Origin of the sequence: Paenibacillus sp. FSL H7-0756 (assembly GCF_038006765.1) — a bacterium.
Classification (GTDB): domain Bacteria; phylum Bacillota; class Bacilli; order Paenibacillales; family Paenibacillaceae; genus Paenibacillus_AQ.
In genome coordinates this window covers 2,018,501-2,133,843 of the sequence record NZ_JBBOVT010000001.1, presented here as the reverse complement: position 1 = coordinate 2,133,843, position 115,343 = coordinate 2,018,501, and the positions used below count along the sequence as shown (strand labels likewise).

Here is a 115,343-nt window from a genome sequence, read left to right as displayed (position 1 = left end):
AGTGTTGAGTCCTCTATTCTTACAAAATATGGGTCCGCCGCCATCGGGGCCAGTCCAATAGAGATTCTTCACTTCGGCTACCTGCCCCCGGTCATGAGCGCCAAGCATAAAATCAGCCGCAACGGGCAACTGCTGCGTCTTGCGCTTGCAGAAGAGCCTGACGATGTGTTCACCCGTTATAATCTGGCGGTCAACTGCTGTCAGGACGGACGGCTGGAGGAAGCCGGAGAACTGCTGCGCCAGAGTCTTATCCTCGCTCCGCTTCAGGCCTCTTACCGTCCCTCGATCGTTCGTGATCTGTGTACAATGGATCTGGAGAGCGGTCATGTAAAAGCGGTCGACAGCCTGCTAACCCGTGAGCTGACACGTTATGGAGATTATCCCGACCTGCATTACATGCAGGGCCAGTCCTGGGAGAGCCAAGGATTCTATGAACGCGCCGTCCAGTCTTACCAGCACGCCATAGATACCTCGTCTGCCCCGGCTCCGCGCAGAGCATACGTCACTGAACAGGGCATGGACAGCTTCCGCCCGCTGCACCGGATGGGGGCCATTTTCCAGCAGCTCGGGAAGCAGAAGGAAGCCGCGCAGCTGTACCATCGTGCGCTACAGCAGCACTCCCTGTATCTCCCCGCTCTGGAGGGGATCGCCTCTGCTTTTCAGGAGCTGGAGGTGCCGGATGGAGAGATTGCCGCACTCTTGATACAGCTAACCGGTACAGCGCAGCGTGCTGCAAGAACTGCAATTATCGGAACATTGTATCGGCTGGACGCTTATACGGCGATTGCAGAGCTGCCGCCCGCCGTCTGCCCGCTGGAAGAGGACACCTTGCTGTTCCTGCTGTCTTCCTGGATCATTACCGGAAAATATCATATGTTCAGGAAGACCGCCGCCCAGCTGCGGGCTAACCCCACCCAGCTGTCACCCGAAGGCCTAAATGCGGAGACTATACGGCAGCTCTGCCTGCTTGAGGCCGTCTTAACCTGGGAGCTGGGCGGGAAGCTGCAGGAGGAGCTGTGGCTGCAAACACCTGTGGAATTGCGTTCCGCAATGCTTGAGATCGAGAAGGAGTTGTCTCTTGATTCGTCTGAGCCGCAGGCAAAAACCGCTCCCTCCGGGGACTCCCAACTGCTGGCCGAGGTCATAAGGCTCGCTGTAAAGCACCAGTTCATCGCACTGGGCAAGCGGCTGGTTGAACGGTACCCGGCACATACACGCACTCTGGCAGAGGCACTTTATGAGGAAGGCTGGCGTGCAGAGGCGGGGGAACTATTCATCAACCTTGCAGGCAGCAAGGAAGCTACAGGCGCAACCCTGCGGTATCTCGGAGAGCTGCTCATAGATAAAGGACATTATGCGGAGGCTGCGGGCTGGTACCGGCTTGCCTTGGGGGAATCCCCTGCAGACGATGCCGTCAGCACCGGACTGGCGCTCTGTTATCTGTATCTGGCAGAGCAGCGGCTCGCAGAAGCTGTAGAACGTCTCCAGGCGGCGGGACAGCAGGCTCAGGGTCCGCTTCAGGAGGACAGGGCAGCGGTTGCCCAATCCATCGCGGTGCTGCGCTGCACCCCCTGGCATACGAAGTGGAATTACACCCAGCGGCAGAGAGGAGCGGATCTGAGCTTATGACCACGAAACCACAGCAACCGCTGATTTCCTTGTGCATGATCGTCAAAAATGAAGCCGACAACCTGGCCCGCTGTCTCCGGAGTGTGCGCGGGACTGTGGATGAAATCATCATTGTGGACACCGGTTCAACCGATGCCACCCGCCAGATTGCCCGCAGCTTCGGTGCCCGGATTATCAATTACCCGTGGAACGGGGATTTTGCCGCCGCACGCAACGCCGGTCTGGCCCTGGCGCAGGGCACCTGGATTCTGGTGCTGGATGCAGACGAAGAGCTGGAGCCGGGCAGCCGGGAGGAGCTGCTGGTGTGCGCGAAGCATACGGAGTATGAGGCTTTTTTTGTGCGGATTCATAATCATCAGGGGACGGAGCGCGCTTCGCAGACACTTACGGTCAACCCGATCCTCCGGATGTTCAAGAACCGCCCGAATTATCGCTTCAGCGGCATTATTCATGAGCAGATTGCGGCTGTCATTGTGCAGGAGACCCCAGATGCCACGATGCATATGGGCACCGTCATTGTCCATCACTACGGCTATGCCGACGGGGTCGTGGAGCGGAAAGACAAAATCAGCCGTAATCTCGGATTGCTGAAGCAGCAGCTGGAGGAGAGTCCCGGAGATGCTTTTCAGCATTTCAATCTGGCGGTTGAATATATGCGGCTGGGCGATTACGGGCAGGCGCTGGAGCATATCGGCACCTCGCTGAACCTGGCCAAGCCGGGTACCAGCTATGTTCACCTGCTCTATAAATACAAAGTCCGCTGCCTGGCGGTAACCGGTGATTACCCGGGGGCGCTGGAGGCCTGCGGGCAGGGAAGCACGCTTTTCCCGGATTACTCCGATCTTCACCACCTCAAAGGTGCGCTGCTGCTACAGGTGTCTGCCTTAGCCGAAGCCAAGACCGCGCTGTGCCGGGCACTGGAGATTGGAGCCTCCCCTCCCCTCTACCATACGGAATCCGGGTTAGGCACCTATCTCACCCACACGCTGCTGGGGCAGGTCTGCCAGCAGATCGGCGAAGCGCATGAAGCGGCAGCCTGCTTCACCAGAGCAGCCCAGCTCCAGCCGGACCCCTGGCCGCTGATCCCGCGGCTCACGCGCCTGTTCAAATGCACGGGCCGCGAGCCAGAGCTCCACGGCTGGCTGGCCGGGCAGCTGCCCGGCATCCTGACAGAGCAGCGTCAGGATCTATTGCGCCTGCTGGTATCGGATGGCTGCTATACAGCGGCGGCTGATATGCTTGGGGGCGGGATCGCCGGTGCGGGTGAGATGGACGGTACGGTGCAGAGTGCGGGAGTGATGGAAGCGCCGGTGCGGGATGCGGGAGCCTTAGATGATGCAGGGCCGGAGGTGCCGCCTACCGCTGATTTGTTGGAGCTGTTGCAGCGGGCGGAAGCAGCTTCCGCAGCGGAGCTGGGCTACGATGATATTACCGGGCTGCTTAATCATCCTGCAGTTGTCCTAGCAGACCGGAACACCTCACTCCCCTTATCTGCTATTGCTGCGGCTGTGCGGCCCTGGATTCTTTTGGCTGACAAGGTTCTGGCTGGACTCGCAACCTCAGCCCTATATTCACCGGCGGCTGCGGCAGCCCGTCTCACACTACCACTTCCCAGACCAGCCGATTAGAATGTCATCAGATGACCGTACATTTAAACATCCGCCGGTTCTTCCTTCTCCCCTTTTTGGGCAGATTTAGTTGTACAGACTACAGCTATCTAATGAAAGTGTGCTTTATCGCGGGTTTTAGGTGTACGCTCTGCAACTACCTCTTTCTAGTCCATTTTATCAGGAGAGTGCCGGTGTGACTGGTCGCTGGCGGACTGAGGATCGTTTATTTTGGAGAAAACGCATGATTCGGAAGAGTTGCGGACTCCACGGCGCTTAAAGACGGATCTGCTGCCCAAAATCATCGGTTAGAGAGACAATAGGGCCCTCTCAGTCCGCCACTCTGTAAAAAGTACTGTTTTTGGGGAAATAACGGCTCCCCAGTCCGGCAGGAATATACCCGCTCCGCTTCTGTGCACTCCCGCTTTTTCAATCAAATACTGTTAGAAAGGAGCTTACAGACCATGGATACTCCCGGAATCTCGCTCTGCATGATCGTCAGGAATGAAGCGCAGCATCTGGAGCAATGCCTGCAGTCGGTTCAGGGTTTGGTCTCGGAGATCATTATCGCAGATACCGGATCAGAGGATAACAGTATGGCTATCGCCCACAGGTTCAGTGCCCGGGTGATCCGGCTGCCCTGGGAGCACGATTTCTCCAAAGCCCGTAATCAGACCCTACAGCTGGCCTCCTACGGCTGGATTCTGGTGCTGGATGCAGATGAAGCCCTTGCTGACTGGAAGGCGGAGGAGTTAGTGTGTCTGCTGGAATCGGAGTGTGCAGACGGGTATTTCCTGCCTTTTATCCATTATGTGGGAGAGGGCTCCGGGCGCGAATACGTGACAGACAATGTGTGCCGGCTTTTCCGTAATGATTCACGTATTTGTTTTCGCGGCAGCATTCATGAAGAGGTGGCCTCCAGCATCTGGAGCCTCCCCGGCGGACATATCGCTTATGCCCATCTGCCTGTGCACCATTACGGCTATTTGGATGATGAGCTTCAGCGCAAAAATAAAGCCAGCCGCAATCTGGAGCTGATCCACACCGCTCTGCGGCTTGAACCGGACAGCGTTCCTCTGAGGTACGCACTGGGCACGGAATATTACCAGCAGGGACAATATCAGGCAGCGGCAGATCTTCTCCTGCCACTGTTAGAGGAAGCCCCGCCAGACTCCGGGTATACCGCTGACCTGTATCTTAAGACAGCCTTTGCCCTCCAAGCGGGCGGGCGGCCTGCGGACGCGGAGCCTGTCTATCAGGCGGGGATTGGGCTGTACGCAGATTTCACCGATTTGCTGGAGAGCTATGCGGGGCTGCTCATGGAGCAAGGGCAGGCATGGCAAGCTTACCCTCTGCTTCAGCAGGCGCTGGACAGCGGGGATACCGCGCACAAATACCCCTCCTCCTCCGGCAGCGGAACCTACCGTACCCGCCTATTCGCCGGGCGGGTCTGCGAGCGGCTCTTCCTCTACGAGGAAGCGCTGGAGCATTACAGGCAGGCGATCGGCTACTCGCCTGACGATCTTGCCGCCTGGGAGCAGCTGGCCACGCTGTGCCTGCTGTCCGGGCAAGCGGACCAGCTGACGGTGTTCACGCGTCAGCTGCTCCCTGCCCTGCCCCGGCGAGTGCTGAGCAGGCTGGTGCCTGCCGCACTCAATGCCCGCGCCGCCCCGTGGCTGGCGGCGCTTCACGCAGCACCGCATCTGCCGGAGGATATCCGGCAGGTGCTTGAGGTGCTGCTGCGGACGCTGTTCCGGGACCCGGAACAGCCCGGGGCCGCATCCGCCGGGCTTGCGCGGATGCGGGGGGATGCGCCGGATAACCCTTGGGTATCCGGCTATCTGTGGGCCTTGTCCTGCCGCAGCGGCGGAATCGCCGCGGCAGGACAAGGCTTGGGGCGGCTGGCGGAGCTGCCGCCCGGGCTCGCGGCCGCGCATCGCCGGCTTGCGGGGCAGCAGGCCGGCCCGGCGGAGCATGGTGCCGATACGCAATCAATCTCTTCATCTCCAGCAGGGGGCTCCACTCATCCCCCCGTTATCAGTAGCTTCGCCGATTCGGAACACCGTGCAGACACACCGCTTAGCTTTGCAGATTTTTCTTACGCAGCACAACTGCTCCTTCAGGCAGGTGCTTGGGATACATTACTCCTGCTTGGCAGGCCCACTAGCGCTTCACGCTTTCTCTGGAGCAGACTTCCCCTGCCACTGCTGCGGGGACTGCTGGATGCACCTGTTTCTTTTAAAATGCAATGGTGTGCGGATTACATCCGGCAATCACAACACCATAGCCTTCCTGGTGATGTTGCGGAATGGCTGCTCTATGCAGCCATCGCCCAGTCTTGCGGGCAGGTGCCGCAGCTTACGTCCACCGATGAACAGACACTGCTGCAATCCGGCAGCGCTGCCGCAATCACTGGCCTCAGCTATCACATGCTCCTTCTTGCGGCGGAGGTTCACCCACAGGGCAACATCTCCGCTACAGGCAGCATTCCGTGGCTGCTGCTTGTAAAGTCGGCGCTTCAGAGTGGGGATGACAGAGCTAACCATGTCTGAGGCTACAATTGACTTCACCGCTCACGGAATCTTTTAAAATATTTAGTTTACTCATTCTCTTAAAACACTCATAGAAACGAAAAACCCTGAGGGATAGCTCCCTCAAGGTCCACTTTTAAACATTCTGCTTAGTTACAAATACTGTATTCCTTAGCAATTACCCATCCATTAAGACCATATGAAGCGGAGATCACATAATAGTTGTAATTTTCATGTAGTAAATATTCAAGCAAATCCTCACTTTTTTCATAATACATCGGCCAAGCGGAGTCCTTTTGCTTCTCTAACAACTCCTTGTTATCTTTGACAAATGAATTTATTTCAAATTGGCTAATATCAAGAAGAATACTCCCTGGCAACTGCGTTTCAAACATATGCACCAAGACATCAATGAACTCAATCATGACGGGAAGTTGATTGTCTTTGCCGCCCAATTTCATTATCATGGATACTTTGCATCCCCCGTACCTCCCAGTGAAAATCCTGCTCAAAATACAACATTCCCTTGCTCATCCCGGCTATATTCCAATATCGTTGCATAAAAATCAGGATTTCTCATCCTCCAAACGCTTAGCGGGGGTAATTCTTGCATTTTATACAACAACCCTATCAAATCCCCGGATATCCAGGTCGCCGGGTTGCAATATGTACAACATTATGGGAATACAGCGATGAAAAATATTAGTTAATTGACGCGTTCCTCCAGCACCACGGCAAAAGAGGCCCTGCCATAAGCCAAGGCCTCATTCCTCCTGTATTCACCTACGATAAGTCGACATCCTTACCATCTATCCGTCATCCTTACCGGCTTGATAACGCCTGCACCGAATTCCAGCCGGTCAATACATAACATGCGGTTGCCCGGCTCAGGATCGCCGATGATCCGGCGGTGGTAGACGATCAGCCATTCATCCCGCTCGGGCAGATGCAGATATCCGTGATGGCCGGGGCCTTCCGCCACCGGCTCCTGTCTCTCCAGGATCGTCCCATGGTTCGCGAAAGGTCCCAGCGGACTTGCGCTTACACCATAAGCGACCCGGTAGGTCCCGTTGGTCCACCCGCCCATTGACCACATCAGGTAATAAAGGCCGTCCTTCTTAAGCATACACGGCCCCTCCACATAACCGGGCGGAGTAACGGAACGGATGACCTCTCCGTCCGGGAACGGAACAAACCCCGTCATGTCTTCATTCATCCGGCCCACATTGCAGTGTCCCCACCCGCCGTAATACAGATAGACTGCGCCGTCTTCATCCTTGAACAGATGGGCGTCAATCGGCTGCGCGCCGTGAACGAACCCGCCGATCAGCGGCCGGTGGAGATACCCCCGGTAAGGGCCTTCAGGGGTATCCGCCACGGCAATCTCCAGTCCCCCGGCTTCGCCGTCCTGCTGAATATCATTCGAGGCGAAGACCAGATAATGACGGCCGCCCTGCTCAAGCTGGGTCGGGGCCCAGACCGCTCTCCAGATCCAGGGGAAATCCTCCATGGCGATAATGCTCTCATGCTTCTGCCAGTGAATCAGGTCATCCGAACTGAAGGCATCCAGATTCATCTGCCGTGTATATTCTGTGAATGATCTGGTGGCATAAATATAATGCCTGCCCCCATAAGTTCTGGCCTCAGGGTCAGCATACCAGCCCGGGATCACCGGGTTCGTAATTCCGCGCAAGCGAATCTCCTCCTTACTCTGCACTTGTACATACAAGTAGCTGATTGTATTTCCTGCAATAGAAATCGCATAGCTGACCGTAAAATAAGATTCTATTGTATTTCATACAGTGGAATGTTGGATTTTGGGTGAAAAATGGCCATTTTTCAATATTCAATTGTACCGAATACAATAGATTCTATTTTAAAGTCTTTTTTGCAGTATTCTAGTGTACATAATGCAGTTGCTACCGTTCCAGCGCCTACAGTATCCCGATGACTGCTGCGGAACGAGGCACTGAGTAGCTGCGTTCATAGCGAATAATCAGAGATACACGTATCCTTCGCACCCTAATCAAGCACAACACCCCTCCGCAAGCGATAAGTTAAATTAATTATGACACGTTTAAAGCTGATGTTGCACCAGCGGATTCAAAATCTATACAATCCGCGATCCTCCTGCTCCCGAATCCAGACCTGCATGAAACCGGGCCCTCTGTTGTCCCAGGCATAATAGGGGATGAACCTGAGCGGTCTGCCGTCTGCATCCCGGCTCTGCAGCACCGTCACTCCGCCCAGCAGCTCCGGCAGGTGCACCACCCGGAACTTAGCCCCGGCTGGAATGGAGAAGGCATCATAGGAACGCCCGGGGTGATCCGTCTGCTCCAGGCAATAGACCACCGGTCCCCGCTGAACGGCGACCCGGCCCCGGTCTGCCTCGACCTCCGGCTTGGCCTGCACCCGGTTCACAGGCATCTCCAGCTCAAGCACTACAGTATCTCCCGGCGACCAGGTGCGGTCCAGCACAAGATAGCCTTGGTCGATGCACTCTTCCGCCCGGGCGGTATCGGCGGTACCCTCGCCTTCTGCCTTCACCTCCAACCGGTATCCCCTGCACCACCCCGGCACACGCAGCCGGATACTGAAGCGGGCATTTGCGGCAGGATTCACTTCAAGCTCCATCCGGCCCTTCCAGGGATACCGGGTGCTTAGCTTCAGCCTGACGCCCAGCCCGCTGGCAAGCACAAGCTCCGCTTCGCTGTTCATATATTGATTCACCGCCAGGCCATCTTCTGTTACAGCATAGGCGTATTGGCCCAGGGAAGGCAGAAAGCGGGCCAGATTGGTCGGACAGCAGGAGGTTTCGAACCAGGGCACACGATGATGCCCGCCCTGGGAAGCCAGCGGATTCTCATAGAAATACTGATCCCCGGACAGGGAGATGCCCGACAAAGCGCCATTATACATTTCACGTTCTACGACATCGGCATATTTGCCGTCCCCGAACGTCAGATTCATCCGGTGATTCCAGAACACCATGGCAATAGCGGCGCAGGTCTCGCAATAGGCTGTCTCATTGGGCAGGTCATAATCGGAGGTGAAGCCTTCATTGTGCCTGGACGGCCCGATGCCGCCCGTTACGTACATATTGCGCTCCACCGTATGTGTCCAGACCCGGTGCAGAGCCTCCGCATAGGCGGAATCGCCGGAAGCATGGACAATATCCGCCATGGCCGTATACAGATATACCGCCCGGACGGCATGGCCGGTGACCTGCTTAATCTCGCGGACGGGAACATCGTCCTGGCAATAGGCCGGTCCCCACTCCGGGTTGTCCCAGATCGCGCCCGAGCCGTGACCATGGCCGCGCTCCTCCAGCAGCCATAAGGCCAGCTTCCAGTAGCGCTCGGTCTGTGTGGCGCGGTACAGCTTCACCAGCGCCAGCTCGATCTCCTCATGCCCTTCCACCCAGTGCCGCTTGCCGGGGCCGAACACCCCGTCAACATGATCGGCCAGACGGCAGGCCACCTCCAGCAGCGCACGCTTGCCGGTGGCTTCATAGTAGGCAACTGCCGCTTCGATCAGATGGCCGCCGTTGTACATCTCGTGCTTCTCCATGTCCGTCCACTTGCCCTGCGGATTCTCCAGGGTAAAGTAAGCACATAGATAGCCGTCTTCTTCCTGCGCAGCCGAGATGAGCCCGATGATCCGGTCCGCCTCAGCCTCCAGCGCCGCATCCCGCTCTGACATCAGCGCATAGGCAACACCTTCAAGCACCTTGTAGACATCTGAGTCATTATAGTATTTGCCTTCGTAATGCCCTTCCAGCAGTCCTGCGGCTTTGGCGAAGTTCCTGATGCGGCCGGTCTCCTCACACTTGGACAGGCAGTCCGGCAGTGTGGTCTGCCGGAGCACCTTCAGGCGCGGCAGCCAGAACTGATCATCTATGGTGACTCTAGTAAAAGACACGCCCTGCCAGGCATGAATCCTTGCTTGTTGCTCAGCCATTTCCGTTCCCCGCCTCCTTTATCCTTTTAGTCCCGTTAAAGTGATGCCCTCCAGGAAATAACGCTGGCCGGCCAGAAACACAATGACGCAGGGCAGAACGACGGTCGCCGAGGCCGCCATCAGCAGATCCCACTGCGCGGTATAGGTGCCCTGGAACATTTGCAGGCCCAGCGCGAGGGTGAACCATTTGTCGCTTTTGAGATAGATCAGCGGGCCCATGAAGTCATTCCACGACGCCAGAAAGCTGAACAGGGCCACCACGATAATCGCCGAACGGCTCAAAGGAAAAATAATCCGGGTATAGATCTGCCAATAATTCGCCCCGTCCACATAGGCAGCTTCATCGAAATCACGCGGAATGCTCAGATAGAATTGCCGGAGGAGGAAGATGTTGAAGATTCCCCCGCCGAAGTAAGCGGGCACAATCAGCGGATACAGCGTATCGTAGAATCCGATCGCCTGCCAGCCGAGAAAGCTCGGGATCATCGTGACGGCCGCCGGCAGCATCATGCTGGTCATCAGGACCGCGAACACCGCATCCCTGCCCTTCCACGGAATCCGCGAGAACCCGAAGGCTCCGATGCTGCTCGTGATTACGGTCCCAACCAGTACAGTAACCACGATAATCAGAGTGTTCTTGAAAAAGATATCAAACGGCAGCACCGTAAGCGCCTTATGGAAATTGCCCCATTGAAACGGCTTCGGTATCCATTCGGGGGGCATGGTGAATATCTGTGATAAATTCATCAGCGAGCTGCGGATCAGCCAGACAAACGGAATGATGAACATACAGGAGATCAGGATCAGCGCCCCGTAGCCTGCGGTAAGTGAAAGCTTCGATGGCCTCAAGCCCGGTCCCCCCCTTCGTAATACACCCATGACTTCGAGGTTCGGAAGACGATGAAGGTGAAGAACAGAATAATGACGAACAAGATCCAGGCCAGCGCGGACGCATAGCCCATTTCGGCATCCCGGAAGCCCGTTCTCCACAGATAAAAGACATAGAAGAGACTCTGGTTATTCGGTCCGCCTTGCGTCAGAATATAAGCTTCATTGAACACCTGAAAGGACCCGATAATGGTCATGATGGTATTGAAAAAGATCGTGGGGGTGACCATCGGCACCGTCACATGGCTCAGCTTGCGGAACCAGCCGCCCCCGTCCACCTCAATCGCTTCGTAATACTGCCGGGGGATGCCGGAAAGTCCGGCGAGGAAAATAATCACCGTGCTGCCGATTCCCCATAGCGTGGTAAGTACGACCGAGGGGATAACGCTGCCTTCCCCGTACAGCCAGTTGCTGGTTGGCAGATGTAAGCGGCTCAGCAGCGAATTGATGAGGCCAAGATCGGGGTTCAGCAGCCACATCCAGATCATGGCCGAGGCCACCGCCGGAACAATGCTCGGCAGGTAGATAATCGTACGGAAGATAGCCCTTCCCTTCACATTGAGATTCAGCAGCAGCGCGATCCCGAAGGAGAGGAGAATTACCGCAGGCACACGCAGCACGACGAAATAGAAGGTTATCCCCAGTGATTTATAGAACAGCTCATCCTCACCTGAGAACAGCCGCATGTAATTATCCAGGCCTACAAAAGCGGTCTGCTCCTTGAACACATTATAGTCAGTCAGGCTGAGCACCAGGCTTGCGATCATGGGACCCAGCGTAAAAATGGCAAACCCAAGGATGGCGGGGGCCGTGAACAGCAGCCCGTAGAACATTCCTCTTCGCATACAGGCCTCCAGTCTATTCCTTGATATCGCGGCGTCCCTTAATCTGGGCCTGGACCTTTGCCGCGATGGAGTCCATCGCTTCCTGGGCCGTCTGCTGGCCGAGCCACACCTTATCCAGCGCCGGGTTGACCAGGTCCATAATATTGTTGAAATTCTTCACATAGCCGGTCGGGGTCTGATGCCCTTTGGTCAGAATCACATCGACAACGGCTTCCTTATAGCCGGACGGTCTGGCGTCCAGATTCTCCGTCCATTTGGCCAACAGCGCAGGATCGGTATACCAGTCCTTGGGAGACGGCATCCAGGTTCCGGCGGTAAGCATGTCAATGGAAGCTTCAGGGTCAAGCAGCGCCTTCAGCAGCTCCCAGGCCTCCTGGGGATGCTTGGAGGATTTGAAGATGGAGAACATGCCGCAGACCACCGTGGTAACCGGCTCTTTCATCACCGGCATGACCCCGACATTGAAATTGAACTTGGATTGGGCGAGGCCTGCACTGGCCCATTGCCCATCGACCGTCATCGCTACCTTTTTGGTCTGGAGCGCCACATTGGTCGCCGGAATGTTCTTGGACTGTACTGGTGAAGGGGATACATGATGCACATTCATCAGATCGGATATTTTCTGGAGCGCCTCCACCGCCTCCGGCTGGTTCAGCCCGAAGGTTTTGCCGTCTGCAGAGATGAAATCCCCGCCATTGGAATAGATGAAGTTGCTGTACACCCCCCACCAGGTGGAGATGTTTGCTCCATATTGCTTGATTTTTTTGGGATCGAAGTCCGGGTCTGCCGCTGTTTTTCCATTGGTATCCATCGTCAGCTTCTTGGCAACCTCAACGAATTCATCCCAGGTCCAGGCATCCGCCACATTCGACGGGGGAGGTTCAATGCCGGCGTCCTTGAAGATATCCTCATTGTAGAACAAGGCGAAGGATTCCGGTCCGGGGCCGATTCCGATCACATTGCCCGGCTCCAGGGAATAGGTAATATTGGGAACCAGCGTATCGGGACTAATCTCGGTATCCGTATCCAGGAATTCCTGAAGATTATAGAATTTGCCCTGCTCCGCCATTGGAAAAGCAATAGTGCCCGATTCCATCATGGCAATGTCCGGAACATCATTCCCGGCGACCATAGTCGTCAGCTTGGTATCATAATCAGCGGCAATATGCTGAAGCTCGACCTTAACGTTCGGATGCTTAGCCTCGAAATTTTGAATCGCTTTTTTATAAGGAGCCACTTCCTCCGGTGAGCCCCAGACCGTCATCCGCAGCTTAATATTCTCCTTCGATCCGGAATTTCCGGAAGACGCGGATGTGTCAGGGCTTGGTGTACCCGAGTTCGAGCACGCAGACAGCACAGCAGCAAGCATCAGAACCAGAGCCAATGTGATGAAGACTGATTTCCTGGGTTGCGACATATTCGGAAGCCCCTCTCGATTTCTAAGTTCAACGGGTTCATAGCTGCAGTCTATGATGCCTTTATTATAAAATATAAGATAGCGCTTACATAACCCTAATCTCTTTGGATTGGTGGACCAGGATTGGCTTATAGCGGCAAAGTAATCACTACCTTCGTGCCTGTTCCCGGAGTTGAGAAGATAGCTATCCCGTACTCGCCGCCGTAGGTCATCTGAATGCGGTCAATAGTATTTTTGATGCCCACAGAGGACGATTTCTCATACAGAATTGTGTGTACCGTCTCCGCACTCATGCCCCGGCCGTTGTCGGCCACCTCATAATGCCGGGTTCTGCCGTCAATCCAGCCGCGGATTCCAATGAGTCCGCCAGAGCCGGTCTGATCGAAGCCGTGAAGAATCGCATTCTCCACAAAGGGCTGGAACAGCAGTCTCGGCACATCGTACGCCAATAACTGCGGGTCCATATCATACTCCACGGTGAACTTGTCCTCGAAGCGGATCGACATAATATAGAAGTAATTACTCATCCAGCTCATCTCTTCGGACAACGGTACGGCGTCCCATGTCTTCCGGGAGGTATAATGCAGCATGTTGGACAGGCAGACAAGCATCCTGCTAAGCTCCTGCTGATCATTCTCAATTGCTGTCCAGTTCATCACATTCAGCGTATTGTACAGGAAGTGCGGATGCATCTGCATGTTCAGCGCCTGGATCTCGGCCTCCTTCTCCTTCAGCTTGATCTCGTAATTCTCCGTCACCAGCAGGTGAATCCGGTCATTCATCCGGTTGAAGCGCTGCGTCAGCACGCCGAACTCGTCATGGCTTACCACATCCACGCGGGTCTGGAAATCGCCCTCGCCCACCGATCTCATCGCGCTAAGCAGCCGCTTGATGGGCTTAGTGATTTTACCCGCAATGAAGTAAGCGAAGATCAGGGCCACAATCCCCATCACCACGGCCAGTACGGTAATAGACGTCCGGATCACCGGCACCAGGCTGCTCACCAGCCCTGCCTCCGGTATCCACACCACAGACATCCAGCCGGTCACCTCCGATCGGTCGTAGCAGACGATTACCGCTTCGCCGTCCAGCTTCATTCGCCGTGCCCCGCTGTTCTCCTGCTGCAGCTTGTCCAGCCCTGCCTCCTTATAGATCTGTGCAACCTGACCCGGCTCACTGCTGGCGACTACCCTGTCCTGCGGATCAAGCACCATGTAGCGCGAGTTCCCCGGAAGGCTGTCTGCATACAAGGATTTAAGCACCTCGGATTTGAAGCTTATGGCAAGCACGGGGCGTTCCACTCCGGCATCCATTTTGGCAAGCTTCGTATTGCTGAGATAGGTGAAATCCAGCAGGCGTGTAGCCGAGAAAAGATAACGGAACTCCAGATTCCCGCCTTGCAGATAGGGCTGGTTGAACATGGACGCGAACTCATAAGTCGGTATCCACACCAGTTTCCCTCCCGCCTGCCGGGCCATACGGTAGATATCCGATTGCGTCGGTTCTCCTTGAGGCAAGGGTTGTCCGAAGGTGAAGTAGGAGGTCCATAGCTGGTAGGCAAAGATATCCTGGTTCTGGGAAAAGGTTTTGCCGAGTACAGCCGTCACCTGCCGGTCGGCTGCGAACAGCTCCGCTTCATTCGTCGGGTCCAGCTGGCTGAAGATGCGGAACAGATCCTTGTCGAGGAACAGGGACATGCTGTTCTGGTCCACGATCCGCAGCTTGGTGTCCATAACTTCATTATTCTTCCTGACAATCTCATACACATTCTTCTGCGCCTGCTCTGTGATAATCTTCAGGCTGGTCCGGTAGAACAAAGCCCCCAGAACGAGCAGGGGAATGGCAATCAGCAGAATATAGCTGGCCAGCAGCCGGTAACGGAAGGTGATCTTCATGCCTCACGTTTCCTTTGCGATAGCACGTGCTTATAGGCTTTGGGCGACATGCCGTAATACTTCTTGAATACGCGGCAAAAATATTTCGTATCCTGAAATCCGCATTCCAAGGACACCTCATATATTCTGAGCGGCTCCCCGGCGAGCAGCACCTTGGCCCGCTTCATCCGGGCCGCCGTCACATGCTCAGAGAACGTTTTTCCCGTCCTGTTCTTGATCAGTGTACTGAAATAGGAGGGGTTAAAATGGAAATGCTCAGCCGCCCGCTCCAGTGTAAGCTCCTCCTTCATATGCTGCTGTATCCAGCTTAGGCATTCAGCGATCATGCTCTCCCCCTGATCCTGCCGGGATACGGTTAAGGCCAAATGCGTTTCCCGGAGTGCCTGCCCTAAATGGGCCACCAGCTCCGGGTACGAGCGGCATGAGCGGATAATCAGCGTAGCCGTACCGGTCAGCTTCTGCTGCGCCCTCTTATCCAGAATGTCCTGATGCTCATTCCGGATCTGCAGCAGCATAAGCGATGCCTGCTCCTTCAGCAGCATAGGGCTGGCATGTCCACCGTCCGCAAGCTGGCAGAGGGCTTCCACACAAGCTTTCAGTGCAAGCGCAGCATCATCCATTATCAAAGCCTCATAGACCTTGCTCCAGTCAGGAACAACCTCACGGGAAGAAGACCTGATCTCATCTGAAAACAGCAGCCCCTGCCGGAAATCATAGAAGTTGTAACTGTTGGCCATTCTGGCCGCCAGATAGGACTGCGGCGCTTCCTCCCGGAGAGAACGGCATTCCGGGCCGATCCCATGGGTGAGCTGTCCCGCATACGCCCAATCCGCCGCCAAAGAATGGGCGATGGACCGGGCCTCTTCCCGCTTGTCCCGGGTAAGGCCTTCCAAGGTAATCAAGGTAACTGCGGCAAGAGGACCATCCTCCTTCATACCGCTCAAGGGAATCGTGATGGCTTCCCCCCACCTGCTCCAGGCCTGCTCCAGAGCACGGATGAACACGCCGCTGTCCTGCCTCTCCCTGCTGTCCTGGCAGGAGTTCAGCTCCGAATACACAGCGACACCGCTCTCCCGCAGCCCATCATAACCGTCCAGCTCGTTCAGCTCGGCCAAGGACGCACTGCCGTTCAGCCAGGACAGCATGAGCCGGTTCAGGTAGGCGGAAGAAGCGAGCTTAAGCCGGTGCTGCATCTCTTCCTCTTCACGGCGCTGCCTCTGTTCCGCCGTCAGCAGAAGGTCGATCCGGCTTAGGACATCCGCAACCTGGTCAATCTCCACCGGCTTCAGCAGGTAATCATAAGCCCCATAATGGACTGCCTTCTGCGCATACTCGAACAGATTGTAAGCGGATACCATTACAACCCTGGTCCGGATAGCTTCAAGCTTAAGCCGCTCCAGAAATTCAAGCCCATCCATTCCGGGCATGCGGATATCCGTCAATATGGCTTCCGGGCGGTGGGCTCTCACCATTTCCATAGCCGACAAGCCATCCTTCACCGCAACCACCTGATCCTCCGGCCGAAGGCGTCCGATCAGATTGACCATCCCCCTCAGATGCCTGGGTTCATCATCCACAATCAATATTCTCATTCGTCTCAGCCTCCCAAGATCGCCTTACAGCCCCTGTCAGCCGCAGCGTTGCCCTTATTATAGAAGCCATTCCGGTTCATTCCTAGTGGATTCATATTGGAAAGGTGGATTTGAATACTTCCCTCATCATCCTCATCGCACCAGCAGCCTGCCAACTAATTCCTCCCTTTATCCGCAAAAGCCCATATTAACCCGTACCCACAATAAAAAGGACTCCCATTCAGCCATTAAATGACCACAGGGGCCCTTACCCCGACCTTATCCCCGCTTCTCCCCTACTCCGCCCCTTCCCCAGCATTCCCGCCTTCCCCGGACGTATCCGGCGCATTATTGCCGCCTGCGGCTGGCTGGGGGCTCTCCCCGCTGCCCGCATGTCCGCCTGATCCGCCGGAGCCCGAGCTGCTGTTACCGCCGCCTGCTGGTGTGCTGTCCGTGCCGGTGCTGTTATTCTCAGTACTCAGCGAAGGAGCCGGAATAGCGATGCCCGGGGCGCTGCTGCCGTTCTCGCCGACCGGCTTGCCCTGATTGTCATAGTAATACATCGGAACGTCACCGACTACCATCAGGTAGGAGACGGGGATCTCTGTATCCACCACCTGCGGCTCCATATCAAATGGAATGACGACGGCAACCTCAGTAACAATATGAATAAAGACTTCAACGAGAATCATATTGATTCCGGCATTCTGCTGCCGTGTGTTCAGCTCGACCTTCACTGCCCCCTGAGGCTCCACCTTGATCGGAATATCCGGCCCATAGGAGGCAATCAGCGGACTGCCGAGCGCCTGCCCGAGCGGAATATATTCCGTCCGGTTATGCAGCTCCTGCAGTGTGGACTGGATGACCTCGGCGGCCTGTGAGGTAATCCGCATATGCTCCTTGTAGTTGAGCATGAAGCCCGAGATTTTGCCGTTCTTGTCCGTCTTCCAGTCAATCAGCGCTTCTGCGTTCCCGCCATCTGCCACCTGGGACGTAATCGCCTTGTTAATCGATTCCGTGGCGATCTGCTTCACCCGGATCTGTGCCAGATGGAGAATCGGCGGCTTCAGATGCTGCTCCACATAACGCAGCCCCTGCAGCACCGCCAGAAGCAGCAGCAGGCTCAGAACGATCCAGAATCTGCCCCGTCTGCGCTTGCGCGGCTTCTGCCCCTTGCCCCCGGCCGCTTCCTGATGCTTCCCGTCCCTGCTGCCGAACAAGCGGAAGCCGCCGCCCCCGCGCCCGGACTTGCGCCAGACCCGCTGGCCCGGAGCGCCCGCTGCTCTCCCGGACGGCTTCGCTGCCTTGTAATCCGCTCCGCTCCCGTCCAGCCGCACGCCGGACCTGGAGGGCTTCGCCACGAAGCCCCCGCTCCGTCCCCAGCCCCGGCCAGGCAGGCCCGCGCCGGGTCTTGACGGCTTCGCTTCGAACCTTGCTCCCGAACCCTCGCCCGGCGGCCGGATTCCCGTTCTGGACGGTTTGGCCTTGAAGGCCTGGCGGCGCCCGCCCGGCCTCCTCAGGCCGCTTCCGCTGAAGTCCGGCAGACGCAGACGCCCGAAGAGCGGTACGCCTGCGCTCCGTTTCCCCCATTTTCTGATTCTGCCCATGCCCTGCAGTCCCTCCCGACATTCCTGCGGTCAAGCCGCTCCCTGTACTAATAGGCTATTCGGCGCACACGCAAAATAACCCCACAAAAGTGAGGTTAGCCTTGAAGTGAAGAACCTAATGTCCCGCCCGCTTGCGCTTATCCTCCTGGAGATGCCCCCAGTGCAGCCGGACAAAGATAGCGAGCAGAATCAGCATGAATACGCCATACCACAACAGAAAACCGTTCCAGTCCTCACGCGGGACAATGAGCGAGGAGCTGAGTGTACCGAACAGCCAGATGAAAGACAGATTGCCGAGCACCGTCCCCCAGACAAAAGCCGCCGGCTTCATCGGAGACACGGCTGACATCAGGTTAATGATATTGCTGGGCACAATCGGAATCGTACGCAGCAGCACCAGGGTCCAAATGCCGTAACGGTCCAGATAGGTCTGCCATTTCTCATACTTCTTGAGCTTGTAGCCCCATTTGCGGTCGAACCAGTCGAAGAGATAACGCCGGAAGAGAAAATAGACGACTACCGCACCCAGGTTACAGGCCAGCCAGCTGACAGCCATACCGCCAATTACTTCGAATACAGAGACATGAAGCACAATCAGAATCGCCAGGGGGAAAAATCCGAACAAGCTTTGCAGCACGGCGAGCGGAAAGGTCGCGAAAACAATATACGGGCCGCTAAGTCCAAGACTCTGCAGCAGCCAGTCAATCCAGGCATTGATGATTTCGGTCATAGAGCGCTCTCCTTTCCTGACTCCTAGCAGCATGTAAAGGAACCGCTCATTAATGAAGGTTGAATTGGTGAAGAAAAACACCCCTTGCGGGGTGTTTTTTAAACATCTGCCTATATATTCTGCGACATCAGTGTACAAGTTACAGAATTGTTGCTTATTTTCTCTCATCATAGCACACATCGGTCATCGCCGCCAGATCACTGAACCTTTCCGTTTTCAACTATGCAGAGATACCAGCCGTCCACTCATTCACCTTGGCTTCATTGCTCTCTACCCATTCCTTGGCGGCTTCTTCAGGCGACTGTCCGCCTTGAATTTTGACCATAACCTGCTCCATATCCTCTGCGGTCCACTTGAATTGGCTCAGGAACTTGTGCACATCCGGCATATCCTCCTGGAGCCCCTTGCGGGCCATGGTGTGAATCTGCTCGGCTCCGCCGTATACATTCTGCGGATCATCCAGATACTTCAGGTCCATGTTAGCGAACATCCAGTGCGGAGTCCAGCCGGTGACCACGATCGGTTCATTCTTGTCAAAAGCCTTCTGCAGCTCCTGTGCCATCGCCGCAGACGAGCTCTCCAGCAGCGTATAGTCGCTCAAGCCGTAGGCTTCGAGCGCTTTTTCCGTAGCCGTCATAATTCCGGCCCCCGGCTCAATCCCGATAATCGTCTGATTCAGGGAAGAGGCTACATCGGCATTCTTCAGGTCATCGATGGAGTTAATGTCCATATAGGCGGGAACGGCAAGCCCCGTCTTCGTACCCTCCAGATTAACCCCTACATCTTCAATATCCTTGCCGTATTTCTCCAGATAAGAGGCATGGGTGCTTGGCAGCCAGGCGGCTACCATAGCGTCCGCGCTGCCGTCAGCAATCCCTGCCCACATCGGTCCGGCATCGACCTGCAGCATCTCCACCTTCACGCCGAGCTTCGTTTCCAGCACTTCCTTGACTACGTTAGTACTGGCGATCTCGGAATCCCAGGCCACATAAGCCAGCTTCACCGTACTGTTATTATTAGACGAACAACCAGCTACCAGAATTACTGCCAGCAGCAGCATGATTATCATTAGCGGTCTGCGCTTCATCGAATGAGTTCTTTTCATATTAATTATACACTCCTATTCTTGTGGTTTGGATTTGAACAGCTTTTGGGTCAGACGATCCAGCAGTATCGCGATAATGACAATGGCAATCCCCGCCTCGAAGCCCGCACCAGTCTTGGCCTGTGATACCGCACGGTATACATAAGCCCCGACCCCCTGGGCACCGATCATGGACGAGATGACCACCATGGACAGCGACAGCATAATCGTCTGGTTAATACCGGCCATAATGGTCGGCATGGCGATGGGCAGCTGTAGCTTGAACAGCTTCTGCCCTGCCGTAGAACCGAAGGCATCCGCCGCCTCCACTAGCTCTGGCGAGACCTGACGAATACCCAGGTTAGTGAGCCGGATGGTTGGCGGAATCGCGAATATAATAGAAGCAATTACGCCGGGAACTACCCCCAGTGAAAAGAACGACACGGCTGGAAGCAGATATACGAACGCCGGCATCGTCTGCATGAAGTCCAGAATCGGGGTAGCAATGTTCTGGAAGGTCCGGCTCTGTGCACACAGCACTCCGAGCGGAACCCCGATCACTACAGCCAGCAGAGAGGCTGTCAGTACCAGGGCCAGCGACTGCATCGACGGCCCCCATAATCCAAGATTGTCAATCAGGAGCAGTCCGACCACCGCAAACAGCGCCATCCGCCATTTGCCGATCCAGTAGGCCAGAGCGGCGATCAGAAGGGTCAGCACAAGAGCCGGCAGGAAATTCAGTGCCGCATCAATTCCGCTGACCATTCCGCCGATCACCGCATGAATGAAGTCAAATATCGGGCCGAAATAGGCAGTGAGCCAATCTTCGATCCATTCTACGCCCTTTCCGAGCGGGATTTTGGGTAAATTCATGAATGAAGCCCTCCTTCCGGAACTGCGTTACCGGCCAGGGCAGACAACACAGCCCCCTTGATCACAATCCCCTTCAGCTTCTCGCCTTCCCCGACTACCGCCACCGGCAGATGCGTCTCCGACATCAGCTCGAACAGATCATTCAGCAGGGTGTCCGGCTGGACACGGGGAATCTCACGCTGCATGACTTCAAGGATACTGCGGTTCTCCTTCAAAGCCTGAGAGGCGTTATCTGCTGTCAGCAGACCTTGCAGCCGCATCTCATTATCCGCCACATACAGGCTGGATACCCCGCTGTCCCGCATAAGCTGCAGGGCTACCCGGGGGCCGCGTTCCGGGCGGATCATCTCCGGCTGACGCATCACGTGGGAAGCCGTCAGCACCTTGGACAGATCCACATCCTCCACGAAGCGTTCTACATATTTATTCGCAGGCTGAATCAGAATTTCTTCCGGCGATCCGATCTGGACAATGACCCCGTCCTTCATCAGGGCAATACGGTCCCCGATCCGCAGCGCTTCATCCAGATCATGCGTGATGAAGACAATCGTCTTCTTCACTCTGGATTGCAGCTCCAGTAGTTCCTGCTGCATATCCTTGCGGATCAGCGGATCAAGCGCACTGAAGGCTTCATCCATCAGCAGAATGTCAGGATCATTGGCCAGACCGCGCGCCAGGCCGACACGCTGCTGCATGCCTCCGCTGAGCTGATCCGGACGGTGATTCTCCCAGCCCTTCAGCCCTACAAGCTCAAGAGCCTCCATGGCCAGCCGGGTTCGTTTGCTTTTCTCCACACCCTGGACTTCCAGTCCGTACTCTGCGTTAGCGAGCACACTGCGGTGCGGGAACAGCGCGAACTTTTGAAAGACCATACCGATATTCTTCCGCCGGAATTCCCGAAGCTGCTCCGGATTCATCTTGACAACATCCTTACCCTTGAACAGCACCTGTCCTCCGGTCGGCTCAATCAGCCGGTTCAATAGACGGACGAGCGTGGACTTACCACTGCCCGACAAGCCCATAATGACAAATATTTCTCCCTCTTCAATGCTGAATTCGGCTTTATTCACACCGACCGTCAGCTTGGCTTCCTTGGCGATTCTTTCTTTGGACCAGCCTTGTTCTAATAATGGAAGCGCCCGTGCTGCATCATGACCGAAAACTTTGGTTAACTGTTTCACCTCTATAATTGCCATGGTGACCTCCTTCTCTATCTCTGTTTATCGCTTTGATGCTACTGACCTAGTGTAACGGACTTACGAAAAAATAAGCAAAGCGCATATTCGGTTAAAATTTAGTGTACAGTTTTAACTTTACAAACTTTACGTATAGAATACTCTGTTTAACGCCAAATTCCGTTCCGCATGAATTCTTTACTTCTGGATGGGGATTTGATTACAATACAGTAGGAGAGGCATGCAGCCTGTCAGCCTAATCCTCAGGAGGGACATCATGAACGATTTAGAGGGGCTTTCGCCCGAGCAAATAGAGAAAATCAGCAAGGCCCGTGAACGGGTTATCGACTCTATCGGTAAAAATATGGATTTATACGGCATCACCTTGTCCATCGGGCATTTATACGGTTATATGTACTTTAATGAGGGCCCGGTTACACTGGATGAGCTGAGCCGCACCATGGGCATGAGCAAGACCTCCATGAGTACTGGAGTCCGTACACTGCTTGATTTGAAGATGATTGATAAAGTCTGGGGCAAGGGCACCCGCAAGGATCTGTTCGAGGTGGTTCCCGACTGGCATCAGAACTTCAGCGATTACTTCTCTATTAAATGGAGAAAAGCGGTGGAAGGGAATATGATTGCCCTGAACAAATCGCTTGCCGAAATCCGGCAGATGCAAACCGATTATGCGGACGAGCCCGACCTGTCGCGCCTGCTTCACACCGACGAGATTAAGATTGAGGAAGCCATTAAATATTACCGCTGGCTGCTGAAGCTGATCGAAGCGCTGGAGACCGGCAAGATCTTTGAATTAATCCCTAAAGAATAATATCCGCTGTAGGCGTTCAAACTATTCTGCTCATGCTGAAAAGGCTGTCACCAAAAGCCATGTTATGGCGCTTGGGACAGCTTTTTGTTTTGGAGTAGGAGGAATTGAGGAGTAGGATTAACGTGGGCACTTGGGTGAACGCTGCGTGAACGGACCGTTGTTACAATCGCTGTGCTCGTAAGAGTTTTTTTCATTCCCCTATTCGGTGAGAAAATCCGGAGACCAAGGCGACCGCTATCGCTTCTCCGCGGGTCGTTTCGTCCTCTCCACTGTTTAAGCGGGAAATGGAACTACCCAAAGACTTCAAGGGAACCTAGCCTCGCATACATTCGGGCCATCGCCTGCGTTTGAGCATAATGTATACTGTTTTCCACATACATTTGGTCCATCACCTGCGTTTAAGCACAATGTATGTTGTTTTCCACATACATTCGGGCCATCGCCTGCGTTTGAGCACAATGTATGCTGTTTTCCGCATACATTCGGGCCATCTCCTGTGTTTGAGCGCAATGTATGTTGTTTTCCACATACATTCGGGACATCGCCTACGTTTGAAAGCAATGTATGCTGTTTTCCACATACATTCCGGCCATTCGATGTTCTACCAGGGGAACTATAGTTTCCCTACAAGCATCAAAACGGCCGCGATCCTTGAATTCAAGGATTGCGGCCGTTCTCGCATGCTGACGTGCTGTCACTGGTTGTTATAACACCGCTAAGTCACGCCATATCTCGTTAGCTTACGGGTTCTCGACCAGACTGACATCATCAATATAGATATGATTGCCCGCTTCGATAGCGGCATTCGTCTCTGGACTGTTGCCGGGATTCAGCCCCAGCAGGAAGACCAGATGAGCACCTGCATCCGTTCCGCCGTTCATGGTGAAGGTGTAGCTGAAGCTCTGCTTTTCGCCTGTTAATGCAGCGGCGGTTGTCTGCAGATATTTCGTGTACTCCCCTCCGAAATGCTCGACTGCTACTTCAATCACCCGGTTGATATCCGAACGGGCGCTGAAGTTCAAGGTGTAGCTTTTACCCTGAATCAGCTTCAGATCCCTGTAATCTACCTGGGCGGCGTAGTTGGCTGATCCCGTGAAGGCCAGTGACACCTCAAGCTCCCCATTCTGGACTGCGGCATTTCCGGCGCCCTCGAAGTACTGGGTCCAGCCCTTAAGAGCCGGCTGGGCATCGAATGTGCCGTTATCCAGTGTGCCGCTGGCAGGTTCAGTCCCCTGTCCATCCGTTACCTTCCTAAGCACGATATCGTCAAAAGAAATCGTATGCGCCGTATGGTTAGCCGTCTTATCCTCACCCAGCGTGGCGCCGATCAGATAATTCAGCTTCAGCGGATTGTCATTGGTTACACTGAACTGTGTGCTGTAAGTCGCCCACGTAGCTGTAATATCGAACTTCGCCTGCGCCGCCTGGGCAGAGGTTCCGCTGTACTCTACGACAATCTGCCGGGGAACGGTAGACTTCGCTCTGAAGCTCAGCTCATAGGTTGCGCCGGCTTCCAGCGGGATTTTCTCCTGATAGAGCTGGGTGTGCCAGGCTTGTGACCCGGCCGCCGTAATCAGCACCTCCACTGCTCCGTCCACCACTTGGAAGGACGAGGCTCCGCCTTCGCCGGACCAGGTGGACCAGCCTGAGCTGCCGCCGGTGAATGATCCGTTGACGACCAGATTGTTATCATTCGCCAGTATGGTCTGCACCACACTAGCGTTAACATAACCTTCAGCTTCCACGGTAATGGTATAGCTTCCCTCTGCCGGGAAGGCGGCAGCCTGGATTATAATTGCTCCCGGATGTACATCGTACAGCTCCTCCGCAAGTGTTACGCCATTCACTTTAACGGACTTAATGCTGCCGGACCATTCTGCTTTCTGAATGAAGGTCAGCTCAATCGGCTGGGATACCCGGTTGGCTGTGGAATCTGCGAGCAGCTCCTGCGGCTTCGCCGGGGCGTCCTTGATCTCGAATCGCACATTGTCGATGATGATGTCATGACTCTGCGGAACACTCACCCCGCCCACCTTGCCGAGCAGGAATTTCAATGATAGCGTATCATTCGTACCCTGCCGGAATTCGAACCGGTAATGCTTCATCTCCGGCACCAGCTCCACTGTCTTATCGATGGAAGGGGAATAGCTCGCATTCTCTGCCTTCACACCCATCTGCCGCGCCACGCTGGCACTGGCATCGAATTCAACCACGTAATCCAAGCCCGCCGCAGCCTTGAGGTTATTCTGGAAAAGCATCACCGAATACGCCTGGTTACCGGTGTTCGTAATGCTGAATTTCGCTGCCCCGTCCACTGCTGCCGCAGTGCTCTGGCCGCCGTCTTCTGTCAGCAGCCGCTCCCAGCTCGTAAGCCCGAAGCTGAAATCCCCGTTCAAGAGCGGGTAATAGGTCAGATCAGGGTCATAATAGGAGCTGGTGCGTACCAGTACGAATTGATCCAGCAGCACCGTTCCGGTGCCCCCGCTAAGGCTCAGGACGAATTGTCCAAGGCGGTCGCTGGCCCCCGGGAAGTTCTTGAACACCGCTTCAACTTGCTGATGTCCCGCACTCAACTGAACCGGCTGGGAAGCATAGACAACGCCGTCATAACCGCTCAGTTCAACTACTGCTGTCCGTGCGGAGGAGCTATCTGCCTCGAAGGTCAGCTTGTAATCCTGGTTTTGCACCAAGAAGATCCCCTTCTGTTGCAGCGTAACCCCGCTGCCGCCAGAGTCCACGCCTGTAATGTCCAGCTTCAGGCGGCCTTCAGTGTCAACCTGCGGATTAACCTCCGCACCTCCGGAAGTGCCGATATGCCAATAGCTCATCCGGTCCGGCTCGCCCAGATCGAAGCTGCCGTTGTAGAGATGGTTGCCGCTGCCGAGTGGCGTCTTGGCGCTATCATGATCGAAGGGAATACTGCCGATTTCTTCAAGCCGAGCATTGCCAAGCCAGACCGGAGAAGCATTGGTCCCCAGATTGAACTCAATCCGCGCGGCATTGTCCGAGCTCTCCTTCATCTGGAACATGGTCTCGTAATGCTGAAGCTGCGGGGTCAGCACCGCCTTGAACGCCGGAGAATAGGACGGGAAGCCCAGCGGTGCGCCGCCGGTCAGCCGGGCTGTGAACTCCCTCGCCGTATCCGTTCTGGCGTCGAAGCTTAGCTTGTAGAATCTTCCCTTCGCCAGCGAGACAATAGCTTGCGGCTGGATCGAATAAGTATTACCGCCCGGCTTCAAGATGTTTACTTTCAGGAAGTTCTTGCCGTCTACGGGCTCCAGGGACAGCGCTGCATCCGCGCCTTCATCCTTATACATTACCCAGTGGGCTGTATTCGGGATGCCCATCCCGGGATCTCCCTCTACCTGCTCTGTGAAACCGCTATTATAAATGAAGTTCCCGTCCGCAAGCGGCAGCTTAGCCCCTTCCAGATAAGGCTCCTTCTCCAGCTCCACCGGTACCGGCTGCCGGTATTCGCGTCCGGTCAGCTCATAGATTCTGACATAGTCAATCTCCATGGAACTCGGGAATACCGTTTCTTCCGTAGGATTACCGTCAAAGTTGCCGCCGACTGCCAGATTCATCAACAGGTGGAACTTCTGGTTGAACGGTGCCGGATAAGCATTGATAGCCGGCTGGCCGCTGCTTTTGCTGTACCAGTCATTCTTGGTAGAGAACAGTACCCCGTCCACATACCAGCGGATCTCTCCCGGCTCCCATTCTATGGAGTAGGTGTGGAATTCTTCAATGGTGGAACCGCCCGGCAGTACATATTCCTTGCCGGAATAGACATTGTCCGGCCACTGGGAACCATAATGGATCGTTCCGGCAACTACATTCGGACGGCTGCCCCAGCCTTCCATAATATCCAGCTCCCCGGAGGCCGCCCAATTGCCGTACACATAATTCTCCGGCAGCATCCAGATCGCGGGCCACAGCCCCTTGCCTGCCGGTGCCTTCGCCCGAATTTCGAATTTGCCGTACATTTTGCTGTACAATCCATTGGTCTTGATTCTGGTAGAAGTGTACGGCTTCCCGCCCTTTGCCTCTTTATGTGCGGTAATGACCAGCTTGCCGTCTTGCTCCTTCACATTCTTCGGATCATTTGTGTAATACTCCAGCTCATTATTGCCCCAGCCCGGATTCCCGACAACGGTGCCATCTCCGAGATCATAGGTCCACTTCGCCGGATCAATGACATTGTCATCGAATTCATCATTCCACACCAGACTCCACGGATCACTGGTCGGTGTTGGCGTTGGCTCCGGCGTAACCACTGGTGTTGGTGTTGGCGTTGACTCAGGCGTAACCTCTGGCGTTGGTGTTGGCGTCGGCTCCGGCGTTGCCGTGACAGCCGGTGTAGCTGTCGCCGTCTCTCCGCCCCCCGCAGCAACAGGCGGCTGGCTGGCCTGCGGCGAGGCCAGATTCAGATTGCTGCGGCTGCCCGGCTTGAGCACGATGCCGCCGGCTGTTACAGCCTCGGCCTGATTCAGCACGGTGCCGAAGCTGCCGCTGCCCGTAATCGTAGTGCCCCGGGCACCAGCTGTAAGAAGCAACTCCGCCACCTGCGCTTGATTCATCAGCACCAGCTTGCCGGGCGTGCCCCAGATCAGCTTGGATAGCTTGCCTGACAAGCTCAGCGTAAGGTTGCCTCCGGCAGCATCAGCGGTGGATACAACCCCATAATTGCCAATAAGAGTGACCGCCCTCTCCCCTGCCGGGAGTACAACATTGGCGAAGCCCTCCCCGGTAAGCGCGCCTTCTTCCAGAATAGCACCGGAATCAAGGTACACTGTTCCAGTGGTTGTCGTTCCGCTGGCAACGATGCGGACGCTGCCCTTCGGCTTCGCCACCTGAACAGGCCCAAGAGTACTGTTCACCAGGCTCACGCTATGTTCACCGCCGCCGCGGATATAGGTGGTGCCCTTCACCTGCACTCCCTCCAGCCGGAGCTCTCCCTCCCCGATCCCCTCGGTAAGATAGAGATTCCCTTCAATAATGCTGTCGCTAAGTGTAATATCCTCATGGCTCAGCACCACATTGCCCTTCACCTTGCCCAGCTTCACTTCCCCGGCTGCGGAGCGCAGCTCCGGCACCAGTGAATCCGCCAGCTTCGCCAGCTCGGCCCGGGTGATCCTCCCGTCCGGCTTGAATAAGCCTCCGGCATAGCCCTGCATATAACCTGCTGCCGTAAAAGCATCCGCCGCTGCGCTTACTGCGCTGCCGGCTCCCGCCAGGTCGCTATACATGCCCTTCGCTTGACGTTCTGTCTCCAGCCTCAGTATCCGCTGCAGGGCAAGGACCGCCTCCCCGCGCTTCAGCGGAGCCGCAGGTTCAATTCGCTGATCTGCGTCTGCAAGGAGATACCCTGCTGCTACCGCTTTGGCAATATCGTTCTTATACCAGGCCCCCGCCGGGACATCTGCCGGAAGCACAGCCGCCATGTCCTTATAGCCGAAGATCCGGTTGACGATTGCCGTGAATTCGGCCCGGGTGACCTGCTGCTCCGGCCGGAAGCTGCCGTCCCCGTAGCCGGAGATCACCCCGCTGCGGCTCCAGCGCATCACAGCTTGAGCCGCCCAGCTGCCCTCTTTTACATCGGTAAACGCTTTCAAATCACTGGCACCTAAGCTTCCGCCCTGCAAGGCGGCCGTTGTCTCCGAAGGTGCTGTCAGCCTGCTCAGAGCAGACTTCGCCTCAGCCCCGCCGCTCCCCAGCGGCGATAGAAGTCCGGTAACCATTACAGCGGCTGCTAACAACGCCGGTATATTCTTTTTCATTCCGTGTAAACCTCCTCTGAATTAGAGTCTTAACTTAGCGCATTAACATCGTCCCGTTACTCTCCTGTTATCTTCGAGCTCCGGACCGAAATCGGTTTCGATTATCTCCATGCCATTCCTCTGAATGCAATTAACCTTTGACTTGTTTCGGCAAGTTGAATAGACTCTAGAAAGGACTGCTGTTTGACAGCAGAGAGTGTCCAAGTGAACGGTCAGTAGCCTTGAGAAACCCTGGCATACCCGTCTTTTGGCCCTGTTATAACTATGAAGCGGGGGTGAGCATAGCCATGCAAATGAATATCAAAAAAATTGCTGAAATGGCCGGGGTCTCTGTATCGACTGTGTCCAAAATCATGAATAATTACAGCGATGTTTCCGAAAAAACGAAACGAAGAGTGCTTGAAATCATCGAACAAACCGGATATACCCCCTCAAGCTCCGCCAAGACGCTGGCTACCAAGAAGTCGAATCTGATCGGGGTTATTTTTGCCGGTGAGCTGAATGTGGAATTTACCCATCCTTTTTTTGTAGAGGTGCTGAATTCGTTCAAGAAGCAGATGGGGGTGCTGGGGTACGACCTGATCTTCTTCTCGAATGAGAAGTTCATTAACAGCGGTGATTATTACTCGCGTTGCCTGCATTTCCATGTGGACGGCTGTGTCATTATCTCGGGAGAGCAGATGGAGCCTGCCATACAGGAGCTGGACCGGAGCCCTATTCCCTGCATCGGGGTAGACCTGGAGCTGACCGGCAAGAAGTCCGGCTATGTCATGTCAGACAATTACCAGATTGCCTCCAAGGTGGTGGAGCACTTCTACCTGCTCGGACACCGGGAGCTTGGCTTCATAGGCAGTACAGCGGATTCAGACATCTCTAACCTGCGGGAAGCAGGGTATGTCAGAGCCATTGCCGGCTTCGGCCTGGTCATGAATCCTAACTGGTTCGTGCATGGCAACGATTTCTTTGAGCCCAGCGGTTATGCGGCAATGAATTCGTTAATTGCATTGGGAGATTTGCCAAAAGCGGTCTTCGCCGCCTCCGATCTCCTCGCCCTCGGCGCTGTCCGCGCCTTGAAGGAGCAGGGTCTGCGTGTTCCCGAGGATGTGGCTATCATCGGCTGTGACGATATCGAGGCCTGCAAGTATACCAGCCCTACGCTGACTACCATCCGCCAGAACAAGGAACGCCTGGGTGTGCTCGCCGCCCATATGCTGTTCGATCTCATCAATAACCAGTCTGAAGGCGGCTCGTTTGTCGTTGAACCGGCGCTGATCGTCCGTGAATCCTGCGGCAGCGGGCTGAAACAATTGAACCACTGAACGCCTATACCACCGGATCGCCGTAATGATGAACTTCTGCCTCTCCGGACCTGCCCTGCGATCCCTCCCCTCCAGCTCAGAACTTCGCTTGGCTGCACTATGCACCCACCCGAAAACGCTTTCGATACTATAATCGCTCATTTAGCGGGCTGCTTCAAGGCACCGTTTTTCTGATTTTGGGGACCATTTTTCGGCTTGGCCCCCACATTGGCCTGTCCTTGCTTCTTTAGCCTCAATCCATCACAGCGAGGCAGGCTCAGCTACCTGAGGGTCCAGCGACAGCCTGACCAGTTGACCTGCATGACTAAGACCCGCACCGAATCCGTACAACAGCACCTGCTGGCCGCTGCGCACCTTCCCTTCGCGGATACCCAGATCAAGCGCAAGCGGAATACTGGCCGCCGAGGTATTGCCGAAGGCTTCTAGACTGTATAGTGCCTGCTCCAGCGGATAATTCAGCCGTTCACAGATGGGTTCAATCATCCGCAGATTGGCGCTGTGCGGGATGAACCAGTCTACTTCCGCAAGACCTGCTCCGGCGTTCTTCAGCACCTGCTGTACTCCCTGCGGAACCGTACGGACCGCCCACTTGAACACTTCCCGGCCATTCTGCACCAGCAGCCCTGTCGCGGAGAGTTCCACTCCGTTCACCTTCTCAGCCAGCCCTGTGCGGTAGACATGCTGCGCTCCGCTTCCGTCACTGCCGAGGTGGTATCCCATGAAGTCATCCTTCGCCCCGCCGCTCTCCACCAGCACAGCCCCTGCACCATCCCCGAACAGAATACAGGTACTGCGGTCCGTATAATCTGTGATCTTGGACAGCGTATCGGCACCAATGACCAGCACCTTATGATGCAGTCCCGAAGACACCAGCGCATGAGCCGTATGCAGAGCATACACGAATCCGGCGCAGGCAGCGCTCAGATCTATCGCTCCCGCAGTCAGCGGAATGCCAAGGGTATTTTGTACAATCGAGGCCACAGATGGAAAAGAAAAATCAGGGGTACTGGTCGCCACAAGCACCATATCGACATCCTGTACGCTTTTACCATATCGCTTCATCATGTCCAAGGCGGCGGCTGCACACAGATCACTGGTATATTCATCCTCGCGGCTGATTCTGCGCTCCCGGATCCCGGTCCGCTGCACAATCCACTCATCATTAGTATCCACCATCTGCTCCAGATCCTGATTCGTAAGTCTGCGGGCCGGCACGTAAGAGCCGATCGCTGTTATTTTTGCACCTGTCATATGATCCACCTCAGCTTTTGATTTATTAGTATCTGATATTAGTACTTGGTACTAATTATAACCTGCTCCTGACTATTTTGCAAAATGTATACCCGGAATCGCCTTGCGGCAATCACATCTTAACATTGTAAAGATCACAAACGCATGCTACAATCTTTACGTCGTTAAGATATCAGTCAAGAATGAAAGGAAGAACAGAACCTTTGAAGGATAAACCCTACCATCACGGCAATCTGCGCAATCAGCTTATAGAAGCGGGTATCAAGCTAATTAACTCGGACGGCATCAGCAGCTTTTCCCTGCGGAAGGTTGCCGCCGAATGTGAAGTCAGCCACACTGCCCCCTACAGCCATTTCAAAAATATAGATGAACTGGTAGCTGCCATGGGGGAACATGTTACCGGGCAATTTATGGATTCGCTGCGTATCTCCATCCAAGGCCAGGAAGGTAAGTTTGAAGCGGTCTCCCGGCTTGGGCAGGCCTATATTGATTTTTTCGTAGAGCATCCACAGTATTTCCAGTTTCTGTTCTACCATTCCGGCATAACCATTGATCTGGACAATTATGATACTGACAGTTATCCGCCATTCGTCCTGTTCAGGACTACAGCCTTTGAAGTGTTCCGCAGCAACGGTCTGCCGGAGACCGAGTTCACCCCTCAGCTAATCACACTCTGGTCCATGGTGCATGGAATTACGGCATTGCTGACCAATAACGGGGTTAAGTATTCGGGCAACTGGCGCGATCTGCTGGAGCTTAAATCTATTTTTTAGGGAGATGGAATCTTGAGAACGATCATACACGATCTGCAGGAGCAAGAATTCAAGGGCTGGCTGGGGGATATGGCACAAGAGGAAGTAACGGTCATCTCGGATAGCGGTGCAATTCATTCATGCATGGGCTGCTTCGGCTGCTGGACCCGGACTCCCGGGACATGCGTCATTAAGAGAGATGGCTACGACAATCTGGGCGAGCTGTTCTCGCGCAGTGATGAACTTACGATCATCAGTAAATGTATGTACGGCAGCTATAGCCCCTTTGTGCTGAATGTGCTGAACCGGAGCATTTCCTACGTCCTTCCCTATTTTGTAACCAAAGATGGAGCCACCCGTCACCGCAGCCGCTATGATCACCAGTTCACACTCTCGGTACATTTCTACGGCAACGATATTACGGAGGCTGAGCAGGATACAGCGAGAAGGCTCGTTGCAGCTAATAGCATGAATCTGTATTCGGCAGGCAACAACGTATTTTTCCATACCAGTCCGCAGAGCATTAAGGAGGTCCTGCAATGAACATTGCCATGATTAACGGCAGCCCCAAGCCTGCCGGCAGCAACTCAGGCCTTCTGCTGGGGATGCTGGAGCCGCTGATTGCGGACGGGAACGAACTGCACGCCTATACTCCGAATAAAAGACCGCTCACTCCTGAACAGTACAGTGAGCTATGCCGCATGGATGTGCTGGTCCTGGCCTTCCCGCTCTATAATGACGGTATCCCCTCGCATCTGTTCCAGCTCCTGGTTACCCTCGAAGGATACCTAAAGGCAGAGCGCGAACGGGAGATATACGTCTACGCACTGATTAACAACGGCTTTTATGAGGGGGAGCAGAACCAGATAGTGCTGGATATCCTCAGACACTGGTGCACGCGTGCCGGTGTTCACTTCGGGCAAGGCATCGGCCACGGCGCCGGTGAAATGCTGGGTTCTCTGGGGAAGGTACCGCTTGGCCGGGGCCCGCTGAAGAATCTGGGCCGCGCCATGCACAGCCTGGCCGGGAACATCCAGTCCCGGAATTCCGGGGAATCTCTGTTGATCAACCCCAACTTCCCGCGCTTCGCTTGGAAATTCAATGCCACGCACTTCTTCTGGCACGGGACGGCCCGGAAGAACGGGTTGAAGCCGAAGGATCTGCTGCGGCGGATGTAGCGAATACTGTAACTAATCGCATACTGGCGGGGTTCCGTACCAGATTTAATGTACAAGTGGAGGACTTAATTTAGGACTTAATTGTACTTTGTACATCTAAATCACCTGATATTCCCGCGATGATACGGTTAGTTGTATTTCGTACACCTAAATTCCACCGATACCGGACTCCTCCCCCATTTGGGCGAATTTAGTTGTACAAACTACAGTTAGAAGCGGGAAACCTTCCTTTTCACTGTTTTTAAATGTATGGAATACAACTATCTCCTTTATTTGTTTTTTACAATCATAGTATAGAATACCTGCTACATAGTCTTCCGCAAAAGGAGGTTCCTATGAACAGGATAGGAATGTTATTATTAGCACTAATACTTATAGTGATGATCACTGGGTGTAGTAAGCTTAGCTCTATGCCTTTACCCGAAATGAGCGCTACTTTGGATACCGGTGAAGTTGTTCCTGTGGAGATTAGTACATATAGTTGGGGTGCCAAAGAATTATACGGTGGTCCATGGGAAGCTATGGAGGAGAAAGAAGCGGAAATTATTCCTGCTGGAGCTGAAATTCAAATCAAATTCGATATATCGCCGGATTCAATGCTTGTAAGAGAACACTTTAGTAAGTATAAATTCAAAGATGTTACTGACTTGAATCAATTCAATGTACCGGGTAGTGCCGGCACCTATATCTACGGGGTAATGGCCACCTGGAAGAAAGGTACTGCTGTTTATGCCTTGAAAATCCAAGTTAAATAGAACCTTATGAGCCTTAGTCATGATTACTTTTAAGTGCTTATATGAGTTCAAAGTGCGTACTATTCAAATTCGCTTCCCTCTCTCACTCTAACCTTAGCACAATTGATAACACTCTTATCATTCATTTTCAAGCCTGTCTATCGGCATCTGCCAGATTTCGCACAAAGAGCCCGGTCCTCAACAGGACCAGGCTCTTTCAATTCCAACTTCTATTCGAACGCCCAGCGGAATGACTCCTCTTGATCTCGCCAGCTCTCACCTGGTCTCGCCGGATCTCACCAGCCCCAAGGCTTTATTTTTCCGCCAGTACCACCCTAACCTGCTCCACCAGCTTCTCCGGCTTGGCCGTGTTCCTGGAGCGGCAGTGCAGGAACTCCACTTCTTCCCCATTCTCCACATAAAAGGCCGGGCCGTCGTGGTTCTCAATAGTGACCTGCTGGAACTGCACCTCGCGGACATTGCCGAGGAAGAAGCCACGGCGCTGCATGTCCTCAAGCCCTGCCATCATGTCCGGCTGGCCGGGCACCGCATGCTCCGCCATCGAGATATCGATGTTGGTGAAGGTGATTTCCGAGACGGCCTGCTCCGCCAGCCCGTACAGGAATCCCGCCGCCGCATGGACATTGCGGGCGGTAATGTTGGCGTAATGAATCCGCCGGAACTGCGGCGTCTCCTCCGTTACCGGATAAGGATTCTTGTCCCAGACATATTTCTCTTTGCCCCGTGGGCCGCAGAAGTAATAGAGATTCAGCGTGAAGGGACAGATGACATCCTCCATCACAATATTGCTGATCCGGATATCCTCAATAATCCCGCCCCGCCCGCGCCGTGACTTCATGCGGATGCCTCGGTCCGTCTGCTTGAACACACAATTGCTGATTGTCACATTGCGGATATCGCCGCTCATCTCACTGCCCAGCACCACCGCGCCATGGCCGTGAACCATCACGCAGTTCGTAATCGTGATATTCTCGCAGGGAATCCGCTCCCGGGTATCCTCGGTGCCTGCCTTAATGGCAATGCAGTCATCCCCGACATCAATATGGCAGTTGCTGATGCGCACATCCCGGCACGACTCGGGATTGATTCCATCGGTATTCGGCGAATCGGCCGGATTCAGGATAGACAGATTGTCGATCATCACATTGCTGCAATTGATCGGATTCACCGTCCAGCTTGGGGAATTCACCAACGTCAGATCACGGAGCGTCACCCGGCTGCAATCATCGAAGCCAATCAGTCTCGGGCGCGGATACTCCAGCTCTTCCGGGCGGCTCCGGTGCTTCTCCCACCAGGGTTCTCCATTCCCGTCAATGGTTCCGCTCCCGGTAATCGAGACATTCCTCAGGCCCGCCCCGTAGATGCAGGGCATATGGACTTCCTGCTTGACCCCTTCCCACCGTGATTCCACGACAGGATAATCCGCCGGATCGGTACTGAAGGACAATACCGCACCGGGACTTACATGCAGCTCGATGTTACTACGAAGGCGCACCGCTCCGGTCAGGAAAGTGCCAGCCGGAATATACACTGTACCTCCGCCGTCACAGTCCGCCGCTGCAATAGCATCCGCAATCGCTTGCGTTGCCGATACTCCGCTGTCCCGCTGCGCTCCGTAATCCACTATGTTATACACTGTCTGCCTCCTCCTCCATCCGCTGCCGGTCTATGCAGCTCCAGCTCTATTGCGCCAATGCCTGAACCGGCAGCTTCCAACTCCACTCTGCTTATGCCTTATACAAATCCTGCATCTCCACGCAGGCCATTACCAGCGCGCCCACGCCGTGCAGATCATTACTGACCCTCGGGCGGGTAACATAGTTCCGGTAATCTCCCGCCGAGGTTCCGATGCAGATATCCGGCAGCAGCAGCCGGCCCTGCTCATCCCACTGGAGCACCTGAATTAAGCCTTCGTAGCCTTTACGCGCTGCTTCCGCCGCTTCATTCATAACTTCAGCCGGAAGGATACCCAGCTTCACTGCTCTGGCAATCGTGTAGACGAACAGACAGGAGCCTGAGGTCTCCAGCCAGTTGTCCGGCTCATGTCCCTTATCCACGACCTGATACCACAGACCGCTCTGCGGGTCCTGATAGCGGATTAACGCCTGTACGAATCCGCTCAGCTCGGCAGCAAGCTCCGCCCGGCCCGGATCAGTCTCCGGCAGTTCATCCAGGAACTGCGAGACGGCAAGTCCGTACCAGCCAAGCGAACGGCTCCAGAACTCCGGCGAGCAGCCGGTGGCGGGATTCGCCCATGGCATGCGGCGGCTCTCATCCCAGGCATGGTAGAGCAGGCCGGTCGCCTCGTCCTTCATATATTTGCGCATCAGCCGCTCCTGGTGCAGGACCTCGGCCCGCAAGCCATCGTCTCTATAAGTATTCGCGTACTTCAGCGAGAACACCCCGGCCATGTACAGCCCGTCCAGCCACATCTGGTTCGGATATTTGTCCTTATGCCAGTATCCGCCCTCGGAGGTGCGGTTCAGTGTCAGCAGCAAATGGCGAAGCTTGACTGCCGCCTCCCGGTATTTCCGCTTGCCGGTCCGTTCATACAGCGTGAAGAGCAGCAGCCCCGCCTGTACGGCATCCAGCTCATCCCGGGCAAAGTCGAAGTTCCCCTGCTCATCCACCAGATCATCCACATACTGCTTAATATAATCGATATAACGATCCTCCCGGAGCGTCTTCCACAGCAGCTCCATTCCGCACAGGAACACGCCCTGATGATAATGCCAGCGGTGCGCAGGCGGGAGCTCTCCCGCCTCATACGTATCCATCAGTGAATCACAGGCCTTTTGCGCCCATTCGATCGGTGTTTGCGGCAGACTGCCAATCATCGTTATTCCCCTTTCAATAATTCAGAATGTCCGGTCTTCGCTTAGCATCAGCGATTCCCCCGTCAGCATCAGCCCTTCATCGAGCCCAGCATCGCACCCTTGGCAAAATGCTTCTGCAGGAACGGATACACCATCAGAATCGGCAGCGTAGCGACCACGATAACGGCCATCTTGATCGTCTGATCCGGCGGCGGAACCGTACCGTCCAGTGTCGCACTGTGATCCATCCCGCTAGCCAGCACGACAATCTGCCGCAGCAGGACCTGAATCGGCCATTTGGCGCTGTTATCCAGATAGAGAATGGCGCTCATATAAGTGTTCCAGTACGTCACGGCGTAGAACAGAGAGATCGTGGCGATCGCCGGCAGCGACAGCGGCAGTACGATTTTGAACAGAATTCCGAAGTCATTGCAGCCGTCAATCTTGGCCGATTCCTCCAGCCCCTCAGGAATGTTCTGGAAAAAGTTCTTAAGGATAATCATATTGAACGCACTGATCGCAGACGGAAGAATCAGCGCCGCATACGAATCGATCAGCCCCAGCTCCTTCACTACAAGGAACGTAGGAATCATTCCCCCGTGGAACAGCATCGTGAACACCACCAGGAAGTTGAACACCCGGCGGCCGTCCAGATCCTTGCGGGAGAGACCGTAGGCCATCAGCGCCGTGATGAACATACTGAACAGCGTGCCTATCAATGTGACTCCAATCGATACCCCCAAGGCTCTGAAGATCGTGTTCGTGGAGAAAATAAATTTGTACGCCTCCAGGCTCCACACCTTCGGAATCAGCACAAACTTGTTGGCAGCCAGCTCAGCACTTGTTGTGAAGGAGCCTGCCACCACGTGGACGAACGGCAGCACCGTTACCAGCGCGATCAGGGCGAGCAGTATAAAGTTGACGGCAGAGAATAGTCTGCCGCTGAATGTGCGGTCTTCTACCATTTGAATTCCTCCTGCGGCATTTTAATAAACGCCTTCTTCTCCTATTTTCTTGGACACCTTGTTGACGGTCATGACCATAATCAGGCCCACAATCGACTTGAAGAAGCCGATGGCTGTACTGTAGCTGAACTGCCCTTGCCGCAGACCGGCGGTGTAGACATACGTATCGATAATTTCCGCAACCTCGCGGTTCATGGAGTTGAGCAGCAGGTAGACATGCTCGAAGCCCAGGTCGAGAACGGAACCGATTTTCAGAATAAACAGGGTAATAATTACTCCCCGGATGGCCGGAAGCGTAATATGCCAGACCTGTCTGAGCCGTCCGGCTCCGTCCATACGCGAAGCTTCATAGAGCCCCGGATCAATAGCCGCAATGGAAGCCAGATAGATAATCGTGCCCCAGCCTGCTTCCCGCCAGATGACCTGAAGGATATACATCGGCCGGAACCAGCCCGGACTCAGCAGGAAATTGATCTTGGCGAATCCGAAGTAAGCCAGCAGCTCGTTGATAATCCCCCCGTCCATCGTCACCATGACGAAGGAGATCGAGACGACGATAACCCAGGACATGAAGTGCGGCAGATACACCAGGGTCTGGAAGAATCTTTTGAAGAAGGTGCCTCTGAGTTCATTAAGCATCAGGGCCAGAATAATCGGAATCGGAAAATAAATCAGAATATTCATACCGAACAGAATCAGCGTATTCGCCAAAATGTTCAGGAAATCAGGCTCGGTGAACAGCCGGCTGAAATGCTTCATGCCCACCCATTCGCTGCCGGTAATTCCTTGGTAAGGCTTGTAATCCTGGAAGGAAATAATCAGTCCGTACATCGGCAAATATTTGAAGATAATGAAATACAGCACGCCGGGGATCAGCATGACATAGAGCAATTTGTTACGCCACAGCCGCTTCTTCAGCTCACTGCTGCTCTTATATTTCTTCGGCATGGGTTCGGGAACTACGCGGGGCGGGGCGGTTACTTCCTGCATGATTCTCTTCCTTTCTCTGTAAATTATTCGCTGGTTGAAAAAAGGCTGCCGGAGCGCTAACCCGGGGCAGCCCACTTCCTGTTCAGTCCGCTGCTATAGCGGCTGTGCTGTGCTTATTTTTTATACGCGGCATTATATTCTTCGATGATCTTCGCCCCGCCCCGGCTCTTCCAGTTCTCCACTTCCTTCTCGAATCCGGCCTTATCCAGCTGACCATACATGTACTTGTAAGTCGCATCCGCAATAATCTGCTGAAGCTCTACGCCCTTAGACGTATAGGTTGCCGAGTCGAGCGCCGCCGTAGGATCTGCGACCCCGTATTTCACGTTCTCCAGTACCAGCTCCTCCGCATGAATCCGGCCCGGCAGCACGTTCAAGCTCTGGTACATGCCGTTCGTTTCATATTCGCCGATGACGCTGTCCTTGAAGCCTTTGACCTCACGTTCGATCAGCTCTTTATTGTCGGTCGCTTTGGCCTTGCCGTCCACGACGGTGTAGTGTGTGCCTTCAATACCCCAGTACATCAGATTGGCTACCTCAGGGGTCATCATCGCGTCGAAGAACTTCAGAATCTTCTTCAGTTCCGCCTCATCCTTGACTGCCGATTTCGGGAACAGCACTACGTTGTTATAGCCGGGAATCATCCACTGGGCGAATTTGCCGTCAGGTCCAGCCACCATGCTATGCGTATCCAGTACGGCATCCGGCACGTTCTTGATCAGGTCCTTGTTCAGAGAATCGATGTCCTGCATCGAACCGCCGATATAGAGCCCGGCTTTGCCACTGGTAAACATATTGACCGCATCCGTCTTGCTGGTTGCTGCGAAGTCCTGGTTCATGTAACCGCCTTCACGCAGCTTTTTGAAGAAATCCATAGTATCGATATATTGTGGAAAAGTGAACTCCGGCGCAAGCTGGCCGTCCTTCTCGGCCCAGTTGTTCGGGGTGCCGAACCAAGAGGAGACGGTTTTGAACGCACCATACACCAGCTCGTTGCGGTCAACAACACCGATGGTATCCTTTTTCCCGTTGCCGTCCGGGTCCTGCTCGGTAAAAGCCTTAGCCATCGCGAACAATTCCTCCGTGTTGGCCGGTGCTTTCAGTCCCAGCTTATCCGCCCAATCCTTGCGGTAGATGATGCCCTGGCGGGCCAGCGGACGGCCGATATACAGGGTATACAGCTTACCGTCTACCTTGGTGTTATTCAGGATCTCCGGCTTCAGCTTATTCAGGTTAGGGAATTCGCTGAGCAGCGGACCGATCTCCCAGAACTGCCCGTCCTTGATCGCTTCCTTCATCTGCAGGAAGGTCGTCTGGTTCTTCAGGTACGTCACCTGCGGCAAGGAGCCGGTGGCGAACGAGGAGTTCAGCTTCTCCTCATACGTATCGGCTGGGAAGAACTGGTAGGTCAGCTTCGTATTCGTCAATTTCTCTACTTCATTCTTGATCGTATCCGGTGGAGTATCTGTCGTATTCAGCGGTAGCATAATCTTGATCTCTGTCGGCTTCTCAGGCTCTGCGGTGGCCGGGTCCGTAGTTGCGGTTGTGTTGGTCCCGGTGCTGGCGCCCGGGTCTTTCGTAGCTGCCGCCTCTTTGTTGTTGTTACCGCCGCAAGCGGACAACATGCTGAGTGTCAGCAGCGAGCTTAGGAGCAGGGTGAAGGATTTTTTCGTCATTCCTTTTTGACCTCCGTTTAACTTGTATTGGTTACAAGCCTCACATTACGCTCTGCACTGGATTACGAAAACAATCATTTGCTCATAAAAGCGGGCGGGGCGCGGGGGTGTGGGTTAATGATTATCGTGTGATGGGGGGATAGGCCGCGGAAAAACCACTTATGGAGCGGCGGGGGCGGGGGGCGGGGGGCTGAGGTGGAGCGGGACTGCGCTGGCAGGATGGGAGCTACGGCGGGCGGGACTGCGTGAGCTTTGGACTTCCGGCCGCTGTTAGGTTTGGATTTCCTGATTTGGACCGCTAGTTGCGGTAGAAATCCAAACCTAAAGGCGGACGCTCCCACTCCTCCAGTTCCAAACCTCCCTCCGTCCCTTTCTGCCGCTCCAGACTGGGGGCTTTCAAGGCCTATCCTTGAAAGGGGGCAAGGGAAATAGCCCCGCTGCTTCGCGCGGCGGGGCTTTGAAGTATGCTGTGTGTAGCGGGCGAGGAAGAAAAGGATAGAGTGAAGGTGCTGTAGGAGGCCGGATTGGGTCAGCTTTTGCTGCCTTAGGTGGGCTGAATAGGATTAAAGGTGAACAGTCTCGCTATTACTCAAAATCCTGCACAAATTACAACATTCCTCTTCATAAACTAACCATTATCAAAAAATGTTGCAGAAAAAGCAGCATTCCTTCTCTTCTAAGCCGCCCAAAGAGAAAATTCCTGCATTTCGTGCAACATTCCTTTGTAGTGTCCTGATATAGGCGATCCAAAGATGCATTATGTGCAACATTTTAATGAAATAGCTTAATGGGCATCGCTTTACAGATCATAGTTTGGTGCGTATTCAAAACGGATAGACAACTTTCCTTCCGCATCGTATCCCCAATATGCGAAGACATATGAATTGGAAAATTTATCTGTAACCTGTTCTAATTTTGCTGCCTTAACGGCTTCAACGTCGCGAACATCCACTAGCCAACCACTTAAATTTTCGATATACCAACCATATTCATTGTCGGCGCAATCATTTCCTTCTCCTGAATCAATCACAAATTCTTTTCCAATCTCACGTGCCTTTGAAATCACGTAATCAATATATTCGTCACTTGACTCCAAAACCTTCCCTCCTACGAATTTGACAATGTGTAGTTGAAACAAGTAATCAAACCTTCATCTAATATCTGCCAAAGTAATCATCTGAAAACTCTCCATCTATATTGTAATCAACATGATAATAGAACAGTTGAATACCCGTTTTTGGATGAACTAAGTCATAACAAATTCTGAAGTATGGTATCTCTCTGTCACTACTGTTAATAGAGATGTTCACACATTTATACTCTATCAATAAATCCGAATATTTTACTCCCTTTGGCAAATTTCCCTTCTCAACTTTTAAAAAATTGATCGAAGATTTACTTACAATTTCTTCGAGTATTTTACGGGTAGAACTATTAATTTTTTCAAATTCAAACCTAATCGTCTATACTCCACATAGACTTGACCTTTCATTAGTCCCTTCCTTCCCCTTTACCATTATTCCTTATTTTATTCTGCACTTTTATTGTTGTTAGCTTCATTTTTTGGCTGAAAAGATAGACCAATTATGAAGGAGATCATCGACTTTTTGTTGCCACATAAATATACTTATCATGGACACAAAAAGTGGGGTGAAGCGATGTCGTCCAAAAAGATGGGGCGTCCACTATCTGACAATCCCAAAAGTGAATTGATTCGGGTCCGTGTCGATCAAGAGATTCTGAGTAAGCTTGATGCTTGCACCGAAAAACTCCAAACGACCCGTTCCGATGTGATCCGCAAGGGAATTGAAAAGGTGTTTGACGAGCTCCAAAAATAAAGAAGGAAGCAGCGTAAGTCCCGAGAAGAACACCGCTACTTCCTACCACGCAACCGCTTGGATAAGCAGACTGCATAAATATCCTACCATGTGCAGGAATCTCATTCAAGCGGTGCGATGAACATAATGGGAGGACAAACATGAAAACAATTTTGGAAGCCCTGTACCATGGGAAGCTTCAACCCAATATGACTATTGTGCCGTCACATCCAGAATATCGTTATGCATGCAAACAGGTGGCAGCAGAGACACAGCAATGGCGTGAACGGTTAGGGGAAGAAGTGTTTCGAGAGCTAGAGGAATATTTGGACTTGTGCGACAGCGTGAACAGCATGCAAGTGGAAGCTGCCTTTCTTGAAGGGTTCAGGTTAGGAGCAAATCTATTAATTGAAGTTACAGGCGATCGGGAAGCACTATTATCTTAAGGGGCATCCATCTATGCGGAGAATACGGTCAATCACAGGCCGGATTGCCCCGGATTCAATATTATCAGTGATAATTATCTATCAGGAGAAGTGAGGCATTAAACCAACAGACCAACATTTCGGAGCTTCAGCGCGATATCGTCTTCATGAACGGCAATATACTCCGCGAAGGTGCCAATTCTGTTTCTTCTGGTCGGGCCGTAGATTTCAATACCTACCCTGGATTTCTTCACCTTGTCCCCCACCTGGGTAATCACACCTGAGGAATCGTTGCCCAGGATAAGCGGAATCAATAACATCCGCAACCTGCCCTCCCGGATAAGTCGATCGATTTGATACTTGACGCATGGATTTCCGCAAGCACCTCATACTCACCAACCTCGGATATAGGGCGGTCCGCTAACCGAAGTAGGGTTTTTCTGTATTTCTCGATAACGATTTTTGCTTTCATGATCGAGCCTCCTGTTGTTTCTCATAGAACCGTTCAATGAACTCGTCGATATGATTGACCACATTTTTCAGCGTCCCGGGGTTGGTTCTAACATCCATAAAATAATAATTTTTGGCTCCTCCTCTCTAACCATAATGATTCCGGCCTCTCTTTGAATTCTAAGATGATGGGATACCGTCGGCCGCGACAGATGGGTTAGTTCTGCAATCTCGCCTACACGCAGTCCGTTCGTACAGGTAATCTCCATAAATGTGGTAATAATCGACTGGCGTGTACATTCCCGATACCGACAATATTTCCGGCACATCTTGAAATCTTCCTTGATTACTTGGACAGCTTGCTGCTTGTCTATACCACTCACCACTTCCCATTCATTTGCTCGTTCGAAAAAGCGATTCAGTTAATCATTCATCTCTCATTGCAACTACGGAAGCCCCAAACATATTTTTGTCTGGGGCTTCCGTTAAATCTCTCTATATAGATCCATTTAGCTACAAACAGGCAGAATCATTTATCTATTGCGCTTATCCCAAACCATTCTTAATAATTTCGGACTATAGAAATAGCCAGTAGGGCTTCCGGGCCATTGCTCTAATCCCTTACTTTGCATATAATCCAACACCACCTGAAATGATCCTAATTCTGTTAACTCTTTGGTTTTTCTATTCCGTTCATAATATCTGAAGCAGTCCACATTTTTACAAAATAACATATCGGCGCGAGATGAGACACTATCAATCCATAGCTCTTGATGACAGTGTGGGCAAAATACAGCATGTCTTTGCATTATTTTATTTAATATCCTCATATACTCCTCCTCTATCTAATCCAAACCGAATATACGACGGATTTGTGCAAATTCTTTCTCCGTAAGATACTTACCTCCCACTCTGGAAGCAGTGCCTGAACTTTTTAAATCCCATGCACCAGTAGTTATATTTTTAAACAATAAAAATCCTCTTTCCGTCCCTTCAAGGAAATCCTTGTGACCCGAAATGTTATCCGCTGTCATCAGAAACTGCTTGGTAATCTTGCCACCATCAAACGCTCCAATAATAACATCCTGGGTTTGTGAAGCCTTTTGCAAAAGCTGGACACTCTCACTTTTGGCCGACGAGAATGCAAAGATGCTCTTGGCCCATGTCCATGCCTTTTTGGCTCCGGTCTCAATCACATCGACAACTTTCGGCGCTTTGACCACGACCCCTTCAAGTCCAAAGGTTACGAAATTCAAGCAATCACTATCATATGCACATCCAATAAATGCATCTGAGATTCCTGTCTTGTCGCCTTTAATATAAAAGGAGTCTTGGGGATACCATTGTCCGACTACCTTCCCTGCATCATAAACCTTTCTCCCAAAATTTACAGCGTTGCTGTCTTTAACATAATTCTGGCCCGAGCCGCTTCCGTTGCATTCCCCCGGATGGGAGTAGTATTTTCCGTTAACCGTTGCAGAGCACCAGTTTCCCGTAGGGTCAGCATATATTACAGGGTTATTCTCGGCATACGTATAAAGATTTAGACTCAGCGGATTGTTGATATCTCCTGTGTAAGTATCCTCGTTCAGGAACCGCCCTAGACTCGGGTCATAATAACGGGCACGAAGGTAATACAATCCAGTTTCTTCATCATAAATTTCCCCGGCATATTTAAAAGAGTTGCTGATTCCTTGGGTCTGGCTGAGTATGTTCCCCCATTCATCATAGGTATACATGTTTACCATTACTCCGCTGCTGTCGACAATTTGTACTACATCACCGTGACCATTGTACAGATAATAATAGTCCTTGGGGTTTGCTGTCGAGATATCTCTTTTAATCAGCAAACGGTCTCCTCTAATATATATTGCCTTCTCCCCTGTGCTCTTACTTTCGGAGATAATCTCACCTTTAGAATTGTAATTGTATCGGACTGTTGCTACTCCTGTGTTCTTCTGATACCTCAAACCGCCCGGAAGATAATCAAAAGTAGTTGCCCCTGTGTCCTGGTTAACTCCAGACAACTTGTTCTCCAGGTTATAGGTGAAGCTTCCGCTTTCTAACCCAGTGTATGGCACAACCGTAGTAGAGTAAGCTGTTAACCGATTTCCTTTCAGATCATACGTATAAGCAACTTGCGTTTGATCTGGATGTATAGTTAAAGTCAAGCGATTTAGCTTGTCATACGTATAGGTTGTTGTCCTATTGCTTCCTACTCCCTTCAATGTTTCTGTAACAGATTTGATATTTCCGTTATTGTCATAATCATAGATATAAGAAGAAAGAATTTCGGTTCCCTTTTTATTTTGCAAGGTCCATAAACGGTTTAGCTTGTCGTAGCTATATTCTGTTCTTAGTGAACTTCCATCGGCAAACGCAGGATAGTTAATACTTTTAAGCTTTCCTGCCGCATAATATTCATAGATGGCATTCGCATTTGCATTGGAATTCTCAGCAGAGTTACCGTCTGTCTGTACTTTATTTAGGCGCAGCTTGTCATATTTATAATTAGTATAGAATCCTCCCGTTACACTATCAGAACCGTACAAGCGGGTAATCCGATCAGCCGGATCATAATTTAGGTTGATGTAACTGGTAAATGTACCAGCTTTTGTACTCAAGGCAATCAAACGCTTTACAGTATCTGTCTGCGCAGTTTGCGAGGATGTTAGCACTCCATTTAGATAGATCTCATTTGTATCAGAAGTTAACGTACTGCTGCCAAAAATATACCTGTTTTGCTGGCTGTTCCCGCTTAGTCCGGTGATCATTTGATTAACTAGTTGATCCCGTTCATCATACTCCAGATTAATTACGCTGCCGTTCCGATCAGTCTCTACTCGCAGCAGCCCAAGATTATTATACTCCTGACGCTGGCTGCTCGAATTATTGTCGGTTGTACTGGATGGAAGCCCTATCTCATTGTATATGCTGCCTAATAAACGTACTGGCGTTCCGGTATCACCGTTTTTGACGGATGAATCGGTAATTTTGCCATTAATATCGTATTGATAGGAGGTAACTTGTCCCAGTGCATCCTTGAGCGAAGTTAAGCGGTTTAACCCATCGTAAGTATATTTTACGGTTAAGCCTTCATTGTTCACATTGTTATTCGGATCGATATAACCGGTAGTATTGCCGGCAATATCATAACTATAGGATTCGGAAATCGGTTCATTCTGAGCAGGCCAATCCTTATACGCTTTATTGGAGGTTAATTGTCCCCACTGATCGTAGCTTTTCTCCACGTAGCTCGTCTTTACAGCCGAATTACCCACATTATTCCGGTATGTTCCTACATCAGCGGCCGCAACAAAGTAGCTGATTTCCTTCCTCTGCTTCGTTTGGTACTCGTTGACGTATAAATTGCCATAAGTATCTGATGCTTCTTGTTGTTTCCCCCAAGCATCATATGCCACGGTGGTTACATTGCCAGCCGGATCAGAAATATAGACTGCACGTGATAAATCATCAGGATGATATTGCGTTACAGCTCCACTATCCACCATTTTACTTAAACGGAGAAATCCCAAACCATCATAATATAAAAGCTGGTTGGATATATTCGTCACAGCTCCGCTGGCGATTTCTTTATAAACCCGTTTGTAGCTGACCTGAAGCAGTGGTATATCGGAATTCACACTATCAAAACCATAATAGCTGGACCCATAGGTATTGCTGTATTGGTACTGGTCCTCAACCGAATATTGCTTGCCGTCCAGATTCGTAATTGTTGGATAAACAATGGATATAGGGCGTCCTAATTGATCGTACATATATTTTGTTTTTTTTCCGGCAGCATCAGAAAGCTCCAATAAATACCCCATTGCCGGATCATAAATCATCGATTGCCGGGTATTTAAAGACGTTTGTACGCCGCTTGCCGAAATATTGGTAAAGTATCTCTGTACATCCGACGGATAGGCATAATTAGTATCTGACCCGTAGCTGGTAACTGTTTTAGCGGTTAAGCTATTCTGCATAGTTTTGATTTCTGTCATTTGACTTACTTTATTGGGAGCCTGGGTTGTATATTCATATGAATAACTAGTCATCTCGTTTTGAGGATTGGTATACGATTTAACCCGCCCGTTGCTCTCATATTTATAGGTTTCACTAACTGGAGCAGAACTGTTCTGAAACCATGACTTGGACTGAAGCTGGCGGTATAAAGGTTCATAATTATAGGTTGTTGTATATTTGGCCTTGAATGCGGCATCGTTGTTTTGCTCAAGGTTGAGTGGCTTTGTTTGGCTTAAAATCCCTCCCCAATCCGTATACGCCGTTTCAGAATATAGTTTGACTGCCGTGCTCTCTGTGTCTCCTTTTTCATATTCGGCAAAGGCCACTTGCGTAGGAAGCATAGTATAAATAGGATCAAAAGCTGTATTTGTCTCCAGCTTCTTTTCCCCGTTTGCAGCCTCGGTTAGATTAGACAGACTCTGCTGCTGCCCATTATAAGTGTGTGTTGTAGAGTACCTATTCATTAGAGAATTACTGTGAACAACAGAAGTAGAGGAGAATGTATAACTTGACGGAGGATTGGCCCAATACGAAGGATATCCTGTATAGTCTCCGACAAAGGAGTAGCCCGCCTGATTGTATTTGATGCCATTGATCTCATCGTCCCTGCCCGTTACTCTGCACTCCTCACCTAAGCCTCCACTTCCCAGATTACGTTGTGCAACCTCAAACTGATAGTTGGTCGATGAATTCGGATAAACAACTTGAACAAGATTCGCGTAGAAACTATAGCCAGAAAGTGAATCGAAATATTTCTTATTGTAATCATACTTGGCGTTATTGGCAAAATCATAACCTAAAAATCTACTCCCGAATTCCTGATTTGAGATTTGCCACAAATAGGGGGCATTACCATCCGGATTTCCGTCAAAGGTTAAACCGATGCGTCCTTTATTAAGGATGACCTTCCGCCCTACAGCCCCATTAGGAGCACTTACAGATATAGTTATCTTCTCTCCGTTGAAGTCAGCGTTGTTGAGATTGGATTCGTAAGTGAAATTCACGGTCCGGTTTAGGGTATCCTTGATTGCGGAAATTACTTTATACGTCTTACCATCATAAATCTGCCGATCGATATGCTCGAATTTTATTTCATTTCCATATCGGTCAACAATGCCGAGCAGTCGTCCATCGTCTGCGAAATATTCTCTCTTCTTATTGGCATACTCCAGATAATATGAAGACGAAGCTTGTCCATTATTATAAGAACCGTTATCCTGCATAAACTGCAGATCCTTGCCTTGGTAACCTACCAAATGGGTGAAACTGCCTACTGCATCAGACGCTGCAAGGTCAATGCGATATATCGAACCCTGTCCGTTATGATAGTACAAATATCCGTCTTCGGACTGAACAGAAGGAAACTGGAAGGACCATCCAACACCCAAATCATATCTGGATATTAGATAGTTGTATTTCTTCAAATAACGATATTCTGAATAGCTTCTCATATAGCCAAAAGCCTGATTAGAGTTATACATTACACCTATGTTTAAATCCAATCCGTCCCGTCCGGGAAGACTGATCTCTGTTTCTTTCCAGGTTAAGGAGCCAGAAGCCGGATCAATAACTTCGCTGGACAAATTGTGGTCGGAATATTGCTGTTTATTAGTTTGATTAATCAGTTGCTGGGTGATCAGGCCATCAAATACATTATTTGCAGTAGCAGCAAAGGAGGCCAATTGGAGGTTGCTCTCTATCAAAGCTTGGTTGGTCTGTATCGGGCTGTCTCTATAAACAGCACTCTCTACAGTATATGTATCCCTTAAATTTAGCAGGACTGAAGAATTCTGATAGACATCGGCATCAACAGAGGCTCTGCCGGATTTACTGCCGGACCCAATATCTGCTCTAATCCCTTCCCAATCTTCCTTCGTAGTTAATTTCAAATTCAGCAGTTCAAGTGGTGTCATGGTGCTCTCTCTGGAAAGGAAATTTATCCAGTAAACATCCTCAATGCTGGCACCAGCTAACGCAAGTTCCTCGATTTGCCGCTTCGTCAAATCTGTACCTGGCTGTAGAGTTGATACTGTAAGCGGGGATTTAGCAGATATCAGTGAACGGTCCTTTTGAAGAGTCATAGCCTTGATCGACTCTATACTTTGCAGAAGATTTTGGTCGTACACAGCCCCGCTGACCACTGCAAATGCTTTTGGAGGTATTTTGGACAAATGCTCAGTGGCATTGAGTGAAGATTCTGCAATGAAACTGGAGTCCTCAGGAGAAGAATTCGCTATGTTTGCATTTGACTCAGCATGTACAGGTACTTGGGGAACAGTCAGCGCTAAACACAGTAATAACAGTAGAAATCTAAGAATAACCTTCTTATACAATTTCCATTCCTCCAAATGAGTATAAAATCTTGAAAACATCGCTTGTTTCTTTATCCCTTACTTGTCCCACTGCCCTTTTGTAGCTTTGTAATGAGAGATAGAACTTAATTCCCTCCCTCACCTCTTCGCCTCCATAATATGATTTTCAAAAAAGCCGACTCTCATTTCAATCTTTTTGTAAGCGCTAATATAAGTATTATTTCTATAAATATTTAGAAATGCAAGGTGTTTTGTCACCACAAAATTAAAACCCCACCACAATATCCTGTGACAGGGTTTCAAAATTCTATATCTTCTTGTATTTCCTGATTGAAATAATTTAGTATATAGATCAACATCCTTTTCCCCGCTCCAAAGCCTTGCTAGACAAGTATTAGCTTCAGACCACTCCATGAACAGACTTTTCCAATACTCGACCTCCTCAGCATGCTCCCTTACCCAACTTAAATCCGCATAACCACTTATGTAACCCAAAGCCCCCTCATAGTCACCCTGTTCATCACAAACATTCCCCCGCAGCAAATCACTGTATGCAATGTAGAAGAACAGCGGTCTGCCGGGGAGCTTGGGAGACTCGGACATTCGCCGTTCAGGCCGGACCTCCAGCTCATTTGAATTCTGGCTTTGTGACCCATCTTGGCGGCGCATTCATCGACCTTGTCCCAGTGCTGTACGGAACGATATGTATTGGCGAGTTCCTTCAGTGCATCCAACTGATCAACTTCATCCAACCGTTCGACAAAAGGCTCAAACCGGTTCGCTGCCCACAGGTTCCGGTTCTGATCATCACTGAGCGAAATGATAAAAAGCCTGAACTGGCATAGTGCCAGCCGTCCCGAATGCTGATAGCGTTCGGCTTCGGCGACAATCTCGTAGATTGCAGCAGCGGCATCCTTTTTACCGGCCATAAATAATTCTTCTGCTGTCTCAAACAGCAGGGGCGCATACATCAGGTTGTCCATAATATGGCGGGCCAGGCGCTGGATACTGTCCAACTTATTCAGGTCAGCACAGCGGAGCAGCAGCGGTCCAATCCTTCTCCAGTCTGAGGAACCACGAATAATATAGTCATCGATATACAAGTCATAGAAGTAACCTTCCTCCTGTCCCATGGCCTCGGTAATCCGATCCAACTGCTGCATGGCAATAGGCCGGTGCCCGCGAAGGATATTGCTGAGTGTCCCCGAATGAAGCTGAGAACGCTTGGCGAATTCCGTAATCGACAATCCCTTCTGCCGCAAATACTCCTCCAGTTCCGATAACATCGTAGTCGTTGCCTGCAAGTCCTAACCACCCTCCCTTCTCAAATTGTCATTTATAGAATAAAATCCCTTTTATGTTAAACAAAATACACCAGTGGTCGATTCATTAATCAAGTACTAATTATGTATTTTTCCTAAACTTTAAAAATTTGGCATTACGATTGCCACTATTGGTACAAGGGCCATCCTCCTCACATTCATAAATAGAGTAATGCATAGTTTCGGTCACAAAAAAGACCTTGAGGATAACCGCCCCTCAAGGTCTATGAATCATTAGTCAAGTTCGTTAAGCCAATACCCCGATTTTTCTGTAGCAGGTAAGGACTTAAGTAAATCTAACATTTCTTGCTTTTTCAGCTTAAGTGCATCTTGTAGCTTTTCAGGAACTATATCTCGTATATCCTCTAACATACAGCATTCTTCAAACAATTTAACTATTTCCTTAATGGCATTATTTTGTCCTAGTAGTTGTGCTACATATGGACGATAGAGATACGCATATGCGTCTTCAAGAGTTAATGCCCCATTAAGCAAGGCATCAAGCATTCCAATATTTAATATACATAAAAACTTTTGAATTTCATCTGAATGCTCCAATTCAATTTGTAAATTCAATAGATCACTCCTTATTAGGGGCATTGGTTAAGGAATATGATACGGGTGTGATGAGGGTTACTTTCTTATAACGTATGCCTCAGATTCATTCGGCACTGGGTGAAGTTAGAAAATAACTCAAGCAACACCCTCATCAGAGCATGGCTTCATTTTAATTTTTAAAGTTTGATACATATTCACACCCAATAGATAAATTCTCTTTAACATCATATCCCCAATAAACGAAGACATAGCAATTATCTCTTGCTTGTTCAGCAATACTACTTTGAGAGAAACGCATACAATGAGTAAAAGAAAAACCTTGAAGAATTGCTTCCCCAAGGCCAAACAAACTATCATTCAGTATCTGCCAAAGTAATCATCCGAAAATTTACCATCAATATTATAATCAACATGATAATAGAATATTTGAATTTCCGTCTTTGGATGAACCAAGTCAAAACAAATTCTAAAATAAGGAAATTCTCTATCAATACTATTCACAAAGATATTCACACATTTATACTGAATCAATAAATCTGAATACTCTAGCCCTTTTGGTAAATTCCCCTTCTCATCGTTTAAAAAGTTGATTGAGGACTTAAGTAAAAGGTCTTCAAGTATCTTACGAGTTGAATCTTTGATTTTTTCAAATTCATAAATGCGATTAAACGTCTGTTCTATTAATTTCAAATCCATCTCTATCGTCAATCCCTTCTGCTATTTCCCACTTGTCATATGATCAAACACCATTGCTCCGTTCTCATCTATTCTTCCATAGACCCTTACATGATTTGGTGCTCCTACAACTTTTATTTTATAATTATAGGTGTACCCCTTGTACTTAACAATTTCTTTTTCAGTCAGACTAATTATCCCATCCGCCCCTTCACGCGCTTTTGCATAACCCATATCTTTTGCTTTAGTGAATTTCTTATCCAATTGTAATTTTTTTAACTCATTAAAGACATCATGATTAATCCAACGTGCACTTGGCAGTTTTATCAGTGCACAATTATGCACCCAAACACCAAGATTAGAGACGAAGTAAGAGTTAAAATCCTTAACCTCAAAGTTATAAACCGTTGCTTTTCTTGGCTCTTTCTCAATCTTATCTATCGTCAGTTTTGAACCATCGCTTGAAACAAGCAAGTCGCCAACTTTCAAGTCTTTAACAAACGTCCATCCTTTACCGTCCAGCCAGAAAGGATGTTCACCTGTAACCTCAATAATTTCATCCCCGACATGGACATAGTAGATTTCGTCAGCCTGCTTTTGGAACAGCCCCACGACTTCTTTATATGCCACTTCTCCGGTTTCGTCAGACTTAGCGAGAACCTTATCCCCTACCTCAATATCTTCGATAGGTTTCTCCCCTTTGTCGGTTTGAACCTTTGTTCCGGCGGTGAAGCAATTGCATGCCTTTTGGGCTGCCTTTAATGCGTCTCCAGCTAGCTTGAATTCTTTTTCTACAACTTTCCCTTCTTTGCTGAGCAGTTGCAGCGTTAACTTTCCGCCTTTGACGACCTTACCTAGGGGTATAAAACCTGCTGCTGCTAGCCCCTTGGCTAATGCGGAGGAATCAGGGTCCCGAAGGGTGTTCACGTCATCTAAGATTAAGAAATTAGCAACACTTCCTACCGGCCCGCTCCAGCCTTTCCATGGATCTGTTGCCGAGTATCTGTTCCCCGCAAAACCACCCCAACCAGCACCTTCTGCATGCATGTGTCCTGTAGGGTCTATATAAATTAACGGATTATTAATTACATACGTGTACAAGTTCTGCGTCAGCGGATTATCAATCTGCCCCTCAACTGTGTCCTCATTTAGGAATCGCCCCATACTAGGATCATAGTATCGTGCCCGCAGGTAATACAGTCCCGTCTCAGCATCATGCACTTCACCAGTATACTTGAAGGAGTTGGATACTCCTTCCACTTGACCTGTGATATTCCCCCACTCATCGTAATTGTAGTTATTAACCACTACTCCACTTGTATTCACAATCTGCACCACGTCGCCGTGGCCATTGTACAGGTAGTAATAGTCTTGGGCAGTCTTTTTGTCTTTCTTGACCAGCACCCGGTCACCACGGACAAAGTTCGCTTGCTCCACTAACACCCCGTTAACGAGTTTCCCTTCAGTGATCACTTGTCCTTGGAAGTTATAATCCACTTGCGTCTGCGTACTGCCGTTAGTCTTCATAAACCGTAAGCCGTCTGCATAATACCTGAAGCTCGTTACCGAGCCTCCCTTAGTCATGCTCGTAAGAGTATTCTGCAAATCATACGTATAACTGGTATCCATCGTTTCAAAGCCTATACTGCTTGTATCAGATAGGGTCTGCCGGTTGCCACGCACATCGTAAGTATATTTAGTCTGGCTGCCATCCGGCCGTGTGATAGATTCCAGCCGATTTAATACATCGTATCCATAATAGGTCGTTTGTGCCGCTGTCCCGTTACGCGACTCGCTAACCGAGGTCCGGTTACCATTATTGTCATAACCGTAGCTGTAGCTGGAGAGGACCGAATTCCCCTTCGTATTCGTCAGCGTCTCCGTCCAGCCCAGCGCCTTGTTATAGGTATATTTGCTGATAAGTCTGCTTCCATCTGTCAAGGTTGGATATACAATGGTGTCTACCAGGTTATTGGCATAATAGCTATATTGTGCATTGACGGACGGATCATTGCTCAGCGTAGAACTTCCATTGGTCTGCACCTTTTCCAGGCGCACCTTGTTGTATTGATACTTGGTGTAGAAGCTCATATATGAGTCATTTAATTCTGTCATACGGCCCAGAGTGTCCAGCTTGTTAGCAATGTATGCTGAGTGAGTACCAGATTGTACATATGCGGATCTGACCTGACCCAAATTATCGAAGGTTTGGGTTAGAGTAGCAGCAATGGCCCCATTCTTAAGAGCTTGTATTTTCTTTGTCTGGGAATTGCCTGCAGATTGGATTATCTTTGTTTCTTCGGTTTGCGCTACATTGTTAATCTTCCCGCTAATGAAACTATTTTTCAGTTGGCCACCTTCGTCATACGTATATCCGAACGCGCTTCCGTTGCGGTCTGTCTTAGCTTCTAGTTGACCAAGACTGTTATACGCATAGCTCTCGCTCTGTGAGGCTCCATCCTGCTTCACATTAAGGAGACCCAGTTCATTATATGTTTTGGCATTTAGCATTTGCGGCGAACCATTTTTGGCTTGGATGGTTACTGCTGATAGCTGACTGTTACCATCGTATGCGTACTTCGTCGTTTGATTCAAAGCATCCTTGACAGCAATCAACCGGTCGAGGGCATCGTAAGTATACGACATTGTAACGCCATCTTCATTCAGATTCCTGTTCGGATCGGTATAGCCGGTGACGTTCCCTCTAATATCATACCGATACGATTCACTAATCCTTTGTTGATTGGCAGGCCAATCTTTATAGGTAAATGTGGAACTTAGGTTCCCCCATTCATCGAATTGCTGCTCGGAATAGTTTAGAGCTTCGCCTGTGATCTTATCACTGATATATTTAGTGCTCAAACGCATCTTGGTATTATAGTCACTAACCACAAGATCTCCATTGGCACTGGTTGCGCGGTTCTGTTTCCCCCAAACATCATACGTTGCTGTAATCTCATTACCTTCCGTATCCTTCTGATAGGTTGCCCGTCCCTGGTCATCGTAATGATAATGGGCAAAAACCCATTTTCCGACATTACTGTTCCAATGCTCTTCCATAAGGCCGAGACCGAGTCCGTTATAATACACAGCTGAATTAATCGACACCGAAGTGTTCGTGGCCAAATAAGTCAGGGTTTTAATGGTATTCACTTTTAAAACGAACGTTCCATCATTGACAGAATCAAAGTTTACCGAAGATTGATTATAATAATTGTAATCGATAACCTCTCTGAAGGTTTGACCGTTACTATTGGTTCGGATTGGATAGGTTTCTTTTTTGGGACGGCCAGCCGCATCATATTCATACTCTACAATCTGGTTGTTTCCATCTTTTTGGCTTTTTAAATTCCTCGTCCCAAGATCATAAGTCATATAGGTTTTTACAATTTTCTGATCTGCTTTGCCAATATTAAAATATTGTTGTTGTTCAGTAGGATACGCATAACGGCTTTCCGGCCCATATAGAGTTATATTTCTAGCAACAATTTGACCGTTGGCAATCTTCTCTGTCGTTACTTGGGAGATTCCACCTGATGTATTGCGGCTATCATAACTGTATGTGGTTTGCTCACCCAAAGCATTGGTTGCCGTTGCCGGTCTGCCCTTATCTGTATACGTGTACCGTTCACTCTTTGGAGCCGGATCAGATTCATTCTGATACCAGGATGTTGTATCCAAGAATCGATACTTTGGTTCATATTGATATGTTGTAGTATAATGCTGCTTAATTCCAGGATTGTTATACTTGTCACTGGTTAACGGTTGTGTCTGGCTTTGAACGAATCACTCACTCCTCCCCCGCGCCTCCCCATACTCCTGAATAATCAGGCTGCCGCCGCTGATCCGCCATTTCTCGACCTCACCGGCGAAGCCGGCGGCGTCGATGTTGCCGAGAATATAGTTGTACGTGGCGTCTGTGATGATGGCGGTGAGCTCGGCGTTCTTCTCGTCATAGGTGGGCGAGGTGAGTGACACGGTGGGGTCATCGACCAGGAACTGCTCATTATCCCGGCTGAGCTGGTCGGCCAGGGCGGTGAGCTGCTCCTTCTGTGCGACCTCCTTAATATGCGCATTGCCCACATCGGCGATCATCAGGGAGTTGAGCGGATTGACTTCATACACCCGAAGCTGGGAGGTCTCTTCCGGGAGAATCACTTTGCCGTACACGTCCAGCTTATAGTGGCGGCCTTCGAAGCCGTACGCCATCAGGTTGGCGACATCCTCATCCATCGTGCGGTCGAAGAATCCGAGAACCTGCTTTAGTTCTTGCTCAGTGGCAATGGCTTTGCGGGAAAAGAGATATAAGCCGTTGTACTTGGGGATGGACCATACCCTGTATCCTCGCGGCCCCTTAATCCGGTTAATCAGCGTCAGCTCCGCCTTGGGGTTGATCGCTTTGGCCTCAATCGAGAGCCGCTGCACATCCGTCATGCTCCCGATGAAGATCCCCGCTGTTCCCCGGATGAACTTGTCGCGCTGCACCTCTTTGCTGGTCAGGGCAAAATCCTGGTTAATGATATGCTCCTTGTACAATTTACGCATGAAGTTCATCGTGTTCATATATTCAGGCGTGGCGAATTCCGGGACGAACTGTCCCTCTTCAATTTTCCAGTTATTTGGCGTGCCGAAATAGGAGCTTAACGTCTTGAATACCCCGTACACCAGATCGTTGCGGTCCACCAGTCCGAGGGTGTCTGCCTTGCCGTTGCCGTCCGGGTCATTCATAGTGAACTGCTTCATCACCTCATACAGCTCCTCCAGCGTTCCGGGCGGACTGAGATGCAGCTTCTCCAGCCAGTCCTTGCGGATAATAATACCCTGCCGGGAGGCTGGTCTTTCTGTATAAAGGCCATAGATCCCCCCGTCCACCGAAGTCTGCTTAAGAATCGCTGCATTCAGCTGACTGAGATTCGGAAATTCCGCCAGATAGGGACCAATCTCCCAAAAAGCGCCGGAGCGGATCATATTCTTAACCGGATTATAATCGGTGAATTTCACGAACGTCACTTTGCCGAGGGAGCCGGTGGTCAGTGCGGTATTCATTTTGTCTGTGTAGACGCCCTCCGGCACCCAGGTGATATCGAGCTGAGACCCGGTCAGTTTCTCAATCTCGGCGATCAGCTCCGCCGAAGGCGTCTGCGGAAAATGCAGTGGTGCCAGAATCGAGATCGGCGCCGGGGCACCCGCTGAATCGGAACGCTCAGACTCCCCCCCGCTGCAAGCGCTTAACATCATGAACAATAAAAACAGGATGAAGCACCCTGCAAGAGCTTTCTTCCTGCCCGTTAACCGGTTGAACATTCCATAACCCCCTGAAGCGTAATATTTATATTGATGAATGATCTACAATAAGAAGCACTTAGGATACAATAAAAAGCAAAGAAGCGGAGGGGAAATTTGGAACTGGAGGAGCGGTAGCGTCCGCCTTTGTCAACGGATTTCACCCGCGAAGAGCGGATTGAATCAGGAAATCTGTTGACGGGCAGCGGCTGGAAGTCCAAATGTTCACCGCAGTGACGATTATGCTTCAAGGTCAAATCCTTAGTGTGTCTTATGTACTCATTGAGAAATTAAACATATTAGCGAATGATTAGAGAAAATGATTATTGCGGCACCAGATGATTATTGTTATTATCCTTCGTGATGCATACACTTAAGACAGTGATTTCCATATTTCATGCAAAGGTGCTGAACGCTGTTGAAACGTCTTAGCTTTCTCAGTAAATTAACTATGTTCGCGTTCGCCATCAGCATCCTGCCGGTGCTGTTCATTGGTTCGTTCTCCTACTTCACATCCTCCAGCGAAATTCAAAAAAATGTTAACGAAAGCAAAAAGGAACTCATTTTACAAATCACCTCAAATGTAGAACATAAGCTGAATACTGTCAACCAGACCTTGAATCAGGTCGTGAACTCTTCGGTGCTGAAGAAAGCGATGAACAACCCTCTAAATGAAAACGATTTCATTTTGTATAACGACATCCGCAATGAGATCCGTAATATGCAGTCCTTCGATACGCGGCTGGAGGATGTCATCCTGCTCAATCAGCGCCAGAACTGGATGATCAAGAATTCCGGGCTCTACCGGTTAAATGAATACCGCAATTACGAGCAGCTCACGAATCTGCTGAATGTGGAAGGCAGCTCCTCCTGGGTGCTGAACCCCTCCTCCCTGTTCTACAGTGAAGAGAGCATTAACGTGACCGGCTGCAAGTACAGCATCAGTCTGATTAAGAAGCTGCCGACGACCAAGCTGCAGAAATACGGACTGGCTCTGGCCAATATTCCGGCCTGCAGTCTTCAGGACTTCATTAATCCTGATATGCAGCCGCTGGACAGTATTATGGTGCTGGATAAAAGCGGGCGGATTCTGCTGCATCCGGACCACAAGCTGATCGGAGAGCCTGCCACAGCGGCCGGATTCACAGGCTTCGAGCAGATCGCCACTGCCGCCCAGCCGTCGGGACAGTTCAAGACCAAGCTTAATGAAGCCGATTACTCGATCACCTATATGCGTTCCCAGCTGAACGGCTGGATCTATCTGTCGGCCACCTCCATCAAGAGTCTGACCCGCGAATCCGGCAAAATCGGCACCTACACGGTATTCGTCTGCACGTTCATGCTGCTGTTGTCTGTGCTGCTGGCGTGGCTAGGCTCCAGGCGCATGTATACACCTATTGAACGGCTGCTCACACAGATTGGACTGCGCCGTCCCGGACTGCGGGCAGGGCGTACGGATGAATTCCAGCTCATCGGCGAGCAGGTGCATTCCCTGTTCCAATCCAAGTCACAGCTGGAGAAGGAGGTCAGCCAGCATCTCGGACAGGTGCGGACCTTCTTTCTGATTCAGGCGTTCGGAGGCAATCTGAGAAGACGCGAGCTGATGGAGGAGCTGGAGCAATACGGGTACGGCAAGCAAGTCGAGGAATGGAAGACGATGGCTGTCATTACGCTGAGCATCGACTTCTCCGAAGAGAACAGCTATGAGAAAAAGGATCTCAATCTGCTGTTATTCGCAGCGCATAATATGACTCAGGAGCTGGTCTCTGCGCAGCACAGGCTAACCCCTGTGATGATGGGCCATGCCCTGACTGTCGTCATCGGCAGTGAGGATGAGAGTACGGAAGCTTTTCACCGGATGCTCTATGCGCTTACGGAGAAGCTCCAGCAGGAGATTAACAAGGTCCTGAAGCTGCAGGTCAGCATTGGGCTGAGCCTGCCGTTTCATTCGTTTGACAAAATGTCCATTGCCTACCGGGAGAGCCTGGAAGCACTAAAGCACCGGATTACTCTGGGCAAAGGTATCATTATCCAGTACGAGAATATTAACTCCGGCAAGCATTATCTTAATCTGAACTATCCGACCCATACGGAAAATGACCTGATGGACGCCATCAAGCTGGCGGACAGCGATAAGGCGAAAGAGCTGCTGCATAAGCTGTTCAAGTGTATTTTTGCGCTGGGACTGTCGCCGCAGGAATATCAGATTCCGCTGACCCGGCTGCTGAACAATACGCTCATTATGATGCAGGAATCGGGAATTACGCTGAATCAGATCTACCACGCGGGCGGTTCCCTGTTCGAGGAGCTGACCGATCTGCATATCGTGGCCGAGATTGAAGACTGGTTCTGGACCATCGTGATCCAGCCGGTTATCGTCATCTTCCACAGCAGGCAGAACGCCCAGTATCATAATATCTCCGAGAAGCTGATCGATATCGTCCAGCATGAGTACGACCAGGATCTGACGCTGGAGGAGTGCGCTTCGCGGCTGCATTATAATGCCAACTACATCAGCAGTGTGTTCCGCAAGGAAACGCAGTATTATTTCAGTGATTACCTGACTATGTACCGGTTCAAAATGGCCAAAAAATGGCTGGAGGAGACCGATATGCCCGTAAAGGATATCGCCTCCCGCCTGAGATACAACAATTCACAGAATTTCATCCGTTCCTTCCGCAAGCAGGAGGGGATGACCCCCGGCCAGTACCGGGACAGCTTCCACACGAAGCCTAGGGCTGTCCGGGAGGCGGATTGATCGCAGGGCCTTCAGGCGGAGCTTTGGGCTTGCTGCGGGATTGTTTTCTTCGGATAAAATACGTAATGAGTACAGCTATAATCAGCAGGAGGCCGCCCCCTGCAATCGCAATATTCCTGATATCCGGTACATAGACTGCCAGCCGGATAGGCTCGGAATCTGCCAGCGATACATGCCAGGTCAGCGTGTTGCCGTCCTGTTCAGCCGCATTATTCTCACCGTATAGGTCATAAGGAATCGTTAATTTGAAATCCACGGAGAAGCTGCCCATCAGCAGACGCACCAGTGACTTAGGGACATTCAAGCTGCCAAGGCCGTCAATAATCTCATCGGAGTAAGCGTTCAGTTTAGGCTGGGCCACCACGTCGTATTTGGTATACAGCCACCTGTGCGTCTGTCCCACCTCAGCCTCCACAATATCGAAGCCGCTGCTGCTGTTCTTCAATTCCTCCATGGAGGCGTAGGATTTCTGAAATTGGTATTCGGTGGATTTGCCGCTTGCTGTCTTCTTCAGCTCTATGCCGGCATCCGCCAGCCGCTCCGAGAGCAGATCCTCCACCTTGCCGCTGACCAGCTTCTCTGCCCGGGCATCCAGCATAAGACTGAAGGCCAGATTAAGGGAGCCGTCCTTCTTCACGGTTACATGGGCCGTGCCTTGCGCGCAGCCTGTAAGCAGCAGGACAAACATAAGCATAATCAATATTGCCTTCATTCGAGTACCGTTCAACCTGCGTTTCTTCAACCTCTGTCCCTCCATCCGCTGACTGTTGCTACTAGCTTAACCGAACCTTGAAGAAGCGAATCTGCGCTTATGGAGTCAAGCTTATCACATGCCGGGGAGGTACAGAAAGCCCCCAGCCTGCGGATATCCGTAAGCTGGAGGCTTCCCTGCGCATAATCTTGTTATTTTTTCAAATGATAAGGGACGGTAGTGATAATTACATTGCGCCGGTACAGCAGATGCGTGCGGATCAGCAGACTGGACTGGTTATGCAGAATGTTATGCCAGCCCTTCTTCGGTATGAATTGAGGAACGATGACGGTCACCTGATAATTCGACTCGCTCGCCTTGCGCTGAACCGTATCAATGAACTTGCTCAAAGGATGAATGATGCTGCGGTAAGGTGAATACAGCGTGACCAGCCGTACCTCCGGATGAAACTTCTTCCACTTCTCTTCGAAAATAGCGTCATCCTCCCGCTCGAACGGGATGTGGACGGCAATAATCTGTTCTGCGCCCAGCGACTTGGCATACCGCAAGGAATTCTCTACCACATGGGTAATACCGGCCACCGGCAGGATGATGATATTTCCTTCAATCGCCAGCGGCGGCTCCCCGCAGGTGGCTACCCGCAATTGATCGGCGACCGATTCATAATGCTTGTAGATGCGGTAGAAGAACAGGATAATCAGCGGCAGGAAGACCAGCACCGGCCAGACCTGCGTGAATTTGGTCAGGAAGAACATCATTGTAACAATGAAGCTGATCAGCGCCCCAATTGCATTAATGATCAGCTTGGGCAGCCAGCCCTCCGGCTTGTGCCGGAGCCATTTGACGATCATGCCCGTCTGCGACAGGGTGAACGGGATGAAGACCCCGACTGCATACAGCGGAATTAGATGCTCCGTCCGCCCCTTAAAGGCAATAATCAGGATAATCGACAAGATACCCAGGCTGAGAATTCCGTTCGAGTAGCCCAGCCGGTCTCCGCGTACGGTGAACATCCGGGGAATGAATTTATCCTTCGCCAGATTCACAGCCAGCAGCGGAAACGCGGAATATCCGGTGTTCGCCGCGAGAACCAGAATTAGGGCCGTTGTTCCCTGCACGACATAATACATGAAGTTGCGGCCAAAGACATGCTCGGCAATATCGGAGACCACCGTAACCTTTTCACGCGGAGCGATGCCATAATAATAGGCCAGGAAGACGATGCCTGAGAATAACAGCGCGAGCAGAATTCCCATCGCCGCCAACGTTTTGGCTGCATTATTCGGTGCCGGCGCCTTGAAATTGGGGATCGCATTCGATATCGCCTCTACCCCCGTCAGCGCCGAGCTGCCCGAGGAGAACGCCCGCAGCAGCAGGAACAGGCTGATTCCGGCCACCGGTGTTCCCAGTGAGGTATGAAGCTCTGCCGGTACTCTCCCGGTCAGCACGTTGAACAGTCCCAGCCCGATCATAATGAACATCGCCAGGACGAACAGATAGACCGGATAAGCCAAGAAAGATGCCGACTCGGTGACCCCGCGCAGATTGAGTGTCGTGATCAGCAGTACGAAGATGATGGCAATGATCACATTATAAGGATGCAGGCTCGGAAAAGCTGAAGTGATCGCATCCGTTCCCGCAGAGACACTCACCGCTACGGTAAGTATATAATCGACAAGCAAGGAGCCCCCGGCAATCAGCCCCGGATACTTGCCCAGATTCTCCTTGGATACAACATAAGCCCCGCCGCCCTGGGGATAGGCGAAGATGATTTGCCTATAGGAGAGTATCAGGGCCAGCAGCAGCACCAGTACCCCGCCTGCAATCGGAATGGAGTACCAGAATGCGGCTGTGCTAACCGTGATCAGCACCAGCAGAATCTGCTCCGGGCCATAGGCCACAGAGGACAAGGCATCCGAGGACAGAATGGCCAGGGCCTTGGTTTTGTTAAGCTTCTGTTCTCCCAGCTGATCGGACTTTAGCGGCCGTCCGATCAGGAACCTTTTTACCGAAGACATCATCATCACTCACCGACTTTTTTAAAGTTATATTACCCCTGGTGCACAAATAAAATCTGACCTATAACTGGATACAGACACTATTTTTGCTGCCCGTTCGATACTACATTAATTCTTTTATCACCATCTGTATATATGCAGATATCCTAGACAAACTCCAAACCATGAATAATAAATGTAATTCGCCGAAAGACACAGCAAAAAGGACCAAGCAGGCTTTCCGCTCCGTCCCGTTTGCTTATTTCAGCTTTTTTTGCTATATTCAGCCATTTTCAGGATGTCTTAGAGCCAGTCCTGTGTTAGCAGCGTCCGCAGCAGCTCCACCTGTTCCTTACCGATCCGGGCCGTGATTTCGGCTTCAATATTCTGCTTGATCTCCAGCATACTCCGGCAAGACGCTGTCCCCTTCGCAGTGAGCACGATTGGCTTGTCCCGGCTGTTTCCTCCCTTTGCAGCAGTATCTACGTAACCTTCGGCCAGCAGATTGTTGATCGTCTTTTGCGTCCCCTGGCGGGAAATGCTGATCAGCCTGCTGATCTCCGAAATGGACAGAACGCCGTGCTGCTCCAGCATCGCCAGAATATGCGTCTCCGTCTTATTCAGCGGCTCTCCGCTCATCTCGTTCACCTTATCCCGCAGCACCTTATGCTTCTCGCTGATCATATCGACCAGATTTAACCCGCTCATATATTCCTTCATTTACAAGTCCTCCATTGTAGAAATGCAGTTACGGTACCCGCTTCGGGCTTAATCCATAATTTGTTGGAAGAAAGGCCAGCACAGACGGACAATCATACCGTTCTAATTGTCAACTAGGTTGACAATAATCCCTCCCACTGCTACTATAAGTGAAGTTTGACAAACTTACATTTAAGGGAGTTCGGAAACATGGGCAGCAACAAAAAAGAAGCTTTAATTTTCACCAGTATGATGTGTTTTTGCATGGTCGTCTTTATGTCTTTTTACAATGTGATTATAGCGAACGGATTCAACAGCAGGCTGTTCACGGATGTGGCTGTGGGCTTACTCCCGGCACTTGCCGTTGCCCTGTTCTGCGATATTGTGGTGGTTAGCAGAATTGCCAAAGGACTGGCCTTCAAAATAGTGAAGCCGTCCACACCCCCTATCCGCAAAATACTGGCGATCTCATGCTTCATGGTCTGCGGCATGGTCATCCTCATGTCTCTATACGGCACACTAGCACACTTCGGATTCGGGGACAACTTCTTCCGTCATTACTTCTCCATCCTGGGGCTTAATTTCATCTGCGCCCTGCCGCTCCAGCTGCTGGTAGCCGGTCCGCTGACCCGCTTCCTGTTCAGCCGTATGTTTCCGGTCCGTACGGCAGCACCGGGCGTCTAGGCCTGGCTGAAACCAGCTCTCCACGTTCCCGAATACGTGCATGTCCGCAAGCCATGGCTGCGGGTTCCCGCCACACCAAAAAGGGTGTTCAGCCAGCCATGATCTCATGGCTGTGCGGAACACCCTTGTCCGGGCTTCATCCTATTGACTATTTATTCCATGAAAGACAAGCGTCCATCCCGCAGCCGTACACTGCCGCCCTTAGCATAGAAACTTAGGCCGGAGCAGATGCCTCCGGGGAAGATCAGGCTGGTGATGGCGGTGAGGCCGTCATTTGCGAATACCTCCACCGAACAGGCATCCAGCAGGATACGCAGGTTCTTCAGGCTGCCCATACCCTCCGTGCTCTGGAGATCGGGGAATATCTCGGAGAAGCCGGTCTCGCCGGACTGATCTCTGCGCAGAGTAAGAGTGCCGCCGGCAGCAGAGTAGACAAGTTCGGTATACTCGGTAGCGGTATGATGAATAATAAGACCGAATTCTTCAGCTTCGTTGTCCGCAAGCTCAAGCCGCAGCTCCAGGGCTGAATCCTTGCACTTGATATCCTGGCGCTCGCCCGGTATCAGCAGCATCTCCGGCAATGTCCCGGACTCTGCCGCAAAGTAACGGTCTAGCTCCGCTACCGGCTGCTGGCGGATCAAGGTGCGGCCTTCTGCCTCATGCAGCGTCAGTACCCGCGGAATCGTCATTGCTCCGCGCCAGCCCTGGCTTGGAATCTGATTGGCATAGCGCCAGTTGTTCATCCAGCCGATGAAGATCCGCCGCCCGTCCGCTGCCGGAATACCCGAGAAGCTGACCCCGGCATAATTGTCTTTGCCATAATCCAGCCAGCGGATATCGCCATGCTCCGGCGTGAAGACAGAGCCGTCGAACCCGCCGACGAAATATTGCGTCCGCGAGCCGTATCTCGCCCCGCTGTTATCACCGATGCTGACCAGCAGCACCCACTTGCTGTCTCCTGTCCCCTCCACCGGGAGCTGGAACAGATCCGGGCATTCCCATACGGCATCATGAGAGCCTGCGCCCTCGCCGAACTCACTCTCCAGGCTCCACTCCCGCAGATTCAGGGAGGAGTAGAACGTGATCGTCTGATCCGTCGCCAGCACCATAATCCATTTCCCGTGAACTTCGGACCAGAATACCTTCGGATCACGGAAGTCCGCCTTGGAAGGATGCGCCAGCACCGGGTTTCCTGCATATTTGCTCCAGGTCCGGCCATTATCATGGCTGTAGGCCAAGCTCTGTCTCTGCACGGAAGGCGACGTCTCCGTAGGCTCCAGATGGCTCGTATAGATCGCAACGATACCCGGCTTCTCGGGGAACAGTCCGCTGGTATTGTTCCAGTCTACGACTGCGCTGCCGGAGAACGCATAGCCGTGTTCGTCCGGATACAGCGCAATGTCCAGCTCCTCCCAGGCAATCAAGTCTTTACTGACGGCATGGCCCCAGTGCATCGGCCCCCAGATGGAGGAATGCGGATGATACTGATAGAACAGATGATATTCGCCTTCAAAATAAACCAGCCCATTCGGATCATTCAGCCAATGCTGCCCCGGCGTAAAATGCAGCGCCGGCCTGTGTTTGGTTCTCCCCATAATTTCCACTCCATTACCACCTTTATCTGTTTATATGTTGAGCCCTGTGCAGCAGCCCATTTAAGCCTCAGCCTTTGTTCTTAAGGTAGCTGTCATATCCTCTTTGCTTGATCTCCAGCCATTTATCCAGCCCGAGTCTGGACAGCTCTGCCTGATAATCCTTCCATTCCGCTTCCACTTTCCCGGTCTTGGTCCACTCCGCACGCTTGCGGTTGACATAAGCGAACAGGTCGGTCTCAATGGCGGTCAATTCCTTCTGGTCCTCCAGCGAATAGAAGACACGCGGGAAGTTGTTGTCGGCCTTCATATAAGGAACCAGCTTCTCCTTCATGAGGTCCAGACGCCAAGCGGCATCATCAGGCTTCGTGGTCACCTTACCGTAGTATTCATCCAGGATCGCGAGCGGTCCGCCGATGCTGGTCTTCTGGCGCAATTCAACCGGAGCCGCGCCTTCCAGCGGGAGATGCTTCAGCATTTTGGCCGATTCATCGTATTCAAAAATATTCTGCTGCGTCTCATCCCCATACGTTCCCCAGTTATCTTCAACCGACTGCTGCGGCTCATAGAGCTGGTCAATCCACTTGGCGGTAAGCTCCAGATTCTTATTCGATCCGGTAATCACCATCCGTCCACGGTCAAATCCGAAGTTGTTCGTGCGGGCCACATTGACCTCTCCAGTGGGTCCGGCAAGCGGCTGCATCAGATCGTATTTATCGTTGAAGCCGGTAATATTGGCTTTATCCCACTGGAAGTAGAGGCCGTAGCGTTCACTCTGCCCTTTGGCCAGATACGTATTGTAGTCCTGTTCGAACGCCTCTTCGTCAATCAGATTCAGCGCGTATAGCTCATTCAGATACTTGATGCCCTCTTTGTATCCGTCCTGGCCCGCAGTGAATACTACCTTGCCGTCATTGGTAACCACGGTGTGGTCGCCGTTATCTCCCAGGCCGAACGAGCCGAACAGGAAGTTCATATCCTCATTGCCGTTATTCAGCACAAAAGACAGCGGAATCTCATCCTTCTGGCCGTTCCCGTTCGGATCATCATTCTTGAAGGCGACCAGCACCTTCTTCAGTTCCTCCGTCGTAGTTGGCATAGCCAGTCCGAGCTTCTTCAGCCACTCCACATTGATCCACGGCATCCCGTTGACCGAATGAATGCTCTCCTTGCCGGAGCCCAGCTCCTCTATCCAAGGAAAAGCATAGATATGCCCGTCCTGCGCGGTCATCATTGATTTGTACTCCGGCGCGGCGGCCAGCACCTTCTGCAGATTCGGCATGTATTTCTCAATCAGCTCCTCCAGCGGAACGATTGTCCCGTCCTTGCCCAGGGTCAGCAGATCGTAGTCCGAGTAGGCGGCATCGATAATCGCATCCGGCAGGTCGCCGCTGGCTACCGCCAGGTTTCTTTTCTCAATAAAAGCGTCGTTCGTGTAATTGGTGAAATCGATGTGCACACCAGACTTCTCCTCCAGCCGCTTGTAGATCAGCTTCTCGTTCGGGTCGGCAGGCGCCAGCGCGGAGCTCTGGGACATGAAGTGCAGCGATACCTTCTCTTTAAGCGGCAGCGTCACATTCTCCAGCTTGTAATCCTCGGAGGCCGAGGAATTGCTGTTTCCTCCGCCGCAGCCCGCAAGCACGGAAGCCGAGAGTGCCAGCACAGACAGGGTTTGCAATGATTTTTTCATATAAATTCCCCCTAGTATTATTTAATGGAGCCGACCATGGCACCCTTCTCGAAGTACTTCTGGAAGAACGGGTACATCACGATCAGCGGCAGGCTGGAGATAACGATGGATGAGTACTTGATCATTTCAGACAGCTTCTTCAGCTCCGCCTGGGCCAGTGCATCGGCAATCATGCCGGGCTGCACCTGATTCTGAATCAGGATCGAACGCAGCACCAATTGCAATGGGAACAGCCGCGAATCGTCCAGATAAATCATGGCATCGAAGTAAGAGTTCCACTGTCCCACGAAGGCATACAAGGCCAGCACGAAGATAATGGGCTTCGACAGCGGCAGCACAATCCGGAAGAAAATGCCCAGATCAGAGGCCCCGTCGATACTCGCCGCCTGAAACAGCTCTTTGGGCAGGCCCTGGAAATAGGTCTTCGCCAGAATAATATTGAACACGCTGATCGCCCCCGGCAGAATGACCGCCCACACCGTATTCAGCATCCCGAGATCCTTCACGACCAGATAAGTCGGAATCAGACCGCCGCCGAAGAACATCGTAATCAGGAAGAAGATCATCACCGGCCGCTTCCCGGCCAGCCCCTCAATGGACAGCGGATACGCCGCGAAGACGGAGAAGAAGACCGTAGCCAGCGCGAAGGCGGCAGAGTAGAACAAGGCGTTGAAGAAGCCGCGGATCATCGCGTCGTTGCTGAGAATTTTGACGTAACCTGTAATCGTCCAGTCCGACGGCGCAATAGCCAGCCCCTTGGTAATGAGCACATTCGGGGTTAAGAAGGAGGCCAGCACGACATACACCAGCGGAAACAGAATGACCAGAATGAACAGACCGAGCAATATATACGTGATAACAACCAGAATCCGGTCCTTCCCGGAATATTGAATATCCATACTTACCTCCTTTTAATACAGTCCTTCCCCTTCGTTCAGCCGCTTGACAACCGTATTGACGAAGACCAGCAGGATTACGTTAATGACCGAATTGAATAATCCGATAGCGGTGGAATAGGCATAATCGCCTGCCTGCAGACCCACCTTGTAGACATAGGTCGCAATAATCTCCGAGGTCGGGGTATTGAGCGCCGTCTGCATCAGGAAAGCCTTCTCATATCCGATCGACATGATGCCGCCTGCGGCAAGGATGAACAGCACGGCCATCACCGGCCTGAGCGCGGGCAGATCGATATGGCGGATGCGCTTCAGCAGGGAAGCCCCGTCAATCGTTGCCGCATCATGAAGCTGCGGATCGACACCCGCCAACGTAGCCACATAGATAATCGAGGACCAGCCTGCCGTCTGCCAGATGCCTGACAGAATATACACGGACCGGAAGTAAGCAGGATCACTCATGAAGGACACCGGCTTCCCTGTAAAAGCAGTAATGAGCGCGTTCACCACCCCTGTCGGCGACAGAAAGACAAACAGCATCCCTGCCACAACCACGACCGAAATAAAGTTAGGCGCATACACAATCAGCTGGATGTTCTTCTTCAGCTTCGCGCTGCGGATCAGGTTCAGCATAAGCGCCAGCACAATCGGCACCGGAAAACCAAGAATCAGCCCGTAGGCGCTTAATTTAAGCGTGTTCATTAAAATATCGTAGAAATTCGGCGAGGTGAGAAACCGCTGGAAGTGCTCGAAACCCACCCATGCGCTGCCCATGATGCCCTTGCGCGGGCTGAAATCCTTGAATGCAATCATCGCGCCGTACATCGGAACGTATTTGAATATAACCGTGAGAATTACAGCTGGAGCCAAGAATAAATACAGGATATAATTCCGGCGCATGTAGCTTAGCCACGACCTGTGCTTGGTGAGGCTTGTTCTCCCGGGTTGAGCCATCGGATTTGCCAATCTTCTTCCCCCTTCTTATTTTTGCATTCGCCCCTAATGAATAGGTTTACATTTTTACATTTGACCATGTTTTGCATTTACAATTTATCAGAGAATCTGGCAAGAAGTCAATGCATTTTGTGCAAAAAAATAAATAAATTCGTGCATTATACGGTGCAAATGTAACAAATACATATAAAACAAGCACTAATCCGTTACTTTTCACTTGAATATGTAAATCATATTTGTGCATTTGTAAAATTTCGTTGTCAATTTTGCTGATATGCTATATATTAGGTAACAGAGACAACAAATATGGGGAAATAAAGGTGGAACACAGTGATGAAGAAAGCCAAGGTCACCATTCAAGACATTGCCGATGCCCTGGGAATCTCCAGAAACACGGCCTCCAAGGCATTGAACGGCGCAGAGAGCGTTCCTCCCGAGACCCGGGAGAAGGTACTCAGCAAGGCCGCCGAGCTTAAATATAAACAATTCTCTTATATGGAGACCGCAGGCAGCAGCTCCGATCAGCAGGGCAATATCGCCCTCCTGACCAGCAACCTGCCTAACAGCTCCCACTTCGGCTCCCAGCTGCTCAGCGGACTGGAGAAGCGCATCAGTACAGAGGGCTACACCCTGTCCATTTATTTTGTCCGGGAGAACGATATTAACGCCATGGCTCTGCCCGGTAATTTCGAGCCTTCTAATGTTGACGGGATTATCTGTATTGAAATGTTCAACAAGGAGTACAGCGGACTGATTACCGGTCTCGGCATTCCGACGATCTTCATCGACTGCGCGGCGGACATTGTCTACCCTGAGCTGAAGGCGGACCTGCTGCTTATGGAGAATGAACACAGCGTGTATGCGATGACCCGTAAGCTGATGGACCACGGTGTGCAGAGCTTCGGATTCGTCGGCGATTACAACCATTGCCGCAGCTTCCATGAACGGTGGACAGGCTTCAACAGAGCGCTCTCTGCAGCCGGTATCCCGCTGATTCCCGAATCCTGCATTGTCGGCCAGGACAAGGATTACCTGCTGGAGGCGGACTGGATGGACCAGCAGCTGGAGGCGCTCGGCCAGTGGCCCTCCGCCTTCATCTGTGCGAATGACTTCATTGCCATCAGCGTGATGAAATCGCTTAAGAACAGAGGGGTCAAGGTACCGGAGCAGGTAGCGGTCTGCGGCTTCGATGACGCTTCGGAATCGCGGGTCATCGAGCCTCATCTCTCGACCGTACATATCTACAGCAGCCATATGGGGATTGTCTCGGCAGAGATGCTGCTCTCCAGAATCAAGGACCCGGCCCGGCCGTATCAGGTGACGCATGTCGCCACTGACGTTCTATTCAGAGACTCTACTCCCGTACCGAACTAATTCCGCAGGAGGTTACTATCGTGCAATCCAAGAATACAGTCCTTTGCGTGGGCGAGCTGCTCATCGATTTCTTCTGCACCGAGGCGGACGTCAGCCTGACTGAAGGCCGGCATTTCGCCAAGCAGGCCGGCGGGGCACCGGCGAACGTAAGTGCAGCCATCGCCCGGCTCGGGGGACGCTCCGCCTTCCTCGGCAAGGTCGGAGCCGATCCCTTCGGCCTCTTCCTGAAGCAGACGCTGGAAGAACAGCACGTAGACACCTCGATGCTGCTGCTTGATCCCGCAGCACCGACCACGCTGGCCTTCGTCTCGCGTTCAGCAAACGGAGAGCGCGACTTCGTGTTCCACCGTGGGGCTGACCGGCTGCTAAGGCTGGAGGAGCTTGACCGGGCAGCTATCCGGGAGACTTCCATGATTCATTTCGGGTCGGCGACTGCCCTGCTGGCCGAGCCCTTCCGCGAAGTGTATATAACGATGATGGATGAAGCGAAGACGAATGGGCATTTCATCTCCTTCGACCCTAATTACCGGGGCGACCTGTGGACCGGGCGACAGGATGAATTCATCGCGCTGTCCAGAGGCGGTATCTCCAAGGCCGATCTGGTGAAGGTCAGCGACGAGGAGCTGCAGATTATTACTGGCGAAGCGGACCGCGATGCCGCCCTTGATCTGCTGCATGAATGGGGAGCGGGAACCGTTGCCGTGACTCTGGGCAAAGACGGCACCCTGATCTCCTCCCCGGATTCCCGCATGCTGATTCCGAGCATTACCGTAGAGTCCATCGATTCCACCGGTGCCGGCGATGCTTTTATCGGGGCTCTGCTCTGCCGGATCAGCCAGCTGGCGCATCCGGCAGACTTTACCCGCAGCGCAGAGCAGCAGAGGGACTTCGTTACCTTCGCCAACCGGGTGGGGGCCATTGTCTGCACCAAGATCGGGGCGATTGCTGCGCTGCCGACACTGGACGAGGTGCGGGCTTTTGCCGGGTAAGCTGCAGAGCGTGATAGTATAGGCATCAAGTCCTGATGCCTGAGTAGTGCAAAAGGTGTTCCTTAGCCGTCTGATTGCAGACGGCCAGGGAACACCTTTTTGTATAGGGAGCTTTATTGCTGCCAGAACCGATGACGGAGAACCGCTGTGGAGCCGCTGCTGAACCAATCATTACCTGCTGTTTTCATCACAGACACAGGAGCGTGGCACGTAATATGATAAGCACAATATCATACGACTGAAGGAGCAGCTTGTGCATGAAAATGAAACAAGAATTCGATCATCTCATGGCGTTTGCCAAGGATTTAATTAATGAGAATCTCGGCTTTTATTACGATATTAATTATGGTTACTTCCAGCCGGAGACCCACCCGATTATAGACTTCATCCGGCTGATCGGCAGACGTATCCAGAGCCAGCTCATGCTGATGCCCGCGCTCTACGGGGAGGTCGATCAGCTGGAGCGGATGTTCTCGGACAACCTCTTCTTTGATGAATGGGCCGAGGTTACGCTCGACGGACGGAGCTTCCACTTCCTGATGCGGCAGATCGACAATAGCAGCAGAATCATCAACCTGGCACGTGACCTCGTCTTCCCCTCCCCCTGGATTCCCCGCAAGCTGCGCGACAGTCTGATCCGCATCGGTGAAGGTACTCTGAACGGAAGCTGGCGGCAGGATAAGGATCATCAGGTTACCTTGTGGCTTCCGATGGGCATCTCCTTCGTTGAAGGCTCAGGACATCATTCCATCACGGCGGGGATCGCCAAGGGTGAAGGGGAGCTCTACCCTACCTCGGTCTATGACATCAGTCTCATCTACGATCACGTATATACCGACGGCAAGTACTACTACAGAACGCATGACCGTTCGATCATCTCCGAGGTTCATTTCGTGGAATGCGCCGCCATCTTTGAGATCGGCCGGATTATGGCGGAGCAGAAGATTATTTTCTGAGGGACCTACAGCATCCCCAGCTCAGCGAAATACTTTCTGCGGCTGGTGAAATAGAAGGCGGTCTGCATGATGAAGAATATACCCGCTATGAGAAAGGCCCGGCCAAGCGGTCCTGCAAGCCCGTAGGTGCCGCTGAGCAGCACGAAGAAATAGTACAGCCCCAACCCAAGACCGCCTGCAGCCGGCAGCATAAAGACGATGGCCAACTCCTTGGAGACGAGCTGGCGCAGCTCCTTCGGGGTTACCCCCAGCCGTTTCAGCGAGACCATGGTTTCCTTCTGCACATCCATCTCGGACCATACTTTGTGATACAGCACCAGACCGGCAGCAATCATGAACAAAGCTCCGAGGAACATAATGATGAAGAATTTGGCTCCGTTTGCCTCCAGCTCACGGGTGAGCAGCTCCCCGCGGAAGACCGGCTGCAGCTCCTCATGCTCTGCCCGCGTCCGGTCCCCGGCATTATGATTCGGCTGGTCAGGTGTCGTCCAGTAAGTCTCATCATAACCGTTGCGTATCCGCAGGTTGTCCACCAGTGCCGCTAAGCCGGCATCACTAAGGTCGCCGCTGAGCAGATGGACCTTCTTCACCTGACCAGCCTGAGCGGCGAGCGCCGCTGCCTTGAGCCGTTCGTAGACAGTGTCGTCCACAACCATGGCTTCCCCGAAAGCGGAGGAAGCCGTTTCAACCGAATTAATAAACGGTTCCGTGACCTCAACGATATCATCAGCATGATATTCCTGAATCACAGCGCCCTGCATAGCCCGCAGCAGCGGCTCCTTTTCTCCGCCCGCCTCCCGTATCTTCTTCTCCGCTTGTTCCGGCGTTATCGTTGCCAGAATCGTATCCGGTATATTAACTTTCTTATGCACCTGGCGCACCCTGGCATTCAGCGACTGTGTCTCCCCAAGCTCATAGGCTGTTCCGAGCAGCCGGTTGAATGCGCTCTCCCCGATGACCATCGACTGTGTATCCCACAGCTCCCAGGCCCCTTTATCCTGCCGGAATTCGGGTATTGCCACGTACTCCAGCGTCTCATTTCGTTCCAGCCTGTCCCCGCTGCCCTTGAACAATGCTGCGATTTCTTCTTCCCCGATGACATTGACCGGACCACTCTCTACGAAGAGAACATCATAGGGGGTGTTCCGCTGAATAGTTTCCCTGGTTGTGGCGTACATGGTATATGTTAATCCGATGAAGAACATGGCCCCGGCAATCAGCAGAGTGACGATGTACAGCGTAGTTGTATAGGAAGCCATGCGGTGACTTAAGTTCGCCATGACCAACAGGTTGTTATTATAAAACCGTCTGAACCGCTTCATAACCGACTTGGCGGTGCTCACTCCCGTTCCGATCATTACATAAGGACAGACCATAGTAAGTACGATGAAGACCACGCAGAGTGCAGTGCTTCGGCCAAACCCGTTGCTCAGCAAGGTTACCGGCAGCAGGACTGCAGAGACAGCAAATATGATCAGCGCAAGCAGGCCCCATCCCGGGCTGTGTTCACCGGCTTCCCGGACATGAGCCGACTTCAGAATCCGCACAACCGGCATTTTACGGATATAGATGAGGTTGAATCCGGCATTTAGAAGGGCAATAACCAGGAAGATCCCGCTCCCTAGGAGCAGACTGCCCGCACTAAGCCCGAACTGCAGCTTGTTCTCCGGCAGAATCTGATTGATGCCCATATAAAATAGCTTGCCGAACACCACACCAGACACCAGTCCGCTAACCAGAGAGACGGCGGCGACGCCCAGATTTTCCAGCAAGAGCAGCTTCGACAGGTCTCTGGTCGTCATGCCGAGCGTGATGTACGTACCGAATTCCCTGCCCCTGTATTTCAGGAAAGAAAAGTTGCTGTAGGTAACAAACACTACCGAGAACAGCACAACTCCGATCAGGGAGAGACGCACAATATCATAGAGTGTGGAATCCCCTACCTGACGCAGAATATCGGGATTATAGAGCAGGCTGCCGAACATGAACAGAATGGCGACAATTAGCGTATTTACGAAATAGAGAGAGACATATTTTTTAACGTTGAACAGGAAGTTCTTGCGGATAATGGCGCGGAACGTCATAACGGCTTCCCTCCGAGCACACTTTGCGCCTCCAGAATTTTATCGAAGAACGGCTTCCGCTCTCCGGCCGTCCGGATCTCGAATTCAAGCTGCCCGTCCCTGATAAAAATCACCCTCCGGCAAAATGACGCCGCAAACGGATCATGCGTCACCATCAAAATGGTGCTTCCCAGCCGTTCATTGAGAGAGGTCAGCATCTCCATCAGTTGATGGGCGGATCGGGAGTCCAGATTCCCCGTAGGCTCATCCGCCAGAATCACCGCCGGATCATTCACTACCGCCCGGGCGGCTGCGGCTCTCTGCTTCTGCCCGCCGGAGAGATGGTAAGGGTACTTGTCCTTCAGCTCCGCAATGCTGAGCAGCGCCATCAGCGGACCCAGCCTGTGCTCAATCTCCTCCGGGCTTCGGCGGTCCAGAATCAGCGGCAGCGAGATATTCTCCTGAAGGGTCAGACTGTCCAGCAGGTTGAAATCCTGAAACACATAACCGAGCCGCTCCCGCCTGAATAGAGCCATCTGATCGTTCGACAGCTTCGTAATGTCCTGCCCGTCAATGATGACTTCGCCGGAGGTAGCCCGGTCTATGCCGGACAGAATATTCAGCAGAGTGGTTTTGCCGCTGCCGCTGGGTCCCATAATCCCGACGAAATCTCCCTGTTCCACAGCGAAGCTGAGCGAATCGAGAGCGGAGACTCCCCGTACCGCCTTGAAGGCGTTATGCACTTTGACTAGCTGATTAATGGTGATGACATCCATTTTTCGTATCCTCCCCTTTACAATCTTATGTTCTAAATAAAGTATAAAGGGGAGCCCCCGGTGCTTGAATGCATTTACCTTTCAGAAGCTTACATTTACGTAAGGTGAATCGTATGTACCCTATACAGTCTTATATTGTGGGGAAAGTGAAGGTGAACTCCGTCCCTATCCCCCGCTTCGAATCCAGCTTGACGGTATGGCCAAGCTTGTCTGCGGTATACTTCACCATGTAGAGGCCGATACCGGTAGCAGAGCGGTACTTCCTTCCATTCTTGCCTGTAAAAAAGGGCTCAAACACCCGCGGCACATCCTCCGGGTCTATGCCTATGCCTTCGTCCCTCACGGTAAGCAACGTTCCGCCCTCCTTGACCAGACCGGTTACAGTTACCGTCCCGCCCTTTAGACTATACTTCACGGCGTTGCTGAGGACCTGCTCCAGCATGAAGCTGCACCATTTCTCATCCGTATAGACCTCCAGATGCTCGTCCACAGCAATCTTCGGATACACTCCCGAATAGATAAACTCCCGTTTGTGCGCATTGACCGATTTCGTCACCACCCTGTGCAGGTTCACCTTCTCCGGTCTGTAATCGCGCGGGAACTCCTCCAGCCGCAGCATATTCAGGCACTCCTCCAGGCTCCGCGTCAGCTTCCCGTTCTCTTCCCGGATATCCTGCAGGGCCTCTTCAGACCCGCTCTCCGCCGCCAGATCAATGACGGACACCGAGACCTTCATATTATGAATCCACTGGGAGAACAAGCGGTTCCGCTCCTTGGCCGAGCTGCCGAGCCGGTAGATCCGTTTGTTATACTCCTCATGAATTTCATTGATAGTGCCAAAAATAAGCCTGTCCGCCACATCCGCAGCATTGATCTCAAGATGCGGGCTGAGCCGTGAATCGGCAAGCTTATCCGTGAATTTGTACAACCGCAGGACAGCAACGGACAGATAGACCACAAGCAGAAACAAGCTTACACCGAGCGGATACAGAATATCATCCACACCATAAAAAACATAAGAAAACAGGATAAGAATCACTGTATTCAGGAGATAGAGCAGAACCATGCCTTTTTTGAGCTGCAGCAGTTCAAAGGTCTGCGTGATCCAAGACATAACCCACTCCCCTTTTGGTCGTAATCAACTGATGGAGCCCGTACTGGCTCAGCTTCTTTTTGATCCGGGTAATATTGACGGTTAGGGTATTGTCATCCACGAAGGTCTGCTCATCCCACAGTGCCTCCAGCAGCTCTTCCCGCGAGAGAATGCCGCCGGCATTCTTCATGAACATCTGCATCAGCAGGAATTCATTCTTGCTTAGCTCAATAACCTGCTCCTTATACTCCAGCTTCATCGTATCGGTATGCAGCTTAAGTCCGCCAACTGTACACGCATTGTGTTCTTCCCGACGGTAGGCCCGGCGCAACACTGCGTTGATCTTGGCGAGCAGAATGCCGATCTTGAAGGGCTTGGTCACATAATCATCCGCCCCGTATTCCATCCCGCGGATCTGTTCACTCTCATCGCTGCGTGCGGAGAGGATGATAATCGGCACCTGCATGGTTTTGCGCAGCACCTTCAGGTAATAGAAGCCGTCGAGGGTCGGCAGATTAATGTCCAGCAGAATCAGCTGCGGCCTGCTTCTCTCCGCCTGTTCGATAATCCGGCTGAAATCACTCACCGTATCCACCGCGAAATGATACGCCAGCAGGTATTCCTGAATGTACTTCTGCAGCTTCAGGTCATCCTCGATAATCAGTATTTTATCCATCTTACGTCGTCTCCCTCGGCACCAGCTGGAACCCCAGCGGCTCCTGCTCTGCCTCTATCCCCTTCAGCTTGCCGAGAATCAGATGCAGCGCGTTCTGTGCCTGGGCGGCAATCGGATTATTAATTGAGGTGATCCCCAGCGTATGGGCGAGCTCCGTGTTGTCGAAGCCGACCACTGCCAGCTCCTCCGGCACCTTCACCTTCAGTCTGCGGGCTTCGCTCAGTACCCCTGCCGCGACCATATCATTGGCGCAGAGGATGGCGTTCGGATGCCCCCCGGGACCCATCAGCAGCCTGCGGATCAGCTCCTCACCCTGCCGGATGGAGTGAATGCCCGTCTGCGACCATTCCGGGTTCACCTCCAGCTGATAGCTGCGGGCAGCATCCCGGTACGCCTGTATCCGCCCGGAGGTATTCATGCTGGTTGGCCGGCCCCAGGCATTGGCAATCCGCGTATAACCCTTTTCAATCAGATGTTCAAGCCCGAGCATATATCCGTCATATTGATTCATGGCTACACTCTGAATCTCAGGAAGCTCCATCCGCTGCCAGGAGACAATCGGCCCGTATTTGCAAAAGGAGCCCAGGAGCGTCTGATCGTTAACGCAGGTACTGATGACCAGCGCATCGACTCTTTTGCGCCGCATATCCTCGAAGGCTTGCAGCTCTTTGGCCGGATCTCCCCCGGAGGTATAGATAATCGTCTGATATCCGTGCCGGCTCGCAGTCTCCACGAAGCTGTTCAGAAAAGGCAGCATCACCTCGTTGATCCCCTCCGTCACCATCCCGATCTGCATGGTCTCCCCTCTGGACAAGGAGATGGCATTGCCGTTCGGCACATAGTCCAGCTCTTCCATGATCTTCAGGATGATCTCCCGCGTTGCCTGGCTCACATGGGGAGAACGATTCAGTACTCTCGATACCGTAGCTTTGGAGAATCCCGACAGTTTAGCGATTTGATCCAGATTCGACATGATGGCTCTCCTTACATATTTTTTCATCTTTATAATAATACTTGACATGTAACGCGTTACAACATTTAGCATGGAATTATAGGACCTATGAACAGCTTACCATATCTGAATCCATAACTAATAAAAGGCGGGATTATCGATGAATACACCATTTCCTGAAGGCTTCCTGTGGGGCGGCGCAGTTGCTGCGAACCAGCTCGAAGGCGCATACAACGAGGACGGCAAAGGCCTGTCCACCCAGGACGTAGCTCCGCAAGGAATCAAGGGCCCCATCACCGAGGTGCCTACCGAAGATAATATGAAGCTGGTCGGCATCGACTTTTACCACCGGTACAAGGAAGATATCAAGCTTTTTGCCGAAATGGGCTTCAAGGTCTTCCGCACCTCGATCGCCTGGTCCCGGATCTTCCCGAACGGTGACGAGCTGGAGCCTAATGAGCAAGGCCTGCAATTCTACGACGACCTGTTCGATGAATGTCACAAATACGGCATCGAGCCGCTCGTGACCCTCTCCCACTACGAAACTCCGCTGCACTTGTCCAAGCAGTATGACGGCTGGGTGAACCGGCAATTAGTCGGCTTCTATGAACGGTATGCCAGAACGGTATTCACCCGCTACAAGAATAAAGTGAAGTATTGGCTGACCTTCAACGAGATCAACTCCATCCTGCACGAGCCGTTCATGAGCGGCGGGATCTATACACCGAAGGAGCAACTCAGCAAGCAGGATCTGTATCAGGCCATTCATCACGAGCTGGTCGCAAGTGCCACAGCAGTCAAAATCGGACATGAGATCAATCCGCAGGCCCAGATCGGCTGCATGATCCTAAGCATGCCAACGTATCCGCTAACGCCTAACCCGGACGATGTCATTGCGGCTATGAAGTCTGAGCATATGAACTACTTCTTCGGGGATGTACATGCGAGAGGTGTATACCCTGGATATATGAAACGTTACTTCAGAGAGAACGGCATTGAGATCCACATGGAGCCTGGAGATGCGGACATCCTCAAGCATACCGTTGACTTTATCTCATTCAGCTACTATGTGAGCATCTGTGAGACTGGAGACCCCAGCAAACGCACACAGGAAGGCAACCTGTTCAGCGGTGCGGCCAATCCATACCTGAAGGCCTCCGAATGGGGCTGGCAGATTGACCCGCAGGGTCTGCGCTATGTGCTCAATATGTTCTATGACCGTTACCAGAAGCCGCTGTTTATTGTGGAGAATGGACTCGGGGCCAAGGATGAGCTGATTACCGGCGAAGACGGCCTGCCGACCGTTAATGACGACTACCGGATTGAATATCTGAATGACCATCTGGTGCAGGTAGGCGAAGCCTTGGAGGATGGTGTTGAGATTATGGGCTACACTTCATGGGGCTGCATTGACCTGGTCAGCGCCTCCACCGCACAGCTCAGTAAGCGCTATGGCTTCATCTACGTAGACCGCCACGACGATAATACCGGAACCCTGGAGCGCTACCGTAAGAAGTCGTTCCACTGGTACAAGGATGTTATTGCTACCAACGGACAGAGCCTGCGGCGCTCAGGCGAATAGAATAGCCCACAATACAGGTTGTCCCGAAAAGTCTTAAAAAGGCTGATTGGGACAGCTTTTTTTGCATATGGGAAGATAACATCTTGCGTTCTTCATGGCTTCAGATACAGGCTGCAAGGCCCATTCCGCCCAGCCTGGATTAGACTGTAGGAATGGTAGCGACAGCGGCCCATTCCGCCGTCTTTGCCTTCCCCTCCCCCGATAACTGAAGATATCAATTTCAGTTGAATACGCCATTAACAAAAAGCGGGAAGAAGTGGAGGGGAAATTTGGAACTGTAGGAGCGATAGCGTCCGCCTTTGTATACGGATTTCAACCGCAAACAGCGGCTTGAATCAAGAAATCTGTATACAACAGCGGCCGAAAGTCCAAATGTTCACCGCAGTCGACGAGTTTAAGCTTTGCGTTTCTGTCATTTCATCTCATATTTCATCTCATATCCCATCTCATATTTATATCTTCACTTATCCCCCTTTACCATTTTGAAACTAATTGCCCGAAAGGTTAAGATATACTAGCCACAGATGAATCCTAAGGAGCGTAACTTGTAATGAACAAATATACCTTCGGCCTCAGCAGCCTCTTATTCTTAAGCCTGATCGCTTCCGGCTGTGGCACCATGAAGACGCCGAGCGATCTGCTTCAAGCCCCGTCACAGGGGAATAGCGACGGCAATCTTACCGGAATCGTCCGCTCTTTTCTACCGGCCAACGCGCATTTAACGGTACCCATCCACTCGGAATCCGGCAGTGCGATTCAATTACAGGACCTGGACAAGGACGGGCAGGAAGAACTCCTGGCCTTCTACAAGACAGACAAAACCGATTACGAAATCAACACCCTCCTCCTCTCACAGCAGAACGGCAATTGGACCAAGCTGGCTAACCTTACCGGGGTGGGCAGCGAATTGAATGAAGTGTCCTTCACAGATGTTACCGGTGACGGAGCGGAGGAACTGCTGCTCGGATACGGCGGCGGGGAGGGATTAAGCAAAGAGCTGGCAGTCTATAGCCTAAGCAGCGGCCAGCTGACCGAACTGCTTAAGCAGCCTTACGACCAGCTGGTCCTTGGCGACCTGACCGGGAGCGGGCATACGGACATTGCCTTGCTTCAGAGCACCTACACCACGGATAACATACGTGAGACCCATCTTCTATTACTCCGGCTCAAGGACGGTACGCTGCAGACCTTATCCGACCAGAAGCTGGACGGTAATGTGATCGAAGCCCAGTTCGGCAAGGCGTCCCCTATACAGGATGCAATCGTCATCGATGCCGCCATTGGCGCACATGCTTCCTATACTTCATTGCTAACTTGGGAAAAAGACAGATTTACTGATATACTGGCAACAGATGATTATCAGCGCACCGCGCTCGCTGCCAGCAAGGATCTGGTGCTGTCTCCGCCGGCTGTCTCTGCTGATCTGCTTGGCAGCAGCAGTATTGCAGTTAAGGACTACCCGCAGTCCAGCCTGGATGTGAACAATGACGGGATCTTGGAGTTCGGCTTCCTGGTACCGCCTGCCGGTACGGAGGGCATGGCTCCCTTGGCGACCCCATTCATCACCAAATATTATCAGTGGGACGGACAGTCCGGCCTGACCTTCGTGCAGGAGCAGTTCGACCGCTGGGGCTTCAACTTCCGTATTCCCAAGTCTTGGGCGGGCCAGACCCTGCTGGAAGTTCCGGGAGAATCACCGCAGCCCTGGGAGAAGCTCCAGTTCAGCTACAAGAATGCCGGATCTGCTGTGAAGGCTCCGCTGCTGGAACTTCGCCTGCTGACGAAGAAGGCCTGGGCTGCCGCAGAGGTCCAGCTGAAGGCTGAGAATAGAGAGTATAAGCTGCTGTATGAGCAAGGGAACTCTAACAATGACACGGAGCCTACCCTGTTCGTTGCCGTAATGCCCGCAGCGGATGCCGCCGGCAAGCTGCAGGGGGCCGATCTGCAGAATTATAATCAGCTGAAGCTGACACTGGATGAAGTCGTTCAGCTGGCCGGTACCCCCCAGAAGCCCCGGCAATAAGAAGGAGAGCTGTTCATGAAAGTGCTGATACTGGAAGATGAGAAGCCGATCCGTGATCTGCTGTGCATCAACCTTAAGCGGGCAGGCTTCGAGATCGCGGAAGCTTCTACCGGTGAAGAAGCGCTGATCATTGCCCGGGAGCAGAGGGATTTCGACATCGCGATTCTCGACCTGATGCTGCCCGGACTTAGCGGATTCGAGGTGTGTACCCTTCTGCGTGCACAGTTCCCCCGGCTGGGAATCATTATGCTCACCGCCAAAAGTCAGGAAATCGACAAGGTCATGGGCCTGGAATCCGGCGCAGACGATTACGTGGTCAAACCCTTCAGTCCGGTGGAGCTGGTTGCCCGGGTGCGCTCGCTCTACCGCCGGATGTATCCGGGAGAGGCGCTGCCGCAGGAGAACCTTATTGAGCTTCCGCCTTTTACTCTGATGCTGGATGAACGGAAATTATTGAAGGACGGGCAGGATATCCCGCTGACCCCAACCGAGTTTATGATCGTTAAGCTGCTGATGGAGCAGCCGAATAAGGCCATGAACCGGGACGATATTCTGACAGCCGTATGGGGGCAGTACTTCATGGGTGATCTTAAGATTGTTGATGTGAATATCAGCCGAATCCGCCAGAAGATCGGACAGGAGTCCTCCGGGCCGCAGTTCCTCGAGACGGTATGGGGATTCGGATATATTTGGAGGGGCTAAGAGTGCTGAAGGGAATCAGGTCCAGACTTATCGTCTATATTACCCTCATGCTGCTCCTAATCGTGCTGCTGCTGGAGGGGGTATTCATTGCCGCTGTTCACTATTATTATCTGGGCAGCGCGATGGAGACATTGAATACAAGGGCCACGACTTCAGCGACCTTTTTCAATAAGTATCTGGAGAGCTATAGCTTGAATGAGCGGGCGCGTTATATTCTGGAGAATATTTCCTCTGAGGAGAGCAGTAAGGTGGAAGTGCTGAGCCCGGCCGGGCAGGTGGTCATTAATTCCTTCGGCTTCTCCAGTACAGAGCAGGTGAATACCCCTGATGTGAGAGCAGCTCTGACCAGCGGCAAAGGAAGCTTTCAGAGCATCAAGCCGGTGAACGGGGAACGAATTATGGCAGTTTCTATTGCGCTGAAGGAGTCGGGGAGTACGATCGGCTTGCTGCGTTACTCGGTCTCGGCAGAGCCTTTATATAACGTTATTCTCAAAATTGCGCTGAATGCAGCCATCGTCGGGCTGCTCGTCATTGGGTTCGGCTTCATGCTCAGCCTGATTATCGCCAAACGGATCGTAGGGCCGATCCAGCAACTGACCGGGGTCGCCAAGGAAATGGCCACCGGTAATTTTGCCGTCCGGGCAGAGAGGCGCTATGACGATGAAGTCGGTACTCTTGCGGTAACGCTGAATTATATGTCAGAGGAAATTCTTAAGAGCGAGAAGCTCAAATATGATTTCATCTCCTCCGTCACCCATGAGCTGCGGACCCCGCTGACCTCTATCAAAGGCTGGGGCGAGACACTGCTGGTCGGTGATTTGTCGGACAGGCAGGAGACACTCCAGGGTCTTGAGGTCATGACCGGAGAGACAGACCGGCTGATCGGCCTGGTCGAGGATCTGCTCGATTTCTCCAAGTTCCAGGCCGGAGAGATCCGCATGGTACGCCAGCCATATGATCTCAGAGGCCTGCTGGAGGATCTGCTGCTGCAGTTCAGATACCGGGGGCAGACGAAGCAGATCCGCCTCTACGCCGACCTTCCCGATCAGCCGCTGCCGGTGGACGGTGATTTCAACCGGTTGAAGCAGGTGTTTGTCAATTTGCTGGATAACGCGTTCAAGTTCACCCCTGCGGAGGGTGAGATCCGCCTTACCGCAGTGCTGGAAGGCGAGCGGATAACCGTCACCGTTGCTGACAACGGCGAAGGCATCGAGGCTGCGGATCTGGCGCAGCTTGGCACCAAATTCTTCAAAGGCCGCTCCCGTCAATCCGGCAGCGGCCTGGGCCTCGCCATCTGCAAAGAGATCATTGAGCTGCATGACGGGCATCTGCGGGTCGAGAGTGAATTCACCAAGGGAACCTCGGTAATTGTAGAGCTGCCGCGCTACGAGGTGGAGCAGCATTTTGCCTCACCAGTGTAACTCTAGCTCTGTATTCCGCTGTGCTTCTATGACTCTATCCGGGCTTGTCCGTTCCCGTGCGCGATTTCTACTACTGGCTGAGTCTCAATAGAGACGTTCCCGGCCACAGCTCTGGAGATCATACAGGAGGCTTCAGCCTTATGTGCCAGCCGCTCAGCCAGCTTGAGCTGCGCCGGTGTCGCATCAGCCTGAAGCACAATGCTAGGCTTATGCAGGATCCGCTCGTATGTGAACACATTATTCGTGACATCTACCGTTGCCTCAGATGCCAGGGTCAGCCCCTCTGGAACAATCTCCGAACGCTCCAGCATCGCAGCCAGGGTAATCAGATAACAGGTCGCTGCTGCGCCCAGCAGCATCTCATCGGGATTCGTGCCGGTTCCCGGTCCGCCCATCTCCTGCGGAATCGATATGACCGTCCGCAGTCCGCCTGCATCGATATGCCCTTCGCTGTTCCTCCCTCCATTCCATACCGCCTTCAGGTGAAAAGGATGCTTCATCTCACTCCGTCCTTTCTTTTCTCCATATCAAATAAGTGCTATTGTCTTGTGTCACTCCCGAAGCTAGATACGTCCGATCCGTCTGGTCTCCAGCCGCTGGTCTGCCTGTCTATACACATGGCAAGTCATCTCCGTCAGATTCACCAGTCCCAGCGACCTTTCTTCAAGTATCGGGTAGGTATTAGATCCCAGATCGCAGTTCATCCTGGCGCCATCACTATAGATCCGTTCAACCGGCGTATGCCCATGAATCACCGGCCTGCCCTTCGTTAAGGCAAGCAGTGCTTCACGCGGCTGGCGGTAGAACTCATATTCTGTCATCCATAGAATCTCCCGGTTCTGCTCCTCCAGAGGCTGCCCTGTATACAGTCCGGCATGTGTATACACATATTCATCATCCTCGAAGTACAACGGCAAAGAATAGGCCCACTCCATCAGCTCCTGCCGTTGATCCGCGTCGGGATAAGCCTGTTTCAGACCCGCTAACGTCTCGCGTCCGCCGTGACTCAGCCAGAGCTTGTCACCGCTGATTATATAGTCCCCCATCATTTCTTCATGATTGCCAATCAGCGCATGGACCTGGCCCGGATGCCGCTCTGTAAGCTGCTTAAGGTAACCAAGCGCTCCAGCCGAGTCCTTCCCCCGGTTGATCATATCTCCGCCGATGACCAGCTGGTCTTTTCCCCAGTCCAATCCAGACTGCCGGAGCAGCAGCTCCAGCCCCTTTTGATCCCCATGGATGTCCGTTATGAAGAATTTGCGCATGAACTCCCTCCTCCTACAGCATCCGGTCTACCACTACTGCAACTTAATCTCCTCAAAAAGCCCCGTCTGCGGATCAGGCTGATCCAGTCACAGAAGAGGCGCCCAGCAGATTCCCGCATGAATACCTAAGCTGTTGTAATGCTGCTTGATGTTAATTAGGGCCTGGCCGCTGAACACCTGAGAGACCCTCTCTTCGACGGGACCAACCTCCACCTGTTCCTGCCGCAGCAGCCGCTCCACCACGGCCTTGATCTCCAGGGGATATATATTTCCGGCCACACTGGAGAGACCATTGCAAGGGCCTGAGGTGAAATTCTCCACAAGCTTCATATCCCCTGCGGCAAAAAGAATGAATTCCTCCGGGTGCTCCACCCCCACATGCCGCTGCAAATCGCCTGTTTCCTTGTAGCCGACAATATTGGGATGGCGGCGGATTAACGTATATAGCGACTCCGGTGTCAGATCGAATCCGGTTCTTCCCGGATTATTATAGAGGGCAACAGGCTTAGCCGTATGACTAAGCAGCTCCTCCACATAAGCGATTGCCTGCTGCTGCGTAGGCCGGATGTATGGCGGGAAACCAATCATGATGGCATCCATCACCGATGTCTCCAGCGCCTGAACCAGCGTTACCGCGTCTCGGGTTCTAATGGCAGAAACCCCGAAGACCAGCTCTATTCCCTGAAAGCGCCGCTGATTGAAATACTCAATGATCTCCAGTCTCTCTCCGATACTCATCGAATGCTGCTCACCCGTGCTTCCTGAGATAAGCAACGATTCGATACCGTTCTGCTTCTGGTAGGCGACAATCGCTTCGAATCCTTCTACATTCAGACCTTCATCGCTATGAAAAGGCGTAGGTATCGCTACATTTAATCTTTTCATATTACACTCCTTACTGTTAGTAGCCGTACTTAAGAAGTTCTGGACAAATGCTTCTCTTCCATCGCATCCAGGAGTATGAACAGCAGGGTATTAGACGCTATTATTCGCTCCGCCTGATCTGTCATGTCGGACGGTGCTTGAATGTACTCACCAGGCTCCAGCTCTCCGGCACAATTGGTAATGATTTTGCGGATGCTGGATTCATTAACCTCCAAATGGAACTGCAGCCCGACTACATAATCCTCATATTCAAAACACTGCTGGGCACAGCCCAGGCTGGAAGCAAGCCTTCTCGCTCCGGCAGGCAGACTGAAGGTGTCTCCATGCCAGTGAAACGGCACCCATTGCTCTGGGAATCCTTGGAAAAAGGCAGAGGTCTGCGCATCTCCGGTCAGTCTGACAGGGAACCAGCCAATTTCCTTCCACTTGTTGGGGTAGACCTCGCCGCCGATTTGTTCAGCAATAAGCTGGGCCCCCAGACAGATACCCAGCGTCAGCTTGTGCGATTGGATCCCTTCTTTAATGAAAGCTTTCTCTGCCGTCATCCAAGAGTATAGTGCCTCATCATATACACCCATCGGGCCGCCCATCACCACGAGCATATCGAAATCCCGGATGGCAGGCAGAGCCTGACTCTCATACAGCCGTGTTGTGGTTAGCGCATGCCCCTTGACCTCTGCCCAACCTGCAATTTCCTCCGCCGCTTCGAACGGAACATGCTGCAAGCAATGAATTCTCATGCACTCCACCCGCTTTACATTTTTTTGTACGATCATCTTCTATCTCCAATGTAACAAAAAATCCTGATGAATCAAGAAATACTTGATCATCAGGACAAATTCAGTTCTATAGCAACATGACTTCCCGCTTATTTAGCCTTGCCGGCAGGCTCATAGATCAGACAACGCAGCTGCTTACCCGGATAGCGTAATTCCGCATTATATTTGCTGCCGTCTTCCAGTAATACATCCACAGCCACCATCCCGCGTTTATTGTTTACCTCAGTGCCCGTCAGATACGCCTTCACTATTTTTCTTTTCTCTCCCTGCTTGTCCTTTACAATCCGGGTGGCTTCCTTTATCCAGCTGTCATCCTTCTTCATGGCAGCCGCTGCCGCAGCGTCGATAGGGGTTCTTTTAATCACAGAGTTAAAAGCTGTCGTATCTACCACCACCCCGGTGTCAGGATCGATCTGCACACTATATTGCCAGAACTCCTGGCCTTGTCCAAGCAGAGTGGAGGACTTATAAGGAATGTAGCCAACTGACCAGAATGAAGGTATACCATATCCCGGCTCCACCAGCATTACATTCGTCTTCAACTTGGAGACATCGGCATCGAACAGCTTGCGGACACTTTCAGCCGCCCGTGTCTGTATTTCAGCCTTACTGAATTTCTCCGGTACAGCAACGACAGGAGCAGTAATATTACGTTTGGATGCCACAAGATTAAGCCTGTAGCGCCAGTCAATCATTTGCAGCAGCTCTTCATCCGTCCAGGTGCGCTCCGGTTGATGATACGTATTGGTCTTCAGATCCAGATACACTTCTCCTTGACCCGCCTGTAGCGGCAAAAGCTTCTTGGGACGTACACCATCATACACATACTGATCTTCAAGCACCTGCCTGCGTTTAATCTCCGCATCGGTCATTTCCCTGCCTGAAGTGTTCGGATCGCCCGGTAGCTCCAGATAGTCGTAGATTTGCTGGATCTGCTCCTCTGTCATCTGCTTCAGCAGCAGATCATCATTCACCGTAGATACCGGCACGGGTGCCTCTACCTTCAGCACCGGAACAGCACTTCCTGCCGGACTTGCCTTAGCATTGACCTCAGTTGCCGTACTGTACTTCGCAATGACTGCTGAGTTCGCCAGACTGGGGACAAGGAGTCCGCTGAATGCAAACATACCGCCTGAGCATAGGACAACAGCCATAGTAACAGACCACTTTTTCTTGTTCAAATGTATTACCTCCATCGGGATTCAGAATATGAACTCTTTCCATAGCTTAATCCCGGGATATTATAGAGTAGAGGAGCAGTTGTTAGGGAGTTGTAAAATAGCTTCACAAAGTGGAGCTTAAAAAAAGGCGGATGTGCGTTCCCTCTCCGGGAGCAGATAGCAGCTCAATTCTGGCCTGATGCGCTTCGGCAATCTGGCGGCATAAAGAGAGACCCAGGCCTGCATGGCCATAGGCCCTCGAACGTGAAGAATCTGCACGGTAGAACGGCTCAAACGCACGCCTGCTCTGCTCTTCTGTCATTCCGCTTCCGCTGTCCTGTACTTCAAGTACCCCTTCTCCGTCCTGCGGATAGGCCAGCACACGGATCGTCTGCCCTGGCGGGGACACCGGAATCGCATTCTCGATCAGATTCACCAGTAAAGCTGCCAGAAGATCAGCATCTCCCCATACGGCAGACATGGAGCTATTCATCTCCAGCAGTAATCCATTATCTATCACCCTCTGCTGCTCGGTCTGGGCCACAGTGTCGAATAGCGAAGCCACATCTACCTTTGCCAACACCAGCGGCTGATGCCGCAGAACGGACAGATCCAGCAGTTTAAAAGCCAGATTCTTCAGCCTTACCGTCTCACTAAGAATATAGCGGCCCGCCTTGACCTGATCCTCCTGATCGATGTTAGCCGTGGTCAGCAGCTCCGCGAATCCCTGCATACTGGTCAGCGGTGTCCGCAGCTCATGAGCCAGATTATCGACCATCCGCTGCTTATCCTCAGCCATGCCTGCGAGATCGGTGATCCGCTGCTCGATCACTGAAGCCATCCGGTTGAAGTTTACGGCCAGCTCCCCGAATTCATCCCTGCTGTTCAGCTCCACACGATTGGAGTAGTTACCTTCGGCAATCGTCTTCGTCGTCTCTGACAACAGCTTGAGCGGCTTGGTCAGATGCCGGATCAGAAGGTAGAGCAGCACCACAAGAAGTGGCCCCACAATCCAGTTAATCATCACAAAAAAACGATTCAGCTCCTGTTGTTGGGCATACAGACCGCTAATATCGCGGTTGTACGCCAGCTCCAGATGCTGATAGGGGGCCGGGAGCGGCATCGCTAACGCCATGATATGTTCTTCCTGCGCCGCATGCATCTCTTCCTGACCGGAACTCCCCCCGTTCTCAACGGGATAGAGCAGCAGTCCATTATCCCGCAGTTCCAGTTCTATTCCCTGCTTACGATAGTGTTCTCCATAGGACTTGGCTACACTGACCAGCAGTGCCGGGGTAAGAGAGACACCTCTTGCCCGAATCGAATCCAGATTCTCATAGATATTATTCGTAATTAGCAGCTGCTCGCTGGCCGCACGTTTGCTCTCACTGGCCATGTTCAGCTGCCAGCTTTTTTTCATCACCATTACGACACTTATATCAAGGGCTGCTATAAATAGCACCAGGACAGCAAGGAGAATCTTATGCCAGAACCGCATGGCTAGACCTGAACTTCCAGCCGGTAGCCCAGCTTGAACACGGTTTTGATCCGTTCTTCCCAGCCCAGCTTTTTGCGCAGCTGCCTTATATGTACATCTACAGTGCGAGTATCGCCCGCATAATCATAACCCCATGCCAGCTCCAACAGCTTCTCTCTGGAAAGAGCAATATTCCGGTTTCGGATCAGCACTTCAAGCAGCTCGAATTCTCTGGCCGTCAGATCCACCGGCAGCTGTTCCACCCACACCTGACGCTCCGTGAACCGTATTTCAACCCCATCGCATACAAAAGCAGAGGCGGCCTGCTCATTCCTCCGCAGCACGACATTAATCCGGGCCAGCAGCTCCAAAATCTCAAAAGGCTTAATAATATAGTCATCCGCCCCCAGCTCAAAGCCCCTGATCCGGTCAGAGAGTGCACCCCGGGCCGTAATCAGAATGACTGGAATCTTAAGCGGAGCAATCTGCTGCATCACCCCGAACCCGTCCAGACCGGGAAGCATAACATCCAGCAGGACGAGATCCGCCCGTTCCTTCTCCAGCAATTCCGCAACCTCTGAGCCGGTATAGGCTTTGGAATACGTATGTCCCACCAGCTTAAGGTTCATAGTTATTAAATCATTAATCGCTTGTTCATCCTCAACAACAAGTATATGAGCCATCTATTGAATATCCTCCTAACTCTAGCCACAAGGTACCTGTTCATAGGCAACCTAATCTTAATCATACCAGATTCCAGTACATCCATTACCTATATGCTCGGAACCTGACCTTACACACCCGCCCGCCTGCCAAAAAATCCTGACGAATCAAGAACTCCTTGATCGTCAGGACTTTTTAAGTTCATTGAACATAAGGCTGCCCGCTTATCATTTATTTCTCCTTATCAGCAGGCTCATAAATCAGACAACGCAACATCATACTCGGATAGCGAAATTCTGCATTATATTTGCTGCCGTCTTCTAATAACACATCCACCGCAACCATTCCCCGCTTATTGTTCACCTCAGTATCGGTCAGATACGCCTTTACGATTTTCCGTTGCTCTCCTTGCTTGTCCTTAACAACCCGCTTAGCTTCCTTGATCCAGCGATCATCCTTTTGGATAGTCGCAGCCGCAGCTCCGTCAATAGGCGTTCTTATTGCGTCCAAATTAATAGCTGTCGTATCCACTAACACTCCGGTATCTGTATCGATAATCACATGGTAATTCCATACCTCCAGTCCTTGTCCCCGCATGGTCCGCTCCTTGTAGGGGGAGAAATACACCCACCATTGGGAAGGAAATCCAAATCCCGGTTGATGTAGACTGGTGGATATTTCCAGCTTGGACACATCCGCATCATAGAGCTTACTTATACTTTCAGCCGCACGCATGATGAATTCTGACTCGCTGTACTTCTCAGGAAAAACAAGTTTGTCCGGAAAGCGGAGAGAGGATACATAACCCTGCCGAAATAACCAGTCAATGCCCTGCAGCAGCTCTTCATCGGTCCAAACTCGATCTGGAATATAGAACGTATTGGTCATTAGATCCAGATATAAATCCCCTTGTCCCCCCTCGAAGGGCATGGGCCTCTGAGGCCGAAGTCCATCATACACATACTGATCTTGCAGCACCAATTGGCGCTTAGTCTCCGATTCTGTCAACTCACGGCTACTCCCCGCTTTGGGCTCAAGTCCTCTGTCCAGGTAGTCATTAATTTGCTGAATTTGTTTCTGGGTCATATTCTTCCGCAGATAATCATCAACAGTAGATACCGGCACGGGCGCCTCAACTTTCAATACAGGAACCGTATTTTTGGGCAGGCTTTGTCTGACATTCTTCTGTGGTGCTGCTGTGCTGTCTTTGGCGACAACAGCAGAGTTCACTAAGTTCGGGACGACAACAGCACTGATGGCGAATAAACCTCCGGCACATAACAGGACAGCTATAGAAGCGGACCGCTTCTTCTTGTTCAACGGGATAACCTCCACAAGAATATAGTTATTTCTCTACCACTACCCTACTCTCAACATGTTATAAAGTAGAGTCACAGTTGTTATGGAGTTGTAAAAAGTAACAGGACCTGCAATGACTCGATCCAGATTGGAACCAGAACGGCTTCTGCAGCACGCAAATGGAAAAAAGTATCTTATTGTTTAAGTTTCCCGCAGATGGACCGAAGTAAGTGGATAAACAACAACTATTTCTGCTTGTGAACTCTACTTTGGCTGAAATCGAATCTATTAAGTGTTGTTTTTCCAACTCCTGCCCCTGCATCGGTCATTTGCTTATCAGCAAGTGGATAAAATCCAACTATCCGCCTTAAACGTTATATCGTTGCTTATCTGGCTGCGCTCAGGCTTCTACAGAAAACACAAAAAGACCACTGTCTGAAAATCAACAGTGGTCTTAAGTGCTTGGCAACGTCCTACTCTCCCAGGACCCTTCGGTCCAAGTACCATCGGCGCTGGAGGGCTTAACGGTCGTGTTCGGGATGGGTACGTGTGGAACCCCTCCGCTATCGCCACCAAACGGGCATTTACAGCGTAAATGCTTCAGGAATTTGATTCCTGAAAACTGAATCCGAAACGAATCTGCGTGATAGAAATTTGGATAAGCCCTCGACCGATTAGTATTGGTCAGCTCCATGCATTGCTGCACTTCCACCTCCAACCTATCTACCTCGTCGTCTTCAAGGGGTCTTACTAATTGGGAAATCTCATCTTGAGGGGGGCTTCACGCTTAGATGCTTTCAGCGCTTATCCCGTCCGTACGTAGCTACTCAGCCATGCTCCTGGCGGAACAACTGATGCACCAGCGGTACGTCCATCCCGGTCCTCTCGTACTAAGGACAGCTCCTCTCAAATTTCCTGCGCCCACGACAGATAGGGACCGAACTGTCTCACGACGTTCTGAACCCAGCTCGCGTACCGCTTTAATGGGCGAACAGCCCAACCCTTGGGACCTACTTCAGCCCCAGGATGCGATGAGCCGACATCGAGGTGCCAAACCTCCCCGTCGATGTGGACTCTTGGGGGAGATAAGCCTGTTATCCCCAGGGTAGCTTTTATCCGTTGAGCGATGGCCCTTCCATGCGGTACCACCGGATCACTAAGTCCGACTTTCGTCCCTGCTCGACTTGTAGGTCTCGCAGTCAAGCTCCCTTATGCCTTTGCACTCTGCGAATGATTTCCAACCATTCTGAGGGAACCTTTGAACGCCTCCGTTACTCTTTAGGAGGCGACCGCCCCAGTCAAACTGCCCGCCTGACACGGTCCCCGTACCCGATAAGGGCACCAGGTTAGAACCTAGATACGATCAGGGTGGTATCCCAACGGCGCCTCCGCAGAAGCTTGCGCTCCTGCCTCCACGGCTCCCACCTATCCTGTACAGATCGTACCCAAATTCAATATCAAGCTGCAGTAAAGCTCCATGGGGTCTTTCCGTCTTGTCGCGGGTAACCTGCATCTTCACAGGTATTAAAATTTCACCGGATCTCTCGTTGAGACAGCGCCCAAGTCGTTACGCCATTCGTGCGGGTCAGAATTTACCTGACAAGGAATTTCGCTACCTTAGGACCGTTATAGTTACGGCCGCCGTTTACTGGGGCTTCGGTTCACAGCTTCGGATTGCTCCTAACCGCTCCCCTTAACCTTCCAGCACCGGGCAGGCGTCAGCCCGTATACTTCGCCTTACGGCTTCGCACAGACCTGTGTTTTTGCTAAACAGTCGCTTGGGCCTTTTCACTGCGGCCCCCTCGGGCTATTCACCCTACCGAGGCACCCCTTCTCCCGAAGTTACGGGGTCATTTTGCCGAGTTCCTTAACGAGAGTTCTTCCGCGCGCCTTAGAATTCTCTTCTCGCCTACCTGTGTCGGTTTGCGGTACGGGCACCTTCTCCTGACTAGAGGCTTTTCTTGGCAGTGTGAGATCATGACCTTCGCTACTGTAATTTTCGCTCCCCATCACAGCCCAGCCTTACGGTGTGCGGATTTGCCTACACACCAGCCTCACTGCTTAGACGGACATCCATCAGTCCGCGTCACTACCCTCCTGCGTCACCCCATCGCTCATAGCGGATTACGGTGGTACAGTAATTTCAAACTGTTGTCCTTCGACTACGCCTTTCGGCCTCGCCTTAGGTCCCGACTTACCCTGAGCGGACGAGCCTTCCTCAGGAAACCTTGGGCTTTCGGCGGATCAGATTCTCACTGATCTTTTCGTTACTCATACCGGCATTCTCACTTGTATACTCTCCAGCGCTCCTTACGGTACACCTTCAACGTATATACAACGCTCCCCTACCCCAGATACAAAGTATCTAGCCATAGCTTCGGTGGTGTGTTTAGCCCCGTTACATTTTCGGCGCAGAGTCACTCGACCAGTGAGCTATTACGCACTCTTTCAATGGTGGCTGCTTCTAAGCCAACATCCTGGTTGTCTGTGCAACTCCACATCCTTTCCCACTTAACACACACTTGGGGACCTTAGCTGATGGTCTGGGCTGTTTCCCTTTTGACAATGGATCTTAGCACTCACTGTCTGACTCCCGGCAAGAAGTAAATGGCATTCGGAGTTTGACTGAGCTTGGTAACCCTTGCGGGCCCCGCACCCAATCAGTGCTCTACCTCCACCACTCCATTCACCGAGGCTAGCCCTAAAGCTATTTCGGGGAGAACCAGCTATCTCCGAGTTCGATTGGAATTTCTCCGCTACCCCCACCTCATCCCCGCATTTTTCAACATGCGTGGGTTCGGGCCTCCAGTGCGTGTTACCGCACCTTCACCCTGGACAGGGGTAGATCACACGGTTTCGGGTCTACGTCCACATACTTAATCGCCCTATTCAGACTCGCTTTCGCTGCGGCTCCGGCTTCTCACCTTAACCTTGCATGTTAAACGTAACTCGCCGGTTCATTCTACAAAAGGCACGCCATCACCCATAGACAGGGCTCTGACTTTTTGTAAGCACACGGTTTCAGGTTCTATTTCACTCCCCTTCCGGGGTGCTTTTCACCTTTCCCTCACGGTACTGTTTCACTATCGGTCGCCAGGTAGTATTTAGCCTTAGCAGATGGTCCTGCTGGATTCATACGGGGTTTCACGTGCCCCGCACTACTCGGGATCCGTCTCGGAGAGAATACCATTTCGGCTACAGGGCTTTTACCTCTATCGCGGGCCTTTCCAGACCTCTTCGCCTACCATATTCCTTTGTAACTCCATGTGAGACGTCCCACAACCCCAAGAGGCAAGCCTCTTGGTTTAGGCTGTTCCGCGTTCGCTCGCCGCTACTGACGGAATCACTATTGTTTTCTCTTCCTCAGGGTACTTAGATGTTTCAGTTCCCCTGGTCTGCCTCTGCGTATCCTATGTATTCAGATACGAGTAACTGCGAATTACCACAGCTGGGTTTCCCCATTCGGACACCCCCGGATCAAAGCTTGCTTACAGCTCCCCGAGGCAGTTTCGTTGTTCGCCACGTCCTTCGTCGGCTCCTGGCGCCTAGGCATCCTCCGTGTGCTCTTAGTAGCTTAACCAATGTGTTTTCCCTAAGGAAAATCACGGTAGCAACTAATAACTATTTCCACTTGCTTACACAAGTTTCAGCTAAAAGATGTTCTAAAACGCAAATTCGTTTCGGTATCCAGTTTTCAAGGATCAAAGGTAAAGATGAGAGCTTAAACTCTCAAAACTGACCAACGAGTGAGTAACAGGCCTAAACCTGATTGGTTTGGAAGCGAAGCTTCCGATTTGAATGTTTCCGTTGCAGGAAACGATTCTCCATAGAAAGGAGGTGATCCAGCCGCACCTTCCGATACGGCTACCTTGTTACGACTTCACCCCAATCATCTACCCCACCTTCGGCGGCTGGCTCCCTTGCGGGTTACCCCACCGACTTCGGGTGTTGTAAACTCTCGTGGTGTGACGGGCGGTGTGTACAAGACCCGGGAACGTATTCACCGCGGCATGCTGATCCGCGATTACTAGCAATTCCGACTTCATGCAGGCGAGTTGCAGCCTGCAATCCGAACTGAGACCGGCTTTGCTGGGATTGGCTCCACCTCGCGGCTTCGCTTCCCGTTGTACCGGCCATTGTAGTACGTGTGTAGCCCAGGTCATAAGGGGCATGATGATTTGACGTCATCCCCACCTTCCTCCGGTTTGTCACCGGCAGTCACTCTAGAGTGCCCAGCTCAACCTGCTGGCAACTAAAGTCAAGGGTTGCGCTCGTTGCGGGACTTAACCCAACATCTCACGACACGAGCTGACGACAACCATGCACCACCTGTCTCAACTTTCCCCGAAGGGCACCTGATGCATCTCTGCTTCGTTAGTTGGATGTCAAGACCTGGTAAGGTTCTTCGCGTTGCTTCGAATTAAACCACATACTCCACTGCTTGTGCGGGTCCCCGTCAATTCCTTTGAGTTTCAGTCTTGCGACCGTACTCCCCAGGCGGAGTGCTTACTGTGTTAACTTCGGCACCAAGGGTATCGAAACCCCTAACACCTAGCACTCATCGTTTACGGCGTGGACTACCAGGGTATCTAATCCTGTTTGCTCCCCACGCTTTCGCGCCTCAGCGTCAGTTACAGCCCAGAAAGTCGCCTTCGCCACTGGTGTTCCTCCACATATCTACGCATTTCACCGCTACACGTGGAATTCCACTTTCCTCTTCTGTACTCAAGTCACCCAGTTTCCAGTGCGACCTCAGGTTGAGCCCAAGGTTTAAACACCAGACTTAAATAACCGCCTGCGCGCGCTTTACGCCCAATAATTCCGGACAACGCTTGCCCCCTACGTATTACCGCGGCTGCTGGCACGTAGTTAGCCGGGGCTTTCTTCTCAGGTACCGTCACTCCGGTAGCAGTTACTCTACCGGACGTTCTTCCCTGGCAACAGAGCTTTACGATCCGAAAACCTTCATCACTCACGCGGCGTTGCTCCGTCAGGCTTGCGCCCATTGCGGAAGATTCCCTACTGCTGCCTCCCGTAGGAGTCTGGGCCGTGTCTCAGTCCCAGTGTGGCCGTTCACCCTCTCAGGTCGGCTACGCATCGTCGCCTTGGTGGGCCGTTACCCCACCAACTAGCTAATGCGCCGCAGGCCCATCCCCAAGCAGCAGATTGCTCCGCCTTTCATTCTCTCCTCAGGAGAAGAAAGAAATTATCCGGTATTAGCTACCGTTTCCGGTAGTTATCCCAGGCTTGAGGGCAGGTTGCCTACGTGTTACTCACCCGTCCGCCGCTAAGTTTGAAAGGAAGCAAGCTTCCTTTCAAACTCCGCTCGACTTGCATGTATTAGGCACGCCGCCAGCGTTCGTCCTGAGCCAGGATCAAACTCTCCAAATTGGTATTTAGAAAGAGCGATTGCTCATTTTGAAACATCTGACGAGAATTTACATTCTCATTTTTGGATCTCACCGAAGTGATTTCCGATACTCACTCGTTGTTCAGTTTTCAAAGATCAAGCTCGTTGTTAGCGCCGCTTACCGCGTCACCAGCAACTTTTATAATATAACATGGATCAAACAACTATGCAACTATTATTTCAAAAGTTCTTGCTGAAGCAATACCATCAGCTCTTCCGCAGTATCCCAAACCAGAGGGCGTATCTCCTGAAGATGTATCCTTAATTTATCTGCCTCATCCCTTCTAACCGTCCAGATTACCGGAATATTCAACCCAAGCGCATAGCCCGCTGCCAGATATACCTCAGATGACTGGCCTGTGAGGTCCGCAATAACCAGCTTGCTGTCCGCCACAGGCACCAGGGAATTCGCAGCTTCATTCTTACTGGCAAGCAGACGGGGGAAATAGCCAAACTGCTCGATTTTGGCCCATAGCTTATCCTGCCACTCTGCCTGCAACTTCTCATCATCCGGCAGAAGAACCAGGCATTGTTGTAAAATCCGGCCGCCTGCAATTGCAGCAGCTTCCTCCCACCCCATAGGAGTCAAAGAGAAGTTCATACCTTCCCGGACTAACAGTTCCTCATTTTGCAGCCTGTCAATAATATAGACCAGCTCCTGCAGATTGGGAGAGTATGTCAGATTGTAGCTGCGGGACAGGGGATGAATGACCACCGGCTCCCCAGAGCCATCGCAATGCCTATGCAGATACTGCAGCAGCCTGTTTCCTTTATCCTCAGCAGTTACCGGAATACCCGGGGCATTCACAATCTCGTCCAGATCACTGAACGCAAGGATCACCTTCTCGCCACAATCCGTCTTTTCGCGGATATAGCCTGAGATCAGATGCAGCATGTCCCGCTTCTGCTGGAACGAGAGCGCAAGAATCGCCTCATAACTGTCTCTAACCAGACTGTAGCTTCCGCCAGGAGAGCAGGAGCAGTCGAAATACTGATCATACTCACCGTCTGCTGCAATGCGGACAATCTGATCGCAGAATGCACAATGTTTCTTTTGCATAACTATCACCTCTTCAGAATAGCATTCTCCCTACCTTACCAAAAATGGATTGAAAAGTGGACCGGAAATTCCTTCCTCCCCCTACGGAGCTTATCGATTCTTCACCGAAATAGGTGCCAAATAGGTGCCGGCAAGCGGGCGGGACATTAGACGGGCTTCTATATTCCGCAAAACGCAAACCATGACGTGTAACTGGATGGTTTATACGCATTTATGTTATACTCCTTCGTATAATTTGGTGGGGAGGTGAACAATAAATGGGAAGGCGATTTTGCAAATGGATTGTGCTCATGAATTGATTCACTTCTCAGGCGGCTGTTCATGTCCATCATTAAGTTCTATAGGGTATGCAATCTAACTATAACTTGGAGGTGAATCCCTCTTCATGAGGGAAAAGCTTGGACCTAATAACAATCACTAATTTAATTATTCTTGCCATATTAATTGCTTTAACAGCCTTTTTTGTAGCTTCGGAATTTGCGGCCGTCAAAATCCGCATGTCGCGGATTGAACAATTGATTGATGAAGGAAATAAGAAAGCCGTTATTGCCAAAAAGGTTGTCGGTAATTTGGATTATTATCTGTCCGCCTGCCAGCTTGGAATTACAGTGACAGCCCTTGGTCTGGGAGCTATCGGTAAACCAGCCGTGGAGCGTATTCTGTACCCGGTCTTTGATTTCTTTAACTTGTCGGGCGCAACCGCTTCCGTTGCTTCCTATGCCATTGCGTTTATTTTTGTTACCTTCTTACATGTCGTTGTCGGTGAGATGGCACCCAAGACGCTGGCGATCCAGTTTTCCGAAAAGATGACGCTGCTGCTCTCTCCCCCACTGTACTGGTTCGGCAAAATTATGCATCCTTTTATCGTTGCCCTAAATGGAACTTCCCGGGTTATTCTGCGCCTGTTTGGAGTTAAACCCGCCGGACATGAAGACCATTATTCAGAAGAGGAGCTTCGGATCATTATGGCTCAAAGCTCCAAAGGCGGGGCGCTGAATGAAACGAAGCTGGAATATTTAGATAATGTATTTGCTTTTGATGAACGTATCGCCAAAGACATCATGATTCCAAGAACTGAAATGGTAGCTTTGGATTACGATATGTCGTATGAAGAGATCATAAGTGTCATTGATTCCAATAATTATAGTCGTTACCCGGTCACCCAGAATGGAAACAAGGATATCATTCATGGTGTGGTGAACATCAAAAAAATGCTTCCCCACATTATCGCCGGCCGGGAGCGTCATCTGAAGGATTTTGCACGCAGCCTCCCCGTTGTAGCGTCTACGACCCCTATTAAGGAAGCGATGCTCAAAATGCAGCAGGAACAGATGCATATGGCCATGGTTGTCGATGAATATGGAGGTACGGCAGGGATTCTGACCTTGGAGGATATTCTTGAGGAGCTTGTCGGAGAAATCCGCGATGAGTTTGATGCAGATGAGCTTTCCGATATTCAGCAGATCGGCGAGCAGACCTATAGAATCAATGGACGTGTTTTGCTTGAAGAGATTGAACAGCAGTTTGGATTGGTCTTTGAGGACAGGGATGGCATAGATACCATCGGAGGCTGGATTCAATATAAAGCCGGCAATCCCGTGAACCCGGGGTACGAGCTTCAGGATGGCGGTCAACACTGGGTCATTACTGAAATGGAGAACCTGCAGATCAAGCAGATCGTTCTTACGAGAGCATTAGAGCAACAGTCCTAAACGTATAACTATAACTTTTGGAGGTGAATCCCTCAGCCGGAGGGGAAAATTTGGACGGAGTCATAACTTTAAACTTAATTCTGGTAGCTGTCTTTATTGGTCTTACCGCTTTCTTTGTAGGCGCTGAGTTCGCTATTCTCAAGGTACGTATGTCCCGCATTGATCAACTGATCACGGAAGGCAACAAAAAAGCGGTGACCGCCAAAAAGGTTGCCCGCGATTTAGATTACTATCTATCCGCTTGTCAATTAGGGATTACGATAACGGCTTTGGTGCTTGGTGCGCTCGGTGAGCCAACCGTTGAGCGGGTTTTGCATCCGCTTTTCGACCAAATGGGTGTTCCTGCTGCCTTGTCTACAGTCTTGTCTTATCTGATCGCCTTGTCAATCATCACATTCCTGCATGTAGTCATTGGAGAGCTCGCACCCAAAACCCTGGCCATTCAATTTGCTGAAAAGATGACCCTACTGCTTGCTCCTCCGCTCTATTGGTTCGGCAAGATCACCTATCCGTTCATCGTTGCCCTGAATGGATCTGCTAGACTATTGCTCCGTATGTTTGGAGTAAAGCCTGCGGGACATGAAACGGTTCACTCTGAAGAAGAGCTGAGGTGGATTGTGGACCAAAGCTTTGAGAGCGGAGAAATCAACAAGACGGAACTTATCTATCTAAATAACATCTTCGCTTTTGATGAACGCAGACTTAGTGAGATTATTGTGCCCATTGAAAAAGTGGTAACTGTACAAATGGGAATGCCCGTCGATAAGTTAATTGAAATCGTGGGTGAGCATGACTACACCCGTTATCCCGTTGTAAATCCAAATGAAGGCGAACCTTTCATAGGTTACATTAACACCAAAGAAGTGTTGACCAGTATTGCAGCAGGACGAAGCGCGGACTGGCAAAAATTCGTGCACGAGATTCCAACATTTACGGAGACTGAGAACCTGCGGGATGTATTGTTGCGCATGCAGCACACCAGGGTCCATATGGCAAAAGTGACGGACAGCACCGGCAAGACTACCGGCATTGTGACCATGGAGGATCTTCTGGAAGAGATTGTTGGCGAGATTCGTGATGAGTCATTAAATATCAATGTTTCTCCTATCTCATAGGGAACCTATAGCATTGTACAAAAAAGGCCTGTTTCAAGGCCTTTTTTTGTATGCAGCTTAATTAAACTGCCAGCAGCTCAAGCTTAGATTACCGTACTGATAACTCCGGTGAAGCAGCTGCGCATTACGCCCCGTGTCCCCCGCTCCCATAGCGATGAACAGCGGAATAAAGTGTTCACTCGTCGGGACCGCCATCTCTGCATAGGGAGCAAGCTCATCATATTGGAACAGCGCTTCTGTATCCCATGCTTCCAGCTTCTCCTGAATCCAGTGATCGAACTGCTCGGCCCACCCGTTGACCTCATCCGAATTCCAGTTCAACCTCCGCAGATTATGAACGGTTCCCCCGCTGGCGATGATAAGCACATCCTGTTCACGCAGCGCCGCCAGCGCCTTGCCGATCTCATACTGCTGCGCATTAGACAGATCACGATTCACAGACATCGCTACAACCGGAATATCCGCCTCCGGATAGAGCAGCTTCAGCACAGCCCATGCGCCGTGATCTAGTCCTCTTTGTTCATCCCTGACATTCTTCACCCCACCCGCGGTCAAAAGCTTCTGAATCTGCTCCGCGAGAGCCGGATCACCATGTGCGGGATACGTCATCTGGTACAGCTCGTCCTGGAATCCGCCGAAGTCATAAATGGTATCATACGTTGCCGCCGCGCCCACGGACTGCACGGGTTCCTCCCAATGCGCTGAGAAGAGAACGATAGCTTTCGGTTTGGGCATATGGTCTTTGAACTCTTTTAACAGCTTGGTGTAGGCGTTATCTTCAAGAACAATAGATGGAGCTCCGTGTGCAAAAAAATAGGAAGGCATCATCGATAATCACTCCTTATTAATAGTTAATCCGGCATCCTGCTTGAGCCATTGCAAGAAATCACGCTGGTTCTCTTCAGTTACGCCATGGTCGGACGGATAGAGTCTGAAGGTCAACCGTTCGGTTTGTCCCTCCAGATAGGCGGCAGTCTCATGTCCAATGCGCACCGGGAACACCGAATCGTATTCACCATGCGAAGCGAAGACAGACACGTTCTTGAGGCTACGGAGGTTATACTCCATTTTCACAAATTCCGGAATATATCCATTAAGCGCGACAATTCCTTTGAGTTGCTCCCCCATCGTAAGCGCAAGTGTCATGGACAGAATGGCCCCTTGGCTGAAGCCGAGCAAATAACGTCTGTCCGGATCGACTGGATACTGCTGCGTTGCATAGTGAATGAAGGCCTCAAGATCGCTGACCGCTTGGTCAAACATCTCACGGATGGGGTTGCCCAGGCTTTTCAAATCATAATATTGATACCCCGCACCCAGCGGCAGATTCCCGCGAACCCCGATAATAATGAACTCCTCAGCCAGCGGCGCCACCAGACCGAACATATTGCGCTCATTAGAGCCCTTGCCGTGAAAAGTAAAGATCACCGGGTACTTCCTGCCTTGCTCCAGCTTATCCGGTAAATGAACATCATATGAATATTTAGGATTCATCTTATTTTCCTCCATACCGAAGATCTTCGCTTAAATATTAGTTATAATAATATATTTTCTATATGAGTAATTTATCGCAACCTGCATTGACTTGTCAATAATAAAATTGTTAATATGAAAATAAGTTTAGTATTACAAATATTATGAAGGTGTGATCCCATGGATATCGGCGCTACAATACGGGCAATCCGCAAGCGGAAAAATATCACCATCGCGCAAATCTGCGACACTACCGGCCTATCCCAAGGCTTCATGAGCCAGGTCGAAACTAATAAGACATCACCTTCCATCGCTACACTTGAGAATATCGCTCAGGCTCTGAAGGTCCCGCTTGCATATTTGCTGCTAAAAAAAGAAGAACGCATGCAGATTGTCCGCAAGGATGAACGGAGAATCACCACCAGCGGCGCAGCTAAGCTAAAGGTTGAGCACCTCAGTTCCACCCAGAACGTCCGGATGTCGATCGTCGAGTTCCCTCCCGGTGCCATGATTGGGGATGCCCCCCATGCGCATGAAGGACAGGAGGTCCATGTCGTCCTTAAAGGGACTATCTATGCGCAGCAAGGGGAAGACGGAGCTGAATTTACCGAGGGTGATTCCTTTAGCTGGAATGCCTGCACCCCCCATTCCGTCAAAAATACGGGGGAAGACACCGCGATTGTGCTGATCTCCATCTACACTGAAAACGAAAACGGACAAGATATACTCTGAACAATTAAAAGCCCGTACTCTGGCTAATAGGCGGAGTGCGGGCTTTTATTCACATATTCGCTATCTCATTATATTCAACATGCTTCTGTATCTCCGTCACGATCATCTGCTGATTGATCTCTTGAATCTTATAGGCCTTGGCCTGTTCTCTGGAGGAGATCACTTTGTACCCAACATCTTTATAAATAATGGCGCAGTGATTCTCAATGGCTATGCCGGTTGTATTCATTCCCTTAACCATGTCCAAGAAATCTGCCTCGCGGTTGTCTTCATTATAATGAGGACAGTGAATCCCTGGTAATATCCCCATCGCCTTCAATTTGATATAGATCCTCTCTCCTGTAGTATCGAACGTCTCTGTGTCACTATGACCGTATTCGTACCAGCAGATCGAACCCGCACTCATCCCTGACAGCACAACCCCAGAGTCGTACGCTTGCTTCAGCAAAGTATCCACACCGTGCTCCCGCCAGATGTCCAGCATCATCCTCGTGTTACCGCCACCCACATAGATTAAATCGGCGGATAAGATCATGTCCTCTATTTCTTCTGGTGCATATGTATTTTTCGTCAGCAGTAAATGCTTGATCTCACACCCTAACCGGTCACCGTACACGAATTGAAAAGAGTCACAATACCCTTCTGCATCCATACTGGCTGTAGGAATGAACAATGCTTTGGGATTCCTTTTGTTCGTTAGATCTAAAATCGTCTGATCGATGGCCAAAGTCTCCAATTCGCTAAGCTCTCCTCCGCCAATCGCCACAATAATCCCCATCTTCATCACTCCTATTTAAAATATTGAAGCAGAACAAGAATACAAAAAAGCCCCGGATGCATGATGTCTTATTCAGACACACCGGGACTGACTCTGTTGTGATAGTTATAAAGGTTGGTTAAGATAATTCCCCCGCTGCCGCATTCCCTCAAACAGCAATATCGTCGCCGCCATCGCGGCGTTCAGTGATTCGGCGCGGCCAGCCATCGGGATCAGGATGCTTTTGTCGACAAGCCGGGCTGTCTCGGGCGAGATGCCTTGGCCTTCGCTGCCGATCAGCAGCCACTGGCTGCCGTGAAAATCATGGGTGTAGCAGGAATCCTCCGCCGTCAGCGAGGTGCTGACCAGCAGCGCCCCGCCTTCCCGTGCCTGCGGGAGAATCGTACTCAGTTCTCCCTCCACTACCGGAAGATGGAACATCGAGCCCATCGTGGACCGGATGGTCTTCGGGTTGAAGAGATCGGCGCAGCCCTGGCCGAGGATGACGCCGTCCGCGCCCGCCGCATCCGCGCTGCGGATAATGGTGCCTACATTGCCGGGGTCCTGGACCCCGTCCAGCACCACAACCAGGCTGTCCGGCTTCGCCAGAATGGCCTCTAGGCCCTGTTGCTCCTTCCGCACAATGGCGAATACCGGCTGCGGGGTGCCCGTGCTGCTGCACTTCGCAACCACTGCCGCCGACACGCCGATGACCTCCATACCCTGTACGGCCTGAAGCAGCGGCTTCAGCTCAGACGGCATGCCTTTATCAAGGTCAAAAGCCAGGCATTCCACATCCGCTTCGGCTTGCAACGCCTCCTGCACCAGATGAATCCCTTCCACGATATATTTACCGGACCGGTCACGGTGCTTCTTCTCCTGCAGTCCGGCCCATTCCTTCACCCGCGTGTTCTGCGGCGACATAATTTCCATAGGGTCCTACCTTTCTGTTGCTTACAGATTCCTATTGATAAGCCATCTCCAGCTTCGTCAGATTATCCTTCCGTCCGACAATGACAAGAACATCACCATCGGTCAGGCGGTCCTCCGCTCTGGGGGAGATATTCATTTCCTCGCCTTGACGGATCGCCATAACATTGCACCCATATTTGGCGCGTATATCAAGCTCCTGCAGGTTCTTGCCCAGCATCGGCCCCGAGACCTTCATGTCGAGAATGCTGTACTCCGGTGACAGCTCGATGTAATCGAGGATGTTCGGAGAAGCGAGATGATGCGCCACGCGCATCCCCATGTCCCGCTCCGGGTAGATCACCTTATCTGCTCCGATTTTGCCCAGCACCTTGCCGTGCAGCTCACTTTTGGCTTTGGCAATAATGGCAGGCACGCCCAGATCCTTCAAGATCAGCGTTGTCAGAATACTGGCCTGAATATCCTCACCGATGGCGACTACCACCACATCGAAGTTACGGATGCCCAGCGCACGCAGTGCCTCTTCATCCGTGGAGTCCGCAGATACGGCATGTGTCACAATGTTGGAGATTTCCTGGGTGCGCTGTTCATCTGCATCAATGGCCAGCACCTCATAGCCCATCCCGCTGAGCGCCTTGGCCACACTTGAGCCGAAGCGGCCCATGCCGATGATCGCATACTGTTTTTTTGCCATTAAGCCTTGTCCCTCCCGCACATATAATACATCTCACACAGTATAGCATAAGCCGTTATAAACTTGAATGTTCAGCGCTCCCGCAGGGCACCTTATAAAAAGGCTGCTTACCTGACAAGCCCCTGCTTTCGAAGTCAGTTTTGCGATGCTGATTCAGGAAGCAGATGCTCACACAACTTTAAGGAGGCCGATTATGCCAGTCACCCTTGATTTGCGCCAGGCCATCATTCACAAGGTACACGGCCAGTCCGAAGAAGGTCTGCGGGAGGTCATTGAGAATTCCGTAGACGGGCCGGAAGCCGCGCTTCCCGGACTGGGTGTCGTCTTTGAGATGATCTGGAAGGACCTCGACCCTGCGAAGCAGGACCGGGTTCTCTCTATGCTGCACAGACATCTGGACAAGCTTACCCCAGGGTCTATCACCTCCTAGAGGAGGCCCATCCCGCCAAAAACCTCCGCACCCCACCGTGCAGCTGCACAGGTGGAGGCGGAGGTTTTTTATAGCCTAATCATACATATGACTTCACTGCTCAGCCTGCTTATATTACACCCATCAAGGTGCAGTCTCCAGGAACTTCGCGGTCGGATTCTTCTCCATCGCGGTCCGCATGGCGTATTCATTCTCGAACAGCACTACGTAATTGCCCTTCTTGTCGGTAACCAGAGTGGAGTTGATCCGGAATTTACTGGCATCCGGCTTGTTCTCATCCACGATCCAGCGTGCGAACTGGTAGCTCATCCGCTGCAGCTGCACATCCACGCCATACTCACCCTTCATGCGGTACTCGAACACCTCGAACTGCAGCTGTCCGACTACACCCAGCAGAATATCGTCGAAGTTGACGGTACGGAACACCTGGATCATGCCCTCTTCGGTCAGCTGGTCAATCCCCTTCTGGAATTGCTTCGACTTCAGTGCATTCTTGATGGTGACTTTGGAGAAAATCTCCGGCGAGAAGGTCGGCAGCTCATCAAATTCGATATCTCCGGCCTGACTGAGTGTGTCGCCAATGCGGAAGATGCCCGGGTCGAACAGACCGATAATATCCCCCGGATACGCTTCTTCCACGATATCCCGGTCCTGGGCAAGGAACTGCTGCGGCTGGGATAGCTTGATGTCTTTGCCGGCACGTACATGCTTCACACTCATTCCACGCTCGAACTTGCCGGACACGATACGCAGGAAGGCGATACGGTCACGGTGTGCGGGATTCATGTTCGCCTGGATTTTGAATACATAGCCGGTGAATTTCTCATTCGTCGGTTCTACAGAGCCCGCTGTACTGCGGCGTGGTTCAGGCTTCGGTGCAAGCTCCAGGAAATTATCCAGGAACGTCTGCACACCGAAGTTGTTGATCGCACTGCCGAAGAATACCGGAGTAATCTCCCCGCGCAGCACCTTCTCATAGTCAAAAGGATCACCCGCCACATCCAGCAGCTCCAGATCCGCGCATAGCTGATCATGCAGGTACTCCCCCGCCATCTCACGAATAATCGGGTCGCGGTAGCTCTCCACCTTCTGTACTTTAATTACGGAATGGTCATCGCCCTGGAACAGCTCGACCTGATTCTTCATCCGGTCATAGACGCCGCACAGCTCACGGCCCATCCCAATCGGCCAGTTCATCGGCACCGAGCGGATGCCCAGCACATTCTCCAGCTCCTCCATCAGATCAAACGGGCTGCGGCCTTCACGGTCCAGCTTATTAATGAAGGTGAAAATCGGAATGCCGCGCTTCGCACAGACCTGGAACAGCTTGATTGTCTGTGTCTCCACACCCTTGGCTACGTCGATCAGCATGACCGCACTGTCAGCCGCAGTGAGCGTACGATAGGTGTCTTCACTGAAATCCTGGTGACCCGGAGTATCCAGAATGTTCACCCGGTGGTCCAGGTAATCAAATTGCATCACAGAGGACGTTACCGAGATTCCGCGCTGCTTCTCAATTTCCATCCAGTCACTGGTGGCATGCTTGCTTGCCTTACGGGCTTTGACGGTACCTGCCAGACGGATGGCGCCTCCGAAGAGCAGCAGTTTCTCGGTCAGTGTAGTTTTACCCGCATCCGGGTGGGAAATAATCGCAAAGGTTCTGCGCTTGTCGACTTCACTCTGAAGCTTATGGTCCGTTGCTTTATTCATTGCACATATCCCTTCATCTATAAATTCATGCTTACTTCTGCCTCTATTGCCGGATCGGTCAAATCGGACTGCTATTCATGGATTCAGATCCTTTCCTTAGAGATTCAACAGAGAATCAACGTCTATTTCTTGAACGTAACGTTTACCATGTATAGGATCATCTATAGCGCTAGGCTTAGAAATCTTTATGTTGAAAGCATCCTTCTCAGTATAGCAAAATCCGGCAGAGATTATCTACAAAAAAGCGGCTATAGTCAAATATCTTGTAATATAATTTCACGATTCAGCAAAAAGATCCCCCCGCAGCGAGATGCAGGAGGATCTGTAACCATTCTTCTTCAGGGACTAGCGGTTAACCTGCCAGACCACATTGTCTTCATCCTGGCCGTTGACCGGCCACCAGTGGAAGCCTTCTCCGGCAAGCAGCTGGTCGGCTTCAACCGGACCCCAGGAGCCTGCAGGATAGGAAGCCAAGTCGTTGCTCTCTTCCTTCCACGCCTTGGCAATCCGGTCCACGAAGGACCAGGCCGAGGACACTTCATCCCAGCGGGTGAAGTAGGTCGAATCGCCGCGTGCAGCGTCATGCAGCAGACGCTCATAAGCCTCCGGCGAGTTAATGCCGATCATACAGCTCTGGCAGAAATCCATGGCCAGCGGCTGAATCTCGGATTCCGAGCCCGGCTTCTTCGCATTGATCTTCACGTAGATGCCTTCCATCGGATTGACGCGGATGACGAGCAGGTTCGGCTCGAGCTTGTGCTTCTGGCCCAAGTAGACGTTGGTCGGCATTCCTTTGAATTCTACAACCACTTCCGTGGTCTTCACAGGCAGGCGTTTGCCGGTACGGATATAGAAGGGAACCCCGGCCCAGCGGAAGTTATCGACGAACACACGGGCTGCGAAATATGTCTCTGTATTCGATTCCGGGTCCACTTTGTCTTCCTGGCGGTAAGCCGGAAGCGTCTTGCCCTTGTAGAGACCTTGAGTGTATTGGCCGCGTACAACGTTCTCGCGGACTTCATCAGCGGTGGCATACGGACGAAGTGAACGCAGTACCTTCACTTTCTCATCACGGATATCTTCAGCCAGCAGACGGCTAGGCGGTTCCATAGCGATCATCGTCAGCAGCTGCAAAATATGGTTCTGGCCCATATCGCGTAGCGCCCCCGCATGGTCGTAATACCCGCCGCGTTCTTCCACACCCACCGTCTCGCCGAGTGTAATCTGAATGTTGGCAATATGCTTGTTATTCCATAGCGGCTCGAAGAATGCATTGGCGAACCGGATCACTTCAATATTCTGAACCATTTCCTTACCCAGATAGTGGTCAATCCGGTAAATCTCTTCTTCCTTGAAGACCTGGCGGATCTGTTCGTTCAGTTCCTCAGCGGATTCGAGATTGTAGCCGAACGGCTTCTCGATGACCAGACGGTTCCAGCCTCTGGCCTGCAGCATACCGCCTGCCTTGAGGTTGAAGGATACGCTGCCGAACAGCTCAGGCGCAAGCGCCAGATAGAACATGCGGTTGCCCGGAATATGGAACTTCTCTTCCAGACGCTCCGTCTGCTCATTCAGCTCACGGAAGCCGTCAATATTATTGATGTCGAGTGACTTGTATTCAAAATGCTGTACGAACTCGTTCCATTCCGCAGCATCTCCTGCCTGATAACGGCAGAACTCACGAATGGATTCCTTCACATCTTCCCGGAATTCATCCTGGGTGCGGGGACGCCGAGCCACGCCAATGACCGCAAAATCTTGGGTCAGCTTGCCTTCACGGTACAAACTGTAAATCGCCGGGAATAGCTTACGCCGGGCCAGATCTCCGGTTGCCCCGAAGATAAAGAATACAGCACCGGGTGTATGCAGTGCATCAAGGGTTTGATTTTCAGCCATGGCTCCTCATCTCTCTGTATGTAATATAGTTGACATTCATTCTCATCGCCTGGTATGAAACAACATACGACTATAGGCGTGATGTCATTTTATCATAATTGCACGGAGGATGCCATCACATTCCTGACAGTTTTTCTCGGGATTTCGCACTTTTCCATTACTCTTTCTTATACTTTCATCGGATTACACTTATATGGCCTCACTTAACCTCAGTATTCGATTGTAATTAATGGCATTCCTAGGGTTAGCCGGTTCTCATCCGCATTGATGTTCTTGTGAACTGCCAGCTGTAGGGCCAGGCTATGGCTACCGCTGCTAACTGTGCGCTGAAGACCCGGCACACTATACGAATGACTGGATGTAGAGACGTCAGCGTAGCTCTCCTCTGCCTGAATTCCGGGAAGCTCTGCAGCCAGTAACTGCTCCGTAGCAAGGAGTGCTGTCTGCGTTCCGCCCTGCTCCTTCGCTGGTGCCTGCAGCGATGCATTCCACTCCGCAGCAATCCCCTCCTGAAGCATAGCTTCTCCAGCGTCCGCCGCTGCGTCCCCCAGCTCCGGTGAACCCAGAAGATCCGCCGTCTCCAGCGTAACAATACAATAGCTGCGTCCTCCGCCAAGCTCACTCCAGAACAGGGACAACTGTGTGCCGCCGCTGAGCTGCGTCGCAGAACGCCAAGCCCGGTGTCCTTCATCATCTGCGCTGCTAATTTCACCGAGCCCTAACCGGGTGGAAAGGCTCTGTACGGCAGTCTCTGCAGCCTCTTCACCGCTGTATTCCCCCTGCCATTTCAGTACGAGCCGGAGCGGCGCACCGGGAGCGGAGGCCTGTCCGCCCAGTGAGGTCAGCAGAGCCAGGGATTTCTGAAGCTCTCCAGCAGTTGTAGAAGCACTCTTCAGTACACCGCTTCCTCCTGCGGGTTCCGCGCTGCGGAATCCGCTCAACAGCAGCAGCGTACATATCCCCGACAGCACTAACACCAGTATTCCCTTGCTCCGCCCTTTATTCCCCACTTCGCATCTCCCTCTCAATCCGTTCTAGTAATCTACTAGACAGGTTATCCAATTTCAGAGAAAGATATACGAGCGCATGCAAAAACACTTCCAAGATCATCCGGGCGGATTCGCTTGAAAGTGCTCTATGGCTTCCATAGACCAGGCTTACTCCGCCAGTCCATTCTTATATGCATAAATAGCCGCCTGGGTCCGGTCTTCAACCCCCAGCTTGGCAAGAATATTCGTGACATGGAATTTCACCGTCTTGATTCCGATAATTAATTGATCGGCAATATCCTGGTTGGACTTGCCTTGAGCTAACAGCTTCAGTACTTCCATCTCTCGTTCCGTAAGCTCTTTGTAGGCCGGTGACTCACCTCTTGCATTGGAACGGAAGCGGTTCATCATCTTGGAAGCCACCTGCGACTCCAACACCGACTGGCCTCTTGCGGCTGCCCGGATCGCATCTGCGACTTCGCTGGCCCGTGAGGTCTTGAGCAGGTAACTGAAGGCTCCCGCTTCAATTACCGGATACATCTTCTCATCATCCAAATAACTGGTCAACACAATAACCTTACAATCCGGGTACAGCTTCAGCAGCTGTCTAGTCGTCTCAATGCCATCCATGCCGTCCATGACCAGATCCATCAGCACCACATCCGGCGTATACTCCTGGGCCAGACGGATGCCCTCCTCGCCGCTTCCTGCCTCCCCGACGACTTCAATGCCATCCTCGGTGCCGAGCACCGCAGCAAGTCCGATCCGGACCATCTCATGATCGTCTACAAGCAGGACCTTGATTGCATCATCTTCTTCTATCTCCATCGTTACACCTGCCCCCTATTCATTGACTACCGGTACGGTAATATCGATCCGCAAGCCTTTGCCTGGAGCGGTGATGAACTGGATCGAGCCCCCGATCTCAGTAATCCGCTCCTGCATATTCGACAGACCGTAGGAGGTCTGCTTGCTGTCATCCATCTCGAAGCCGATTCCGTCATCGCGCAGCGTCAGCCGGACCGTATCCCCCCGGCGGTGCAGGCGGATCTCCATCTTCTCCGCTTTGGCATGGCGAAGCGTATTCGAGATAGCCTCCTGCACAATACGGAACAAATGATTCTCCACACCCTTCAGCAGCTCTACACCCTGATCCATCTCGAACACAATATCAATCGGCACCTTGATCTTCAATTCCTTAATCAGCTCCTGCAGACCTTCCTCCAGCCCCTTGCCTTCCAGATACACCGGTCTTAAATGCAGTAGCAGTGCCCTCATCTCCGACTGGGCTACGGCCGACATCTCCTCGATCAGTGCGATTTGCCGCTGTGCCTTGTCAAAGTCTTTCTCCAGCGTCCGGCCTACGGCCGTTGCCGTCATCGAGATGGCGAACAGCTGCTGCGATACCGCATCATGCAGCTCCCGTGCAAGCCGCTGCCGTTCCTCTATGATTGCCGTAACCCGGGCCTGCTCAGCAAGCTTCGCATTATTGGTGGAGAGCCGCTGCAGCGTATTGACCTGATTCTCCCACTTGCCGCTGATCCGCCCGAGCTGTTCCCCGAGCCGCCCCAGCTCATCATTGCCTAGGTCCGGCATGGCCGGGGTGAGATTGCCTTTCTCCCAGGCGACCAGGGTGGCCCGCAGTAATTCCAGCTTGCGCTTGCTGCGGAAGCCCTGATAGAAGCCGTACCCGATCCCAAAAGCCATAGGAAGCAGAATTAGCGTCAATCCTGTCCTTACGCCAATCCGCCAATCCTCGAATGGCCGTAATAAGCCATATGTATACATAATATATGTAATAACGAGCAGCATGATAAAAGAGAACAGAGCTCCCTCACCCATACTGCGCGTTACCATGTTACTGCTTTTTTTGTCCATGCCGGGAGCTCTCCCTTCTCTCTTGATCTAACATACTCTTAAGGGAAGCGTACGTCCAGATCCCCCATCAGATAAGAAATGTTAAATTTCACTTTATGTTCGCAGCTGTCATAGTTGGGTGACTTCCAGTTCAGCCGGTTCAGCATTCCCGTATCGCGGTTACTGCCAGACTCAATCGAGCCGAACAGCACGAATGCCTCAATCTCTACCCCGTAATCCTCAGACAGCAGAATATCCACATCACCAAAAATCCCCTGATACAGCATAATCGTCTCCTGCTCTTCCGCCATGGCCAGGGAAAGATCCACATCCACCTCACCCAGCACATGCCAGGCGCTCAGGCTGCGCATCACCCAAGGCGAGAGATCCCAGTCGAACCGGGAAGAAAAGCTTTGCTTCTGCACAAACCCCGCCTTGCGCTGCATTCTTTTCGATTTGACAAAGAACATCCCCAGCGAAACCAGACAAATGCCAAGCACCAGCAGCAAATGATCCAGCAGCAGCAGCACCGCTCCGACTCCCATTAGCTTATAGCCTTGCTTGACCCTGCCCGACGTCGTCCGGTAGATTCCCAGCAGCAGGAACAGGAGTGCGACAATGGAGAAGAAGCCGATCCATTTGCCAAACATCATCAAGCAGCCTACACCAATCAATCCGATGGCAATCAACCGGTTCCGTTTATCCATTTCCGCACCTCCTTAAAGTTTTGCCAAGCGGAAACAATTACGCCGTCTTTTAAGGGACGGTGCGTTTCAGCGAGAAATAGAAGGAAAAGTTATCATGCATAGCATATAATTTCTTATATTTGAAGCAAAACTGACTTCGTAAGCATTAGCTGAAATTTTGCGAAGCTACATCTTCAGCCTACTGCATCCGCTACAAAAGCCATACCGGTATGGAGAATCCATACCGTATGGCTTTACCTTGATCAGCATATCATATCCGGCTGTTCTTTAGGAACAGGGATTATTGTTCTTTTTTATTCAAAGGAGGGGCTGCAGGGGTGGAATTCAGCTTGTTCTTGAGTGCGGCAAGCTGCTCCTCCACTTTCAGTTCCTTCTCAGGATCTACCGGCTTAGCATATGCGGTTGCCGAAGGGCTATACGGAGCGCGCATCACATCTGCTTCCGCTTCGAGCTGCATGATCTTTTCTTCCATGCGGTGGAATCCAAGAGATGCACTTCCGCTTTCAATGGAATGTACGCTGCTGATCTGGGACATTTGCTTTTTGGCCTTAGCCATCTGAGCGCGGGATACCAGTTCATTGCGTTTGTTGCGCATCTTGTAGAACTCATCCTTCATATCATGAAGCTGCTGCACCAGTTCCTTGGCCTGTACTTCAGCCTGTGCGTGAAGCTCACCATACTCGGTATGCTTCTGGTCGAAGTAGATCTTCTCCTCCAGCAGCTTACGTGTAACTTCTTCCTGACCGTTCTTCAGCGCAAGCTCAGCCTGTGCAGCACGTTGTCCGGCTACCTTGGCAGCTTCGTCCACACGCTGTTTCATGCGGCGTTCATTAGCCATCTGCTTCGCTACCGTTACTTCAGCCTCATGAATCTCAGCCTCCATATCGCGCAGATACTGATTCAGCATCACAATCGGGTCCTCTACCTTATCCAACATATCGTTTACCGACGCCTTAGTCATATCTTTAATCCGTTTGAATACTCCCATAATTTACACTTCTCCCTTCTCGTATTTAGCAAGTTTTTGTTTGAGCTCTTCCACTTCTTTTTGCAGTGCCTTCTTCTCGATATCCTTCATCATGGCATCCAGGCCAGAATCGGGAGCTGCGTGAGCGCCTGCCTTGTCATAGCCGGGATTGTAGCCCGGCTGTCCGCCATAGGGGCCATATCCCTGAGGTCCTTGATGCGGAGCCTGTGGTCCGCGGCCATATTCAGGTCCGCCGGAGTAAGGTCCGCCGTACGGGCCACCCGGCGCGCCGGGTCCGGGACCGAAGGGATTGTACTGGTTAGGCTCCTTGGCAATCACCATTGCTGCGATAAAGTATACGAGGATCGTAGCTCCGCCGCTAAATGGAATACTGATCACCAGCAGAATCCGGAACAGGGTAGAGTCAATGCCGAGTGTCTCGGACAATCCGCCTGCCAGCCCTGTCATTACTTTGTCTCTTGTTGAACGATACAATCGGGTCATATTACTACTCCTTTCTGCCATCATTGTTCAGCTTCTCCTTTAGGCGGGCCATTTCTCTTTCGAGTACGGTTGCCACGGTCTCTCCGGCCTGTACCGCGTATTCCTGTCCCATCCGGCGCAAGTCGCTCAGGCTTTTGGCTTCAAGCTCCCAGTCGGACATCTTGTCTTCCAGACGGCCGAACATTTTGGGAACATCTCCGCCGCCGCCGTAAGCACCCGCTCTTTGATTCATGCGTTGCTGCAGCCGCAGCGACTCCATCCGTGCTGCATAGAACTGGCGTTTGCTGTATACCGTCTGATACTCCATTTTGAGCTCATTCAGCTGGGATTCCAGTTCGAAAAGTGATTGCTGGCTCGTCTCCAGCAGCCCGCTGTATTGCTCCAGCTTTTCCTCGTGGATAATTTTCTCCTGCAATGCCAGCTTGGCCAGATGATCTTCGCCTGCCTTGAGTGCGAGGAGCGCCTGCTCTTCACGTTTGTTCCTCATGGCTGTGGCCTGATTCACCTGCTGCTGCAATTGCTTCGTATGAGAAGCGTACTGCTGGTACAGCCGTTCGGCCTCCCCGATCTCTTCACGGGTTGAATGTAGAAATTGATCAATCAGCTTCACCGGATCTTGGCTCTGCTCCAGGCGTTCATTCAAGTTGGCTACGGTGATGTCCCTCATTCTGCGAAAAACACTCATGATTTCCTGCTCCCTCCCTGCTTCTTAATAAGTATGGACTGTGTGTATTAGTATGTTCTGCTTTGTTTGCCCCTGAGTACCGAGATGCCCCACACTACCAGAGCAATACCCAGCAGCGGACCGATAATCCAGGAAAGCTTGGAGATCAGGGACATGACACCGATGAACAGCACCACCCAGCCGATAATCTTGCGGCCGCTCTTAATTCCGTAGTATCCGAGCACAACCAGCACTGCCGGGAACAGGATGCCGAAGATTCCTGAAATCAAGTGGGGCAGAATGCCAAGCAGCATTACCGCTCCGATTACAATCAGCGCAATCGCAAGTCCGTTACCTTTGTTTCTTTGCATTTGTTATCACCGCCTTTCGCTGCTCTCTCTTTCTTATACCCTTATTCTAGGGCAATCCCGCATCTTTCAAAACAGACTGTGGACGGTTTTATGTACTGGACCTTAGTCGGGGATGGTTGCAGGACTTGGGCGTCTGGGCGATGGCTGTCGGCCGAAAAGCTGTATGCACATGGGATAAAGGCATACCAAAAAGCCGGATGCTCTGTTAGAGTACCGGCTGTTAATGAGTATAGAGTAAGGTCATTGTCTGGAGA

The 115,343-nt window shown here is 51.8% G+C and carries 89 protein-coding genes, 3 rRNA genes and 2 pseudogenes (2 of these 94 running past the window's edge); 24 read left to right on the top strand and 70 right to left on the bottom strand.

From position 1 onward, the window contains the following. From NST04_RS09500 to NST04_RS09490, 3 genes are all read left to right on the top strand, one after another. Positions 1-1,629, top strand: partial view of a glycosyltransferase family 2 protein gene (locus NST04_RS09500; RefSeq protein WP_341184043.1) — the 3' portion only. 444 nt of this gene lie to the left of the window's left edge; the window shows 1,629 of its 2,073 coding nt (coding positions 445-2,073); its start codon lies beyond the left edge, outside the window; the stop codon is at positions 1,627-1,629. Then, the gene (locus tag NST04_RS09495) at positions 1,626-3,257 is read left to right on the top strand and encodes a tetratricopeptide repeat-containing glycosyltransferase family 2 protein (RefSeq protein ID WP_341184042.1); all 1,632 of its coding nucleotides are present in this window, start codon (positions 1,626-1,628) and stop codon (positions 3,255-3,257) included. The genes NST04_RS09500 and NST04_RS09495 overlap by 4 nt, the downstream gene beginning before the upstream one ends. A gap of 443 nt (positions 3,258-3,700) precedes the next feature. Then, the gene (locus NST04_RS09490; protein WP_341184041.1) at positions 3,701-5,788 is read left to right on the top strand and encodes a glycosyltransferase; all 2,088 of its coding nucleotides are present in this window, start codon (positions 3,701-3,703) and stop codon (positions 5,786-5,788) included. Between the two features lie 128 nt (positions 5,789-5,916). Here NST04_RS09490 and NST04_RS09485 read toward each other — a convergent pair whose 3' ends face one another. The 13 genes from NST04_RS09485 to NST04_RS09425 form a co-directional block, all read right to left on the bottom strand. After that, entirely contained in the window at positions 5,917-6,234 is a 318-nt protein-coding gene (locus NST04_RS09485; protein WP_341184040.1) for a hypothetical protein, read from the bottom strand. 335 nt (positions 6,235-6,569) lie between these two features. After that, on the bottom strand, positions 6,570-7,460 hold the full coding sequence (locus tag NST04_RS09480; RefSeq protein ID WP_341184039.1) for a glycoside hydrolase family 43 protein: 891 nt from the start codon (positions 7,458-7,460) through the stop codon (positions 6,570-6,572). A gap of 410 nt (positions 7,461-7,870) precedes the next feature. Then, positions 7,871-9,727: a glycoside hydrolase family 127 protein gene (locus NST04_RS09475; RefSeq protein ID WP_341184038.1), complete on the bottom strand. Its 1,857-nt coding sequence runs from the start codon at positions 9,725-9,727 to the stop codon at positions 7,871-7,873. An 18-nt stretch (positions 9,728-9,745) separates the two neighbouring features. Beyond that, positions 9,746-10,576, bottom strand: coding sequence for a carbohydrate ABC transporter permease (locus NST04_RS09470; protein WP_445667881.1), 831 nt, complete (start codon positions 10,574-10,576; stop codon positions 9,746-9,748). Continuing rightward, positions 10,573-11,460 (bottom strand): carbohydrate ABC transporter permease, encoded by an 888-nt coding sequence (locus NST04_RS09465; RefSeq protein ID WP_341184037.1) that lies wholly within the window; start codon positions 11,458-11,460, stop codon positions 10,573-10,575. The genes NST04_RS09470 and NST04_RS09465 overlap by 4 nt, the downstream gene beginning before the upstream one ends. 13 nt (positions 11,461-11,473) lie before the next feature. Next, complete coding sequence (locus tag NST04_RS09460; RefSeq protein WP_341184036.1) at positions 11,474-12,877, bottom strand: ABC transporter substrate-binding protein; 1,404 nt, start codon at positions 12,875-12,877, stop codon at positions 11,474-11,476. Between the two features lie 128 nt (positions 12,878-13,005). Continuing rightward, positions 13,006-14,772, bottom strand: a complete 1,767-nt coding sequence (locus NST04_RS09455) for a sensor histidine kinase (protein WP_341184035.1) — start codon at positions 14,770-14,772, stop codon at positions 13,006-13,008. Continuing rightward, complete coding sequence (locus NST04_RS09450) at positions 14,769-16,364, bottom strand: response regulator transcription factor (protein ID WP_341184034.1); 1,596 nt, start codon at positions 16,362-16,364, stop codon at positions 14,769-14,771. Before NST04_RS09450 ends, NST04_RS09455 begins: the two co-directional genes overlap by 4 nt. A 275-nt stretch (positions 16,365-16,639) precedes the next feature. Then, the gene (yunB, locus tag NST04_RS33990; RefSeq protein WP_445667880.1) at positions 16,640-17,950 is read right to left on the bottom strand and encodes a sporulation protein YunB; all 1,311 of its coding nucleotides are present in this window, start codon (positions 17,948-17,950) and stop codon (positions 16,640-16,642) included. Between the two features lie 115 nt (positions 17,951-18,065). After that, entirely contained in the window at positions 18,066-18,680 is a 615-nt protein-coding gene (locus NST04_RS09440) for a TVP38/TMEM64 family protein (protein WP_339311509.1), read from the bottom strand. Between the two features lie 220 nt (positions 18,681-18,900). Then, entirely contained in the window at positions 18,901-19,785 is an 885-nt protein-coding gene (locus NST04_RS09435) for a glycine betaine ABC transporter substrate-binding protein (protein WP_341184033.1), read from the bottom strand. Between the two features lie 15 nt (positions 19,786-19,800). Next, positions 19,801-20,637: an ABC transporter permease gene (locus tag NST04_RS09430; RefSeq protein WP_341184032.1), complete on the bottom strand. Its 837-nt coding sequence runs from the start codon at positions 20,635-20,637 to the stop codon at positions 19,801-19,803. Further along, positions 20,634-21,833: a quaternary amine ABC transporter ATP-binding protein gene (locus NST04_RS09425; protein ID WP_341016834.1), complete on the bottom strand. Its 1,200-nt coding sequence runs from the start codon at positions 21,831-21,833 to the stop codon at positions 20,634-20,636. Before NST04_RS09425 ends, NST04_RS09430 begins: the two co-directional genes overlap by 4 nt. A 256-nt stretch (positions 21,834-22,089) precedes the next feature. On the opposite strand from NST04_RS09425, the gene NST04_RS09420 reads away from it, so the two are divergent. Next, positions 22,090-22,644, top strand: a complete 555-nt coding sequence (locus tag NST04_RS09420; protein ID WP_341184031.1) for a GbsR/MarR family transcriptional regulator — start codon at positions 22,090-22,092, stop codon at positions 22,642-22,644. Positions 22,645-23,384: 740 nt separating this feature from the next. On the opposite strand, the gene NST04_RS09415 is transcribed toward NST04_RS09420, so the two are convergent. Then, complete coding sequence (locus tag NST04_RS09415) at positions 23,385-28,424, bottom strand: carbohydrate binding domain-containing protein (protein ID WP_341184030.1); 5,040 nt, start codon at positions 28,422-28,424, stop codon at positions 23,385-23,387. A 293-nt stretch (positions 28,425-28,717) separates the two neighbouring features. On the opposite strand from NST04_RS09415, the gene NST04_RS09410 reads away from it, so the two are divergent. Continuing rightward, a complete protein-coding gene (locus tag NST04_RS09410; protein ID WP_341184029.1) occupies positions 28,718-29,743 on the top strand; it encodes a LacI family DNA-binding transcriptional regulator in 1,026 nt (341 codons plus the stop codon). A 240-nt stretch (positions 29,744-29,983) separates the two neighbouring features. Here NST04_RS09410 and NST04_RS09405 read toward each other — a convergent pair whose 3' ends face one another. After that, positions 29,984-30,994: a ketoacyl-ACP synthase III gene (locus NST04_RS09405; RefSeq protein ID WP_341184028.1), complete on the bottom strand. Its 1,011-nt coding sequence runs from the start codon at positions 30,992-30,994 to the stop codon at positions 29,984-29,986. Between the two features lie 203 nt (positions 30,995-31,197). Here NST04_RS09405 and NST04_RS09400 point away from each other — a divergent pair, with 203 nt between their 5' ends. From NST04_RS09400 to NST04_RS09385, 4 genes are all read left to right on the top strand, one after another. Beyond that, on the top strand, positions 31,198-31,767 hold the full coding sequence (locus tag NST04_RS09400; RefSeq protein WP_341184027.1) for a TetR/AcrR family transcriptional regulator: 570 nt from the start codon (positions 31,198-31,200) through the stop codon (positions 31,765-31,767). A gap of 12 nt (positions 31,768-31,779) precedes the next feature. Further along, positions 31,780-32,289: a flavodoxin family protein gene (locus tag NST04_RS09395; RefSeq protein WP_341184026.1), complete on the top strand. Its 510-nt coding sequence runs from the start codon at positions 31,780-31,782 to the stop codon at positions 32,287-32,289. Then, positions 32,286-32,924, top strand: coding sequence for a hypothetical protein (locus NST04_RS09390; RefSeq protein WP_341184025.1), 639 nt, complete (start codon positions 32,286-32,288; stop codon positions 32,922-32,924). The genes NST04_RS09395 and NST04_RS09390 overlap by 4 nt, the downstream gene beginning before the upstream one ends. A 335-nt stretch (positions 32,925-33,259) precedes the next feature. Next, positions 33,260-33,679 (top strand): hypothetical protein, encoded by a 420-nt coding sequence (locus NST04_RS09385; RefSeq protein WP_341184024.1) that lies wholly within the window; start codon positions 33,260-33,262, stop codon positions 33,677-33,679. Between the two features lie 292 nt (positions 33,680-33,971). Here NST04_RS09385 and NST04_RS09380 read toward each other — a convergent pair whose 3' ends face one another. From NST04_RS09380 to NST04_RS09355, 6 genes are all read right to left on the bottom strand, one after another. Continuing rightward, the gene (locus NST04_RS09380; protein ID WP_341184023.1) at positions 33,972-35,315 is read right to left on the bottom strand and encodes a glycoside hydrolase family 28 protein; all 1,344 of its coding nucleotides are present in this window, start codon (positions 35,313-35,315) and stop codon (positions 33,972-33,974) included. A 91-nt stretch (positions 35,316-35,406) separates the two neighbouring features. Continuing rightward, positions 35,407-36,516 carry a glycoside hydrolase family 88/105 protein gene (locus NST04_RS09375; protein ID WP_341184022.1) on the bottom strand — a complete coding sequence of 370 codons (1,110 nt, stop codon included), beginning with the start codon at positions 36,514-36,516 and terminating at the stop codon, positions 35,407-35,409. A 68-nt stretch (positions 36,517-36,584) separates the two neighbouring features. Then, a complete protein-coding gene (locus tag NST04_RS09370) occupies positions 36,585-37,460 on the bottom strand; it encodes a carbohydrate ABC transporter permease (protein ID WP_341184021.1) in 876 nt (291 codons plus the stop codon). A 21-nt stretch (positions 37,461-37,481) separates the two neighbouring features. Beyond that, positions 37,482-38,450, bottom strand: a complete 969-nt coding sequence (locus tag NST04_RS09365; protein ID WP_445321824.1) for an ABC transporter permease — start codon at positions 38,448-38,450, stop codon at positions 37,482-37,484. 113 nt (positions 38,451-38,563) lie between these two features. Next, the gene (locus tag NST04_RS09360; RefSeq protein WP_341184020.1) at positions 38,564-40,126 is read right to left on the bottom strand and encodes an extracellular solute-binding protein; all 1,563 of its coding nucleotides are present in this window, start codon (positions 40,124-40,126) and stop codon (positions 38,564-38,566) included. 799 nt (positions 40,127-40,925) lie between these two features. Then, positions 40,926-41,222: a hypothetical protein gene (locus NST04_RS09355; RefSeq protein ID WP_341184019.1), complete on the bottom strand. Its 297-nt coding sequence runs from the start codon at positions 41,220-41,222 to the stop codon at positions 40,926-40,928. Between the two features lie 490 nt (positions 41,223-41,712). Here NST04_RS09355 and NST04_RS09350 point away from each other — a divergent pair, with 490 nt between their 5' ends. Continuing rightward, complete coding sequence (locus NST04_RS09350) at positions 41,713-41,964, top strand: CopG family transcriptional regulator (protein WP_341026872.1); 252 nt, start codon at positions 41,713-41,715, stop codon at positions 41,962-41,964. A 140-nt stretch (positions 41,965-42,104) separates the two neighbouring features. Then, complete coding sequence (locus NST04_RS09345) at positions 42,105-42,389, top strand: DUF6809 family protein (protein WP_341184018.1); 285 nt, start codon at positions 42,105-42,107, stop codon at positions 42,387-42,389. A 113-nt stretch (positions 42,390-42,502) separates the two neighbouring features. On the opposite strand, the pseudogene NST04_RS09340 reads toward NST04_RS09345, so the two are convergent. The 9 genes and pseudogenes from NST04_RS09340 to NST04_RS09300 form a co-directional block, all read right to left on the bottom strand. After that, a pseudogene (locus NST04_RS09340) lies at positions 42,503-42,840 on the bottom strand (alcohol dehydrogenase catalytic domain-containing protein); the annotation flags it as partial. Further along, a pseudogene (locus NST04_RS09335) lies at positions 42,837-43,201 on the bottom strand (ArsR/SmtB family transcription factor). The pseudogenes NST04_RS09340 and NST04_RS09335, both read right to left, overlap by 4 nt. Positions 43,202-43,351: 150 nt before the next feature. Next, entirely contained in the window at positions 43,352-43,648 is a 297-nt protein-coding gene (locus NST04_RS09330) for a hypothetical protein (protein WP_341184017.1), read from the bottom strand. A 15-nt stretch (positions 43,649-43,663) separates the two neighbouring features. Then, complete coding sequence (locus NST04_RS09325) at positions 43,664-49,177, bottom strand: RHS repeat domain-containing protein (protein WP_341184016.1); 5,514 nt, start codon at positions 49,175-49,177, stop codon at positions 43,664-43,666. Between the two features lie 461 nt (positions 49,178-49,638). Beyond that, positions 49,639-50,460: a helix-turn-helix domain-containing protein gene (locus tag NST04_RS09320; RefSeq protein WP_341184015.1), complete on the bottom strand. Its 822-nt coding sequence runs from the start codon at positions 50,458-50,460 to the stop codon at positions 49,639-49,641. 252 nt (positions 50,461-50,712) lie between these two features. Then, entirely contained in the window at positions 50,713-51,054 is a 342-nt protein-coding gene (locus tag NST04_RS09315; RefSeq protein ID WP_341184014.1) for a DUF3969 family protein, read from the bottom strand. A gap of 339 nt (positions 51,055-51,393) precedes the next feature. Further along, a complete protein-coding gene (locus NST04_RS09310; RefSeq protein ID WP_341184013.1) occupies positions 51,394-51,732 on the bottom strand; it encodes a hypothetical protein in 339 nt (112 codons plus the stop codon). Positions 51,733-51,753: 21 nt separating this feature from the next. Further along, positions 51,754-55,392 (bottom strand): polymorphic toxin-type HINT domain-containing protein, encoded by a 3,639-nt coding sequence (locus NST04_RS09305; protein ID WP_341184012.1) that lies wholly within the window; start codon positions 55,390-55,392, stop codon positions 51,754-51,756. A 105-nt stretch (positions 55,393-55,497) separates the two neighbouring features. Next, the gene (locus NST04_RS09300) at positions 55,498-57,015 is read right to left on the bottom strand and encodes an extracellular solute-binding protein (RefSeq protein WP_341184011.1); all 1,518 of its coding nucleotides are present in this window, start codon (positions 57,013-57,015) and stop codon (positions 55,498-55,500) included. Positions 57,016-57,445: 430 nt separating this feature from the next. Between NST04_RS09300 and NST04_RS09295 the strand changes: the two genes are divergently transcribed. Further along, positions 57,446-59,752 carry an AraC family transcriptional regulator gene (locus NST04_RS09295; RefSeq protein ID WP_341184010.1) on the top strand — a complete coding sequence of 769 codons (2,307 nt, stop codon included), beginning with the start codon at positions 57,446-57,448 and terminating at the stop codon, positions 59,750-59,752. Here the strand turns inward: NST04_RS09295 and NST04_RS09290 are convergent. From NST04_RS09290 to NST04_RS09280, 3 genes are all read right to left on the bottom strand, one after another. Beyond that, positions 59,727-60,464: a hypothetical protein gene (locus tag NST04_RS09290; protein WP_341184009.1), complete on the bottom strand. Its 738-nt coding sequence runs from the start codon at positions 60,462-60,464 to the stop codon at positions 59,727-59,729. The genes NST04_RS09295 and NST04_RS09290 overlap by 26 nt on opposite strands. A 191-nt stretch (positions 60,465-60,655) precedes the next feature. Beyond that, positions 60,656-62,485 (bottom strand): APC family permease, encoded by a 1,830-nt coding sequence (locus NST04_RS09285; protein WP_341185213.1) that lies wholly within the window; start codon positions 62,483-62,485, stop codon positions 60,656-60,658. A gap of 279 nt (positions 62,486-62,764) precedes the next feature. After that, positions 62,765-63,181 (bottom strand): MarR family winged helix-turn-helix transcriptional regulator, encoded by a 417-nt coding sequence (locus NST04_RS09280; protein ID WP_341184008.1) that lies wholly within the window; start codon positions 63,179-63,181, stop codon positions 62,765-62,767. A 189-nt stretch (positions 63,182-63,370) separates the two neighbouring features. Here NST04_RS09280 and NST04_RS09275 point away from each other — a divergent pair, with 189 nt between their 5' ends. After that, entirely contained in the window at positions 63,371-63,844 is a 474-nt protein-coding gene (locus NST04_RS09275) for a DUF2798 domain-containing protein (protein WP_341184007.1), read from the top strand. 152 nt (positions 63,845-63,996) lie between these two features. On the opposite strand, the gene NST04_RS09270 is transcribed toward NST04_RS09275, so the two are convergent. From NST04_RS09270 to NST04_RS09255, 4 genes are all read right to left on the bottom strand, one after another. Beyond that, positions 63,997-65,439 (bottom strand): glycoside hydrolase family 32 protein, encoded by a 1,443-nt coding sequence (locus NST04_RS09270; protein WP_341184006.1) that lies wholly within the window; start codon positions 65,437-65,439, stop codon positions 63,997-63,999. 67 nt (positions 65,440-65,506) lie between these two features. Then, positions 65,507-67,126 carry an extracellular solute-binding protein gene (locus NST04_RS09265; RefSeq protein ID WP_341184005.1) on the bottom strand — a complete coding sequence of 540 codons (1,620 nt, stop codon included), beginning with the start codon at positions 67,124-67,126 and terminating at the stop codon, positions 65,507-65,509. Between the two features lie 17 nt (positions 67,127-67,143). Next, a complete protein-coding gene (locus NST04_RS09260) occupies positions 67,144-68,025 on the bottom strand; it encodes a carbohydrate ABC transporter permease (protein ID WP_341184004.1) in 882 nt (293 codons plus the stop codon). A 12-nt stretch (positions 68,026-68,037) separates the two neighbouring features. Then, complete coding sequence (locus tag NST04_RS09255) at positions 68,038-68,976, bottom strand: ABC transporter permease (RefSeq protein ID WP_341185212.1); 939 nt, start codon at positions 68,974-68,976, stop codon at positions 68,038-68,040. 333 nt (positions 68,977-69,309) lie between these two features. Between NST04_RS09255 and NST04_RS09250 the strand changes: the two genes are divergently transcribed. From NST04_RS09250 to NST04_RS09240, 3 genes are all read left to right on the top strand, one after another. Further along, positions 69,310-70,350, top strand: coding sequence for a LacI family DNA-binding transcriptional regulator (locus NST04_RS09250; RefSeq protein ID WP_341184003.1), 1,041 nt, complete (start codon positions 69,310-69,312; stop codon positions 70,348-70,350). A gap of 20 nt (positions 70,351-70,370) precedes the next feature. Beyond that, on the top strand, positions 70,371-71,339 hold the full coding sequence (locus NST04_RS09245) for a carbohydrate kinase family protein (protein ID WP_341184002.1): 969 nt from the start codon (positions 70,371-70,373) through the stop codon (positions 71,337-71,339). Between the two features lie 257 nt (positions 71,340-71,596). Beyond that, complete coding sequence (locus NST04_RS09240; protein WP_341184001.1) at positions 71,597-72,295, top strand: DUF6710 family protein; 699 nt, start codon at positions 71,597-71,599, stop codon at positions 72,293-72,295. 5 nt (positions 72,296-72,300) lie between these two features. On the opposite strand, the gene NST04_RS09235 is transcribed toward NST04_RS09240, so the two are convergent. From NST04_RS09235 to NST04_RS09215, 5 genes are all read right to left on the bottom strand, one after another. Beyond that, entirely contained in the window at positions 72,301-74,379 is a 2,079-nt protein-coding gene (locus tag NST04_RS09235) for an ABC transporter permease (RefSeq protein WP_341184000.1), read from the bottom strand. Further along, complete coding sequence (locus tag NST04_RS09230; RefSeq protein WP_341183999.1) at positions 74,376-75,134, bottom strand: ABC transporter ATP-binding protein; 759 nt, start codon at positions 75,132-75,134, stop codon at positions 74,376-74,378. The genes NST04_RS09235 and NST04_RS09230 overlap by 4 nt, the downstream gene beginning before the upstream one ends. Before the next feature lie 130 nt (positions 75,135-75,264). Continuing rightward, positions 75,265-76,248 (bottom strand): sensor histidine kinase, encoded by a 984-nt coding sequence (locus NST04_RS09225; protein WP_341183998.1) that lies wholly within the window; start codon positions 76,246-76,248, stop codon positions 75,265-75,267. Further along, positions 76,223-76,903 (bottom strand): response regulator transcription factor, encoded by a 681-nt coding sequence (locus NST04_RS09220; RefSeq protein ID WP_341183997.1) that lies wholly within the window; start codon positions 76,901-76,903, stop codon positions 76,223-76,225. Before NST04_RS09220 ends, NST04_RS09225 begins: the two co-directional genes overlap by 26 nt. A gap of 1 nt (position 76,904) precedes the next feature. Beyond that, positions 76,905-77,876 carry a LacI family DNA-binding transcriptional regulator gene (locus NST04_RS09215; protein WP_341183996.1) on the bottom strand — a complete coding sequence of 324 codons (972 nt, stop codon included), beginning with the start codon at positions 77,874-77,876 and terminating at the stop codon, positions 76,905-76,907. A 139-nt stretch (positions 77,877-78,015) separates the two neighbouring features. On the opposite strand from NST04_RS09215, the gene NST04_RS09210 reads away from it, so the two are divergent. The 4 genes from NST04_RS09210 (at position 78,016) to NST04_RS09195 (ending at position 83,583) form a co-directional block, all read left to right on the top strand. Beyond that, positions 78,016-79,437, top strand: coding sequence for a glycoside hydrolase family 1 protein (locus NST04_RS09210; protein ID WP_341183995.1), 1,422 nt, complete (start codon positions 78,016-78,018; stop codon positions 79,435-79,437). 550 nt (positions 79,438-79,987) lie between these two features. Then, positions 79,988-81,460: a hypothetical protein gene (locus tag NST04_RS09205; protein ID WP_341183994.1), complete on the top strand. Its 1,473-nt coding sequence runs from the start codon at positions 79,988-79,990 to the stop codon at positions 81,458-81,460. Positions 81,461-81,475: 15 nt separating this feature from the next. Next, positions 81,476-82,162 (top strand): response regulator transcription factor, encoded by a 687-nt coding sequence (locus NST04_RS09200; protein ID WP_341183993.1) that lies wholly within the window; start codon positions 81,476-81,478, stop codon positions 82,160-82,162. A gap of 2 nt (positions 82,163-82,164) precedes the next feature. After that, positions 82,165-83,583 carry a sensor histidine kinase gene (locus tag NST04_RS09195; RefSeq protein WP_341183992.1) on the top strand — a complete coding sequence of 473 codons (1,419 nt, stop codon included), beginning with the start codon at positions 82,165-82,167 and terminating at the stop codon, positions 83,581-83,583. Positions 83,584-83,609: 26 nt separating this feature from the next. Here the strand turns inward: NST04_RS09195 and NST04_RS09190 are convergent, their stop codons facing one another. From NST04_RS09190 to NST04_RS09135, 12 genes are all read right to left on the bottom strand, one after another. Continuing rightward, a complete protein-coding gene (locus NST04_RS09190) occupies positions 83,610-84,083 on the bottom strand; it encodes an OsmC family protein (RefSeq protein WP_341183991.1) in 474 nt (157 codons plus the stop codon). A 63-nt stretch (positions 84,084-84,146) separates the two neighbouring features. Next, on the bottom strand, positions 84,147-84,848 hold the full coding sequence (locus NST04_RS09185) for a metallophosphoesterase (protein ID WP_341183990.1): 702 nt from the start codon (positions 84,846-84,848) through the stop codon (positions 84,147-84,149). 87 nt (positions 84,849-84,935) lie between these two features. Continuing rightward, positions 84,936-85,733 carry a dihydrodipicolinate synthase family protein gene (locus NST04_RS09180; RefSeq protein ID WP_341183989.1) on the bottom strand — a complete coding sequence of 266 codons (798 nt, stop codon included), beginning with the start codon at positions 85,731-85,733 and terminating at the stop codon, positions 84,936-84,938. 29 nt (positions 85,734-85,762) lie between these two features. Beyond that, the gene (locus NST04_RS09175) at positions 85,763-86,509 is read right to left on the bottom strand and encodes a type 1 glutamine amidotransferase (RefSeq protein WP_341183988.1); all 747 of its coding nucleotides are present in this window, start codon (positions 86,507-86,509) and stop codon (positions 85,763-85,765) included. 92 nt (positions 86,510-86,601) lie between these two features. Further along, positions 86,602-87,693, bottom strand: a complete 1,092-nt coding sequence (locus NST04_RS09170; RefSeq protein ID WP_341183987.1) for a hypothetical protein — start codon at positions 87,691-87,693, stop codon at positions 86,602-86,604. A gap of 103 nt (positions 87,694-87,796) precedes the next feature. Next, a complete protein-coding gene (locus NST04_RS09165) occupies positions 87,797-89,092 on the bottom strand; it encodes a sensor histidine kinase (protein WP_341183986.1) in 1,296 nt (431 codons plus the stop codon). Positions 89,093-89,172: 80 nt separating this feature from the next. Further along, a complete protein-coding gene (locus NST04_RS09160; RefSeq protein ID WP_341183985.1) occupies positions 89,173-89,832 on the bottom strand; it encodes a response regulator transcription factor in 660 nt (219 codons plus the stop codon). A gap of 211 nt (positions 89,833-90,043) precedes the next feature. Next, positions 90,044-91,132, bottom strand: a complete 1,089-nt coding sequence (locus tag NST04_RS09155; RefSeq protein WP_341183984.1) for a hypothetical protein — start codon at positions 91,130-91,132, stop codon at positions 90,044-90,046. Between the two features lie 439 nt (positions 91,133-91,571). Beyond that, a 5S ribosomal RNA gene (rrf, locus tag NST04_RS09150) occupies positions 91,572-91,688 on the bottom strand. Positions 91,689-91,765: 77 nt separating this feature from the next. Then, positions 91,766-94,691 (bottom strand): 23S ribosomal RNA (locus tag NST04_RS09145). A gap of 250 nt (positions 94,692-94,941) precedes the next feature. Further along, a 16S ribosomal RNA gene (locus tag NST04_RS09140) occupies positions 94,942-96,502 on the bottom strand. Together the 16S, 23S and 5S rRNA genes form the textbook arrangement of a ribosomal RNA operon. Before the next feature lie 194 nt (positions 96,503-96,696). Further along, the gene (locus NST04_RS09135) at positions 96,697-97,581 is read right to left on the bottom strand and encodes a hypothetical protein (protein ID WP_341183983.1); all 885 of its coding nucleotides are present in this window, start codon (positions 97,579-97,581) and stop codon (positions 96,697-96,699) included. 398 nt (positions 97,582-97,979) lie between these two features. Between NST04_RS09135 and NST04_RS09130 the strand changes: the two genes are divergently transcribed. Together NST04_RS09130 and NST04_RS09125 are read left to right on the top strand one after the other, a co-directional pair. Further along, on the top strand, positions 97,980-99,293 hold the full coding sequence (locus tag NST04_RS09130; RefSeq protein ID WP_341183982.1) for a hemolysin family protein: 1,314 nt from the start codon (positions 97,980-97,982) through the stop codon (positions 99,291-99,293). Positions 99,294-99,343: 50 nt separating this feature from the next. Beyond that, on the top strand, positions 99,344-100,408 hold the full coding sequence (locus NST04_RS09125) for a hemolysin family protein (protein WP_341183981.1): 1,065 nt from the start codon (positions 99,344-99,346) through the stop codon (positions 100,406-100,408). Between the two features lie 57 nt (positions 100,409-100,465). Here NST04_RS09125 and NST04_RS09120 read toward each other — a convergent pair whose 3' ends face one another. Further along, positions 100,466-101,236 (bottom strand): dioxygenase family protein, encoded by a 771-nt coding sequence (locus tag NST04_RS09120; RefSeq protein WP_341183980.1) that lies wholly within the window; start codon positions 101,234-101,236, stop codon positions 100,466-100,468. Between the two features lie 6 nt (positions 101,237-101,242). After that, positions 101,243-101,902: an alpha/beta hydrolase gene (locus NST04_RS09115; protein ID WP_341183979.1), complete on the bottom strand. Its 660-nt coding sequence runs from the start codon at positions 101,900-101,902 to the stop codon at positions 101,243-101,245. Between the two features lie 159 nt (positions 101,903-102,061). Between NST04_RS09115 and NST04_RS09110 the strand changes: the two genes are divergently transcribed. Beyond that, positions 102,062-102,613, top strand: a complete 552-nt coding sequence (locus NST04_RS09110) for a helix-turn-helix domain-containing protein (RefSeq protein WP_341183978.1) — start codon at positions 102,062-102,064, stop codon at positions 102,611-102,613. Positions 102,614-102,662: 49 nt separating this feature from the next. On the opposite strand, the gene NST04_RS09105 is transcribed toward NST04_RS09110, so the two are convergent. From NST04_RS09105 to NST04_RS09095, 3 genes are all read right to left on the bottom strand, one after another. Next, the gene (locus NST04_RS09105; protein ID WP_341183977.1) at positions 102,663-103,391 is read right to left on the bottom strand and encodes a Type 1 glutamine amidotransferase-like domain-containing protein; all 729 of its coding nucleotides are present in this window, start codon (positions 103,389-103,391) and stop codon (positions 102,663-102,665) included. A gap of 105 nt (positions 103,392-103,496) precedes the next feature. Beyond that, positions 103,497-104,303, bottom strand: coding sequence for a TrmH family RNA methyltransferase (locus tag NST04_RS09100; protein WP_341183976.1), 807 nt, complete (start codon positions 104,301-104,303; stop codon positions 103,497-103,499). Between the two features lie 31 nt (positions 104,304-104,334). Beyond that, entirely contained in the window at positions 104,335-104,994 is a 660-nt protein-coding gene (locus tag NST04_RS09095) for a potassium channel family protein (RefSeq protein WP_036700269.1), read from the bottom strand. A 193-nt stretch (positions 104,995-105,187) separates the two neighbouring features. Here NST04_RS09095 and NST04_RS09090 point away from each other — a divergent pair, with 193 nt between their 5' ends. After that, on the top strand, positions 105,188-105,424 hold the full coding sequence (locus NST04_RS09090; protein ID WP_036700271.1) for a small acid-soluble spore protein SspI: 237 nt from the start codon (positions 105,188-105,190) through the stop codon (positions 105,422-105,424). 123 nt (positions 105,425-105,547) lie between these two features. Here NST04_RS09090 and NST04_RS09085 read toward each other — a convergent pair whose 3' ends face one another. The 11 genes from NST04_RS09085 to NST04_RS09035 all read right to left on the bottom strand — a co-directional run. Next, positions 105,548-107,134 carry a peptide chain release factor 3 gene (locus tag NST04_RS09085; protein ID WP_340751756.1) on the bottom strand — a complete coding sequence of 529 codons (1,587 nt, stop codon included), beginning with the start codon at positions 107,132-107,134 and terminating at the stop codon, positions 105,548-105,550. A 345-nt stretch (positions 107,135-107,479) separates the two neighbouring features. Further along, the gene (gene zwf, locus NST04_RS09080) at positions 107,480-109,030 is read right to left on the bottom strand and encodes a glucose-6-phosphate dehydrogenase (RefSeq protein ID WP_036731156.1); all 1,551 of its coding nucleotides are present in this window, start codon (positions 109,028-109,030) and stop codon (positions 107,480-107,482) included. A 209-nt stretch (positions 109,031-109,239) separates the two neighbouring features. Beyond that, positions 109,240-110,040, bottom strand: coding sequence for a hypothetical protein (locus NST04_RS09075; protein WP_341183975.1), 801 nt, complete (start codon positions 110,038-110,040; stop codon positions 109,240-109,242). Positions 110,041-110,187: 147 nt separating this feature from the next. Beyond that, the gene (locus tag NST04_RS09070) at positions 110,188-110,847 is read right to left on the bottom strand and encodes a response regulator transcription factor (RefSeq protein ID WP_341016752.1); all 660 of its coding nucleotides are present in this window, start codon (positions 110,845-110,847) and stop codon (positions 110,188-110,190) included. Positions 110,848-110,862: 15 nt separating this feature from the next. Further along, complete coding sequence (locus tag NST04_RS09065) at positions 110,863-111,897, bottom strand: sensor histidine kinase (protein ID WP_341183974.1); 1,035 nt, start codon at positions 111,895-111,897, stop codon at positions 110,863-110,865. A 38-nt stretch (positions 111,898-111,935) separates the two neighbouring features. Beyond that, complete coding sequence (gene liaF / locus NST04_RS09060; RefSeq protein ID WP_341016750.1) at positions 111,936-112,583, bottom strand: cell wall-active antibiotics response protein LiaF; 648 nt, start codon at positions 112,581-112,583, stop codon at positions 111,936-111,938. Positions 112,584-112,863: 280 nt separating this feature from the next. Beyond that, positions 112,864-113,571 (bottom strand): PspA/IM30 family protein, encoded by a 708-nt coding sequence (locus NST04_RS09055; RefSeq protein WP_341183973.1) that lies wholly within the window; start codon positions 113,569-113,571, stop codon positions 112,864-112,866. A 3-nt stretch (positions 113,572-113,574) separates the two neighbouring features. Further along, positions 113,575-114,054 carry a PspC domain-containing protein gene (locus NST04_RS09050; RefSeq protein ID WP_209994095.1) on the bottom strand — a complete coding sequence of 160 codons (480 nt, stop codon included), beginning with the start codon at positions 114,052-114,054 and terminating at the stop codon, positions 113,575-113,577. A gap of 4 nt (positions 114,055-114,058) precedes the next feature. After that, a complete protein-coding gene (locus NST04_RS09045; RefSeq protein ID WP_341183972.1) occupies positions 114,059-114,739 on the bottom strand; it encodes a PspA/IM30 family protein in 681 nt (226 codons plus the stop codon). Between the two features lie 47 nt (positions 114,740-114,786). Continuing rightward, on the bottom strand, positions 114,787-115,089 hold the full coding sequence (locus NST04_RS09040) for a LiaF transmembrane domain-containing protein (protein WP_036731138.1): 303 nt from the start codon (positions 115,087-115,089) through the stop codon (positions 114,787-114,789). A 240-nt stretch (positions 115,090-115,329) separates the two neighbouring features. Further along, on the bottom strand, positions 115,330-115,343 hold the 3' portion of the coding sequence (locus NST04_RS09035; protein ID WP_341183971.1) for a helix-turn-helix domain-containing protein. It continues 859 nt past the right edge of the window; the window shows 14 of its 873 coding nt (coding positions 860-873); its start codon lies off the right edge, out of view; it ends in the stop codon at positions 115,330-115,332.

Coding starts and splice junctions, on each gene's coding strand:
- NST04_RS09495 (WP_341184042.1), top strand. CDS start 1,626: ATGACCACGAAACCACAGCAACCGCTGATTTCCTTGTGCATGATCGTC.
- NST04_RS09490 (WP_341184041.1), top strand. CDS start 3,701: ATGGATACTCCCGGAATCTCGCTCTGCATGATCGTCAGGAATGAAGCG.
- NST04_RS09485 (WP_341184040.1), bottom strand. CDS start 6,234: ATGATAATGAAATTGGGCGGCAAAGACAATCAACTTCCCGTCATGATT.
- NST04_RS09475 (WP_341184038.1), bottom strand. CDS start 9,727: ATGGCTGAGCAACAAGCAAGGATTCATGCCTGGCAGGGCGTGTCTTTT.
- NST04_RS09465 (WP_341184037.1), bottom strand. CDS start 11,460: ATGCGAAGAGGAATGTTCTACGGGCTGCTGTTCACGGCCCCCGCCATC.
- NST04_RS09460 (WP_341184036.1), bottom strand. CDS start 12,877: ATGTCGCAACCCAGGAAATCAGTCTTCATCACATTGGCTCTGGTTCTG.
- NST04_RS09455 (WP_341184035.1), bottom strand. CDS start 14,772: ATGAAGATCACCTTCCGTTACCGGCTGCTGGCCAGCTATATTCTGCTG.
- NST04_RS09450 (WP_341184034.1), bottom strand. CDS start 16,364: ATGAGAATATTGATTGTGGATGATGAACCCAGGCATCTGAGGGGGATG.
- yunB (WP_445667880.1), bottom strand. CDS start 17,950: ATGGGCAGAATCAGAAAATGGGGGAAACGGAGCGCAGGCGTACCGCTC.
- NST04_RS09440 (WP_339311509.1), bottom strand. CDS start 18,680: ATGACCGAAATCATCAATGCCTGGATTGACTGGCTGCTGCAGAGTCTT.
- NST04_RS09435 (WP_341184033.1), bottom strand. CDS start 19,785: ATGAAAAGAACTCATTCGATGAAGCGCAGACCGCTAATGATAATCATG.
- NST04_RS09430 (WP_341184032.1), bottom strand. CDS start 20,637: ATGAATTTACCCAAAATCCCGCTCGGAAAGGGCGTAGAATGGATCGAA.
- NST04_RS09425 (WP_341016834.1), bottom strand. CDS start 21,833: ATGGCAATTATAGAGGTGAAACAGTTAACCAAAGTTTTCGGTCATGAT.
- NST04_RS09420 (WP_341184031.1), top strand. CDS start 22,090: ATGAACGATTTAGAGGGGCTTTCGCCCGAGCAAATAGAGAAAATCAGC.
- NST04_RS09415 (WP_341184030.1), bottom strand. CDS start 28,424: ATGAAAAAGAATATACCGGCGTTGTTAGCAGCCGCTGTAATGGTTACC.
- NST04_RS09410 (WP_341184029.1), top strand. CDS start 28,718: ATGAATATCAAAAAAATTGCTGAAATGGCCGGGGTCTCTGTATCGACT.
- NST04_RS09405 (WP_341184028.1), bottom strand. CDS start 30,994: ATGACAGGTGCAAAAATAACAGCGATCGGCTCTTACGTGCCGGCCCGC.
- NST04_RS09390 (WP_341184025.1), top strand. CDS start 32,286: ATGAACATTGCCATGATTAACGGCAGCCCCAAGCCTGCCGGCAGCAAC.
- NST04_RS09385 (WP_341184024.1), top strand. CDS start 33,260: ATGAACAGGATAGGAATGTTATTATTAGCACTAATACTTATAGTGATG.
- NST04_RS09375 (WP_341184022.1), bottom strand. CDS start 36,516: ATGATTGGCAGTCTGCCGCAAACACCGATCGAATGGGCGCAAAAGGCC.
- NST04_RS09370 (WP_341184021.1), bottom strand. CDS start 37,460: ATGGTAGAAGACCGCACATTCAGCGGCAGACTATTCTCTGCCGTCAAC.
- NST04_RS09365 (WP_445321824.1), bottom strand. CDS start 38,450: ATGCAGGAAGTAACCGCCCCGCCCCGCGTAGTTCCCGAACCCATGCCG.
- NST04_RS09360 (WP_341184020.1), bottom strand. CDS start 40,126: ATGACGAAAAAATCCTTCACCCTGCTCCTAAGCTCGCTGCTGACACTC.
- NST04_RS09350 (WP_341026872.1), top strand. CDS start 41,713: ATGAAGGAGATCATCGACTTTTTGTTGCCACATAAATATACTTATCAT.
- NST04_RS09345 (WP_341184018.1), top strand. CDS start 42,105: ATGAAAACAATTTTGGAAGCCCTGTACCATGGGAAGCTTCAACCCAAT.
- NST04_RS09330 (WP_341184017.1), bottom strand. CDS start 43,648: ATGAGGATATTAAATAAAATAATGCAAAGACATGCTGTATTTTGCCCA.
- NST04_RS09310 (WP_341184013.1), bottom strand. CDS start 51,732: ATGGATTTGAAATTAATAGAACAGACGTTTAATCGCATTTATGAATTT.
- NST04_RS09300 (WP_341184011.1), bottom strand. CDS start 57,015: ATGTTCAACCGGTTAACGGGCAGGAAGAAAGCTCTTGCAGGGTGCTTC.
- NST04_RS09295 (WP_341184010.1), top strand. CDS start 57,446: ATGTTCGCGTTCGCCATCAGCATCCTGCCGGTGCTGTTCATTGGTTCG.
- NST04_RS09290 (WP_341184009.1), bottom strand. CDS start 60,464: ATGAAGGCAATATTGATTATGCTTATGTTTGTCCTGCTGCTTACAGGC.
- NST04_RS09285 (WP_341185213.1), bottom strand. CDS start 62,485: ATGATGTCTTCGGTAAAAAGGTTCCTGATCGGACGGCCGCTAAAGTCC.
- NST04_RS09280 (WP_341184008.1), bottom strand. CDS start 63,181: ATGAAGGAATATATGAGCGGGTTAAATCTGGTCGATATGATCAGCGAG.
- NST04_RS09275 (WP_341184007.1), top strand. CDS start 63,371: ATGGGCAGCAACAAAAAAGAAGCTTTAATTTTCACCAGTATGATGTGT.
- NST04_RS09270 (WP_341184006.1), bottom strand. CDS start 65,439: ATGGGGAGAACCAAACACAGGCCGGCGCTGCATTTTACGCCGGGGCAG.
- NST04_RS09265 (WP_341184005.1), bottom strand. CDS start 67,126: ATGAAAAAATCATTGCAAACCCTGTCTGTGCTGGCACTCTCGGCTTCC.
- NST04_RS09260 (WP_341184004.1), bottom strand. CDS start 68,025: ATGGATATTCAATATTCCGGGAAGGACCGGATTCTGGTTGTTATCACG.
- NST04_RS09255 (WP_341185212.1), bottom strand. CDS start 68,976: ATGGCTCAACCCGGGAGAACAAGCCTCACCAAGCACAGGTCGTGGCTA.
- NST04_RS09250 (WP_341184003.1), top strand. CDS start 69,310: ATGAAGAAAGCCAAGGTCACCATTCAAGACATTGCCGATGCCCTGGGA.
- NST04_RS09240 (WP_341184001.1), top strand. CDS start 71,597: ATGAAAATGAAACAAGAATTCGATCATCTCATGGCGTTTGCCAAGGAT.
- NST04_RS09235 (WP_341184000.1), bottom strand. CDS start 74,379: ATGACGTTCCGCGCCATTATCCGCAAGAACTTCCTGTTCAACGTTAAA.
- NST04_RS09230 (WP_341183999.1), bottom strand. CDS start 75,134: ATGGATGTCATCACCATTAATCAGCTAGTCAAAGTGCATAACGCCTTC.
- NST04_RS09225 (WP_341183998.1), bottom strand. CDS start 76,248: ATGTCTTGGATCACGCAGACCTTTGAACTGCTGCAGCTCAAAAAAGGC.
- NST04_RS09220 (WP_341183997.1), bottom strand. CDS start 76,903: ATGGATAAAATACTGATTATCGAGGATGACCTGAAGCTGCAGAAGTAC.
- NST04_RS09215 (WP_341183996.1), bottom strand. CDS start 77,876: ATGTCGAATCTGGATCAAATCGCTAAACTGTCGGGATTCTCCAAAGCT.
- NST04_RS09210 (WP_341183995.1), top strand. CDS start 78,016: ATGAATACACCATTTCCTGAAGGCTTCCTGTGGGGCGGCGCAGTTGCT.
- NST04_RS09205 (WP_341183994.1), top strand. CDS start 79,988: ATGAACAAATATACCTTCGGCCTCAGCAGCCTCTTATTCTTAAGCCTG.
- NST04_RS09200 (WP_341183993.1), top strand. CDS start 81,476: ATGAAAGTGCTGATACTGGAAGATGAGAAGCCGATCCGTGATCTGCTG.
- NST04_RS09190 (WP_341183991.1), bottom strand. CDS start 84,083: ATGAAGCATCCTTTTCACCTGAAGGCGGTATGGAATGGAGGGAGGAAC.
- NST04_RS09185 (WP_341183990.1), bottom strand. CDS start 84,848: ATGCGCAAATTCTTCATAACGGACATCCATGGGGATCAAAAGGGGCTG.
- NST04_RS09180 (WP_341183989.1), bottom strand. CDS start 85,733: ATGAAAAGATTAAATGTAGCGATACCTACGCCTTTTCATAGCGATGAA.
- NST04_RS09175 (WP_341183988.1), bottom strand. CDS start 86,509: ATGATCGTACAAAAAAATGTAAAGCGGGTGGAGTGCATGAGAATTCAT.
- NST04_RS09165 (WP_341183986.1), bottom strand. CDS start 89,092: ATGAAAAAAAGCTGGCAGCTGAACATGGCCAGTGAGAGCAAACGTGCG.
- NST04_RS09160 (WP_341183985.1), bottom strand. CDS start 89,832: ATGGCTCATATACTTGTTGTTGAGGATGAACAAGCGATTAATGATTTA.
- NST04_RS09135 (WP_341183983.1), bottom strand. CDS start 97,581: ATGCAAAAGAAACATTGTGCATTCTGCGATCAGATTGTCCGCATTGCA.
- NST04_RS09120 (WP_341183980.1), bottom strand. CDS start 101,236: ATGATGCCTTCCTATTTTTTTGCACACGGAGCTCCATCTATTGTTCTT.
- NST04_RS09115 (WP_341183979.1), bottom strand. CDS start 101,902: ATGAATCCTAAATATTCATATGATGTTCATTTACCGGATAAGCTGGAG.
- NST04_RS09110 (WP_341183978.1), top strand. CDS start 102,062: ATGGATATCGGCGCTACAATACGGGCAATCCGCAAGCGGAAAAATATC.
- NST04_RS09105 (WP_341183977.1), bottom strand. CDS start 103,391: ATGGGGATTATTGTGGCGATTGGCGGAGGAGAGCTTAGCGAATTGGAG.
- NST04_RS09100 (WP_341183976.1), bottom strand. CDS start 104,303: ATGGAAATTATGTCGCCGCAGAACACGCGGGTGAAGGAATGGGCCGGA.
- NST04_RS09095 (WP_036700269.1), bottom strand. CDS start 104,994: ATGGCAAAAAAACAGTATGCGATCATCGGCATGGGCCGCTTCGGCTCA.
- NST04_RS09090 (WP_036700271.1), top strand. CDS start 105,188: ATGCCAGTCACCCTTGATTTGCGCCAGGCCATCATTCACAAGGTACAC.
- NST04_RS09085 (WP_340751756.1), bottom strand. CDS start 107,134: ATGAATAAAGCAACGGACCATAAGCTTCAGAGTGAAGTCGACAAGCGC.
- zwf (WP_036731156.1), bottom strand. CDS start 109,030: ATGGCTGAAAATCAAACCCTTGATGCACTGCATACACCCGGTGCTGTA.
- NST04_RS09070 (WP_341016752.1), bottom strand. CDS start 110,847: ATGGAGATAGAAGAAGATGATGCAATCAAGGTCCTGCTTGTAGACGAT.
- NST04_RS09065 (WP_341183974.1), bottom strand. CDS start 111,897: ATGGACAAAAAAAGCAGTAACATGGTAACGCGCAGTATGGGTGAGGGA.
- liaF (WP_341016750.1), bottom strand. CDS start 112,583: ATGGATAAACGGAACCGGTTGATTGCCATCGGATTGATTGGTGTAGGC.
- NST04_RS09055 (WP_341183973.1), bottom strand. CDS start 113,571: ATGGGAGTATTCAAACGGATTAAAGATATGACTAAGGCGTCGGTAAAC.
- NST04_RS09050 (WP_209994095.1), bottom strand. CDS start 114,054: ATGACCCGATTGTATCGTTCAACAAGAGACAAAGTAATGACAGGGCTG.
- NST04_RS09045 (WP_341183972.1), bottom strand. CDS start 114,739: ATGAGTGTTTTTCGCAGAATGAGGGACATCACCGTAGCCAACTTGAAT.
- NST04_RS09040 (WP_036731138.1), bottom strand. CDS start 115,089: ATGCAAAGAAACAAAGGTAACGGACTTGCGATTGCGCTGATTGTAATC.